At 65.2% G+C, this 112969-nt stretch carries 110 protein-coding genes, 1 other RNA gene and 1 pseudogene (2 of these 112 only partly in view); 58 read left to right on the top strand and 54 right to left on the bottom strand.

Features of this window, described 5'->3' with window-relative positions; all coding sequences use genetic code 11:
* Positions 1-856, bottom strand: partial view of a signal recognition particle-docking protein FtsY gene (gene ftsY / locus ACQY5B_RS07200; protein ID WP_420325781.1) — the 5' portion only. Its footprint begins 263 nt before the window's first position; 856 of the gene's 1119 nt are visible here — the first part of the coding sequence; it begins with the start codon at positions 854-856; its stop codon lies off the left edge, out of view.
* Positions 857-1044: 188 nt separating this feature from the next.
* The gene (locus tag ACQY5B_RS07195) at positions 1045-2730 is read right to left on the bottom strand and encodes an NAD(P)H-dependent oxidoreductase subunit E (protein ID WP_420325782.1); all 1686 of its coding nucleotides are present in this window, start codon (positions 2728-2730) and stop codon (positions 1045-1047) included.
* 164 nt (positions 2731-2894) lie between these two features.
* Here ACQY5B_RS07195 and ACQY5B_RS07190 point away from each other — a divergent pair, with 164 nt between their 5' ends.
* Both ACQY5B_RS07190 and ACQY5B_RS07185 read left to right on the top strand, forming a co-directional pair.
* Positions 2895-3914, top strand: coding sequence for an alkane 1-monooxygenase (locus ACQY5B_RS07190; protein ID WP_420325783.1), 1020 nt, complete (start codon positions 2895-2897; stop codon positions 3912-3914).
* A gap of 55 nt (positions 3915-3969) precedes the next feature.
* Complete coding sequence (locus ACQY5B_RS07185) at positions 3970-4368, top strand: hypothetical protein (protein ID WP_043144144.1); 399 nt, start codon at positions 3970-3972, stop codon at positions 4366-4368.
* Positions 4369-4371: 3 nt separating this feature from the next.
* Here ACQY5B_RS07185 and ACQY5B_RS07180 read toward each other — a convergent pair whose 3' ends face one another.
* Positions 4372-5217 (bottom strand): LysR family transcriptional regulator, encoded by an 846-nt coding sequence (locus tag ACQY5B_RS07180; protein WP_420325784.1) that lies wholly within the window; start codon positions 5215-5217, stop codon positions 4372-4374.
* A 451-nt stretch (positions 5218-5668) separates the two neighbouring features.
* On the opposite strand from ACQY5B_RS07180, the gene ACQY5B_RS07175 reads away from it, so the two are divergent.
* Together ACQY5B_RS07175 and ACQY5B_RS07170 are read left to right on the top strand one after the other, a co-directional pair.
* On the top strand, positions 5669-6448 hold the full coding sequence (locus ACQY5B_RS07175) for a Bax inhibitor-1/YccA family protein (protein ID WP_305971186.1): 780 nt from the start codon (positions 5669-5671) through the stop codon (positions 6446-6448).
* Positions 6449-6537: 89 nt separating this feature from the next.
* Entirely contained in the window at positions 6538-6999 is a 462-nt protein-coding gene (locus tag ACQY5B_RS07170; RefSeq protein ID WP_420325785.1) for a cupin domain-containing protein, read from the top strand.
* Between the two features lie 448 nt (positions 7000-7447).
* Here ACQY5B_RS07170 and rpmG read toward each other — a convergent pair whose 3' ends face one another.
* From rpmG to ACQY5B_RS07120, 10 genes are all read right to left on the bottom strand, one after another.
* On the bottom strand, positions 7448-7615 hold the full coding sequence (gene rpmG / locus ACQY5B_RS07165) for a 50S ribosomal protein L33 (RefSeq protein ID WP_305971184.1): 168 nt from the start codon (positions 7613-7615) through the stop codon (positions 7448-7450).
* Positions 7616-7722: 107 nt separating this feature from the next.
* Positions 7723-8148: RNase P RNA component class A (gene rnpB / locus ACQY5B_RS07160), an RNA gene on the bottom strand.
* A gap of 47 nt (positions 8149-8195) precedes the next feature.
* Positions 8196-8906, bottom strand: coding sequence for an alpha/beta fold hydrolase (locus ACQY5B_RS07155; RefSeq protein ID WP_420325786.1), 711 nt, complete (start codon positions 8904-8906; stop codon positions 8196-8198).
* A 73-nt stretch (positions 8907-8979) separates the two neighbouring features.
* Entirely contained in the window at positions 8980-9576 is a 597-nt protein-coding gene (locus tag ACQY5B_RS07150) for a class I SAM-dependent methyltransferase (RefSeq protein WP_420325787.1), read from the bottom strand.
* Positions 9573-10535 carry an ester cyclase gene (locus ACQY5B_RS07145; protein ID WP_420325788.1) on the bottom strand — a complete coding sequence of 321 codons (963 nt, stop codon included), beginning with the start codon at positions 10533-10535 and terminating at the stop codon, positions 9573-9575. The genes ACQY5B_RS07150 and ACQY5B_RS07145 overlap by 4 nt, the downstream gene beginning before the upstream one ends.
* A gap of 120 nt (positions 10536-10655) precedes the next feature.
* Entirely contained in the window at positions 10656-11267 is a 612-nt protein-coding gene (locus ACQY5B_RS07140) for a hypothetical protein (protein WP_420328693.1), read from the bottom strand.
* A gap of 284 nt (positions 11268-11551) precedes the next feature.
* Positions 11552-12517: an alpha/beta hydrolase gene (locus ACQY5B_RS07135; RefSeq protein ID WP_420325789.1), complete on the bottom strand. Its 966-nt coding sequence runs from the start codon at positions 12515-12517 to the stop codon at positions 11552-11554.
* Positions 12514-13254: an alpha/beta hydrolase gene (locus ACQY5B_RS07130; RefSeq protein WP_420325790.1), complete on the bottom strand. Its 741-nt coding sequence runs from the start codon at positions 13252-13254 to the stop codon at positions 12514-12516. The genes ACQY5B_RS07135 and ACQY5B_RS07130 overlap by 4 nt, the downstream gene beginning before the upstream one ends.
* Positions 13255-13346: 92 nt before the next feature.
* Complete coding sequence (locus tag ACQY5B_RS07125) at positions 13347-14018, bottom strand: DNA-3-methyladenine glycosylase I (protein ID WP_420325791.1); 672 nt, start codon at positions 14016-14018, stop codon at positions 13347-13349.
* A gap of 58 nt (positions 14019-14076) precedes the next feature.
* Positions 14077-15318 carry an MFS transporter gene (locus tag ACQY5B_RS07120; RefSeq protein ID WP_420325792.1) on the bottom strand — a complete coding sequence of 414 codons (1242 nt, stop codon included), beginning with the start codon at positions 15316-15318 and terminating at the stop codon, positions 14077-14079.
* A gap of 112 nt (positions 15319-15430) precedes the next feature.
* Between ACQY5B_RS07120 and thrS the strand changes: the two genes are divergently transcribed.
* A complete protein-coding gene (gene thrS, locus ACQY5B_RS07115) occupies positions 15431-17380 on the top strand; it encodes a threonine--tRNA ligase (RefSeq protein WP_305971176.1) in 1950 nt (649 codons plus the stop codon).
* Between the two features lie 151 nt (positions 17381-17531).
* On the opposite strand, the gene ACQY5B_RS07110 is transcribed toward thrS, so the two are convergent.
* Complete coding sequence (locus tag ACQY5B_RS07110) at positions 17532-18647, bottom strand: TauD/TfdA family dioxygenase (protein ID WP_420325793.1); 1116 nt, start codon at positions 18645-18647, stop codon at positions 17532-17534.
* Positions 18648-19250: 603 nt separating this feature from the next.
* Between ACQY5B_RS07110 and ACQY5B_RS07105 the strand changes: the two genes are divergently transcribed.
* The 4 genes from ACQY5B_RS07105 to ACQY5B_RS07090 all read left to right on the top strand — a co-directional run bounded on the left by ACQY5B_RS07105 (position 19251) and on the right by ACQY5B_RS07090 (position 21893).
* Positions 19251-19559: a BufA1 family periplasmic bufferin-type metallophore gene (locus ACQY5B_RS07105; RefSeq protein ID WP_305971174.1), complete on the top strand. Its 309-nt coding sequence runs from the start codon at positions 19251-19253 to the stop codon at positions 19557-19559.
* A gap of 65 nt (positions 19560-19624) precedes the next feature.
* Complete coding sequence (gene bufB, locus ACQY5B_RS07100) at positions 19625-20473, top strand: MNIO family bufferin maturase (protein WP_420325794.1); 849 nt, start codon at positions 19625-19627, stop codon at positions 20471-20473.
* A 99-nt stretch (positions 20474-20572) separates the two neighbouring features.
* Positions 20573-21319: an HvfC/BufC family peptide modification chaperone gene (locus tag ACQY5B_RS07095; RefSeq protein WP_420325795.1), complete on the top strand. Its 747-nt coding sequence runs from the start codon at positions 20573-20575 to the stop codon at positions 21317-21319.
* A 7-nt stretch (positions 21320-21326) separates the two neighbouring features.
* Complete coding sequence (locus ACQY5B_RS07090; protein ID WP_420325796.1) at positions 21327-21893, top strand: DoxX family membrane protein; 567 nt, start codon at positions 21327-21329, stop codon at positions 21891-21893.
* 4 nt (positions 21894-21897) lie between these two features.
* Here ACQY5B_RS07090 and ACQY5B_RS07085 read toward each other — a convergent pair whose 3' ends face one another.
* On the bottom strand, positions 21898-22266 hold the full coding sequence (locus ACQY5B_RS07085) for a hypothetical protein (protein WP_305971170.1): 369 nt from the start codon (positions 22264-22266) through the stop codon (positions 21898-21900).
* 19 nt (positions 22267-22285) lie between these two features.
* Positions 22286-22603, bottom strand: coding sequence for an arsenate reductase family protein (locus ACQY5B_RS07080; RefSeq protein WP_305971169.1), 318 nt, complete (start codon positions 22601-22603; stop codon positions 22286-22288).
* A 228-nt stretch (positions 22604-22831) separates the two neighbouring features.
* On the opposite strand from ACQY5B_RS07080, the gene ACQY5B_RS07075 reads away from it, so the two are divergent.
* On the top strand, positions 22832-23038 hold the full coding sequence (locus ACQY5B_RS07075) for a cold-shock protein (protein WP_043144101.1): 207 nt from the start codon (positions 22832-22834) through the stop codon (positions 23036-23038).
* A 247-nt stretch (positions 23039-23285) separates the two neighbouring features.
* Entirely contained in the window at positions 23286-23591 is a 306-nt protein-coding gene (locus tag ACQY5B_RS07070) for a hypothetical protein (RefSeq protein WP_420325797.1), read from the top strand.
* A 4-nt stretch (positions 23592-23595) separates the two neighbouring features.
* Here ACQY5B_RS07070 and ACQY5B_RS07065 read toward each other — a convergent pair whose 3' ends face one another.
* The gene (locus ACQY5B_RS07065) at positions 23596-24501 is read right to left on the bottom strand and encodes a LysR family transcriptional regulator (protein ID WP_306043748.1); all 906 of its coding nucleotides are present in this window, start codon (positions 24499-24501) and stop codon (positions 23596-23598) included.
* Between the two features lie 108 nt (positions 24502-24609).
* Between ACQY5B_RS07065 and metF the strand changes: the two genes are divergently transcribed.
* Positions 24610-25479, top strand: a complete 870-nt coding sequence (gene metF / locus ACQY5B_RS07060) for a methylenetetrahydrofolate reductase [NAD(P)H] (protein ID WP_305971166.1) — start codon at positions 24610-24612, stop codon at positions 25477-25479.
* Positions 25480-25671: 192 nt separating this feature from the next.
* Here the strand turns inward: metF and ACQY5B_RS07055 are convergent, their stop codons facing one another.
* The 5 genes from ACQY5B_RS07055 to ACQY5B_RS07035 all read right to left on the bottom strand — a co-directional run bounded on the left by ACQY5B_RS07055 (position 25672) and on the right by ACQY5B_RS07035 (position 32206).
* Positions 25672-26829 carry a Gfo/Idh/MocA family protein gene (locus ACQY5B_RS07055; RefSeq protein WP_420325798.1) on the bottom strand — a complete coding sequence of 386 codons (1158 nt, stop codon included), beginning with the start codon at positions 26827-26829 and terminating at the stop codon, positions 25672-25674.
* Positions 26830-26846: 17 nt separating this feature from the next.
* A complete protein-coding gene (locus tag ACQY5B_RS07050; RefSeq protein ID WP_420325799.1) occupies positions 26847-27947 on the bottom strand; it encodes a Gfo/Idh/MocA family protein in 1101 nt (366 codons plus the stop codon).
* Between the two features lie 62 nt (positions 27948-28009).
* A complete protein-coding gene (gene bcoG, locus ACQY5B_RS07045; RefSeq protein WP_420325800.1) occupies positions 28010-28921 on the bottom strand; it encodes a 3-dehydrocarnitine:acetyl-CoA trimethylamine transferase BcoG in 912 nt (303 codons plus the stop codon).
* The gene (locus tag ACQY5B_RS07040) at positions 28911-31046 is read right to left on the bottom strand and encodes an acetate--CoA ligase family protein (RefSeq protein ID WP_420325801.1); all 2136 of its coding nucleotides are present in this window, start codon (positions 31044-31046) and stop codon (positions 28911-28913) included. The genes bcoG and ACQY5B_RS07040 overlap by 11 nt, the downstream gene beginning before the upstream one ends.
* On the bottom strand, positions 31046-32206 hold the full coding sequence (locus tag ACQY5B_RS07035) for an acyl-CoA dehydrogenase family protein (protein ID WP_420325802.1): 1161 nt from the start codon (positions 32204-32206) through the stop codon (positions 31046-31048). The genes ACQY5B_RS07040 and ACQY5B_RS07035 overlap by 1 nt, the downstream gene beginning before the upstream one ends.
* A gap of 164 nt (positions 32207-32370) precedes the next feature.
* Here ACQY5B_RS07035 and ACQY5B_RS07030 point away from each other — a divergent pair, with 164 nt between their 5' ends.
* The 3 genes from ACQY5B_RS07030 to ACQY5B_RS07020 all read left to right on the top strand — a co-directional run bounded on the left by ACQY5B_RS07030 (position 32371) and on the right by ACQY5B_RS07020 (position 35148).
* The gene (locus tag ACQY5B_RS07030) at positions 32371-33222 is read left to right on the top strand and encodes a transketolase (protein WP_420325803.1); all 852 of its coding nucleotides are present in this window, start codon (positions 32371-32373) and stop codon (positions 33220-33222) included.
* Positions 33223-33248: 26 nt separating this feature from the next.
* Entirely contained in the window at positions 33249-34304 is a 1056-nt protein-coding gene (locus tag ACQY5B_RS07025; protein ID WP_420325804.1) for a transketolase family protein, read from the top strand.
* Positions 34305-34395: 91 nt separating this feature from the next.
* Positions 34396-35148: an SDR family NAD(P)-dependent oxidoreductase gene (locus ACQY5B_RS07020; protein WP_420325805.1), complete on the top strand. Its 753-nt coding sequence runs from the start codon at positions 34396-34398 to the stop codon at positions 35146-35148.
* Positions 35149-35198: 50 nt separating this feature from the next.
* On the opposite strand, the gene ACQY5B_RS07015 is transcribed toward ACQY5B_RS07020, so the two are convergent.
* Both ACQY5B_RS07015 and ACQY5B_RS07010 read right to left on the bottom strand, forming a co-directional pair.
* On the bottom strand, positions 35199-36044 hold the full coding sequence (locus ACQY5B_RS07015) for a fumarylacetoacetate hydrolase family protein (RefSeq protein WP_420325806.1): 846 nt from the start codon (positions 36042-36044) through the stop codon (positions 35199-35201).
* Between the two features lie 46 nt (positions 36045-36090).
* Complete coding sequence (locus ACQY5B_RS07010) at positions 36091-36771, bottom strand: GntR family transcriptional regulator (RefSeq protein WP_305971157.1); 681 nt, start codon at positions 36769-36771, stop codon at positions 36091-36093.
* A 203-nt stretch (positions 36772-36974) separates the two neighbouring features.
* On the opposite strand from ACQY5B_RS07010, the gene ACQY5B_RS07005 reads away from it, so the two are divergent.
* The 8 genes from ACQY5B_RS07005 to ACQY5B_RS06970 all read left to right on the top strand — a co-directional run bounded on the left by ACQY5B_RS07005 (position 36975) and on the right by ACQY5B_RS06970 (position 46038).
* Positions 36975-37985, top strand: a complete 1011-nt coding sequence (locus ACQY5B_RS07005; RefSeq protein ID WP_305971156.1) for a TRAP transporter substrate-binding protein — start codon at positions 36975-36977, stop codon at positions 37983-37985.
* Between the two features lie 155 nt (positions 37986-38140).
* The gene (locus ACQY5B_RS07000; protein ID WP_305971155.1) at positions 38141-38956 is read left to right on the top strand and encodes a TRAP transporter small permease subunit; all 816 of its coding nucleotides are present in this window, start codon (positions 38141-38143) and stop codon (positions 38954-38956) included.
* Complete coding sequence (locus ACQY5B_RS06995) at positions 38956-40551, top strand: TRAP transporter large permease (protein WP_305971154.1); 1596 nt, start codon at positions 38956-38958, stop codon at positions 40549-40551. Before ACQY5B_RS07000 ends, ACQY5B_RS06995 begins: the two co-directional genes overlap by 1 nt.
* Positions 40552-40701: 150 nt before the next feature.
* Positions 40702-41652 carry a phytanoyl-CoA dioxygenase family protein gene (locus ACQY5B_RS06990; RefSeq protein WP_420325807.1) on the top strand — a complete coding sequence of 317 codons (951 nt, stop codon included), beginning with the start codon at positions 40702-40704 and terminating at the stop codon, positions 41650-41652.
* A 94-nt stretch (positions 41653-41746) separates the two neighbouring features.
* The gene (locus ACQY5B_RS06985) at positions 41747-43243 is read left to right on the top strand and encodes a UxaA family hydrolase (protein WP_420325808.1); all 1497 of its coding nucleotides are present in this window, start codon (positions 41747-41749) and stop codon (positions 43241-43243) included.
* 37 nt (positions 43244-43280) lie between these two features.
* The gene (locus ACQY5B_RS06980; protein ID WP_420325809.1) at positions 43281-44345 is read left to right on the top strand and encodes a Gfo/Idh/MocA family protein; all 1065 of its coding nucleotides are present in this window, start codon (positions 43281-43283) and stop codon (positions 44343-44345) included.
* Positions 44342-45064 carry an SDR family oxidoreductase gene (locus tag ACQY5B_RS06975; RefSeq protein ID WP_420325810.1) on the top strand — a complete coding sequence of 241 codons (723 nt, stop codon included), beginning with the start codon at positions 44342-44344 and terminating at the stop codon, positions 45062-45064. The genes ACQY5B_RS06980 and ACQY5B_RS06975 overlap by 4 nt, the downstream gene beginning before the upstream one ends.
* A 62-nt stretch (positions 45065-45126) precedes the next feature.
* Positions 45127-46038, top strand: a complete 912-nt coding sequence (locus ACQY5B_RS06970; RefSeq protein WP_420325811.1) for a DMT family transporter — start codon at positions 45127-45129, stop codon at positions 46036-46038.
* Positions 46039-46153: 115 nt separating this feature from the next.
* Here the strand turns inward: ACQY5B_RS06970 and ACQY5B_RS06965 are convergent, their stop codons facing one another.
* Positions 46154-46891 (bottom strand): SDR family oxidoreductase, encoded by a 738-nt coding sequence (locus tag ACQY5B_RS06965; protein WP_305972588.1) that lies wholly within the window; start codon positions 46889-46891, stop codon positions 46154-46156.
* Positions 46892-46992: 101 nt separating this feature from the next.
* Positions 46993-48774 carry an IlvD/Edd family dehydratase gene (locus ACQY5B_RS06960; protein WP_420325812.1) on the bottom strand — a complete coding sequence of 594 codons (1782 nt, stop codon included), beginning with the start codon at positions 48772-48774 and terminating at the stop codon, positions 46993-46995.
* A 149-nt stretch (positions 48775-48923) separates the two neighbouring features.
* Here ACQY5B_RS06960 and ACQY5B_RS06955 point away from each other — a divergent pair, with 149 nt between their 5' ends.
* Both ACQY5B_RS06955 and ACQY5B_RS06950 read left to right on the top strand, forming a co-directional pair.
* Positions 48924-49445, top strand: coding sequence for a hypothetical protein (locus ACQY5B_RS06955; RefSeq protein ID WP_420325813.1), 522 nt, complete (start codon positions 48924-48926; stop codon positions 49443-49445).
* The gene (locus ACQY5B_RS06950; RefSeq protein WP_420325814.1) at positions 49442-50140 is read left to right on the top strand and encodes an RraA family protein; all 699 of its coding nucleotides are present in this window, start codon (positions 49442-49444) and stop codon (positions 50138-50140) included. The genes ACQY5B_RS06955 and ACQY5B_RS06950 overlap by 4 nt, the downstream gene beginning before the upstream one ends.
* 132 nt (positions 50141-50272) lie before the next feature.
* On the opposite strand, the gene ACQY5B_RS06945 is transcribed toward ACQY5B_RS06950, so the two are convergent.
* Entirely contained in the window at positions 50273-51163 is an 891-nt protein-coding gene (locus ACQY5B_RS06945; RefSeq protein WP_305972584.1) for a phytanoyl-CoA dioxygenase family protein, read from the bottom strand.
* A 99-nt stretch (positions 51164-51262) separates the two neighbouring features.
* Between ACQY5B_RS06945 and ACQY5B_RS06940 the strand changes: the two genes are divergently transcribed.
* The gene (locus ACQY5B_RS06940) at positions 51263-52267 is read left to right on the top strand and encodes a LacI family DNA-binding transcriptional regulator (RefSeq protein WP_420325815.1); all 1005 of its coding nucleotides are present in this window, start codon (positions 51263-51265) and stop codon (positions 52265-52267) included.
* Here ACQY5B_RS06940 and ACQY5B_RS06935 read toward each other — a convergent pair.
* The gene (locus ACQY5B_RS06935) at positions 52264-53187 is read right to left on the bottom strand and encodes an NAD(P)-dependent oxidoreductase (protein ID WP_305972582.1); all 924 of its coding nucleotides are present in this window, start codon (positions 53185-53187) and stop codon (positions 52264-52266) included. The genes ACQY5B_RS06940 and ACQY5B_RS06935 overlap by 4 nt on opposite strands.
* Before the next feature lie 215 nt (positions 53188-53402).
* Between ACQY5B_RS06935 and ACQY5B_RS06930 the strand changes: the two genes are divergently transcribed.
* From ACQY5B_RS06930 to denD, 4 genes are read left to right on the top strand one after another with little or no spacing between them, the layout of a single operon-like run.
* Positions 53403-54011: a LysE family translocator gene (locus tag ACQY5B_RS06930; protein ID WP_420325816.1), complete on the top strand. Its 609-nt coding sequence runs from the start codon at positions 53403-53405 to the stop codon at positions 54009-54011.
* Entirely contained in the window at positions 54001-55395 is a 1395-nt protein-coding gene (locus tag ACQY5B_RS06925; protein ID WP_420325817.1) for an FAD-binding oxidoreductase, read from the top strand. Before ACQY5B_RS06930 ends, ACQY5B_RS06925 begins: the two co-directional genes overlap by 11 nt.
* Complete coding sequence (locus tag ACQY5B_RS06920) at positions 55392-56318, top strand: sugar kinase (protein ID WP_420325818.1); 927 nt, start codon at positions 55392-55394, stop codon at positions 56316-56318. Before ACQY5B_RS06925 ends, ACQY5B_RS06920 begins: the two co-directional genes overlap by 4 nt.
* Positions 56315-57277, top strand: a complete 963-nt coding sequence (gene denD, locus ACQY5B_RS06915; protein ID WP_420325819.1) for a D-erythronate dehydrogenase — start codon at positions 56315-56317, stop codon at positions 57275-57277. The genes ACQY5B_RS06920 and denD overlap by 4 nt, the downstream gene beginning before the upstream one ends.
* Positions 57278-57409: 132 nt before the next feature.
* Here the strand turns inward: denD and ACQY5B_RS06910 are convergent, their stop codons facing one another.
* From ACQY5B_RS06910 to ACQY5B_RS06895, 4 genes are all read right to left on the bottom strand, one after another.
* A complete protein-coding gene (locus tag ACQY5B_RS06910; protein ID WP_420325820.1) occupies positions 57410-58861 on the bottom strand; it encodes a recombinase family protein in 1452 nt (483 codons plus the stop codon).
* A gap of 125 nt (positions 58862-58986) precedes the next feature.
* The gene (locus ACQY5B_RS06905) at positions 58987-59160 is read right to left on the bottom strand and encodes a hypothetical protein (protein ID WP_420325821.1); all 174 of its coding nucleotides are present in this window, start codon (positions 59158-59160) and stop codon (positions 58987-58989) included.
* 195 nt (positions 59161-59355) lie between these two features.
* Positions 59356-59676, bottom strand: coding sequence for a hypothetical protein (locus ACQY5B_RS06900; RefSeq protein WP_420325822.1), 321 nt, complete (start codon positions 59674-59676; stop codon positions 59356-59358).
* The gene (locus ACQY5B_RS06895; protein WP_420325823.1) at positions 59669-60205 is read right to left on the bottom strand and encodes a hypothetical protein; all 537 of its coding nucleotides are present in this window, start codon (positions 60203-60205) and stop codon (positions 59669-59671) included. The genes ACQY5B_RS06900 and ACQY5B_RS06895 overlap by 8 nt, the downstream gene beginning before the upstream one ends.
* A 567-nt stretch (positions 60206-60772) precedes the next feature.
* Between ACQY5B_RS06895 and ACQY5B_RS06890 the strand changes: the two genes are divergently transcribed.
* Complete coding sequence (locus ACQY5B_RS06890) at positions 60773-61657, top strand: plasmid recombination protein (RefSeq protein WP_420325824.1); 885 nt, start codon at positions 60773-60775, stop codon at positions 61655-61657.
* Between the two features lie 368 nt (positions 61658-62025).
* Complete coding sequence (locus tag ACQY5B_RS06885) at positions 62026-62424, top strand: hypothetical protein (RefSeq protein ID WP_420325825.1); 399 nt, start codon at positions 62026-62028, stop codon at positions 62422-62424.
* A gap of 151 nt (positions 62425-62575) precedes the next feature.
* Here ACQY5B_RS06885 and ACQY5B_RS06880 read toward each other — a convergent pair whose 3' ends face one another.
* A complete protein-coding gene (locus ACQY5B_RS06880; protein WP_371931828.1) occupies positions 62576-62695 on the bottom strand; it encodes a hypothetical protein in 120 nt (39 codons plus the stop codon).
* On the opposite strand from ACQY5B_RS06880, the gene ACQY5B_RS06875 reads away from it, so the two are divergent.
* Positions 62682-62975 carry a hypothetical protein gene (locus ACQY5B_RS06875; RefSeq protein ID WP_420328730.1) on the top strand — a complete coding sequence of 98 codons (294 nt, stop codon included), beginning with the start codon at positions 62682-62684 and terminating at the stop codon, positions 62973-62975. The two genes, ACQY5B_RS06880 and ACQY5B_RS06875, sit on opposite strands and share 14 nt — an antisense overlap.
* 48 nt (positions 62976-63023) lie before the next feature.
* Here the strand turns inward: ACQY5B_RS06875 and iolB are convergent, their stop codons facing one another.
* The 11 genes from iolB to ACQY5B_RS06820 all read right to left on the bottom strand — a co-directional run bounded on the left by iolB (position 63024) and on the right by ACQY5B_RS06820 (position 75307).
* Positions 63024-63830, bottom strand: coding sequence for a 5-deoxy-glucuronate isomerase (gene iolB / locus ACQY5B_RS06870; protein ID WP_305972676.1), 807 nt, complete (start codon positions 63828-63830; stop codon positions 63024-63026).
* Between the two features lie 11 nt (positions 63831-63841).
* Entirely contained in the window at positions 63842-64747 is a 906-nt protein-coding gene (gene iolE, locus ACQY5B_RS06865) for a myo-inosose-2 dehydratase (protein WP_420325826.1), read from the bottom strand.
* Positions 64747-66579, bottom strand: a complete 1833-nt coding sequence (gene iolD, locus ACQY5B_RS06860; protein ID WP_420325827.1) for a 3D-(3,5/4)-trihydroxycyclohexane-1,2-dione acylhydrolase (decyclizing) — start codon at positions 66577-66579, stop codon at positions 64747-64749. The genes iolE and iolD overlap by 1 nt, the downstream gene beginning before the upstream one ends.
* A complete protein-coding gene (locus tag ACQY5B_RS06855) occupies positions 66576-68498 on the bottom strand; it encodes a bifunctional 5-dehydro-2-deoxygluconokinase/5-dehydro-2-deoxyphosphogluconate aldolase (protein WP_420325828.1) in 1923 nt (640 codons plus the stop codon). The genes iolD and ACQY5B_RS06855 overlap by 4 nt, the downstream gene beginning before the upstream one ends.
* Positions 68491-69483: an inositol 2-dehydrogenase gene (gene iolG, locus ACQY5B_RS06850; RefSeq protein WP_420325829.1), complete on the bottom strand. Its 993-nt coding sequence runs from the start codon at positions 69481-69483 to the stop codon at positions 68491-68493. Before iolG ends, ACQY5B_RS06855 begins: the two co-directional genes overlap by 8 nt.
* A 22-nt stretch (positions 69484-69505) precedes the next feature.
* Positions 69506-70279, bottom strand: coding sequence for a TIM barrel protein (locus ACQY5B_RS06845; protein WP_305971608.1), 774 nt, complete (start codon positions 70277-70279; stop codon positions 69506-69508).
* A 1-nt stretch (position 70280) separates the two neighbouring features.
* Complete coding sequence (locus ACQY5B_RS06840; RefSeq protein WP_420325830.1) at positions 70281-71240, bottom strand: sugar phosphate isomerase/epimerase family protein; 960 nt, start codon at positions 71238-71240, stop codon at positions 70281-70283.
* Positions 71237-72262, bottom strand: a complete 1026-nt coding sequence (locus ACQY5B_RS06835) for a Gfo/Idh/MocA family oxidoreductase (RefSeq protein WP_420325831.1) — start codon at positions 72260-72262, stop codon at positions 71237-71239. Before ACQY5B_RS06835 ends, ACQY5B_RS06840 begins: the two co-directional genes overlap by 4 nt.
* Positions 72263-72357: 95 nt before the next feature.
* A complete protein-coding gene (locus ACQY5B_RS06830) occupies positions 72358-73182 on the bottom strand; it encodes an ATP-binding cassette domain-containing protein (protein WP_305971605.1) in 825 nt (274 codons plus the stop codon).
* An 11-nt stretch (positions 73183-73193) separates the two neighbouring features.
* Positions 73194-74249 (bottom strand): ABC transporter permease, encoded by a 1056-nt coding sequence (locus ACQY5B_RS06825; RefSeq protein ID WP_420325832.1) that lies wholly within the window; start codon positions 74247-74249, stop codon positions 73194-73196.
* A gap of 98 nt (positions 74250-74347) precedes the next feature.
* Positions 74348-75307 carry a substrate-binding domain-containing protein gene (locus tag ACQY5B_RS06820; RefSeq protein ID WP_305971603.1) on the bottom strand — a complete coding sequence of 320 codons (960 nt, stop codon included), beginning with the start codon at positions 75305-75307 and terminating at the stop codon, positions 74348-74350.
* Positions 75308-75810: 503 nt separating this feature from the next.
* Between ACQY5B_RS06820 and ACQY5B_RS06815 the strand changes: the two genes are divergently transcribed.
* Positions 75811-76770 (top strand): LacI family DNA-binding transcriptional regulator, encoded by a 960-nt coding sequence (locus tag ACQY5B_RS06815; protein WP_420325833.1) that lies wholly within the window; start codon positions 75811-75813, stop codon positions 76768-76770.
* A gap of 34 nt (positions 76771-76804) precedes the next feature.
* Here ACQY5B_RS06815 and ACQY5B_RS06810 read toward each other — a convergent pair whose 3' ends face one another.
* The gene (locus ACQY5B_RS06810; RefSeq protein ID WP_420325834.1) at positions 76805-77860 is read right to left on the bottom strand and encodes a LacI family DNA-binding transcriptional regulator; all 1056 of its coding nucleotides are present in this window, start codon (positions 77858-77860) and stop codon (positions 76805-76807) included.
* Between the two features lie 208 nt (positions 77861-78068).
* Here ACQY5B_RS06810 and ACQY5B_RS06805 point away from each other — a divergent pair, with 208 nt between their 5' ends.
* The 8 genes from ACQY5B_RS06805 to ACQY5B_RS06770 all read left to right on the top strand — a co-directional run bounded on the left by ACQY5B_RS06805 (position 78069) and on the right by ACQY5B_RS06770 (position 85760).
* A complete protein-coding gene (locus ACQY5B_RS06805) occupies positions 78069-79094 on the top strand; it encodes a sterol desaturase family protein (RefSeq protein ID WP_420325835.1) in 1026 nt (341 codons plus the stop codon).
* Between the two features lie 38 nt (positions 79095-79132).
* Positions 79133-80161, top strand: a complete 1029-nt coding sequence (locus ACQY5B_RS06800; protein WP_420325836.1) for a Gfo/Idh/MocA family protein — start codon at positions 79133-79135, stop codon at positions 80159-80161.
* An 18-nt stretch (positions 80162-80179) separates the two neighbouring features.
* Positions 80180-80491, top strand: coding sequence for a MocE family 2Fe-2S type ferredoxin (locus ACQY5B_RS06795; protein WP_305971598.1), 312 nt, complete (start codon positions 80180-80182; stop codon positions 80489-80491).
* 43 nt (positions 80492-80534) lie between these two features.
* A complete protein-coding gene (locus ACQY5B_RS06790) occupies positions 80535-81722 on the top strand; it encodes an NAD(P)/FAD-dependent oxidoreductase (protein ID WP_420325837.1) in 1188 nt (395 codons plus the stop codon).
* 20 nt (positions 81723-81742) lie between these two features.
* Positions 81743-82561 (top strand): 3-methyl-2-oxobutanoate hydroxymethyltransferase, encoded by an 819-nt coding sequence (locus ACQY5B_RS06785; protein ID WP_420325838.1) that lies wholly within the window; start codon positions 81743-81745, stop codon positions 82559-82561.
* Between the two features lie 82 nt (positions 82562-82643).
* A complete protein-coding gene (locus ACQY5B_RS06780; RefSeq protein ID WP_420325839.1) occupies positions 82644-83477 on the top strand; it encodes a sugar phosphate isomerase/epimerase family protein in 834 nt (277 codons plus the stop codon).
* Between the two features lie 173 nt (positions 83478-83650).
* Positions 83651-84408 (top strand): IS5 family transposase gene (locus ACQY5B_RS06775; RefSeq protein ID WP_420328558.1). Its coding sequence is split into 2 segments (ribosomal slippage): positions 83651-83972 and positions 83972-84408, totalling 759 coding nucleotides; the frame shifts between segments, so codons are not numbered across the junction.
* A gap of 596 nt (positions 84409-85004) precedes the next feature.
* Positions 85005-85760 carry an SDR family NAD(P)-dependent oxidoreductase gene (locus ACQY5B_RS06770; protein ID WP_420325840.1) on the top strand — a complete coding sequence of 252 codons (756 nt, stop codon included), beginning with the start codon at positions 85005-85007 and terminating at the stop codon, positions 85758-85760.
* Positions 85761-85871: 111 nt separating this feature from the next.
* Here the strand turns inward: ACQY5B_RS06770 and ACQY5B_RS06765 are convergent, their stop codons facing one another.
* The 4 genes from ACQY5B_RS06765 to ACQY5B_RS06750 all read right to left on the bottom strand — a co-directional run bounded on the left by ACQY5B_RS06765 (position 85872) and on the right by ACQY5B_RS06750 (position 89787).
* On the bottom strand, positions 85872-86948 hold the full coding sequence (locus tag ACQY5B_RS06765) for a PLP-dependent cysteine synthase family protein (protein ID WP_420325841.1): 1077 nt from the start codon (positions 86946-86948) through the stop codon (positions 85872-85874).
* A gap of 73 nt (positions 86949-87021) precedes the next feature.
* The gene (locus ACQY5B_RS06760; RefSeq protein ID WP_420325842.1) at positions 87022-87555 is read right to left on the bottom strand and encodes a flavodoxin domain-containing protein; all 534 of its coding nucleotides are present in this window, start codon (positions 87553-87555) and stop codon (positions 87022-87024) included.
* 99 nt (positions 87556-87654) lie between these two features.
* On the bottom strand, positions 87655-88602 hold the full coding sequence (locus tag ACQY5B_RS06755) for a 2-hydroxyacid dehydrogenase (RefSeq protein WP_420325843.1): 948 nt from the start codon (positions 88600-88602) through the stop codon (positions 87655-87657).
* Between the two features lie 15 nt (positions 88603-88617).
* Positions 88618-89787 carry a pyridoxal phosphate-dependent aminotransferase gene (locus tag ACQY5B_RS06750; RefSeq protein WP_420325844.1) on the bottom strand — a complete coding sequence of 390 codons (1170 nt, stop codon included), beginning with the start codon at positions 89785-89787 and terminating at the stop codon, positions 88618-88620.
* Between the two features lie 171 nt (positions 89788-89958).
* Here ACQY5B_RS06750 and ACQY5B_RS06745 point away from each other — a divergent pair, with 171 nt between their 5' ends.
* The 9 genes and pseudogenes from ACQY5B_RS06745 (at position 89959) to ACQY5B_RS06705 (ending at position 97828) form a co-directional block, all read left to right on the top strand.
* Positions 89959-90759 (top strand): crotonase/enoyl-CoA hydratase family protein, encoded by an 801-nt coding sequence (locus ACQY5B_RS06745; RefSeq protein WP_305971589.1) that lies wholly within the window; start codon positions 89959-89961, stop codon positions 90757-90759.
* A 25-nt stretch (positions 90760-90784) separates the two neighbouring features.
* Positions 90785-91660, top strand: a complete 876-nt coding sequence (locus ACQY5B_RS06740) for an amidohydrolase family protein (RefSeq protein WP_420328694.1) — start codon at positions 90785-90787, stop codon at positions 91658-91660.
* A 147-nt stretch (positions 91661-91807) separates the two neighbouring features.
* Positions 91808-92323 (top strand): annotated as a pseudogene (locus tag ACQY5B_RS06735) (DUF475 domain-containing protein).
* 325 nt (positions 92324-92648) lie between these two features.
* Positions 92649-93929, top strand: a complete 1281-nt coding sequence (locus tag ACQY5B_RS06730) for a flavin-dependent oxidoreductase (RefSeq protein ID WP_420325845.1) — start codon at positions 92649-92651, stop codon at positions 93927-93929.
* Between the two features lie 266 nt (positions 93930-94195).
* The gene (locus ACQY5B_RS06725; RefSeq protein WP_420325846.1) at positions 94196-95107 is read left to right on the top strand and encodes a sugar ABC transporter substrate-binding protein; all 912 of its coding nucleotides are present in this window, start codon (positions 94196-94198) and stop codon (positions 95105-95107) included.
* Between the two features lie 85 nt (positions 95108-95192).
* Entirely contained in the window at positions 95193-96305 is a 1113-nt protein-coding gene (locus ACQY5B_RS06720; protein ID WP_420325847.1) for an ABC transporter permease, read from the top strand.
* Positions 96306-96308: 3 nt separating this feature from the next.
* Entirely contained in the window at positions 96309-97079 is a 771-nt protein-coding gene (locus ACQY5B_RS06715) for an ATP-binding cassette domain-containing protein (RefSeq protein ID WP_305971584.1), read from the top strand.
* A 126-nt stretch (positions 97080-97205) separates the two neighbouring features.
* Complete coding sequence (locus tag ACQY5B_RS06710; RefSeq protein ID WP_420325848.1) at positions 97206-97352, top strand: hypothetical protein; 147 nt, start codon at positions 97206-97208, stop codon at positions 97350-97352.
* A 134-nt stretch (positions 97353-97486) separates the two neighbouring features.
* The gene (locus ACQY5B_RS06705; RefSeq protein ID WP_420325849.1) at positions 97487-97828 is read left to right on the top strand and encodes a hypothetical protein; all 342 of its coding nucleotides are present in this window, start codon (positions 97487-97489) and stop codon (positions 97826-97828) included.
* A gap of 159 nt (positions 97829-97987) precedes the next feature.
* Here the strand turns inward: ACQY5B_RS06705 and ACQY5B_RS06700 are convergent, their stop codons facing one another.
* From ACQY5B_RS06700 to ACQY5B_RS06680, 5 genes are all read right to left on the bottom strand, one after another.
* Positions 97988-99166, bottom strand: coding sequence for a geranylgeranyl diphosphate reductase (locus ACQY5B_RS06700; protein WP_420325850.1), 1179 nt, complete (start codon positions 99164-99166; stop codon positions 97988-97990).
* A gap of 3 nt (positions 99167-99169) precedes the next feature.
* A complete protein-coding gene (locus tag ACQY5B_RS06695; RefSeq protein ID WP_420325851.1) occupies positions 99170-100459 on the bottom strand; it encodes a BCD family MFS transporter in 1290 nt (429 codons plus the stop codon).
* Positions 100456-101367, bottom strand: coding sequence for a chlorophyll synthase ChlG (chlG, locus tag ACQY5B_RS06690; RefSeq protein ID WP_420325852.1), 912 nt, complete (start codon positions 101365-101367; stop codon positions 100456-100458). The genes ACQY5B_RS06695 and chlG overlap by 4 nt, the downstream gene beginning before the upstream one ends.
* 65 nt (positions 101368-101432) lie before the next feature.
* Complete coding sequence (ppsR, locus tag ACQY5B_RS06685) at positions 101433-102896, bottom strand: transcriptional regulator PpsR (protein ID WP_420325853.1); 1464 nt, start codon at positions 102894-102896, stop codon at positions 101433-101435.
* A 46-nt stretch (positions 102897-102942) separates the two neighbouring features.
* A complete protein-coding gene (locus ACQY5B_RS06680) occupies positions 102943-103728 on the bottom strand; it encodes a cobalamin B12-binding domain-containing protein (protein WP_420325854.1) in 786 nt (261 codons plus the stop codon).
* A gap of 334 nt (positions 103729-104062) precedes the next feature.
* Between ACQY5B_RS06680 and bchF the strand changes: the two genes are divergently transcribed.
* The 7 genes from bchF to ACQY5B_RS06645 form a co-directional block, all read left to right on the top strand.
* Positions 104063-104551 (top strand): 2-vinyl bacteriochlorophyllide hydratase, encoded by a 489-nt coding sequence (gene bchF / locus ACQY5B_RS06675; protein ID WP_420325855.1) that lies wholly within the window; start codon positions 104063-104065, stop codon positions 104549-104551.
* The gene (locus tag ACQY5B_RS06670; RefSeq protein WP_420325856.1) at positions 104548-105825 is read left to right on the top strand and encodes a ferredoxin:protochlorophyllide reductase (ATP-dependent) subunit N; all 1278 of its coding nucleotides are present in this window, start codon (positions 104548-104550) and stop codon (positions 105823-105825) included. The genes bchF and ACQY5B_RS06670 overlap by 4 nt, the downstream gene beginning before the upstream one ends.
* On the top strand, positions 105822-107345 hold the full coding sequence (gene bchB, locus ACQY5B_RS06665) for a ferredoxin:protochlorophyllide reductase (ATP-dependent) subunit B (protein ID WP_420325857.1): 1524 nt from the start codon (positions 105822-105824) through the stop codon (positions 107343-107345). The genes ACQY5B_RS06670 and bchB overlap by 4 nt, the downstream gene beginning before the upstream one ends.
* On the top strand, positions 107335-110907 hold the full coding sequence (locus ACQY5B_RS06660) for a magnesium chelatase subunit H (protein WP_420325858.1): 3573 nt from the start codon (positions 107335-107337) through the stop codon (positions 110905-110907). The genes bchB and ACQY5B_RS06660 overlap by 11 nt, the downstream gene beginning before the upstream one ends.
* Before the next feature lie 106 nt (positions 110908-111013).
* Positions 111014-111913, top strand: coding sequence for a ferredoxin:protochlorophyllide reductase (ATP-dependent) iron-sulfur ATP-binding protein (bchL, locus tag ACQY5B_RS06655; protein ID WP_420325859.1), 900 nt, complete (start codon positions 111014-111016; stop codon positions 111911-111913).
* Positions 111914-112594 carry a magnesium protoporphyrin IX methyltransferase gene (gene bchM / locus ACQY5B_RS06650; RefSeq protein ID WP_420325860.1) on the top strand — a complete coding sequence of 227 codons (681 nt, stop codon included), beginning with the start codon at positions 111914-111916 and terminating at the stop codon, positions 112592-112594.
* On the top strand, positions 112591-112969 hold the 5' end (the start) of the coding sequence (locus ACQY5B_RS06645) for a PucC family protein (protein WP_420325861.1). It continues 1058 nt past the right edge of the window; only the first 379 of its 1437 coding nucleotides appear in the window; the start codon lies at positions 112591-112593; its stop codon lies beyond the right edge, outside the window. Before bchM ends, ACQY5B_RS06645 begins: the two co-directional genes overlap by 4 nt.

Raw genomic sequence — 112969 nt, 5'->3', positions numbered from 1 at the left:
GCGCATCCGGGTCCTTCTTGCGGATCACCCGGACAATCTTGGCCAGTTCCTCCATCAGGTCCTGGCGATTTTGCAGCCGGCCGGCGGTGTCGATCATCAAGAGGTCCGCGCCTTCGGCCTGGGCCTTGGTCATGGCGTCGAATGCCAGGCTGGCCGGATCGCTGCCCTCGGGCGCGGTCAGCACGGGCACGTTGGCGCGTTCACCCCAGACCTGCAGTTGCTCGACGGCGGCGGCCCGAAAGGTATCGCCCGCCGCGATCACCACCTGCTTGCCCGCGGCCTTGAACTGGCTGGCCAGCTTTCCGATGGTCGTGGTCTTGCCCGATCCGTTGACGCCGACGACCAGCACCACCTGCGGCTTTTTCGGGTAGAGCGGCAGCGGGCGCGCCACCGGCTCCATCACGCGGGCGATTTCCGAAGCCAGTGCCTGCTTGATCTCCAGCGAGGACAAGCGTTTGCCGAACCGCCCCTCGGCGATGTTCGAGGTCACGCGCAGCGCCGTGTCCACCCCCATGTCCGAGGCGATCAGCAGCTCTTCGAGCTGCTCCAGCATCTCGTCGTCCAGCACCCGGCGCGCAACCGCGCCCTCGCCCTGCGATCGCCCCATGATCCGCCCCAGCAAACCGCCAGAGGGCTTTGCCTCGGCCGGGGCTTCGGGTTCGGGGACTGGCACCGGGTCGATCGGCGCGGGTTTCGGCGCCGGGGCCCGAGGTTCTGGCTCTGCCGTTTCTGCCCTGGGCGCAGGCGCCTCGGCGACGTCTTCCTCATCGCCGTCCTGGACAATCGCGTCCAACCCCTCGTCCAGCTTGGAGGAGGACTTGAACAACTTGTTCTTGAGCTTGCCGAAAAAGGACATGGGCCGCGCCTGATGCTTGAGTTGTCTTCACCTAATACGCCTGCGCGCGCAATGAAAGGTCGCATTCACAGCGACCTGAGCCCCGGTGTCGATCAGGGACCGCTGGCCTCTTGCCCCAAGCCGATCGAAAAACCGTCCACAGGCAGCTGTGGACGGTTTCTGCTAGCAGGATCCCGATGTCCCGGACTTCAGACCTCGTCCGGGAAGTGCTTGATCGTCAGGCGGATCGGGTTCGGCGCCGCCTGTCCCAGACCACAGATCGAGGCATCGCCCATCGCCTGGCACAATTCCTCGAGCAGGTCCGTGTTCCAGCTTTCCGCGCTCATCAGCTTGACCGCCTTCTCGCAGCCGACCCGGCAAGGCGTGCACTGGCCACAGCTTTCATCCTCGAAGAACCGCAACATGTTCAACGCAGCATCGCGGGCGCTGTCCTGATCCGACAGCACGACAACGGCAGCGGACCCGATGAAGGAGTCATGCGGCTGCAACGTGTCAAAATCCAGCGGCACATCGCTCATAGAGGCCGGTAACAGTCCAGAGGACGGCCCACCGGGTTGATAGGCCTTCAAGACATGCCCCTCGGCCATGCCGCCCGCGGCTTCGATCACGTCAAGGATGGTCGACCCGGCAGGCAGAAGGTAGACGCCCGGTTTCGACACCCGGCCAGAGACCGAGTAAGAGCGCAGCCCCCTGCGACCGTTCTTTTCGATTCCGGAAAGGATTTCAGGGCCTTCCCGGCAGATCTTCGCGACCCAGTAGAGCGTCTCGACGTTGTGCACCAGCGTGGGACGGTCAAAGATCCCGACCTGCGCGACATAGGGCGGACGGTGACGCGGCAGCCCGCGTTTGCCTTCGATGGACTCGATCATCGCGCTTTCTTCGCCACAGATATAGGCGCCCGCGCCACGGCGCAGGTCGATATAGCCGGGTTCGACGATGCCCTCCGCTTCTAGGGCGGCGATCTCGCGGCGCAGGATTTCCAGCACGGCGGGGTATTCGTCGCGCATGTAGACAAAGCAGCGATCCGCCTCCACGGCCCAGGCTGCGATCAGCATTCCCTCAAGGAAAACATGAGGTTCCCGTTCGAGGTAAAAGCGATCTTTGAAGGTGCCCGGTTCACCCTCGTCCCCGTTGACGGCAAGGTAACGCGGGCCGGGATTTCCCCGGACGAAGCCCCACTTGCGACCGGACGGGAACCCCGCACCGCCAAGGCCCCGCAGGCCGGAAGAGAGGACCGTTTCCTGCACCTCCTCCCAGTTTCCGCCCTGGCGCAAATCCTTCAGACGGGCATAGCCGCCACCTGAGGTATAGGCTGCAAGACCTTGATATTCTGGAACATTCGCATGGGTATCGCCCGCCTCGATCGCGACATTGACCTTGTCCAGGTCGGCGTGATCGATGTGGTTGTGCCCCAGTTCCAGCACCGGCGCCGTGTCGCAGCGCCCCATGCAGGGCGCCCGCAACACGCGGACCTTTGCGGGGTCCATCCCCTCTTCCAGCGCGGCGCGCAGTTGATCGGCCCCCGCCAGCTCGCAGGACAGCGAATCGCAGACCCGGATGGTCAGCGCGGGCGGCGGCGTCTCGCCCTCCTTCACGATGTCGAAATGGGCATAGAAACTGGCCACTTCATAGACCTCGGCCATGCTGAGCCGCATTTCCTCGGCCAAGGTGCGCAGATGAGCAGCCGAAAGATGGCCGAAGTCATCCTGGATCAGGTGGAGGAACTCGATCAGCAGGTCGCGGTTGCGCGGGCGATCGCCCAGAAGCGCCTTCACCTCGGCCAGGGCCGTGTCGTCGACCTGGCGGCCCTTCGGCGTGTGGCGCCCCTTGCCCTTGCCCGATTTCCAGACGCCCTTGCGTTCGTCGAGTGCCATGCGTGCCTCCATTCATTCCGGCAGACCCTAACGCCGAACGCCTCCGGGGAAGGGGTGAAAAACGACCGAATTGGGCAGGCGAGCGCCCAGAAATTCCCTCGGATTCGCCGAACGGGGAACGGAATGTTCCGATATGTTAAATCTCGGATCGTATTGGAGCGGTGATGCGGCGTTTCACACTGGCAACCCTTGGCATGGTGACGCTGCTGGCGCTTGCGCTGGCGGTGGGCGGACCGTTTCCGGCGCTGGCACTGGTCTACATCACGGTCTTCACCTTCGCGATGGACAGGGTGTCGGCACTGGCCGCCCCCGACCATCCGGGGCAGGAGTTTCCCGCCGGACACGGGCTGTCCGGGCTCTTGGCGATTGCGCATTTCCCCCTGCTCTACGGCGGCATCTGGGCCCTGACGCATTCTGGCGCAACAACGGTCGACAAAGCACTGACATACCTGTCACTTTCCCTGTTCATCGGCCAGGTCGGAAACGCCAATGCGCATGAGTTGATCCACCGTCCGTCACGCGGCCTGCGGCGCTTGGGTACGGCGGTCTACGCCTCCTTCCTCTTCGGGCACCACGCCTCGGCCCACGTGCGGGTCCACCATGTCCACGCCGCCACACCGCGCGATCCGAACACTGCGCGGCCCGGAGAGAGTTTCTACGCCTTTGCGCCGCGCGCCTGGATCGGCGGCTTTCGCGCAGGTTTCCGTGCCGAATCGCGGCTGCGACAAGGGCGCGGATGGCACCCCTATATCGGACATGCCGGCGGTGCGATCGCCTCCCTGATCGTGGCCGCCCTTGTCGGCGGGGCCGGTGGCTGTCTGGCGCTGCTGGCGATCGCCGCCTACGCCCAGGCGCAACTTCTGCTCAGCGACTATGTCCAGCATTATGGCCTCTGCCGACGTGAAGTCGCCCCCGGGAAATACGAACCGGTCGGGCCGCAGCACAGCTGGAACGCACCGCAGAGCTTTTCATCGGCGCTGATGCTGAACGCCCCCCGCCATTCCGATCATCACGCACATCCCGCCAGGCCCTACCCGGGCCTCGACCTCGACCGGGGCAGGATGCCGATCCTGCCGCATTCCCTGCCGGTCATGGCGGTGATCGCCCTTGTGCCCCCGCTCTGGCGGCGCGTGATGGACAGGCGCGCGCGGCAATGGCACGGACCGGAGCCCGCCCATGGTTAACCATTCATTAATACCCGACTTCCGATAATTCCGCGTTTCTGGCAGGCTCGCGCACATGAAACAGATCTACGCCATTGCCCTGACCTGCCTGACCGCTCTGCCCGCGTTGGCGGCCGAGCCGATGTCGGCCACTGATTTCGAAAGCTATGTCACGGGAAAGACACTGTATTTCGGTCTCAACGGAGAGGCCTACGGAGTCGAGAAATACCTGCCCGACCGCAAGGTGCAGTGGTCCTTCCTGGATGGCAAATGCAAGGATGGTTTCTGGTATGAACAAGCCGGGCAGATCTGCTTTGTCTACGAGGACAACCCCGATCCCCAGTGCTGGAGCTTCTTCCGCGAAGGTTCGGGCCTGAGAGCCGTGTTCGAGAACGACCCCTCCAGCACGGTTCTGTACGAAGCCCAGCAGAACGATGACCCGATGCTGTGCCACGGCCCGGACGTCGGCGTCTGAGCGCTAGAGCGACGCCATGCTCTGCCGGATATCCTCGCAAAGCGCCCGCGTGTAGGCCGCCTGCCCACTGCCCTGGTATAGGTTGACCTTCATCATCCCAAGGTCCGGCAGGTTGTGGCAATCGACATTGGCCAGGTAGGGCGCCAGGTGCCCTTCCAGCCGCGCCGTAATGGCGAGGTCTGCACTGACGGTCGCGTCTATGGTGGTTTCGCTGTCCGAATCCACCGCCAGTTCCCAGGGAATGTCCGCCACGTCCAGGCGTCGCATCGCCTCGTCCCGAAAGACGCAGGTACGCGCCATCGCGATCCGCAGCGGACGGTCGCGCCAGGCCTGCCCCTGCGGCGCCCCGACCCAGCGGACCGGCACGTCCAACAGGGTCTCTCCCCCGGCCTCGAGCCCGGTTTCAGTGGTCAGGATCACATCCATCTCGCCCCGGGCGAATTGCGACTTCAGCACGCGCGTGAACGAACTGACGAGCTGCACCTTCACCCGTGGATAGCTGCGCGCCATGCGCTGCAGCACCAGCGGAATCACCGGGTAGACGATGTCCGCCGGCACGCCGAGGCGAATTTCGCCCTCCCAGCTCTGGTCGGTCAGCCGGGTGTAGGCCTCGTCATTCAGCGACACGATCTTTTCCGCGTAGCCCAGCAACTGCCCCCCCGCAGGGGTCAGGGTCACCCCCCGTCCCGTCCGGTCAAGCAGCTGCAGGTCCAGCATTTCTTCCAACCGCTTGATCTGCATCGAAACGGCGGATTGCGTCAGGTTCAGGAACCCCGCGGCGCGGGTCACGCCCCCGGCCTGGGCCACCGCCACGAAGGATCGCAGCGTCGTCACGTCAAGATTTCGCATCCATCAGACCTTGTGATGAGAGAGGTCACATACATTCACTTCCAATATCAACCACGGATCGCCACATTCATCAACAACGAAGATACCAACCCGGACCTCAATCATTTCTCGTGAAGGATGCCACCATGATCCGTGCCCTGCCCGCTCTGTTTCCCCACGCTTTCTTCCGCCGCGAAGGTTCGGCGCTGCCCGCTGATCCGGCCCGGCACCGAGCCCGCCAGAATCGCTCGCTTGTCTCACTGTCTGACGTGGGGAAAATCGCCCCGGAAGCGCCCCGATGGGACGCGCCCGGCCATTGGATCGAGTCCGAGAGCCAATGGTGACAAATCGGGGCATCTTATTGCCCCGAATCCGATCCGAAGTTCTTGAAAATCCCCTGCGTTCCTCCAATATCTAACGTGACGTGCGGGGGCCTTGGGCCCCCGGACCTATGTCAACATCGGAGGCTTACATGGCAGAATATGATACAGTCCGGGCAGCTGGCGTCTCCGGCGCACGCGCTGCCCAGATTGACGAAGGGCTGCGCGCCCACATGAACAAGGTCTACGGCACAATGTCCGTGGGTCTGCTGATCACCGCGCTTGCGGCTTGGGCGATCTCGGGGCTGTCGATGACATCCCAGCAGACGCCCTACCAGATCGGCGCTGATCGGTATCTGACCGACATCGGCTACATGCTGTATGTCTCGCCGCTCAAGTGGGTGATCATGTTCGCACCGCTGGCGTTCATCTTCTTCGGCTGGGGCGCCCTGATGCGTCGCGGATCGGCATCCGCGGTCCAGTTGGGCTTCTTTGCCTTCTCCGCGGTGATGGGCATCTCGCTGGGCACGGTCTTCATGATCTACACGCCCTATTCGATCGCTTCGACCTTCCTCGTGACCTCGATCGCCTTCGCCGGCCTGTCCCTGTGGGGCTACACCACGAAAAAGGACATCTCGGGTTGGGGCGCGTTTCTGATCATGGGCGTGATTGGCCTGATCGTGGCGATGATCGTCAACATCTTCCTGCAGTCGCCGGCAATGATGTACGCGATTTCCGCCATTGGCCTGCTGATCTTCGCGGGCTTGACCGCCTGGCACACGCAGGAAATCAAGAACACCTACGTCGCCCACGCCGCGCATGGCGATCAGGAATGGCTGAACAAGGCCGCGTTTGACGGCGCTCTCAGCCTCTACATCAGCTTCCTGAACATGTTCCAGTTCCTGCTGATGTTCATGGGCCAGCAAGAATAACGGATCCTCGCATTCGTGTTATACCAAGGGGGCCGGTCATCTGACCGGCCCTTTTTTCGTGTTGGGCCAAGGGGCCGTGGGGGGACAACATGCCGATCATCACCGAAGACTCCGTGCAGCGAAAAACGGGCGATGGCGCGCTCGGCAGTTTCGAGGCGCTGCTGTTCAGCGATTCGGGCGGGCTGACGCAGTTCGGGGCATTGGTCGAAATCCTCGCCCCGGGGGCAGCCTCTTCCTACGCGCACTGGCATGAGGCCGAGGACGAGATGATCTATGTGCTGGACGGCACGGTGACACTGGTCGAGGGCGAAAGCGAGCAGGAGATGAACGCAGGCACCGCCGCCACCTTTGCCGCCGGGGTCGAGACCGCGCATCGCCTGGAAAACCGTGGCGATGCGCCCGCGCGCATCTTGGTGATCGGCACCCGGGCCACCCGCGACCGGGTGCATTACCCCGGTCACGACCGGGTCCAGCTGATCGAACGCAGCCACGGCGAGGAACGCCGCTGGACCAAGGCCAATGGCGCTCCGGCGGACCCCTTGAAGGGGTGAGCGCAGGGCTGGCAGATCATGAGAATCGCCGGGCAGCGGTACGTTGATCACGTGCCACGGCTGGCACCCCATGTTTTCTTGGAAAGAACGCGCGGTCAGCGCGCTCTGGCAATGCACCTCGGGCAGCTTGTCGTCCCGTGCCTCTTGCAGGAAATGGCCCCGCGCCCGTAGAGACCAGCCGCCAGCGCACAACTGGCGCCCGGCATCATCCTCGACAACGTGGAACCGGCCGGAGACGACACGCGCGGGCTGCGCCCGTCCGATCAGCGGACCGCCATCGCCAGCGTAGAAAGCGGGTAATCCAGCGCGCCAATGTCCTCTTGCCGGTCGGTGCGCGACCCGGTCTGGCCCGACATTGCAAGACCACCCGTCCTACAAGTCCCAAAGACGAAAAGGCCGCGTGGGGCATCCCCCGCGCGACCCGAAAAAGACCTTCGGCCAGAACGGCTTACTTGATCTTGCCTTCCTTGTACTCCACGTGCTTGCGCGCAACGGGGTCGTACTTCTTGATCGACATCTTCTCGGTCATGGTCCGAGCGTTCTTCTTGGTCACGTAGAAGTGGCCGGTGCCCGCGGTGGAGTTCAGGCGGATCTTGATGGTGGTCGGCTTCGCCATGTGTCGTCTCCTGCAACACCGGAAGATCGCCCGGTGTGAAATCTGTATGAAGCCCGCCTTTTACCGCGTATCGCCCGCGAGTCAACACGGGATCGGGCCAAAAACTCATGCGCGGAAGGCCTGTAAGCCGGATTCTGTTCTTGGGCGGGTTTCCCCGCCCTCAGACGACCATTCCTCTGGACCGCGCGTTGCCACGCGGCTCTAGCTGCCAACCCGGATCGCCGGGGCCGAAGCGGCCCTGCGCCCGAAGGCGCGCACGATCCCTATTCGGCATTGCTCCCGGTGGGGCTTGCCATGCGGGCGCTGTTGCCAGCCCCCCGGTGGGCTCTTACCCCACCGTTTCACCCTTACCGCCACAGTCTCCTTCGGTCTCACCAGAAGCGGACTTCCAGTGCGCACCTCCGGTGCGACGGCGGTTTCATTTCTGTGGCGCTTTCCGTCAGGTTGCCCTGCCCGGGCGTTACCCGGCACCGGTGCTTCGGTGAGTCCGGACTTTCCTCTCGCCAATGGCAAGCGGCCGTCCGGCCTTCCGCGCCCGCCCCACATAGGGACGCCGCCCGCCTCGGTCAATCCCGCAAACTCAGCGCAGGAGCAGCGGTTCGGCCAACCAGTCCCTCAGCGCGCGCGTGACCTCTTCGGGCTGTTCCAGGGTCGGCATATGCGCGGCCTCTTCGATCACGCGCAACTCTGCCTTGGGGATCATCTCGGCCATGAAGGTATGGCGCTTGATCGGAAAGATCGGGTCCTTGGCTCCGCAGAGCACCAGCGACGGCACGTTGATCCGCCGCAGCGTGCCCTGCTGGTCGCGCCGCCGTTGCATCGCACGCGACTGGCGGACAAAGACCTCGACCCCAAGGCCCAGCGCCATGTCCATGACCAGCGCGCCCACCTCGGCGCTGTGGGGGCCATGCGCCAGGTATTGCGGCAGCAGGTCGTTCGAAATGACATCGCGCAGCTTGCCGGACCGCGCCCGGATGATTTGCGGATCACGCATCGCCGCCATCTGGGGCGGTTCGGGCAGCGGGCTGGTATCCATCAGCGCCAGCCGCGTCACCCGATCAGGCGCGCGGCGGTAAAGTTCCATCGCCACCATGCCACCCATGCCGAGCCCGGCGAGGGCAAAGCGCATCGGCGCCACGTCCAGCACGGACGAGGCGATCTCCTCGACCCGTTCGCCCTGCGTGATCGGCACCGTCATCACCGCGTGATCGCGGGACAGATCCGTGATCTGCGGCCCAAAGAGCCGCGCGTCGCACATCATCCCGGGCAGAAAGACCACCGGCTCCGTCATGGTCCGGCGGCGCCTGAAATGTGCTGAAAGTCCTGCATTTGCTTCGTTTCACCCCTGCCCGTGCAGCGGCACCCTAGGCCTCGGCCGGGCGCCGTGCAAGCAGCAGCGAATGCCCGTTGCAGGTCGGGTCCTCGGGCACGAAATCCTCAACCGGGGCACCTGCCGCAGAGAGCAAGGCGGCATAGTCCTCATGCGACAGCGACGCATGGTAGACGCGCTCATCCCCGACGGTACCCCAGGCCTCTCCGGCCCGCGGGCCAACCGTCAGCAAGAGCCGCCCGCCCGGCGCAAGGTGCGCCGCGATACGGGGCAAGGCGTCACGCTGTTCCGCCTCCGTCAGGTGAAAGAAGCTGCCCCAGCCGATGATCGCGTCGAAGGTCTGTCCAAGGTCCAGCGCCCGCATGTCCGCCAGCAAGGTCCGCGCCGCAGGCACATGACGCCCGAAAAGCGCCAGCATGGCCGGTGAGAAATCGACACCCGTGACGGCAAACCCCTGATCCGCAAGGTAGACCCCGATCGGGCGCCCCGCCCCACAGCCCAGGTCCAGCACAGCCCCACCCGCAGGAACATCCGCCAGCGTACGATCCAGCCAGGCACGTTCGAACAGCGACTTTCCGCGTGCCGCGTCGTAGCGGGCCGCCTGCCGTTCGTAGGTCTCGCGCAGGCTCACCCGGTCTGGGCCACGATCTGAGTCCAGACCGCCGCCTCATCGTACAATGTCCATTCCCGGCGCAAGCCGCCGGGGCCGAATTCCGCATGGCTGATCCCCATGACGTAGACGTCCGCCCCGGTGGGCGCGCCGAAAGCCCCCCAGCCCTCGTGCCGGCCCTTGAGCGACCAGCGCAGCGCCGCGCGCGGCGGCATCAGCGGCTCTTCCATCCCGATCCGGTGATGCACCTCGAACCGGGCCGAGGGCAGCGCCGCCCTGAGCCCCAGCCAGAAGCGATCGGCCGCCTCCGGTCCGTGTGCCTCGACGCCACAGGGATAATGCAGGTGGCAAGCCCGGTCGTACTGGTCCGGGATGATCGACAGATCGCCCTCCATCACCCGGATCAGCACGTTGGCAAACCCCTCTCCCCACTGGTCGGCATTGCCCTGGCCCGTATAGGGACCGGTGACGTCGACGCGGGGCGTGAACGGCTGCGTGTCCGGGTCCAGATGCGGCAGCCGGGCCCGTGCCCAGTCCTCTGCCGTGCGGTCCAGCTGGCGCAGCAGCGCGCCGCTGTCGATCACCCGCCAGACATCGCTGATCTGGTCGCGCTTGGCGTAGCTGTCCACGATCTCGCGGTATTTCAGAGTGCGCCCCGTCGCGGGGCCAAGGGGGCCGTCCCCGCTATGGGTTGCGAGGGTCAGGATGCGTTGAGACCCCAGCATGCCCACCCGGTCATGCCCCGACCAGATCACGTCCTCCCCTAATAGGCGCCGGTCCGGCAGGCTGACCAGCGTGGCCATCGCGTCATCGGCCACGGCGCGGGCGCCGAACTGCACGCCTTCGGCCCCGCGCAGGATCACGTCGGGATGGTAATAGGCCTGCGCCCGGGCGGTCAGGCCCCGCCCCTCCCAGATCTCGCGGGTGGCGGTCAGCAGGAAGTCCGCGAAATCGCGGTTTTGCGGATCGAGGCCATGCATCAGGCACGGCCCCCCGGACGAGACATCGGAACGGATTTCTGCGGCGCGGGCGCCATCGTAATTCTCTTTGGTTGTGTATTCCGCACGCTAGCCCCGGTCCGCGGTCCTGTCCAGCACGGCTCAGCCCGGATAGGCAATGCCGCGGAACGGCGGGAAATCCCGGTAGCGCGCTGCCCGAACCTCGGGCGGTTCGGCGGGCTGCGCCCCGGGTTTCAGCAGGCAGCCCTTTGGCGCGATGTAACTGTCGATCCGGCGCAGGGGCTCTGGCCGCCAGGCGATGTTGAAGGCGCAGAGCTTTGGAAAGAACCAGATCTCGGAAAAATCGAGGTGGTCGTACAGCCACCAGGCCAGGTCGCGCCAGTCGCGGCCCTGCGCATGGCGATCCGCAAACCACGGGATCACGATCGAGGCGCCGGCCACGGGCCGCTCGGGCAGATCCCAGATATGGCATTCCAGCGGATAGTCGTTGCGCGCGCAGTTCAGCCTGTGCGCGTTGCCAAAGGCGTTCAGCCGCGCCGAGCGATAGCCCGACCGGACAAAGATCCGGCCAAAGGTCTCCTCCAGCGGGTCCAGCAAGGTCGTGGCAAAGGCCCGCCCGCGCTCCAGCGCCAGGTCGGGAATGTCCGGGATGTTGCTGATGCCGTGGACGTTCCCGATTTCCGAACAGAGGAACTCTCGCATCCAGAAATGCCGCGACAGGCGTTCGCGCCCCAGGGTTTCCAAGGACCACATGGAGCGCGGGCGCCTCATGATTTCGTCCGATCAGTCATCGCCATAGCCTTTTCAGCGGAATTCCCCGTTCGGCTCCAGCGTCCAAAACGAAAGCTGGGCCGCCTCGCAGACATGGCCCTCGGGGTCGGCTAATTAGCCGACATGCCCGCCGCAGAAAACGTCCAGCGCCTGTTTCAGGATCGTGGCGCCGGTCCCCAAGCTCTCCGGCGCGCGCCATGTCCCGGCATCCAAGCATGATCAAGCTACCTCTCCGGTCCATCGCTCTTTTCTTTTTCGGCGCCACATCACAGGCGGCGCGCCCAGTCGAGCATGGCCCCGGCCACCGGCTCTGACATGCGCGGCGACAGGACATCCCCGGCCACCAGGTGACGTGACGGATCATCCTGCGGCCCAAGGTCCAGTTCGTGCAGATCGGCCCGCGCGCCCCAGCGCGCGGCGACCTGCCGACTGACCTGGTGATCGACGATCCGGTCGCCGGGGTCGAAGACAAAGAGTGCGGGCGCGGACAGGTCCTCCTGCCGCCGCCGGTGTACCTCGCGCACCGCCGCCCCCATGGGCAGGACCGCAAGACTGGGATAGCGAGAGGTCCAGTATTGCCCATGCGCCTCTCCGCGCGGGTCAAAGCCGATCTCGCGTCCTGCCAGCCAGGGCAGCCACCAGCGCGCACCCGGCCAGGTGATCAGCGCGGTTTTCGGGTCTGCCAGTTTGAAATTGGGGGACACGAGGATCGCCCCCGCGACCTCCGCGCCCATTTCCTCGTGCAGGGCCAAGGTTGCGAGCGTGGCGCCGGTGGAACAGCCCATCAGCAGCACGCGGCGTCCGATACGGTGCCCGATGGCCAGCGCCTCGGCCATGTCCTCCATCCAGCCCTCGACCGTGGCTTCTGCCATCGCGGGGCCGTCGCGCCCGTGGCCCTTGAGCCGGGTAAAGACCAGGTTGGCCCCCAGGCCCTGCGCAACCATGTCCGGCACCGGCCGGAGTTCCTGCGAAGCGGCCGAAAACCCGTGCACATAGACCAACGCCCAGTCGGTCTGCGCCTCGGGTGCGCCCGCCCAGATCACCTGTTTCTGCGCGCCGGGGCGCAGGTTGGGAACCTTGGACTCGCTCCGCGCCAGCCAGTCGTCAACGCCGCCGTCCAGCAGCGCCGCGTCAAAACGGACATTCGTCACCACGGGTTCGCGCGGAGCGAACAGGCCGTAGGCGCCGCCCGCCGCGGCCAGCGCGCCAAGCCCCCAGAGCAGCGCATTCACCCCAGGACCTCACGGATGGCCCGTTCGATCTGGGTCAGGCAGGCGGGCGTGGAAAAGCGGTGATCGGCGCCCTTGACCAGCGTCAATCGCACGTCCGGTCCCTCGATATGGTCCAGCAGGCGCAGCGCGGTTTCGCGACTGACGGCCTCATCCAGCGTGCCCTGCAACAGCCGCACCGGCCAATCCATCAATAGCGGAGAGCGCAGGACCAGGTTTCGCCGCCCGTCCTCGATCAGCTTGCGGGTCACGACGTAGGGATCCTCGTAGGCCGAGGGCATCAGGATCTTGCCTTCTTGCATGACCTGACGCCGCGCCTGTTCCGAGAATCCGGCCCAGAACCCGTCCTCGGTGAAATCCGGAGCGGCGGCGATGCCGACGAAACCCACGATCTGCGGCAGGCGTTTCGACAGGATCGACGCGATCCAGCCGCCCATCGAAGAGCCGACCAGCACCACAGGCCCCTCCACCGCATGGGTGATGACCGCCTCGGCATCCGCCGCCCAGTCGCCGATACAGCCCTCTTCGAAGACCCCGCCGGACTGCCCGTGTCCGGCATAATCCAGCCGCAGGAAGGCCCGGCCCTCCGACTTGGCCCAGCCCTCGAGGTGCACCGCCTTGGTGCCTTCCATGTCCGAGCGATAGCCGGACAGGAAGACCACGCATGGCCCCCGGCCCGAGGTCTTTGCATAGACCAGCTTGTCGCCCCGCGGACCTTCGACATGGGATACGACCGTCATTCAGCCCCCTTTCTCCTTGCCCCGGACCATAGCGCCGGTGCGTCGGGATCGAAAACGGCTTTCGGGTTTCCCCGCGGCACTGCCATCGCCCCTTATCCGTCGATGCTTTGCGCGAGGACGCGGCTGATGACCGTCAGGCTCTCGCCGCTCTGGGCCTTCCAGGTGTTGAAGGCATCCTGAACCGCCTGCATCGCCTTTTTCGATGTCGGCGCCTTGTCCACCACGCCTTCGGCCACCAGTCGCGCGACGACCGATGGCGACAGGACATAGCTTTCCTTGCCCAGGAACCGCAGCGTGTAGGCGCCGGTCGCCCCGCCCAGGCGGGCGCCGTTCTTTTTCATCCACTCCAAAAGCCCGGAAAAATCCTCTGCCGGCCAGTCGCCCACCTTGCGCCCGAATGACCCCGCATCGGCGGCCACCTCCTGGATGAAAACGGCGTTCTGCTGGATCGCCTGCACCTTGGGCGGGCTGCGCACGATGCGCGGATCGGACAGCAATTCATCGAACCGGTCCTCCGACATCATCGCGGCGTGGCCGACGTCGAAACCGTGGAACGCCTCTTCGATGCCCGGCCACTTGTTTTCCACGACCTGCCAGCTGATGCCGGCCTGAAAGATTCCGCGCGCCATCTGCGCCAGCCAGCGATCGTCCGGAATGGCCGCCAGCGCATCCGCATCCAGAACCGGCGGCATGTCGGCCAGAACCGCCGCGCGCCCGCCCTTGCGATCCGCCGCGAGATCGAGAATCTCTTCGTATGTCCGCATGACGCCCCTCCCCCTTGCAGGCGCCAGACTGCGCCGCGCGGGACGCACAGGCAAGCGCCTATCGCTCGACCTCGCCCAGGCCCAACGACAGCGCGGCCCCCAGCAGGCTGAGCACCGCGAACCCGGCCAGCGCCACCTGCGGCCCAAGCGCGGCCAGCGCCCCGCCGAGGGCACCCACCGCAAGCAGCAGCAGGCCGATGGAGGTATTGGCCAGCGCGGCATAGGTCGAGCGTTTGTCCCCTGGCGCAAAGTCGACCAGGTAGACGGACCGCCCTTGTCGCACCCCGTGGTAGGCCAGCATCAGTCCGAACAGCACCGTGGGAATGACCCAGGGCGCGCCCGCCCAGCCTGCCAGGTCCGCCAACACCGCAAGCGCCATGAACAACGCCGCCAGCACGCCCGAGGCCGCCAGCACCAGACGGGACGACCGGTCCGCCAGACGCCCCCAGACATAGGACGACAGGAAAGAGGCCGCCGACGAGGCAAGGACCAACGCCCCCAACGCCTGCAGGGCACTTTGCCCGCCGCCCAGAAGGACGAAAAAGGGCGGCGCCAGCGCGGTCACGGTCAGTGCGCCACGGGCGGCCACGAACCTGCGCAGCCGCGCGTCCTCGCGCAGGGGCGAAAGGTCGAGGTCGGCGCCTTTTTCGGGTTCCGAGGCCCCTTCCTCCAGCGTCGAGAACAGGATCGCGCCCAGCAGCCAGAGCACCGAGGCCAGCCCGATCGCCACCATCACCGGCCAGAGTGCCTGCCCCGGCCCCACCATCAGGATCAGCGCGAAGCCAAGTACCGCCAGCGCCGAGACCGACCCGGCGATGCCCGTCACCGCGCCGCGCCGGGTCTTGGCGACCGTCTTGCCCAATATGTCCTTGAAGCTGACGGAACAGAGCGACCTGCTGACGGCGAGACCAGCCAGCGCAAGGGCAATCGCAACACCGGCGGCCCACCCCGACAAGGTCAGGGCCGCCAGTACGATCAGCGCGGCACAGATCCCCTGCCCCGCCGATCCGGCGACCCAGGCCCATTTACGGTACCGCATCGCCTGCACCCGCCCCGCCAGCACGATCTGCGGCAAGAGCGCGCCCGCCTCGCGGATCGGCACGAACAGCCCGACGATACCAGCGGGCACGCCCAAGGCTCCGCCCAGCCAGCTGAGCACCAGCTTGGGGTCGATCAACCCGTCGGCGATCTTGGTCATTGTCAGGCTGGTGGCATGGCGCAGCCCGTTGCGGGCCTCCTGCGCCTTGACCTCCTCTGCGCCGGTCAATCCTTCGTAGACTTCTGTCGTGCTTTCGCTCATCCCGCCCTCTTCCCGCTTGACTTCACCGACCCCGGGGGCCATTGCGCTTGGCACAACGCATACCCGCAACCGGGCGTTCCGTGGGCGCCAAACCGACGAGGAGACTAGGCCGATGAGCCAGATTTCCCTGACATTTCCAGATGGCTCGAAACGCGACTTCGACAAGGGCGTGACCCCTGCCGAAGTGGCCGCGAGCATTTCCAAATCGCTTGGCAAGAAAGCGATCTCCGCCACCGTGGGCGACGCCCACTGGGACCTGCAATGGCCCATCGAGGAAGACGCCCGCATCGCCATCAACACGATGGCCGATGACGCGCCCGCGCTGGAACTGATCCGGCACGACCTCGCGCATATCATGGCCCGCGCCGTGCAAGAGATCTGGCCCGACGTGAAGGTCACCATCGGCCCGGTGATCGAGAACGGCTGGTACTATGACTTCGACCGGGAAGAACCCTTCACGCCCGAAGACCTCGGCGCTATCGAGAAAAAGATGAAGGAGATCATCAACCGCCGCGACCCCGTGACCACCGAGGTCTGGGAGCGCGAGCGTGCGGTGAAGTACTACGAGGCCAACAACGAGCCCTACAAGGTCGAGCTGATCGAGGCCATCCCCGGCAATGATCCGATCCGCATGTACTGGCACGGCCACTGGCAGGATCTCTGCCGCGGCCCGCACCTGCAGCACACCGGCCAGGTTCCGGGCGATGCGTTCAAGCTGATGAGTGTCGCGGGGGCCTACTGGCGCGGCGACAGCGATCGCGCCATGCTGCAGCGCATCTACGGCGTCGCCTTCAAGAACCGCGACGACCTGAAAAAACACCTGCACATGCTGGAGGAGGCCGCCAAGCGCGACCACCGCAAGCTGGGCCGTGAAATGGACCTGTTCCACATGCAGGAAGAGGCGCCGGGCCAGATCTTCTGGCACCCGAACGGCTGGAAGATCTACACCACCCTGCAGGACTACATGCGCCGCCAGCAGACGCGCGGCGGCTATGTCGAGGTGAACACCCCGCAGGTCGTCGACCGCAAGCTGTGGGAACGCTCGGGACACTGGGAAAAGTACCAGGAAAACATGTTCATCGTCGAAGTGGACGAGGAACATGCCCGCGAAAAGGCGATCAACGCGCTGAAGCCGATGAACTGCCCCTGCCATGTCGAGATCTTCAAGCAGGGGCTGAAATCCTACCGCGACCTGCCGCTGCGGATGGCGGAATTCGGCTCTTGTGCACGCTACGAACCCTCGGGCGCGCTGCACGGGATCATGCGGGTGCGCGGCTTTACGCAGGATGACGCGCATATCTTTGCCACCGAGGACCAGATCGCCGAGGAGACAGAGCGTTTCATCGGGTTCCTGGCCGGGATCTACCGAGACCTCGGCTTCCCCTCGTACAAGATCAAGTTCTCGGACCGGCCCGAAACCCGCGCCGGATCGGACGAGATCTGGGACAAGGCCGAAGAGGCGCTGCTGACCGCGACGCGCAAGGTGACGAACGACATCGAGCTGAACCCGGGCGAAGGCGCCTTTTACGGGCCCAAGCTGGAATTCGTGCTGACCGACGCGATCGGCCGTGACTGGCAGTGCGGCACTTTCCAGGTGGACTTTGTCCTGCCCGAACGTCTGGACGCGCATTACATCGGCGCCGATGGCAACAAGCATCGCCCCGTGATGCTACACCGGGCGACGCTGGGTTCTTTCGAGCGCTTCATCGGCATCCTGATCGAGGAACACGCCGGCAAGCTGCCCTTCTGGCTGGCGCCGCGCCAGGTTGTCGTGGCCTCGATCACATCCGAGGCGGATGAATACGTCGCCCATGTGGTCGAGACACTGACCAAGGCCGGTGTGCGGGCCGAGGCCGACGTGCGCAACGAAAAGATCAACTACAAGGTCCGCGAGCATTCGGTCGGCAAGGTCCCGGTCATCCTGGCCGTGGGTCACCGCGAAGTCGAGGAACGCACCGTCACCGTGCGCCGCCTGGGCGAAAAGCAGACGCAGGTCGCCTCTCTGGACGAGATCACGGCAGAATTGGGCCGCGACGCAACACCGCCGGACCTGCGCGACTGACAGCCGCCACGACGAGACACCCAAGGCAGTCGCCAGCCTCTGGCGGCCGCCTTTCCTTGTTCCGGGGACATGTACTGCTGCGTGCATCTTGGCAGACAGGCGCGCCGCCGTCCTGCGACGCGCCTGTCCCGGTCTTCCGGCCCCTGAACGGTCAGACCCGAGACCGATCAAGCACCCGGATCCGGCTGTCCCATTCCCCCCGGTCGACATAGCAACCGTGCAGATGGCGAAAACCGGTCGAGGGGTCGAACGCCTGACGACCGTGCAGGACACGGCGATTGTCGAAGACAACCATCTCGCCCCCCGAAAGCTTCAGCGCAATGCCGTAGTCCGCGGAGCGCGACATTTCCATGAACAACCGGTAAGCGCGGTAAAAGGACATCATTCGCGCCGGTTCGAGATCGAGTATGTCTGCCAGGTGGGCATTGAAACAGATTTCGGACACCTCCCCGCGCGTGTTCAGCGTGATGACCGTCTTGCGAGAGCGGATATCGGTGTTGGCGTCATGAAAACGGAAGGGAACGGTGACGGTCGACAGGACCTCGAAGGCTTCCGGGTCACGCGCGCTCAAATCCTCGGCCACGGCGACGCCGTCGCAAAAGGTCGAACCGCCGCCCTCGGCCTCGTTGGCGAGACAGTGCAGGAATTGATACCCCGGCGGCAATTCCTGGTTGGTCAGGTCCGTATGCAGCGGCAGCGCGTCAGAGGTATAGGCGAGATTGTTCGGATCGGGCTTGGAGACGACTTCGAAGGTCAATCCAAAGTTCGTTTCGCGCAAGAAGCCGACCCGGCGGGCGACCTGCATGCCGGCGTCGGTGCTGTCGGCCAGTCCTGTCACGATCGAAAGCCCGTAACGCTTGGTGTCGGCCAGCCATTCGGCAAGACCCACCTCCGATGTCAGGATGCCCGCAGCATCGTGTCGGGGCACACCGTCACCGCCCAGTTCCGCGCGCCACGCGACGGGCGCCAGGTCGGCAGGATCGTGACGTGGCTGACCCGGACGATGCGCCTTGATCCAGTCGAGGTCGAAGCGGCTTGGCCTGTCGCCCTCTTTCCAGGTCACGATAAGCGCATCAGGTTTCATTTCCACCTGGCTGGGGACAAGGTCGAGCGGAACGCTTGTGAGTTCGAAGGCGCGTTCGCCGGTTTGCGGGTGAAACCCCGAGGGGTCCGTGTCGCGTAGCCAGATATAGGGAAGATCGCCCACGGTTCCGTCGGGCCAGCGAATCTCGAGGCTCTCGGCCCCGGTGGTGAGGGTCGGTTGCATGTGTGTCTCCGGTAAGTTTGTGATGGTCAGGCGCGGCGGCTCAGCCGCTCCGCGGGGGCGGCCACCACTCATGGGCCTTCGCATGCGGATGGCCCGGACATCTTCCCAAGACGGTGCACATGTTTTCCGGTCGCTTCTTCTGCCGCTCCTAGAGAACAGGGCTGACCACTCGAGGCAAGCAGATCGTGCCCCGGGTCATTTATGTCGGCACCAACAGGAGCCGCTTGCGCGTGGCCCGACCGAGCCGACTTTTGCCGTGAGCCCCCCTTTTTTCTGGGCTGCAAGCGACGGAAACCCGGACTTGACTCGTTACAGCCCTGACGAACGCCGTGAACTAACCGGCCGGCCCGCCCGGACGGGCCATGCGTTTTGTAACATTCTGCTATGCAGCATGGGCAGACGGGCAGTCATAGTTACAAATTTCGCCTTTCACCGGCTGGAATCCCCTCTCTGACCTCTCAGGCATGACACGCGGGTTGACGGCCGCGTGATGCACGACCCCGTGTATCGCGACAAACCCTCCAGCGCGGCACCCTGCAGTCACCGACGGGCAAGTCGGCCCGCGGCCAAGTTTCGCAACGTCCAAACCTCGGAGGAACCCACATGTCCAACACTCTGAAATCCGCCGCCCTCGTCGGCGCTGTTGCCGCCGCCATCGCCGCAACCGGCGCACATGCCGACGAAATGGCAAAGGAAAAGTGCTATGGCGTCAGCCTCGCCGGCGAAAACGACTGCGCCGCCGGCCCCGGCACCACCTGTGCCGGCACCTCGACCGTCGACTACCAGGGCAACGCCTGGACGCTGGTTGACGAAGGCACCTGCACCGAGATCGAACTGCCCGCGATGGCCGATGGCACGCCGCGCATGGGCTCGCTCGACGCACTGGAGCGCGACCTGCCGATGGACTCGTAAACGGCAGACCGCGGGGGGCGCCCTGGCGCGTCCCGCGGTCCCTCTTTCGACCCGAGGACCAAGCAATGTTCGACACGACCAGCCCCCTCCCCCCCATGCCCGGCGTCGGCTACAAACCCCAGCACTATTCCGCCATCCGGGACGATCCAGCACCCGTGGGCTGGCTCGAGGTTCACGCCGAGAACTACATGGGTGACGGTGGCAGGCCGCTGGCACAGTTGCGCGCCCTGTCCGAGCGTTTCCCGATCTCGGTCCACGGGGTTGGATTGTCGATTGGCGGGCCGGACCGGCTGGACCCGGATCACCTTGCCCGGCTGAAACATCTCGTCGGCTGGCTGAACCCGGCGAGCTTTTCCGAACACCTGGCATGGTCCACCCATGACAGCGCCTTTTTGAACGACCTGCTGCCGCTGCCCTATACCCCTGACACGCTCGCCCGCGTCTGCGACCATATCGACGAGGTGCAGGAGGCGCTGGGGCGGCGGATGCTGCTGGAAAACCCCTCCAGCTACCTCGCCTTCGCCGAAAGCACGCTGGACGAGACGGAATTTCTGCAGGCGATCGTCCGCCGTACCGGCTGCGGGCTATTGATGGACGTGAACAACGTCTTCGTCTCGGCCACCAATCTGGGCTACAGCCCGCAGGACTACATCGCGGGTTTTCCGATGGCTGCGGTGGCCGAAATTCACCTGGCGGGCCACGACGAGGATCACGACGATTTCGGCGCCCCGCTGCTGATCGACAGCCACGGGCGCGAAGTGGCCGAACCGGTCTGGGCCTTGCTGGACATGGTTCTGGATCGCGCCGGGCCGCTGCCCTTGCTGATCGAATGGGACAATGACGTGCCGGACTGGCCCGTTCTGGCCGCAGAAGCGGAAAGGGCGGCGCGGGCGCTGACGCGCGTGGCCGCCTGAGGTCGGGACCTCACGTCGAAGGCATGCGTTCGGCAAGACCACGGGCCCGCGGTTTCACCCCCGGGGGCTGGATCAGGAAGAAACACAAGGGAGCGCAACATGACCAGCCTTGCCGAGACCGGCTTCCGCAATGCGCTGCTGCGGGCGGATGCGCCTGTTCCCGAGGGCCTGACCGATGGCGAGGGGCGACCGGCCGGGCGGCGCTACGACGTCTATCGCAACAACGTGGCCGTGGCCCTGCGCGAGGCGCTGGAAACGGGCTTTCCGGCGGTGGCGAAACTGATCGGGCCCGAGAATTTCGCCCGTGCGGCGGGGATGTTCCTGCGCGCCCATCCACCCGCCAGCCCCCTGATGTTTCAATACGGTGCCGGTTTCCCCGAGTTCCTGGAGCAGATAGAGGCGCTGCGCGGGATCGGCTACCTGGGTGACGTGGCGCGGATGGAACTGGCGCTGCGCCAGAGCTATCATGCCGCCGATGCGCCGGTGCTGGATGCCGCGCGATTGGCGGAGCTGGATGAGGCGGCACTCATGCGGGCGCGCCTGGTTCCGTCGCCGGCCCTGCAGCTTCTGCGGTCGCCCTGGCCGGTGCTGTCGATCTATCGCTTCACAATGGAACAGGGCCAGCCCAAGCCCCCGGCCCGCGCCGAGGCGGTTGTCATAACCCGACCGGACTTCGATCCCGTGCCGCATCTCCTGCCGCAGGGCGGTGCCGGCTTTCTTGCCGCCCTGATCAAAGGCGAAACATTCGGCGCGGCCGTCGAGACCGCCGGTGCCGATTTCGACCTTTCCGCCACGCTCTCGCTGCTGTTGCAGCAAGGCGCATTTTCCGACCTGCTCACCGATTGAGGACCCGATGGACCGTCTCATCTCCCTGCACAATGCGATCTTTGCCCCTGTCGAACGGCTGGGCGACCAGCTGATCCCGCTGCTGGCCCGGCTTGCCTTTGCGGCGACGCTCTTGCGGTACTACTGGAACTCCGCCGGGACCAAGGTCTGGGATCGCAAGGGCGAAGAGGGGATCTTTGACTTCTTCACGCTGGAATCGGGCACCTACGCGCAGATGTTTCCCAAGGCGTTCGAGGCAGCGGGCTACAATACCGCCAACATGGGATTTCACTATGACCTCATAGCCTTTGCCGGCACCTACGCGGAATGGCTCTTGCCCCTGCTGATCGTTTTGGGACTGTTCACGCGACTGGCGGCTCTGGGGATGATCGGCTTTGTCGCCGTGCAGACCTGGGTCGACGTGACCGGACATGGCGGCACGCTGGGCGCGCTGTTCGATACGCGCTATGGCCTGATCGACGAGCGGACGCTCTGGGCCCTGCTGCTGCTGGTGATGGTGATCCGGGGCGCGGGCGTCCTGTCGCTGGACCGGCTGTTCGGCCTGGCGCCCGCCGCGCGCCAGGTCTCGGCCTAACGGTTCAGAAATGCGCCTTGGGCTCGTCGGGCTTGCCCGCGGCCAGCGCCAGCACACCGCCCAGGCCCGCAAAGGCGATGGGGAACATGGTGAAGACGTTGAAGCCGAAGGCATGGAACATCGCCGCCGCCGAAAGCAGCAGCAGGACCCCACCCCACAGCGCGCGCGCCTTGGCCATTGCACCGCCGGCAATGGCCAGCAAGGGGGCCAGGATCGACACGATGCGCACCGTCTGTGGGTCGTCGAACATACCGAACATCTCTTCGACCTCGCCCACGTTCTTGACCAGTTCCGTGTAGCCGAAACCGAAGAACCCCACGATCATGCCGATCACCCCGGCGATGATGCCCAGTGTCAGTGCCGCGTTGCGCATGTTTCTGCCTCCTGCCCTGTCATACCACGCCCAGGGCCGCCTGGGCCGTCTTGTCCCAGCCCAGGACCATGCGCTGATCCTCGACGAAGAGCGGGCGTTTCATCACCGTCGGATGGGCCGCGATCAACGCGGCGGGGTCCATCGCGCGCGTGTCCTCGTCGAAGTCCCGCCAGGTGGTCGAACGCGTATTGACCAGTTTGTCCCCGAATTGCGCCAGCGCGCGGTCCAGGATTTCGGCCGGCAAACCCTCTTCGCGGACATCGACAAAAGTGGCCGACGGCAGCGCCTTGCGCGCCTTGCGGCAGGTGTCGCAGGTCTTCAACCCGTAGATGATCATGCACAATCCCTTGGCAGTCTGCGGTTCAGGATCGTCAGATAGGCAAGATTTCGTCGAAATGCGAGAGTGGGACTCTTGTATTTCGCCGTTCTGCGCTAATGTCACCAGCGTGATATTCGTGCACCGGATGCTTGGCGCCCCGGCGTCCTGCGGCCCTGAACGGCGAATGTGACCTTCTCCGATCTGCACGGGGATGAACGCAAGGACTTGAATAGGAGCACGGGGATTATGCCGAACGGCACCGTGAAGTGGTTCAACACCACGAAAGGCTATGGATTTATTGCGCCGGACGAGGGGGGAAAGGATGTTTTTGTCCATATCTCCGCCGTCGAACGCTCGGGTTTGACCGGGCTCGCCGACAACCAGAAGGTCAGCTACGAACTGCGAGAGGGACGCGACGGCCGCACGATGGCCTCGGACCTCAAGATTCTCTGACCCGAGGGCCGGTCATGTGAACCGGCTTGCCGATCCAGACCAAACCGGCCGGGCGGCCACGCCCGGACACCTATGGCTTGACTGTCAGCAACATCTTCACGGGATGCGGCTACGTTTGGCTTTGTCCTAAAATTCTAGGCACTTGGCGCTTCGCCAGCGCTGCGGTTTACAGTACCCTCACGGGGCCGGTGAGGGGTCCGGCACGGGCGTTCTGCCCGTTTCCCCAGCCCCCCCTTTGGAACCCGTGATGCCGATCAGATGGATCACCGCTGCCATGGCTCTGGCGACCGTCGCCTTGCTGGTCGCCGGGGTAAACCAATTGCCGCCCCTGACCCAGGGTGGCCTGCCGCGCAGCGGCCCGCCGCCCCGTGGCGCCGCCTCGGCCCCTGCCGATCCCATCGCATGGTGTCGGGCCAACCTGCCTGGCGTGAATTGCGGCTGTTTCGCCCAAAAGGCCGATGAGGTCATGAGCGCCCCGCACGACCCTTTGCCGGGCGCCGCCTACATGAACCGGTGGGATCTGGCCCGTGCCCAGGCGGACAAGGGCTGTTGAGAGATCACGCAGCCTGCAGTCTGCGCGCCTCTTCCCCGGCCAGCCGGATCAGCAACGTCATGAAGGGTTTGTCCAGGTCCTCTGTCCGCACCGCCGCATAAAGGCGCCGCGTCAGTCCCTTTTTCGTAAGCGGGCGCGTGACATAGTCAGAGCTGTATTTCACCTCACGCACGACCCAGTCCGGCAGAACCGACACTCCCCGGTTGGACGCCACCAGCAACAGGATCACCGCCGTCAGTTCCACCTGTCGGATCGCCGCCGGTTCCACCTTGGCCGGGGTCAACAACTGGCTGAAAATATCCAGGCGCGAACGTTCCACCGGGTAGGTGATCAGTGTCTGGCCCCGGAAATCCTCGGCTTCGATGAATTCCTTTTCCGCGAGCGGGTGCTGGGACGAGGCGACGAAGACCGGGCTGTAGTCGAAGAGCGGCACGAAAGTGACGCCTGCCAGGTCCTCAGGGTCCGAGGAAATGACCACGTCCACCTCTTCCTTCATCAGAGCGGGCAAGGCATCGAAGGCAAGACCCGGACGGATGTCCACATCCACGTCGGAAAACTTCTTGCGGAAACCTTCCAGCACCGGAAAAAGCCATTCGAAACAGGCGTGGCATTCGATGGCAATGTGCAACCGCCCGGACTTGCCCTCGCGCAAGCCCTCGAACTCGGCCTGGACGGCCTCGACCTGCGGCAGGATCTGCTCGGCCAGCCGCAGAAGGCGCATCCCCGCCGCCGAGAGTTTCATCGGCTTGGACCTGCGCACGAAAAGCTCGACCCCCGCCTGGTCCTCCAGCCCCTTGATCTGGTGACTTAGCGCCGATTGCGTGATGTTCAGCATCTCTGCCGCCCGCGCCACACCGCCCGCGTCATGGATCGCCTTGATGGTCCGGAGATGCCGGAATTCGATATGCATGGGGGGCTTTCCCTCATCCGCCTCATGTTGATCTTGAGATTTATGAGTTTGTCTCACAATGCTGCACATGCGACAAGGGCTCCAACGTCATAAAGGACACCCCGCACCATGCAGCGCCCCGAGATCTCCTTCGAATTCTTCCCGCCGAAAAACATCGAGGCCACCTTTCGCCTCTGGGACGCGGTGCAGGTTCTTTCGCCGCTGGCGCCGCGCTTCGTCTCGGTGACATATGGCGCAGGCGGCACCACCCGCGACCTGACCCGCGACGTGGTGGCGACGCTGCACAAGCATTCCGGCCTGCGCACGGCGGCGCATCTCACCTGCGTCAACGCCACCCGTGATGAGACCCTGGCCATCGCCGAAGGCTTTGCCGAGTCGGGCGTGACCGATATCGTGGCCCTGCGCGGCGACCCGCCCAAGGGTTCGGACGGCTTCACCCAGCACCCCGATGGTTTTGCCAACTCTATCGAATTGATCGAGGCTCTGGCCGAGACCGGCAAGTTCACCCAGCGCGTCGGCGCCTACCCCGACTGCCACCCCGAGGCCGCGGACATGGACGCCAACATCGCCTGGCTCAAGCGCAAGCTGGACGCCGGCGCGGACGAGGCCCTGACGCAGTTCTTCTTCGAGGCCGAGACCTTCTTCCGTTTCCGCGACGCCTGCCAGAAGGCCGGGATCGACGGTGACAAGCTGGTGCCGGGCATCCTGCCGATCGAAAACTGGAACGGCGCACGCCGCTTTGCAGAAAGCTGTGGCACCTACATCCCGCAGTGGGTCTCGGACGCCTTCGAAAAGGCGCAGCGCGACGGGCGCGAGGATCTGCTGGCCACGGCAATCTGCACCGAGCTGTGCTCCGACCTGCTGGAAGGCGGTGTGGACAAGCTCCACTTCTACACCCTGAACCGCCCGGAACTGACCCGCGACGTCTGCTTTGCGCTGGGTGTCACGCCAGAGGTGGCGCTGGAACAGGTGGCCTGAACCGCCCGCCAGCCTGCAAACAAACGCCCCGCCCGATCCCGCCGAGGCGGGGTTTTTCCTGGCTGGCTGTCGCCTCGGACCGACCCGAAGAGGACGATCAGGCCGGAGCGCGGGCCCAAGGGACGGTGGGCGGGGCGTCTTTCGCGCCGCAGGCGCGGAACAGCGTCCGCCCCCGTCCCCGTATCCGGCCCCTCAGCGCATCATGGGTGGCCGCGCCTCCACCCAGGCGCCCTCGGACTTGCCGCTCTCGGCCACGGCAAAGACGGCGGCCATCGAACGCAAACCGTCTTCCGCCCGGGGGTACAGATCCGCGGCCGGGTCCATCTCGCGCCCTTCGCTGCGTGCCCGGATCGCCTCGGCCAGGTCCGCGTAGAGGTTGCCGAAGGCCAGCGGCATTCCCTCGGCATGGCCCACCGTCACCCGGCTGGCGCGTGCGGCCTCGGGTGACAGGCCAGGCCCGCCACGTTCGATCACTTCCAGCCGTCCGCCCAGCGGCATCCAGTATAGCTGGTTCGGTTGCTCCTGCGCCCAGCGCAGCCCTCCCTTTTCACCGAAGACCTGCAGGGTCAGCCCGTGCTGTCGCCCCAGCGCGATCGACGAGGTCCAGAGCCGTCCCACCGCGCCGCCGTCGAACCGCAGGTTTACCTGCGCGTCATCCTCCAGCACCCGGCTTTCGATACAGCTCACCGTGTCCGCCGAAAGCCGCTCCACCTCTTGCCCGATGACAAAAGAGGCCATGTGCAAGGCATGGATGCCGCAATCGGCGAATTGTGCCGAAACCCCGGCCTGCGCCGGGTCATAGCGCCAGCGCACGCGCGGATTGTCCGCATCGCCCGCGTCCGCGTGATGGCCGTGAGCGAACTCTGCCACCACCATCCGCACGCGGCCCAGATCGCCCGCCGCCACCATCGCCCGCATCTGCCGCACAAGCGCATAGCCCGAATAGCCATAGTTCACCGCGCAGATACGCCCTGTCTCTCGCGCAAGACCCACCAGTTCCTCGCCCTCGGCGACGGTCATCGTCATGGGCTTTTCGACCAGGACGTGAAACCCGCCCTCCAGAAAGGCTCTGCTGATCTCGAAATGCGTGGCGTTGGGCGTGGCCACGGTCACCAGGTCGACCCGGTCCTCGCGCCCCCGCTCGCCCTCCAGCATCTCGCGCCAGTTCCCATAGGCCCGGTCGGCCGCCAGCCCCAGTCGCTGACCGAACGCCCGACCTTCCTCGGCGCGATGATCCAGCGCCCCGGCGACGAAATCGAACGCCCCGTCCAGCCCCGCGGCCAGCCGGTGCGCCGGACCGATCTGGCTGTCCTCTCCGCCACCGATCATGCCCCAGTTCAGTTTTGTCATTGCCTGCCCTCCCGGTCTCAGAAATCCGCCACCCGTGCCCAGCTCCCCGACACCGACGCGGCGCGGGCCGCGGCGATGACGCGGTGCACCTCGACCCCGTCGGCGAAGGTCGGCCAGACCGGAGACCCGCCGTCGATGGCCTGCAGAAAATCCTTCGCCTCGATGATGATCTGATCCTGGTAGCCGGTCCCATGCCCCGGCCCCGGACAGAACCCCCGGTAGTCGGGATGCGCCGGACCGGTCAGGACCTTGGTAAACCCGGCCCGTTCCGCCGGCGCCGCCCCATCGCAAAGCCAAAGCGCGTTCTGATCCTCCTGGTCGAAACGGATCGCGCCCTTTTCCCCCGTGACTTCATAGGCATACCCCATTTTCCGCCCCGTCGCGACGCGGCTGGCAAAAAGCTGTCCGCTGGCCCCGTTCTCAAAGCGCAGGGTCATCAGAACCTGGTCGTCGTTGGTCACGGTCACGCCATTGCGTTCGGGAAAGACCGTCTCGATCACCGCCGAGACCTCGGCAATCGGCCCGCCCAGCGCCAGTGCAGCATTGATCGGGTGCGGTGCAAGATCCCCCAGGCAACCGTTGGCCTCGCCCTGCGACCGCCAGGGCGGCAGGATCGAGGTCAGGTGGAAATCCTCTGTATGTTCGATGCGCAGGTGATGCACCCGCCCCAGGTCGCCCGCAGCGATCAACTGGCGGGCAAAGCGCGTCGCGGGTGTCCGGCTATAGTTGTAGGCCACCATATGTGCGACCCCGGCATGTTCGGCGGCGGCCAGCATGGATCGCGCCTCTTCCAGCGTCAGGCCCAGCGGTTTCTCGCAGAGCACCGGCTTGCCAAGCGCAAAGGCCGCCTCCGCGATTTCGCGGTGCGTCGACTGTGGAGAGGCGATCACCACCGCCTCCACCTCGGGATCCTCGACCAGGGCCTGCCAGTTTTGGGCGCCGCGATCGAACCCGTAAGCCTCTGCATAGCGGGCGCCGCTGTCAGGTGTGGACCCGGCGATGGCTACCAGACGCGGTTTCAACCTTGTCTCGAATACCGTTCCGACGGCAGCAAAGGCGGCGGAATGTGCCTTGCCCATGTATCCGCCGCCGACGATTCCGATCCCGATGCTGGCCATGTCCCCTCCCCCGATGTCAGCGCCCGGCAACCCTGCGACGCCGACCGTCGGGGCGACAAGACCTATCTGGGCGCGCGCTTGGTCAGCCCCAGTTTTTCTCTCACCGCTGAGGGTCCCATGACCTTGGCACCGAGGTTTTCGATGATCCCCACGGCGCGGTCGACCAGTTGTGCATTGGTCGCCAGCACCCCCTTGTCGAGGAACAGGTTGTCCTCCAGCCCGACGCGCACGTTGCCGCCCGCCAGCACCGAGGCCGCCACATAGGGCATCTGGTTGCGCCCGAGCGCGAAGGCGCTGAAACACCAGTCATCCGGGACGTTGTTGACCATCGCCATGAAGGTATTGAGGTCATCCGGCGCGCCCCAGGGCACCCCCATGCAAAGCTGCACCAGCGCGGGCCCGTCCAGCACGCCCTCTTTCACCAATTGCTTGGCGAACCACAGGTGACCGGTGTCAAAGGCCTCGATCTCGGGCTTGACCCCCAGCGCGGTCATGCGCGCGCCCATGTCGCGCAACATGCCGGGTGTATTGGTCATGACGTAATCGGCCTCGGCGAAATTCATCGTGCCGCAATCCAGCGTGCAGATCTCGGGCAGGCATTCCGCGATATGCGCCACCCGCGCCTCGGCGCCGATCATGTCGGTCCCGGCCTCGTTCACCGGCAAGGGCGCCTCGGTCGAGCCAAAGGTAATGTCGCCGCCCATGCCCGCTGTCAGGTTCAGCACCACGTCCACGTCCGCATCGCGGATGCGCTCTGTCACTTCCCGGTAATACGCCAATTCCCGCGAGGGCGCCCCGGACTCGGGATCGCGGACATGGCAATGCACCACGGCCGCCCCCGCCCGGGCCGCCGCGATGGCGCTTTCGGCAATCTCTTTCGGAGAGCGCGGCACATGCGGGCTGCGGTCCTGCGTCCCGCCCGATCCCGTAACCGCGCAGGTGATAAAGACCTCTCTGTTCATCTCAAGCGGCATCGCCCTCTCCTTCCTGTCTTTCCGTCCTCAACCGGATCAATGCATCCGCGGCCACCGCCCGGTCGGGCGTGACGATCAGCGGGTTGATCTCCAGTTCCTCGATCCTGTCGGCATGGGCCGCGACGAAAGCCTGCACCGCATGGACGGCGGCCACAACCGCCGTTTCATCTGCCCCCGGCGCGCCACGATAGCCGGCCAGCAGCGGCGCGATCCGCAGGCCCGCCAGCGCCTCGCGCACCTCCACTTCACTGACCGGCAACAACCGCACCTGCGTATCCCCAAGGATCTCGGTCCAGACACCGCCCGTGCCCAGCGTCAGGACAAACCCGTGCGCGGGATCGCGGACCACGCCGATCAGCAGTTCCACCACCGCGCCGCCGACCATTTCCTCGATCAGGTAGCCCCGCGCGCCCATGTTCTCGGCCGCCGCCTGCACCGCCTCCGCCGAAGCCAGGTTCAGCCGCACCGCGCCCGCCTCGCTCTTGTGGGCAAAGCCTTCGCCCTTCAGAACCACTGGAAAGCCGATCCGCGCCGCCACTTCTGCCGTCGCGTCCGGCGTCGCGGCGCGCGCACGCGCCGGCACCACAAGGCCCGCGCCCTCCAGGATCCGTTTCGCCTCGGCCTCCTGCAGAACACCCCCCGCTTCTTCTTTCCCCAAATACTCCGGGGGGGTCGCGGAACGCGACGGGGGCAGCGCCCCCTCCTCCCGCGCCAACAACACCGGCGCCGGGTCCACCGCGCGGCCAAGGAAGGCCGCCGCCGCCAGCGCCTCCAGAGCCGCCGACAGATCACAGAGCGGAACGATCCCAAGCGGCACCAGCCGCCGGGCCACATCCTCCGGCAGCGTCTCGACAAGGCTCGACAGGACCGCCAAGGGCACATCGCCCTGCGCTTGTGTTACTGCGTCGATCACCGGCTCCCAATCGGCGCTCGAACAGCGGTCACCGCGTGGAAAATCCAGCACGACAACAGCTGCGCCTAGATCGTCCCCCTGCGCCAGCCCGGCGAAACAGGCTCTCATCGCGGGCACGTCGCCCCAGATATAGGTGTGGTAATCCAGCGGGTTGGCCAGCGCCACCTTGGGCCCGAGCGCTGCGCGCAGCGCCTCCCGCTGGACGGTGCCCAGGGGCGGAAAGGTGATGTCGTAGCCCAGGCCGGTATCCGCCATCAGGCTCGCCTCGCCGCCCGAACAAGAGGCCGAGACCAGCCGGTTGGATCGCAGAGGCCCAGCCACATGCAGGATCTTCAAACATTCCAGCAGGGCCGACAGGGACGAGACCTGCGCCACCCCGATACGTCTCAGAAAGGCCCGCGCGCCCGCATCGCTGCCGGTCAGGGATGCCGTATGCGAGACCGCCGCCGCGCCTGCCTGCTCCGAGGCCCCCAGCTTCAGCGCCACGATCCGCTTGCCCAATGCACGTGTCCGCGCCGCAAGGGCCTCGAACCCGCGGATGTCAGCAATGCCTTCGACATAAAGCCCCAGCGCCGTGATCCTCGGGTCTTCGAGCAGCGCCATGCCCAGCGCGCTCAGGTCCACCTGCGCCTGGTTGCCCACGGTGCCCAGAAAGCCAATGGGAAGGCCCCGGCGCTGCATCGTCAGGTTGAGCGCGACGTTGGAGCTTTGCGAGAGGATCGCCACGCCCCTTTCCACCGGGACCAATCCGTGCTGGTCGGGCCAGAGCGCGACCCGGTCGAGTGCGTTCAGCATGCCGTAGCAGTTCGGTCCCAGCACCGGCATTTCCCCCGCCGCCGCCAAAAGCGCCGCCTGCATGTCCCGGCCATCCGACAGTTCCGCCTGCGCCTCGGCAAATCCCGAGGCAAAGCAGATCGCCCCACCCGCGCCGGCAGCCGACAGAAGCCGCACCGCTTCGACCGTGGCGGCGCGGTTTATGCCGATATAGACCGCATCCGGCGGTTCCGGCAGGTCCTCCACCCGCGCCACAGCCGGCAGCCCGCCAACCTCGGTGCGCGTCGGATGCACCGGCCAGAGCGGCCCGTCAAAGCCCATCCTCCGGCATTCGCGGATGACATTCGCGCACCACCCCCCGCCGCCGATCACCGCAATGGATCGGGGATACAGGAGGCGCGCCAAGGTCCCGGCAGTGTCATTGGCGCCGAGGGCCATCACGCCCCCAGGGGACGGAAAATCTCCCGCCCGATGATGTGACGCTGGATTTCGGATGTGCCGTCCCAGATCCGCTCGACCCGGGCATCGCGCCAGAACCGTTCGATGGGGAAATCGTCCATCAGCCCCATGCCGCCGAAGATCTGCAAGGTCGTGTCCGTGACCCGAGCCAGCATCTCGGTCGCGTAGACCTTGGCGCTCGCGATCTCGCGGTTCGACGGCAGGTCCTGGTCCAGCCGCCAGGCCGCGGCCAGGGTCAGCCAGTCGGCGGCGTCGATCTCTGTCACCATGTCCGCAACCTGAAAGGACACTCCCTGGAACTTGGCAATCGCCTGACCGAACTGCCTGCGCTGCGCCGCGTAATCCACCGCCATGTCGAAACAGCGCCGCGCCCGCCCCACGGAAAAGGCCGCCACGGTCAAACGCGTGGCGTAAAGCCAAGTGTTCATGACCTCGAACCCGCCGTCGACCTCGCCCAGCACCTGAGTATCCGGCAGGCGGCAATCGGTGAACTCCAGGATGCAGTTCTTGTAGCCCCGGTGCGAGACAGAGTTATAGCCATCGCGCACCTCGAACCCCGGATGCCCGCGATCCACCAGGAAACAGGTGATCCGCTTTTTCGGTCCCTTGGGGGTCTCGTCCACGCCCGTGGCTATGAAAACGATAAAGAAATCCGCGTGATCGGCGCCCGAGATGAAGTGCTTGGTCCCGTTCACCACCCAGTCGCCCCCCTGCCGCACCGCGGTACATTTCATCCCGCGCACGTCGCTGCCGGCCTCCGGCTCGGTCATGGCCAGCGCATCCATCCGCTCGCCCCGCACGGCGGGCAGCAGATAGCGCTCGCGTTGCTCCCCCTCGCAGGCCATCAGGATGTTCTGCGGTCGGCCAAAGAAATGCGTCAGCGCCATGCTGCCGCGCCCAAGCTCGCGCTCGACCAGCGTGAAATCGAGGTGGCCCAGCCCCGCGCCCCCCACCTCCTCGGGGAAGTTGCAGGCGTAAAAGCCGAGGTCGATCACCTTGCGCTTGATCTCTTCGCCAAGACCCGGCGGCACCTCTCCGGTTCGTTCGACCCCGGCCTCGAAAGGATAGATCTCCTTTTCGACGAAGCTGCGCACCGTCGAAACGATCATCTCCTGCTCGTCGCTCAATCCGAACTGCATCGCGTCCTCCCAGCTTTGCCCCCATCCAAGTCGAGTTTGGCGCGACCCTCAAACCGAAAACGCCCGATCCTCTTCTGAATGCGACAAAGCAAGGGACGGCCTCTCGCCTTGACGTGGCGTCTCTTCTGGAAAATGGTATACCAAATCGGACGAGGGAGGAGACCATGTCCACCGAAACGCAACACGCGGGCGCCAATGTCAGCCTCGCGCGCAGGGCTTGGTCCATCCGGCGGCTGGCGCTGCGCATGGCCGAGGTGCAGGGACAGGGCTATATCGGGCAGGCGCTCGGCGTGGCGGACGTTCTGGCCGTCAGCTATTTCCACGCGCTGAATTACAGGCCTGACGAGCCGGAGTGGGAAGGGCGCGACCGCTTTTACCTCTCAATCGGCCACTACGCGATCGCGCTTTATTCCGCGATGATCGAGGCCGGCATCCTGCCAGAGGACGAGCTGGAAACCTACGGCATGGATGACAGCCGCATGCCCATGTCCGGCATGGCCGCCTATACGCCGGGAATGGAAATCACCGGCGGCTCGCTCGGCCACGGCCTTGGCATCGCCGTGGGTGCGGCGCTGGGTTTGAAACGCAAGAAGAACCCGGCCTTCGTCTACAACATGATGTCGGACGGCGAGTTGGGCGAGGGATCGACCTGGGAGGCGGTCATGTCCGCCAGTGCCCATCAGCTCGACAACCTGATCTGCGTCGTGGATTTCAACGACCAGCAGGCCGACGGCCCGACCACCCAGGCCCTTGCCAAGGGCGAGGAGGCACCGAAATGGGCCGCCTTCGGCTGGCACGCGCAAGAAGTGGACGGCAACGACCTGAACGCCCTCGTGGCGGCCTTCGACACCGCGCGCAACCTGCGTGAGCCGCGCCCCCGCGTCATCATCTGCAAGACCCAGATGTGCAAGGGCGTGCCCTTCCTCGAAGAGCGCGAAATCACCCATTTCGTCCGCGTGGACCCCTCTGAATGGGCGCGTGCCATCGCCATTCTCGACGACGCCATTCCGGCCTGAGCCCGGACCGACAAGGAGCCAGAGACATGCAAGAAGCCCCCATCGGCCCGACCTCGCGCCGCAAATCGAAATACACCCCGCGCGCCGTCCCCGTCTCCGGGGATGGAGCGCGCCTGACCACCTCCGCCATGATCGCCTCGCTGGATGCCGAGGGCCGCGACACCGTCGCCGCCCCCTTCGGCAATGCGCTTTGTGACCTGGCGGCGAAACGCGACGACATCGTAGGCCTGACCGCGGACCTGTCGAAATACACTGACCTGCACGTTTTCGCCAACGCCTACCCTGACCGTTTCTACCAGATGGGCATGGCCGAACAGGTCATGATCTCCGCCGCAGCCGGGCTGGCGCGCGAGGGCTTTACCCCCTTCGCAACCACCTACGCGGTCTTTGCCTCGCGCCGCGCCTATGACTTCATAATCATGGCGATTGCCGAGGAAAACCTGCCGGTCAAGATCGTCTGCGCCCTGCCCGGGCTGACCACCGGCTATGGCCCCAGCCACCAGGCGACAGAGGATCTGGCGATCTTTCGCGGCATGCCCAACCTGACTATCGTCGATCCCTGCGACGCGACGGAAATCACGCAGGCCACCCATGCCATCGCCGACCACCCCGGCCCGGTCTACATGCGCCTGTTGCGGGGCAAGGTGCCCGACGTGCTGGGCGAATACGGCTACAATTTTCAACTGGGCAAGGCGCAGGTGATCCACGGCGGCAATGACGTGCTCTTCATCTCTACCGGTTTCATGACCATGCGCGCGCTGGATGCCGCCAAGGCGCTAAGGGCCGAGGGCACCGATTGCGCCGTCCTGCACGTGCCCACGCTGAAACCGCTCGACACGGAAACCATTCGCGCCGAGGCCGCCAAGGCCGGGCGCCTGGTCGTGACACTGGAAAACCACACCATCACAGGCGGGCTGGGAGAGGCGGTGGCGGCGGACCTGATGCGCGCGGGCATCCACCCCGCCTTCGACAGCATCGCCCTGCCGGACGAGTTCCTGGACGCGGGCGCCCTGCCAACGCTGCACGATCAATACGGGCTCAGCGTCGAATCCATCGTGGCCCGCGTCAGCTCCAGGCTGTGACCCGGGCTTCTTCTCTCGCAAAATACTCCGGGGGAGCCGACGAAGTCGGCGGGGGCAGCGCCCCCTCCCCTGCCAACCACAGGAAAACCAAATGCTTCTCAACGGAAAAACCGCCGTCATCACCGGCGCCGCCAGCCCGAGGGGGCTCGGCAAGGCCACCGCGACGCTCTTTGCCGACCACGGCGCGCGCATCGCCGTGCTCGACCTTGACGGAGAAGCCGCCCGCGCCGCCGCCGCTGATCTGCCGGGCGAAGGCCACATCGGGCTGCCCTGCGATGTCACCAGCAAACCCCAGTGCGAGGCGGCGGCGAAATCCGCCATCGACGGGCTGGGCCAGGTCGACATCCTGGTGAACAACGCCGGCATCACACAGCCGCTGAAACTCATGCAGATCGAGCCGGAAAACTACGACGCGGTGACGGACGTGAACCTGCGCGGCACGCTCTACATGAGCCAGGCGCTGATCCCGCACATGCGCGCGCGCAAGACCGGCTCCATCGTCAATATCTCGTCCGTTTCCGCCCAGCGTGGCGGCGGTATCTTTGGCGGGCCGCATTACTCGGCGGCCAAGGCGGGCATACTCGGCCTGACCAAGGCGATGGCCCGGGAACTGGCGCCCGACGGTATCCGCGCCAACGCGATCTGCCCCGGTTTCATCGCAACCGACATCACCGGCGGGGCATTGACCGATGAGATGATGGAACAGATCCTGTCCGGCATCCCGATGGGCCGCGCCGGACAGGCCAGCGACGTGGCGGGCTGCTGCCTGTTCCTGGCCTCGGACCTGTCGGCCTACGTCACGGGGTCAGAGGTCGACGTGAACGGCGGCTCGCTGATCCACTGACGAAAAAGGCCCCTCGCGGGGCCTTTTCCACGTGCTTCCACGCTGATGCCTCAGCCGGCCGCGACGGCCTCTTGCCGCTGCTCACCAAGGCCTTCGATGCGCACGTCCATCACGTCGCCCGGCTTCAGGAAACGCTGCGGTGTCATGCCCATGCCCACGCCGGACGGCGTGCCCGTGGCGATGATGTCGCCCGGCTGCAGCAACATGAACTGCGACATGTAGGAAACGATTTCGGCGACGCCAAAGATCATGTCCGAAGTATCGCTGTCCTGCACGGTCTCGCCGTTCAGATCCAGCGAGAGTTTCAGCGCCTGCGGGTCCGGCACCTCGTCCGCCGTGACCAGCCAGGGACCGGTCGGGCCGAAGGTCGGGGCGGACTTGCCCTTGACCCACTGGCCGCCCTTCTCGATCTGGAACTCCCGCTCGCTCATGTCGTTGATGACGCAATAGCCCGCCACATGGGACAGCGCATCCGCCTCGCTGACATAGGAGGCGGCCTTGCCGATCACCACGCCCAGTTCGACCTCCCAGTCCGATTTGACCGAGTTGCGCGGGATCACCACCGGGTCATAGGGGCCCGAAAGCGCCGAGGTCGCCTTGGAGAACAGGATCGGCTCCTTGGGCGGCTCCGCCCCGGTTTCGGCGGCGTGCTTGGCATAGTTCAGCCCGATGCAGAAAAAGTTCGGCACCGAGGCCAGGCAGGACCCGATCCGCCCCGGTTCGGCCACCAGCGGCAGGCTGGCCGGGTCGATGGCCCGCAGGGCCTCCAGCGCCTCGAGCGAGACCGTTTCGCCGGCGAAATCCCCCACGTGGGCCGACAGGTCGCGCACTTGGCCGTCGCTGTCCAGCATCCCGGGCTTTTCCTGGCCCGCCGGGCCAAAACGCAGTAGTTTCATAAACTTCCCAATCCTTGTTCCAGGGTCTTTATTGTCGTCCGGCCGATCACTCGACCGGTTCGGTTGCCTCTCCGCCCTCGTCCTTCACGGACTCGAAGAAATCGGCCACGTTGACCAGCAGGTGATCAAGGTGCGCTTGCACCTGTGCCTGGGCGGCTTCGGCATCGCGCGCGCGCAGCGCGGCGACGATCTTGTCATGTTGGCTCAGCACCCGCTCGCGCGAGCGTTTGCGGCTGGCCGAGAGATACCGCGCCCGCCAAAGGCGCGCCAGCAATGACTGGTGAACCTCTGCCAAGACGGGATTGCCCGCCGCCCGCGCGATGGCGCGGTGAAAGCCCATGTCGATCTCGAAGATGTCCAGCATGTCGAGGCTGTCGTATTGCTTGTCCATACGATCCGCGACTTCGGCGATGCTCTCGATCTCGGCCTCGCTGGCCCGCTCGCAGGTCAGCCGCGCCGACAGCACCTCGAGCGCCGACATGACTTCGATGTTGTGGGCAATTTCTTCAAAGCTGGGGTTGGCGACGATCGGGGACCGTGCCGGACGCAACTGGACCAGCCCTTCCTTGGCCAAAATCCGAATCGCCTCGCGCAGCGGTGTCCGGCTCACGCCGAGTTCCGCCGCGTGGTCCCGCTCCTTGACCGCCGTGCCCGGCGGCAGAACGCCACGCAGAATGTCCCGGCGCAGCCGAGTCGCAATCTGTTCTGGCAGTGTCTCATCCGTCATGGCGCAGTTCACCTCCCTGAATCCGCACCCTTTTTTCCACCCTGCAGGGCGGCCTCCCATGAGGGAAATCTGGTATACCAAAAATCCTTGCCTGTCGACATTGCTTTGGTTAGCTTGCCTTCACGTGATGGTATACCATCCGGGGACAGGGGTCCGACCCCGACAACGACCGGCGGGGGGGAGCCCGCCACAGGGAGGAACATATGAAAAAGATCCTGACGACGGCCGCGGCCGTTGCCATTGCTGCATCCGCGGCCAGCGCGCAGGAGGTGACCCTGCGCATCCAGACCCACTATGCGTCCGAGCACCCCTCGGGCGTCCTGGCAGCGCAATTCGCGGATGACGTGCAGGTGATGTCCGGCGGCGAAATCGCCATCGAGATGTTCTACAGCTCGTCCGTCGTGGCCACCACGGAAACCTTCGACGCCGCCATCAACGGCATCGTCGACTGCGACATGACCGGCGGCGCCTACCAGACCGGCAAGAACCCCGCGTTCCAGTTCGTCGGCGACATCATGGGCGGCTACGACACGCCCTGGCAGCAGATTTCCTGGCTGTACTACGGTGGTGGCTACGATGCCGCACAGGAACTCTACAACGCGCAGGGCATGCAGCTGATCGGCTGGTGGCTCTACGGCCAGGAATCGCTCTCGTCCTCCAAGCCGATCGCCGGCCCGGATGACCTGAAGGGCTGGAAATTCCGTTCGCCCCCGGGCCTGGAAACCGAGATCTTCACCGAGCTGGGTGCCACGCCCATCGTGATGGACTTCACCGAGATCTTCACCGCGCTGGAAACCGGCATCATCGACGGTGCCGACGCCTCGGGTCTCTACAACAACGTGGGTCTCGGCCTGTATGACATCGTCAGCCACGCCACCTACCCCGGCTTCCACTCGATGCCGTCGGACCACCTGGCCTGCAACAAGTCCGTCTGGGACGGTCTGAGCGAGCAGCACCAGCGCATCATCGACACCGCGATGCAGAAACTGACCCTGCACACCGCCCTGTCGAACGAGAAGAAAAACGCCGAAGCCGCAGCGGAACTGCAGGCCAAGGGCGTGACGCTGCACGACTGGTCGGCCAAGGACCGCGCGGACTTCCGCAAGGCGGCGCAAACCGCCTGGGACCGCTGGGCTGAAAAGACCCCCGAAGCGGCCGCCCTGGTGGAAAGCCACCGCGAATACCTGACGGCGCTCGGACTGATCGCCGAGTGATCGCCGGGCTGACCGCCTCGTGACATCGCGGCGAGCCTTTCGCGAGGCTCGCCGTTTTCGTCTCTGGCCCAGGCGCCCGCACGGGACGCGGAACAGCCAGAGGGACGGCACGGGCAACGGGCCAACTGCCACTCTACATACCGGGATGACCGCGCATGCAACAGGACAGCGTCTGGCTGGGACCGCTCAGAAAGCCGGTTCAAATGGCCATGATCGGGTTTTCGGGCCTGACCATCGCTCTCTTCATATTTCTCGTCTTCAATCAGTTCATCTCGTCCGATGCCATCGGCATGCACGACATGATCCGCCCGCAGGGCAAGCCTATCGTCACGGTGACGCTGATCTCCCTCGCGCTGGCCTTGCTTTTTGCCGCGCTCTTTCTCAGCGATGACAAGGGCACGATCGAGGTCGATCACACCGGGCCCTTCGACATCCTCTCGCTGGTCTGCGCGCGCCTGGCCATGATGTCGATCGCCTATATCGTGCTCGTCATGTTCTACGAGGTGGTGTCGCGCTACGTCTTCAACCAGCCGACCATGTGGGCCAACGAACTGTCGCTCTGGATCGCCAGTTTCCTGTTCCTGCTGGCCGGGCTCTACGCGATGCAGCAACGCAGCCACATCCGCATCTACGTCATCTATGACATGATGCCCCGCTGGATGCAGAAAGCCTCGGACTGCGTTTCGGTCTTCCTGATCTGGGTCTTCACCTTCTGCCTGGTCTGGGGCGGCTACAACGACGCCATGCGCCGGATGCTGCGGATGGAAACCTTCGGCACGGCCTGGGATCCGCCCATTCCGGGAACGGTAAAGCCCGCCATCCTGTTCATCATCGTTCTGGTCGCCATCCAGGCCCTGTCGAACCTGATCGCCGACTGGAACAAGGCCCCCGAACACCACACCCCCGCCGACGAGATCGACGAACACGAGATCGAGGCCCTGCGCCGCACCCTGGAAGAGGACAACAAGTAATGGTCGACATCGGCACCCTCTCGCTGATCCTTCTGCTGGCGATGTTCGCGCTGCTGGCCATCGGGATGCCCCTGGGCTTTGCCTCGGCCTTTCTCGCGGTGGTCACGCTGGTCCTGAAATTCGACGTCGACATCCTGTTCCGCACCTGGGGACAGGGACCGCTCAGCGTGCTGGGCCAGGCCGTCTACCGACAGATGACGAACTACGTGCTGATATCGGTACCTCTCTTCATCTTCATGGCGGCACTGCTGGAACGATCCGGCATCGCGCGCGACATGTATTCCTCGCTGAACGTCTGGCTGTCTCGCGTGCGCGGCGGCATCGCCATCGTGACATCCGTCATGGCCGTCATCATGGCCGCCATGTCCGGCATCATCGGCGGCGAGGTGGTCCTGCTGGGTCTCATCGCCCTGCCCCAGATGCTGCGGCTGGGCTACAACCAGAACCTTGCCATCGGCACCATCTGCGCCTCCGGCAGCCTCGGCACCATGATCCCGCCCTCGATCGTCCTGATCTTCTACGGGCTGGTGACGGAAACCTCGATCAAGGCGCTGTTTACCGCCTCCTTCCTGCCCGGCTTCATGCTGGCGTCCTTCTTCATCCTCTACATCATCGTGACCACGCAGCTGTCGCCCGAAAAGGCGCCGCTGCCGCCCGAGGAACCGGACGCCCCCAAGGGCGGGGAAAAGGGACTGATGTTCCTGGGCTTCCTGTCCCGCTTCGGCATCTGGGTGACCGGCGTGCTGATCCTGCGCGCGCTCTTCTTCACCGTGACCGGCGCCAACGAGGTGATCGAAGGTGTCGAACCGATCCTGCTGGGCATGGTATCGGACATTCCCTGGCTGGTCGGGGCCCTGGTGATCTTTGCCGTGATCGTCTTCTTCGTGGTCGGGCGCGAACGCACCGCCGTCGGCTGGGAGATGGGCAAGGGCCTGATCGCGCCCATCGTCGTCATCGGCGTCGTGCTGGGATCGATCTACGGCGGCATCACCGGCATCACCGAGGCCGCGGGCATGGGCGCGGTGGCGGTCTTCGTCATCGGCCTGATCCGCCGCGAGATGACCTGGGACATCGTCTACGACAGCCTGATGCGCACGCTCAAGTCCACCGGCACGATCATCTGGGTGACCATCGGCGCTGCGGCACTGGCGGCCGCCTACACCCTGGCGGGCGGGCCGCAATATGTCGCCAACATGATCGTCGGGGCCGACATGCCCACCATGAGCGTGATCCTGGTCATGATGCTGATCTTCCTCATCATGGGCATGTTCATGGACTGGGTCGGCATCGTGCTGCTGGTCATGCCGGTCTTCCTGCCCATCGTCGTCCGCCTCCCGGCGGAAGAGATCGGCTGGTTCGCCCATGTGGACGCGCGCTATGTGCCGATCTGGTTCGGCGTGGTCTTCTGCATGAACATGCAGGTGAGCTTCCTTTCACCGCCCTTCGGGCCGGCCGCCTTCTACCTGAAATCGGTGGCCCCGGCGCATATCTCTCTCACCGACATCTTCCGCGGCTTCCTGCCCTTCATCGCGTTGCAGCTCTGTGCGCTGGCGGTGCTTCTGGCCTGGCCGCCCATCGTCACGATCTTCCTGTGACCCCGGGCCGGACCGGTCGCCGCTTGGGCGCGCCGGTCCGGCCCCATCCCGACCCCCGGGCTTCTTCTCTGCAAAAATACTCCGGGGGGCCGCGGCTTTGCCGCGGCGGGGGCAGAGCCCCCTCCCCGCCCCGGAGCGAAAGGACAGCCCATGCCCCTGATGTTGACCCAGGACCAGATCGCGCAGTTCGACCGCGAAGGGTATGTCGTGGTCGAGGATGTTCTGGACGCGGACAGGCTGGCGGCGGTCAAGGCCGAATATGCCGCGTTGCTGGAAACGCTCTACGCCCGCTGGCACACCGAGGGCCGCGTGCCCCCTGCCGAGGGGATGGATTTCTGGCAGAAACTGCTGACCTCCTACGCTGCGGGCTGCGACTGGTTCCAGCCGATGGATATCTCCCTGCCCGGCGGAGAGATTGCCGCCGACACGCCCTTTCACTTCGGTCCCGCCGTCTTTGACATGCTGACCGATGCCCGCCTTCTGGACATGGTCGAGGACCTGATCGGCCCCGAGCTGACCTCGAACCCGATCCAGCACGTCCGCCTGAAGCCGCCCGCCACCCATCTGCACGCGGACGAGCCGCGCGCCCATGTCACCGCGACCGCCTGGCACCAGGACCGGGCCGTGGCCCACAAGGAAGGCGACGAGACCCGCATGGTCACTGTCTGGCTGGCGATCTCCGACGCGACGGAGGAAAACGGCTGTCTGACGGTGGTGCCGGGCAAGCCGCAAATGTATCCGCATTGCCCCCGGAAACAGACCGCCATCGCGCCGGGCTACCTGGACGAGGACAAGGCCCTGCCCCTGCCCGTCAAGGCGGGCGGCGCGGTGCTTTTCCATCCGCTGACGCCCCATGCCTCGCTGGACAACCGCAGCAGTGATTTCCGCTGGAGCTTTGACATCCGCTACAACGTCACCGGCCAGCCCACGGGCCGCGCGCATTTTCCCGCCTTCATCGTCCGTTCGCGCCATGCGCCAGAGGCCGAGTTGCGCGACTGGAAAAAGTGGAAGACCATGTGGGAAGAGGCCCGCGCCCGACTGGCGCCGGAACCGCATATCCCGATTCACCGCTGGTCGGGCGACAGCCCGGTCTGCGCCTGACCGGCCACCGCAAACACCCATCCCGGCCCCGTGCCGGAACATCGCGACATGAGGCCCCGGCCCCGGGGCCAATCAGAGCCCTTGAGAGACCGAGATGAACAAGACAGTCCGCCTTTCCGACGCCGACAACGTGGTCACCGCCGTCACCCCGCTTGAAATCGGGCAGGAAGGCGCGACGCAACTGATCCCGCGCGGCCACAAGCTGGCCGCGCAGACGATCCCCAAGGGGGCCCCGGTGATCAAATACGCGCAGGTGATCGGCTATGCCGCCGAGGACATCGCCGCGGGCGCCCATGTGCACACCCACAACCTGGACTTTCGCAACGTCGACACCGAATACGAGTATTCGACCAACATTCGCCCCGCCGCACCCGCCGCGACGCAGGACACATTCATGGGCTACCGCCGCGCGACGGGTCGCGTCGGCACGCGCAATTACATCGCCGTGCTCACATCGGTGAACTGCTCCGCCACCGCCGCGCGCAAGATCGCCGCGCATTTCACCGATGACAAAATGGCCGCCTATCCCAATGTCGACGGGGTGGTAGCCTTTGTCCACGGCACCGGCTGCGGCATGGCCGGCCAGGGCAGCGAGGGGTTCGAGGCGCTGCAACGGGTCATGTGGGGCTATGCCCGCAACCCCAATATCGGCGGCGTTCTGATGGCGGGCCTGGGCTGCGAGATGAACCAGATCGACTGGCTGGTCGAGGCCTACGGCCTGCAACCCGGCCCGCTGTTTCAGTCGATGAACATCCAGGACGTCGGCGGGCTGCGCAAATGCGTGGAACTGGGCATCCAGAAGATCGAAAAGATGCTGCCCGTGGTGAACGAGGCCACGCGCGAGGAATGCCCCGCCTCCGATCTGATGGTCGCCCTGCAATGCGGCGGCTCGGACGCCTGGTCGGGGATCACGGCGAACCCTGCCGTCGGCCATGCCTGCGACCTGCTGGTGGCACAGGGCGGCACCGGCGTCCTGGCCGAGACGCCCGAGATCTACGGCGCCGAACACCTGCTGACGGCCCGCGCGGTCGACCGCGCCACCGGCGAGAAACTGGTCGAACTGATCCGCTGGTGGGAGGATTACACCGAACGCAACAAGGGCAGCATGGACAACAACCCTTCGCCCGGCAACAAGAAGGGCGGCTTGACCACGATCCTGGAAAAATCTCTGGGCGCCGCGGCCAAGGGCGGCACCACGCCGCTCACCGGCGTCTACAAGTACGCCGAACCCGTCACCGCCAAGGGGTTCACTTTCATGGACAGCCCCGGCTACGATCCGGCCAGCGTCACCGGCCAGATCGCCAGCGGCTGCAACCTTGTCTGCTTTACCACCGGCCGCGGTTCGGCCTTCGGCGCCAAGCCCAGCCCCTCGATGAAGGTCGCCACCAACACCGAGATGTTCAACCGCATGACCGAGGACATGGACGTGAATGCCGGCACCATCCTGACCGAAGGCAAGACGGTCGAGGACGTGGGCCGCGAGATCTACGACATGTGGCTGCGCATGGCCTCCGGTGAACAGACGAAATCCGAGGCACAGGGCCTGGGTGACTATGAATTTGTGCCCTGGCAGATCGGGGCGGTGATGTAATCACATCGCTGATCGAACCACTATCCTTGAGCTTATCATGACCCTCCCCCTATGCATCATCGGCGCGGGTTCCATCGGGCGCCGCCATATCGAGGTGGCCAGCGCCTCGCCCGCGATCCGGATCACAGCCATCGTGGAGCCGGACCCGGCCACGCGCGCCAGCTTGACCGACGAGGGCCTGCCCGCCGTCGCCGCGATCGACGACGCGCCGGCAGAGACCCGCGCCTGCGTGATCGCCACGCCGACGCCGGATCACTTGCCCTCGACCCTCGCCGCGCTCGGGCGCGGCTGGGCGGTGCTGGTGGAAAAACCGATTGCCGACACGCTCGACAACGCGCGCAAGATGGCCGAAGCCGCCGCCGACGCGGGCCTGCCGCTGATCGTCGGCCACCACCGCCGCTGCCACCCCTTCATCCAGGCCACGCGCGAGGCGTTGCCACAGATCGGGCAGTTGGTCGGCCTCCAAGGGATGTGGTGCCTGCGCAAGCATGACAGCTATTACGACGTGCCCTGGCGCCGCGCCCCCGGCGCCGGCCCGCTGGCCACCAATCTCACCCATGAGATCGACCTGCTGAACGTCTTTGCCGGCCTGCCGATCGAGGTCACGGCGCTGACCTCCAACGCCACGCGGGGCCATGTGATCGAGGACACCGCCGCATTGGCCTTTCGTTTCGAGACCGGCGCGCTCGGGTCCTTCCTGATTTCGGACGCGGGCGCCTCGCCCTGGTCCTTCGAGGCCGCCAGCGCGGAAAACCCGGCCGTCGCGGCCTCCGGCGAAGATTACATTCGCATAACTGGCACGCTGGGGGCGCTCTCCTTTCCCTCACTCACCCGCTGGGGCGCGTCCGGCCCGGGCGAGGTCGAATGGTCAAAACCGCTCAAACGCCTTGACCCGCCCGGCTTCGACAAGGTCGATCCGCTGCGGGTCCAGATCGACCGTTTCGCCGCTTTCCTCGACAGTGGCGCCGACGACATCCTCTGCCAGCCCCGGGACGGCATCGCCGCCCTGGAAATGACGTTGGCCACTGCCCTTTCCGGACAGAGGCACCGCCCCGTGAAGCGCGGCGAGGTGCCCGGAGATTTCACAGGAGTTCTGACATGAGACTAGCCGGCAAACGCGCCTTCATCACCGCCGCGGGCCAGGGCATCGGCCGCGCCATCGCCGAGAGCTATGCACGCGAAGGCGCCGAGGTCACCGCGACCGACCTCAACCCCGACCTGCTGGAGGGGCTGACCGGCACGACCTTTGCACTGGACGTGACAGACAAGCCGGTGCTGACCCGCGCCGTCGAGGCCGCAGAGCCCGACATCCTGGTCAATTGCGCCGGGTTCGTGCACGCCGGCACGCTGCTGGAGGCTACGGACGAGGATTTCGAGTTTGCAATGATGCTGAACGTCCGGTCGCAATTCCATGCGATGCAGGCCGCCCTGCCCGGCATGATCGCGCGCGGCGGCGGGTCCATCGTGAACATGGCCTCCGTCGCAAGCTCCATCATCGCGGCGCCTGACCGATGCATCTACGGCGCGTCCAAGGCCGCCGTCATCGGGCTGACGAAATCTGTGGCATTGGATTACGTCACGCAGGGCATCCGCGTGAACTGCATCTGTCCGGGCACCATCGACAGCCCCTCCTTGCACGACAGACTGCGGGCAATGGGCGACTACGAGGAAGCGCGCAAGGCCTTTGAAGCCCGTCAACCGATGCGCCGCATCGGCACGACAGAAGAGATCGCACACCTGGCCGTCTACCTCGGCTCGGATGAAAGCGCCTTTACCACGGGTCAGGCCCATGTCATCGACGGGGGGTGGGCGGTCGGCTGACCGCGATCCCCCTACGCGGGCTTTCGCACCACTTTCCCTTTCCCAACCGCAAGACCTGTCCCATGGCCGAAGCTCTCCCCCGCGAAGACCGCACTGCCGCCGGTGTGCTGATGATGGCCCTGGCCGTGCTGGGGTTCACCTGTATCGACAGCACGGCAAAATGGCTGATGCTGGCGGGCCTGCCCGCGCTGCAGGTGGTCTTTGCCCGCTACGCGGGGCATTTCCTCGTCGCGGTTGTCATCTACGGGGCGCAGGAGGGGCGACAGGCCTTCGTCTCGAACGCCCCCTGGCGCCAGCTTTTGCGCAGCTTCTTTCTGCTGGGCAGCACCGTGTTCAACTTCTCGGCGCTGAAATACCTGCCGATCACCGTCACGACGACCATCACCTTTGCCGGGCCCATCGTCGTCACCCTGCTGGCGATCCCGATCCTGGGCGAAAAGGTCGGCCTGCGCCGGATCATCGCCGTCTGCGTGGGCTTCCTGGGCGTGATCGTGGTGATGCAGCCCTGGGGCGTCGATTTTCACCCCGCCATGTTCCTCTCCATCGGGGCGCTCAGCATGGCGGCGCTCTATTTCATCATGACGCGGTTGCTGGCGGGGATCGAAGGCAACGCCACCCAGCAGATCTGGTCCAGCGGCTTTGCGGCCCTGGCACTCCTGCCCTTCGTTCTGGGTGGCTGGGTCTGGCCCGAGGGGCCGGTCTGGATCGCCTTCTGCCTGATCGGCATCTTCGGGGCCAGCGGCCACATCGCGGCGGTGATCGCACACCGCTGGGCGGATGCCTCGATCCTCGCGCCGGTGATCTACATCCAGATCTTCCTGGCCGCCGTCGCCGGCATCCTGATCTTCGACACCTGGCCCACGGTCTGGACGCTGGGCGGCGGTGCGATCATCATCGCTTCCGGCCTCTACATCTGGCAGCGCGAGCGCGTGGTCCGCGGCCGGGTCCGCCGCCCCGTGCCGCATATACGGTAGTCGGGCCACCGGGTCAGGTTTCGCCGGACCTTTGGTCCGGCGACCCGCCGGGGGCTCTGCCCCCGGACCCCCGGAAGTATTTCAGGCCCAAAGAAACGCGGGCCCGGGACAATGTTCAGCCCCGCCCGATATAGGGCATCGCGCTTGCCATGACGGTCATGAACTGCACGTTCGCCTCCAGCGGCAACGAGGCCATGTGCAGGACCGATTTCGCAACGTTGGACACATCCATGACCGGCTCCACCGCGATGGAACCGTCGGCCTGCGGCACGCCCTTTGTCATCTTTTCGGCCATGTCCGTCAGCGTGTTGCCGATGTCGATCTGACCGCAGGCGATGTTGTAGGGCCGCCCGTCCAGCGACAGCGAGCGCGTCAGGCCGGTGATCGCATGTTTCGACGCCGTGTAGGGCGCCGATCCCCAGCGCGGCACGTGGGCCGAGACCGACCCGTTGTTGATGATGCGCCCGCCCTGCGGATCCTGCCTGCGCATCCGGCCAAAGGCGGCGCGCGCACAGATGAACGACCCGGTCAGGTTGATGTCGATGCAGCGACGCCAGTCATCGACGCTGATTTCGTCTGCCGGGCCGCCCATGACCGACACGCCCGCGTTGTTGAACAGCGCGTCGATCCGCCCCCACTCCGCCAGCGCCTTGTCAAAGGCCGCATCCACCTGTGCCTCGTCCACCACGTCGCAGGTCAGGCCCAGCGCGTTTTCATGGCTGTCGGCCATTTCGGCCACCGAGGCCTCGGTCCGGCCCACGATCCCGACCTTCCAGCCCGCTGCCAGAAAGGTCTCGGCGCAGGCCTTGCCGATCCCGCGCGCGCCTCCGGTGATGATGATTGTCTGGGTCATTGTCCCTCCCCCATGTTTCTTTGGGCCGATAAATACCTCCGGGGGGAGCCGAAGGCGGGGGGCAGAGCCCCCCTTCCCACGTCATCACCCCGAACCGACGTTCAGTGATTGTCGCGCGGCAGATCCTTCGCAATACGCTGGTAGGCTGTCGCCAGTTCCAGGCAGCCGCCGTCGCCCAGTTGGCCGACATGGGTGCGATAGATCTCTTCCCAGGGCGTCTGGCTGACGATCTCAGGCGCCTCCCAGGCCGCCTGCCGCGCGGCCCAGTCCTCTTCCGGGACAAGCGCATCCATGCGGCTGGCGTTCAGGTCCAGCCGGACCCGGTCGCCGGTCTGCAGGAAGGCAAGTCCGCCGCCCACCACCGATTCCGGCGAGGCATTCAGGATCGACGGGCTTTCCGAGGTTCCGGATTGCCGCCCGTCGCCCACCGTCGGCAGGTGGTTGATCCCCGCCTTGATCAGCGCATCCGGCGGCTGCATGTTCACCACCTCGGCAGAGCCCGGATACCCGACGCAGCCCACGTTGCGGATGAACAGAACCGTGCGTTCGTCGATGCCGAGGCTCTCGTCGTTGATCCGGTCGTGGTAATCCTCGGGGCCTTCAAACACCACGGCGCGCGCCTCGAAGACACCTTCATTGCCCGGTTCCGACAGGAACCGCTTGCGGAAATCCTCGGAGATCACGCTGGTCTTCATCAGGGCACTGTCGAAGAGATTGCCGGAAAGCACCTTGAACCCGGCGTTGGAACGCATCGGTGCGTCGTAGCGCTTGATCACATCGGTATCGAGGCTGTCACAACCGGCCAGGTTCACCCCCATGCTGTTGCCCGTCGCGGTCATCGCCCCGGCGTGCAACCGACCGGCGCTCATCAACTCGCCCATGACCGCCGGAACGCCCCCGGCGCGAAAGAAACTCTCGCCCAGGTACTCGCCGGCGGGCTGCATGTTGACCAGCAAAGGCACGTCAAAGCCGATGGTTTCCCAGTCCTTGACGTTCAGTTCCACCCCGGCATGACGTGCGATGGCTTGCAGGTGCGGCGGCGCGTTCGTGGACCCGCCGATGGCGCTGTTGACCACGATGGCATTCTCGAAGGCCTCGCGGGTCAGGATGTCCGAGGGTTTGAGATCCTCGTAGACCATCTCGACGATGCGCTGCCCGGTCTCGTAGGCCATGGCCATGCGTTCGCGGAACGGCGCGGGAATGGCGCTGGACCCGGTCAGGGTCATGCCCAGCGCCTCGGACATGGCGTTCATCGTGCTCGCGGTGCCCATGGTATTGCAATGGCCCAGGCTGGGCGCGCTGGAACAGACGCGGCCCATGAATTCCTCGTAGTCGATCTTGCCTTCGGCCAGCAGGCGGCGGCTTTCCCAGACGATGGTGCCGGCCCCCGCGCGCTTGCCCTTCCACCAGCCGTCCAGCATCGGACCGCCGTTCAGCCCGATGGCGGGAATGTCGACCGTGGCCGCGCCCATCAGCATGGCCGGCGTGGTCTTGTCACAGCCCGTCGTCAGCACAACCCCGTCGATTGGATAGCCGTGCAGCACCTCGACCAGGCTCAGGTAGGCCAGGTTGCGGTCCAGCGCGGCGGTCGGCCGCTTGCCGGTCTCCTGGATCGGGTGGACGGGGAACTCCATCGGGATGCCCCCGGCCTCGCGGATGCCGGCCTTGATGCGGTCCATCAGGAAGACGTGGATCTTGTTGCAGGGCGCCAGGTCGCTGCCGGTGTTGGCGATGCCGATGATCGGCTTTTCGCCCTGCAATTCCTCGCGGGTAAAGGCCTGGTTCTGGTAGCGCTCGACATAAAGCGCGGTCATGCCCGGATTGTTGGGATTGTCGAACCACTCCTGCGAGCGGAAGCGCTTGTTGGCGCGGGTATCTGACATGTCCTTCCTCCCCTGGCACGCCTGCCGATTCTGGCAAGTCTGTTCTCTTGTGCGAGTGTTCCAATTTGGTATACCAAATGCAAGCCGCTCGGCGGGAGGCCGGGCGAGAGAGGGCGAAAACCGCCCCCCAGGGCCGGGAGGACATGACCATGACGACACGCCCCGCCGCGCATCGCGCGGCGCCCTTGACGCTGGCCACCCTGCTGCTGGCCGCCCCGCTTCAGGCAGACCCGCGCCTCGACCTCGACGGCCTGCGCAGCTGCGTCGAGACCGCGGTGGACCTGGGCAAGGCCCCCACCGCCTGCGTGGACAGTGCCCACGCGCCCTGCCTTGGCATCTCGACCGAAACCCCTGCCGTGGCGGGCCTCTGCTTTGCCGAAACGCGCCAGGAATGGTCGGATGCCATAGCCGCGCGCATGGCGGACCTGCGCGAAAACGCGCCGGAACGGATCGCCGCGCTTGCCGGGATCGAGGTGAAATACGACCTGTTGTCGGCGCTGGTGCAATGCGACCGGATGGAGGAACTGGCCCTCCTGCGGGAACTGCCCGCCGAGGAAATCCAGTTGCAGAAAGCCCGCTGTACGGCCACCGCCTCGGGGCTGGCCTTCATCCGCCTGCTCTGGCGCCTGCCCGACCCCGACACACCACTTGCCAAGGAGACTGACCAATGATCGGAGAACCGCCCCGCCTGACCATCGTCAAGGGCGCCCCCCGCCCCACAGAGGCGCAGATCGCCGCTCTGCAAGGGGTCGAGACCGCCTTTCTCTGCGACGCGATGGGCGGCATGGGAGCAATGGCAACCCCCATCGCGCCGATCGGGTTCGGGCGCGACCTGGACTGTCACGCGGTGGGCCCGGCGCTGGTGGCGGACAGCGGCCCCGCCGACATCATCGCCACACTCGCAGCGGTCAACCTGCTGACGCCGGGCGACGTGGTGGTCCATGCGGCCCACGGCAACCAGGACCGGGCCACCATCGGCGACCAGGTGTCGGGGATGCTCAGGAACGCGGGCGCGGCCGGTTTCGTCACCGACGGCCCGATGCGCGACTACGCGGGTATCGTCGCCGCCGGCCTGCCCGCCTGGTGCACCGGACTGAATCCCAATTCGCCCTATACATCGGGTCCTGGTACCCTGGGGGGCAGCGCGACCGTCGGCGGCTGCCATGTTGCCACCGGCGACATGATCGTGGCCGACCGCAACGGCGTCGTGGTGATCCCCTTCGCCCGGATCGACGAGGTCATCGCACGTCTCGATGAGATCCACAGTCTCGAGGCCGAGCTCGAGGCCAAGGTCAAGGGCGGGTTCAAGACGCCGCTGGAGATCGAGGCGATGCTGGCGGACGGCTCGGCCGTGGAAATCGGGTAAGGGGGCGCTGCCCCCTCGGCCTGCGGCCTTCACCCCCGGAGGTATTTTTCGGAGAGAAGAAACAGGAGCGCAGGTTTCGGCTTCTTCTCTCCGAAAATACTCAAAAACTATTCAACTGGACAACCAACAACCTCAGGCAAAGGCGCTCTTGGCACCGCCGCTCATCTGGGTCTTGAAGATCGAGGTGTTGTCCGGCGCCGGGGGCAAGGGCAGCGTCACCGGCACATCCGCCATCCGTGGCGTGAAGACCGGCGCGCCGGTGATCATCCGATCCTGGAAATCCTCCCAGAACTTTCGCTGCCCCAACGCGTGGATATAGCTTGACCCGCCCAGAAGCGGCCAGGCATCGGCGCTGGCGCATTCGTAGAACAGGATCTTGCGCGCCCGGTCCGAAACATTGGGCGCCGAACCGTGCAGCAGGCGCACGTGATGCACCGTCATGTCCCCTGCCTTGCCGGTCAGCGTGACGATCCTGTCCCTGTCGAACAGCGGATCGTCGGGGTCGATCGCGCCGCAGAACACCCCGCCAGCATGATGGCTCAGCACGGGCCCTCTGTGTGATCCCGGAAGCACCATCAGTGGACCGTTGTCCTCGGTCACGTCCTCGAGCATCAGCCCGAAGGCCAGCAACGAGTCGTTCGTGGCCGGGTAGAAGGCCCAGTCCTGGTGCCATTCCACCGCCGCGCCGCCGCCCGGCGCCTTGCAGTTGAGCTTGGCGGTGTTCAGCACCGTGTCCGGGCCGAGGAGGTCGTTCAGCACCTCCGTCACCTTCGAGTGTTTCAGGATGCGGTCATAGACCGGGTGCTGCTTGTGCGGCAGCTTGATCCGGGTCAGGCGCGGATTGTCGGCGGAATGGCCCGTATCGAGGTCGAAACGCTCGTCGCTTTCGGTGACAGCGCGCGAGGCGTCGATCAGCCTGTCGGTCACGGCCTGCAGTTCGGCCAGTTCCCCTGGCGTCACCACCTGCTCGACCTTGAGGTATCCGTTCTCGGCGTAGAATTCCTGTTGTTCACGGCTCAGCATAGCGTCTCCTCCCCTGCCACACGCCCATGGTATCGATACCATGACTTGCGTGGTACCGATACCACCCTATCCTGAGCGCTGTCAAACGAAGGGACCGAGATGAACCGCAAGTGGGTGACGATGGGTGACGTGGCGCGCGCGGCGGGGGTCGGCAAGATCACTGTCAGCCGCGCCCTGCGCACCCCGTCCAAGGTCAGCGCCGATACGCTGGAAAAGGTGCAGAAGGCGGTGATGGAGCTTGGCTATGTTCGCGACGAGACTGCCGGCGCGCTGTCCTCCCAGCGCTCGCGCGTTGTGGGGGCGCTGGTCTCGACGCTGGAACAGCCTGTCTTTGCCTCGACCATCCGCGGGCTGGAAGAAGGGCTGAGCGCAGGCGGGTTGCAGCTGCTGCTGGGCAGCACGCGCTACCAGCCCGAGAAAGAGGCACTCATGGTCTCGACTCTGCTGGGCCGGCGCCCCGATGCGCTGGTGCTGACCAGCAGCGACCACACGGAGGACACCCGTCGCCTGCTGCGCGCTGCGGGTCTGCCGGTCATCGAACTCTGGGAACTGCCGGAAACGCCTATCCATGCCGCCGTCGGCTTTTCCAACCGGGCAGCGGGGCGCGACATGACGCGCCACCTGATCGCCTCGGGGCGCCGCGCGCCGGTCTTCCTGCGCACCGAACGCGCCAGCGATACGCGCGCCGACATGCGCGAGAAAGGCTACCGCGATGCACTGGACGGGCGCCAGGCGCGCAGTCTCGCCGTTCCCCCGCAAGAGGGTCGCAGCGGGCCGGATTACGGAGCCGAGGGGCTGGCGCAGATCATGGCGCGCTGGCCGGAGACGGATGCGGTGGTCTGCGTCAGCGACGCCTTGGCAGTTGGGGCGCTCTGCGAGGCGCGGCGCCGGGGCATCGACGTGCCGGGCGCACTGGCGGTGACCGGCTTTGGCGATATCGACGTGGCGGGCGCGTCCGCCCTGGACCTGACCACCGTCTGCATCGACGGCGCTGCCATCGGGCGCGAGGCCGCGCGCCTGACCCTCGCCGCCTGCGACGGCGAGGACATCCGGGGCACGCGGATCGACCTGGGCTACCAGCTGATCCGCCGGGCGACGGGCTAGTCGCGGCCCTTCTTCGCCTCTTCCTCGAGGTCCAGACCGTTCATCCGCGCGATGTGATCGGCGATCCACGGCACATAGTCCCCGGCATGGCCCTGCGCCTCGATCTGGGCGAAATACTGCCGCGCGGCGGAGGCGACGGGCGAAAGCGCCCCCGCCTCGCCCGCCATCGACAGAGCATAGCGCAGGTCCTTCGATGCATTGGCCACGGTGAACTTGTGCGCGTCCCGGTTCCGGTTCACCGCGTAATCCATGAAGGTATCGAAGAACCCGTTGCCCAACCGGGATGAGCCGATCACCTGCTGGATCGTGGCCGGCGCGATGCCCACCTTGGCGCCCAGCGACGTCACCTCGGCATAGAGCGCGGCATAGCTCATGGAGATGGTGTTCATGATCAGCTTCATCTTGTGGCCCGCCCCGACCGGGCCGACGTGGTTGATGTTGCCGGCCCAGCAATCCAGCACCGGCAGGATGCGCCGGAAGATCTCCGGATCGGCGCCCACCATCGCATCCAGCGTGCCGGCCTCGGCCTCCTTAGGCGTGCGGCCGAGGGGCGCATCCACCATGTGACCGCCGCGTTCCCCAAGCTCCGCCGCCAGCGCAAGGGTCACATTGGGATCGGAGGTGGAACATTCCACCACGATCAGCCCGTCCCGCATTCCCGCCAGGATGCCCTCCTCGCCACGAAAGACGCTTTCGACCTGCGGGGCGCTGCCAAGACAGATGTGGATCACGTCGCAAGCTGCGGCCATCTCTCTAGGGGTCGCGACCTCGGTGGCGCCGCGCGCCACCAGGTCCTCGACCGGGGCACGGTTGCGATTGCCCTTGATGACCAGCGGATGGCCCTTTTCCAGAAGGTTCCGGGCCATCCCGTGGCCCATGAGACCCACCCCGATGAAGCCGACCTTTACCTTGTCAGACATGCGCTTCCTCCCCCTTGTCGCGCCCCGGCTCAGGATGGCGCACGGGCAAAAGCGGCGCCTGGCCGCAAACGGTCTTCCTCCGTCCCGCACGCCGTTGACATTCCCGCCCCGGCTGGTTTGATTGCAGATGGTATACCAAACCGGCCGCGACGCAAGCAGGCCGGGCATCAGCCGGACCGGGAGGAGAACATGACAGCGACACGGGCGCCTGCCCCATGCTGACCTTTGCGCTGGCCGTCTTCTTCCTGATCATCACGCCGGGTCCCGGGGTGTTGTCGACTGCCGGACTGGGCGCGGCCTACGGGTTCCGCCCGGGGCTGGCCTATGTGCTGGGGCTTTTCATCGGCACCAATCTCGTCGCGCTGGCGGTGATTTCCGGCGTGGCCGCCATTGTCCTGTCGGTGCCGATGGTGCGCAACGTGTTGATGGTGGCCTCGATCGCCTACCTGCTCTACCTCGCGGCACGCATCGCCCTAGCCGGCAGCAGGATCGCCTTCGTCGAGGCAAAGGCCCCGCCGGCCGTCATGTCCGGACTGCTGCTGCAGGCGATCAATCCCAAGGCCTACGCGGTCAACACCACGCTCTTTGCAGGCTTTCCATATGCCCCCGACAACATCGTGTTCGAGACGGTGTCCAAGCTGTTCATCGTCAACACGATCTGGATTCCGATCCACCTGGGCTGGCTGCTGGCCGGGGCCACGCTGCACCGGCTGAACCTGTCCGAAACAGCCCACCGCCGGATCAATTACGCCATGGCCGCCTCGATGCTTGCGGTCGTGGTTCTTGCCATCTTCGCCGCCGGAGACGCCGCCAATGTCCAATGACACAGCCATCGCCAGGCTACAGGAACTGCTGGGAGACCGGCTAAGCACCTCGCAGGCCGAGCGCACGCTGCACGGCCAGAACGAGACCTATTACCCCAACACGCCGCCCGACGCGGTCGCCTACCCGGAGACGACCGGGGAAGTCTCTCAGATCCTGAAGATCTGTCACGCGCAGGCCTGCCCGGTCACGGCCTATGGTGCCGCCAGTTCGCTGGAGGGCCAGCACCTTGCCCTGCATGGCGGGATCAGCCTGGACATGAGCCGCATGAACCGAGTGCTGGCGGTCGATCCAGAGGACCTGACCTGCACCGTGCAGCCGGGCCTGACCCGCAAGGCCCTGAACGAAGAGCTGCGCGCCACCGGCCTCTTCTTTTCGGTCGACCCCGGCGCCGACGCCAGCATCGGCGGCATGGCCGCAACCCGCGCCTCGGGCACCACCGCCGTCCGCTACGGCACGATCCGCGACAACGTTCTGGCGCTGGAGGCGGTCATGGCCGACGGCACGGTGATCCGCTCGGGCTCGCGCGCGCGGAAATCCTCGACCGGCTATGACCTCACGCACCTGATGATCGGGTCCGAGGGCACGCTGGGCATCCTCACCGAGCTGACCCTGCGCCTGCACGGGACACCGGAGGCCGTGACCGCCGCCACCTGCCGCTTCGAGGACGTGGAGCAGGCGGTGCAATGCGTCATCACCACCATCCAATGCGGCATCCCGATGGCCCGGATCGAGCTCCTCGATCACATGATGGTGCGCGGCTTCAACGCCTATGCCGATGCGGGCCTGCCGGAAAAACCGCACCTGTTCCTGGAGTTCCACGGCGCGCCGCAGGCGGTCAAAGAACAGATGACGAGTTTCGAGGAAATCGCGGCCGAATTCGGCGCCGAAGGTTGGCAGACCGCCACCACGACAGAGGACCGTACCGCGCTCTGGGCTATGCGCCACAACGCGCATTATGCCTCTGCCGCCCTGGGAAAGGGCAAGCACATCTGGCCCACGGATGTCTGCGTGCCGATCTCTCACCTGGCCGAGGCCGTGGCGCAAAGCCAGGCCGATGCCACCCGTCTCGGCCTGACAGCCACCATCGTCGGCCACGTCGGCGACGGCAATTTCCACGCCGGCCTGTCCGTCGATCCCGACGACCCGGACGAAATGGCCCGTGCGCTTGAATTCACCCATGCCCTTGGCGAAACCGCCCTGCGACTGGGCGGCACCGTGTCCGGCGAACATGGCATCGGCATCGGCAAGCAATCGTTCATGGATGCCGAACACGGCGCGGCATTGGCCTATATGCGGGCCATCAAACAGGCCTTCGACCCAAGGGGCATCCTCAACCCGGGCAAGCTGTTGCCCGCCCAACCACAGACAAGGGCCGCCGAATGACACGCTTTCTTTCGCTGGGCGAAATCATGATCGAGATGGCCCCGGCGCCGCAAAACCCCGGCCTGTTCCGGCTGGGCTATGCCGGGGACACCTTCAACACCGCCTGGTACGCGCGGCGCCTGCTGCCCGCCACATGGACCGTCAGCTATGGCACCGTGCTGGGAGAGGATGCCATGTCCGACGACCTTGCCCGCTTCATCGGCGCGCAGGGCATATCCAACGACGCGATCCGGCGCCACCCGACCAGAACGCCCGGGCTCTACATGATCCAGACCCGCGACGGCGAACGCAGCTTCTCCTACTGGCGCGGCCAGTCCGCGGCCAAGACCCTCGCCGATGACCCGGCCTGGCTGGACGATATCATGGCAGAACGCGACGTGATCCAGTTCTCGGGCATCACGCTGGCGATCCTCGCGCCCGAAGCACGCAGGACGCTTTGCGCCGCGCTGGGGCGGGCACGGGCGGCCGGCGCCCACGTCGCCTTTGACACCAACCTGCGCCCGGCGCTCTGGGAAAGCGCCGAGGCGATGCGCTCGGGCCTGCTCATGGGGGCCGCGGTCTCGGACACCGTCCTGCCCAGCTTCGACGAGGAACAACTGGCCTTTCAGGACGCCACGCCGGACGACACCTTGCAACGCTACCGTGCCGCCGGCTCCAGCTGCGTGGTCATCAAGAACGGCGAGGCCCCCTGCCACGGCTGGTCAGAGGAAGACGGCACCGTCACCACCACCCCGCCCGAGGTGACCAGGATCATCGACAGCACGGCGGCGGGCGACAGTTTCGGTGCCGGTTTCCTGGCCGCGCGCGCAACGGGCGCCAGCCTCGGCACCGCCATGTCCCGCGCCGCCCACCTGGCGGCAGAGGTCATCCAGCACCCCGGCGCGCTGGCGCCACAGATCTTCGACCAAGGAGAGACCCCATGAACATTCTCATCATCGGCGGCGCCGGTCTCGTCGGCCAAAAACTCGCCCGCCTGCTGGCACAACGCGGCTCGCTGCGCGGCAAGCCCATCACGCGCCTGACCCTGGCCGATGTCGTCACCCCCGCCGAGATCGACGCGCCCTTCGAGGTCACCTACCAGAAGGCCGACATCACCGATCCCGTCTCCGCCGCAGAGGCCATCGCGCCGGATACCGACGTGATCTACTTGCTGGCGGCGGTCGTCTCGGCCCATGCCGAAGAGGATTTCGACTTCGGCTACAAGGTCAACCTGCACGGCCATCTCAACGTTCTGGAACGCGCCCGCGCCCTGGGGACACAGCCGGTCGTGGTCTTCACCTCTTCGATCGCGGTCTATGGCGGCGAGGTGCCCCAGCCCTTCACAGACGACAGTTTTCTCAACCCGCAGATCAGCTACGGCACGCAAAAGGCCATCGGCGAGCTGCTGCTGAACGACTATTCCCGGCGCGGCTTCATCGACGGGCGCGGCTTTCGCCTGCCGACAATCTCTATCCGCCCGGGCAAGCCCAATCGCGCCGCCTCGGGCTTCATGTCCTCGATCTTCCGCGAGCCGCTGCAGGGCCAGACCGCCAACTGCCCGGTGGACCCGGATTTCCACCATTTCTACCTCAGCCCCCGCAAATGCGTCGAAAACCTTGTGAAGGGCGCCGAGATCGCGCGCGAAGACCTCGGCATGAACCATTGCATGACCATGCCGGGCCAGGTCTTGACCATCCGCCAGATGATCGACGCCATGACCGCCGTCGCCGGACCGGAACCTGCCAAGCTCATCACCTGGGAACCCCAACCAGAGATCGCGGACATCCTGAAGGGCTGGCGCAACGAAATCCGCCCGCAAAAGGCCGCCCGCCTCGGCCTCGAACCCGACGCCAGCTTCGAGGAAAACATCCGCAATTTCCTCGAGGACGACCTGCCCGCCTGAGACGGGCCCCGGTTTCTTTGGGCTTCAAATACCTCCGGGGGTGAATGCGCGGCACGCGCAGAGGGGGCAAAGCCCCTTGCTCGGCCGTCATTTGCTCTTTTGCTTCCCCGCGCGTGCCGTTTTGCTGCGGGTTCAGCATATCACGGTCATGGCTTTGCCGTCCGCAGTCCCTCCGGCCCCGCTTTCGGGCAGCAGCGCGGCGTTTGCGAGGTTCATGCGGATCTCGACGCCATGCTGTGCGGTCGTGTTTTCTGTGAGTGTGATCCGTTTGATCAGCATCGAGAGATATGTGTTTGCCTCGTCGACGTACCCTACCTCGGACAGTAAGTCCTCCATCTGCTGAACGGCAAGATCATAGGCTTGGCTGGGGTCTTCCACCACCGATGCCTGGGTGGCGATCCTGGCCTGTTTCTCAGCGATCCGTGCCGTGAGGACATCGACTTCCGCCTGCAGCGCCTCCGCTTTTGCTTTGAATGTTGCGTAGGGCGCGCCCTCGGCGATGGCGGTCATGATGCCGTCCAGACCTCGGTTTGCTGCGGCACGTTGTGCTTCCAGCCGAGACAGGTCTGCTTCAACCGTGCCGTCCCGCAGACCTGCGCGTTCGGCTTCGTATTCGGACTCGAACCGGCGCCGCATCTCTTTTGATTGGAACACAGCGCGGAGGGCGTCGAAAACGCGCTGTTCAAGACGACGGCGCGAGATGCCCTTTCGATTGCCACAGGCTCCCTTGTTGGCCTCTCCACAGCGGAAGCCGGCCTTGTTGTATTTGACAACATTGGCGCCACAGCATCCGCAGGTCATCAAGCCGGAGAGCAGATGGCGACGGTGCGGCATCCTCCGCGCCACCTTCGGGGTCGGTGCCGAACGTCGGCTCAACTCTGCCTGCGCGGCATCCCAAAGCGACTGCGCGATGATCCGCAACTCCGGGATCTCCTGTTCGTTCATGTCCTGCGGCGAGGGTTTGTTCCGTATTGCGCCGGTTTCCGGATGATCGGTATGCGTGTTGCGGCAGACGCTGGCCATGCCGGTATAGAGGCGGTTGCGCAGAATGCCGTCCTGCCGCGACCGGCTGCCGCGGATCGTCGTGCTCTCCCAGGTCCCGCCCTTCGGGGCGGGCATCCGGTCCGCATTCAGCCCGGCGGCGATCGCCTTCGTCGATTTCCCGGAGGTGTATTCCTCGAAGATCCGGCGCACGATTGCGGCCTCCTCCGGATCGATTTCGCGGTTGAGGCCGTGTTCCACCTCGCGCTTGCGATAGCCATAGGCGCTTGTGTGGAGCCGGAACCGGGTGATTGCCCCCTGCATGCCCCGTTTCGTGTGATCGGCGATTTTCTGGCTGAACATCTGCGCGCCAAAGCCCGCGAACAGAACCTTCACGACGTCCTGTTCGCCCTCCTGAATCGACACCAGGCGGATATCCTGGAACGACAGCAGATCGCGCGTGTTGATCGCATCTTTGACCTTGCGCGTCAGGCGGTCGACCGCTTCAACCGGAACGACGTCAAAGGCGCGGCGCTCTGCTGCGGACTTCATGGACTGGTAGCCGGGCCGCCGCGTGTCCTTCCCCGATCTTTCCTCGTCCATGAAGACGTGGACGATGGTTCAGCCCTCACGGTGGCAGAAGCGCTCCGCCGCCGCGACCTAGTCCTCGATCGAGGTCGCTTTCTGCAGGTCGGAACTGTAGCGCGCGTAGACGGCAACGCGTTTCGTCATCGGGATTTCTCCGGTTTGGGGGTGTTGGCAGGCGGCGTTGCCGCGAGTTTGCGCGCTTCGGCACGGGCCATCAGTATGGCGCCCCCTTTCAGGGCGATGTGCACGGTTTCGGCACTGTTGGGATCGAGGTTGGCTGCCTTGAGAGCTCGGGCGGGCGTGGGATTGGACATTGTCTTCCTCGTGATGGGGCCCGTTACTCGGGCCGTTGAGGAAGTGGTGTCGAAAGACTTTTTCAAAGGCGGTTTGTTTGACGACTGTTCCGGAGGCGCAAGGGCCCCCGGAACGGGTCAGATCAGGTGCAGGTCTCCATGCGAAGCTTCATCGCGACCTCTTCGGCACGACGCAGCGCGAGGAGATCCTGCAGGTCAGCCTCCAGGGCAAAGAGCGGCTGTCCGGCGCTGGCGCTCCACGACAGGACGGACCATGCCCTCTTCGTCGATCACCACCTGGTGCCATTCGGCGTCCAGCGCGCGTCGCACCGGTCCCAGTAAGGTTGCGACATCGAACAGATCCCGCGCGCCGAAGATCCGCCGTTGGGCGAACCGACGATCGAGATCGCATCCGAGGTGACTGTGTTCGAGCGCCTCCAGATTCCGCAGTGCCTCAAGCGCTTCCGAGGCTTTCGGCAGCATTTGCAGGACGCGATGAACGCGCTTCAGGAGCGGATCGAAGTCGAGGTCAGACATGGCGCAACTCCCGAATGGGGCGTTTCCCTGCGCGGCGACGTTCGACTGTTACCGGGCGCAGCCCACGTCGCAGGGTCCGCCGCTGCCGGGTCCGGTCTGCACGGATGTCACGCTCGGCATGGATGCGCGCCCGCACCGCTAGCAGACGCTCAAGGCTCTCGCCGCTCAATCGCCCGATCTTCGGGGTGCCCCTGTCCCTTCCCAGGCCGAACCAGGAATTGTCGCAGGAGACGCGGAGGCGACGGGCCCCGTAGAAACGGGTCGGGCGTCGCAGTGAGGCTTCGGCAATTTCCTCTGCCCCGTAGACGTCGATCGTGTAGGCCTCTCCCCGGCAGCGGCGCGGGCTGGTCGTGCCGTAGGCGAGGGTGACATGGCGCTTGCCACAGATCACATCCACCTCCAGCACGAGGGTGGGGCGCACTTTTGGCAACTCGTCCCCGTCGGTCTCGTGCGGGAAGCGGAAGGCGACGATATCGCCAACGCGGATGCTGTCCGACCAGGTCGCCTGGTCGCGGTCTTCGATGATCATGAGATCACTCCATTCTAACGTTGGTGGAAACACCGCGCGCATTGGGAAGAGCCTTCTCCTTTGTTCCATCGCGCGGCGTCACCAGCGCGCGATGGAACAAAGGAGAAGGGGCGACATGGCCTCTCACCGGTTGGGCCCTGCTCGGACGACCGACCAGCAAGGCGCAGGACGCCCTGCCATGGGAGTGCAGAGGGCATGGCAAATGGCCCTTTGCGAGCTGGAAGGGGTGAGGCGCGGAAAGCGTACCGTCCGGGGGACGGTTCGCCGGGCCGAACGGGAAACTGTGCGGAACGACGCCCTGAGCCCTCGGAGATGCCAGGGGGTGCAGGGGGAGTGGCGAACGATGACCCTGCCGCCCGCCGCGCAGGCGTGCCCGCCGCACAGGCGCGGGGCCCGGGGCAGCGTCCCGGCGAACGGCAGCCCGCGCGGTTTCCAAGGGAAACTGCGCGGGCTGTTTAGGGGGTAACCTCCCCGGCACCGGCTGCACCGCATGCGGGGATCCAACCTGCCATTTCCGCCTTTCGGCGGACGCCCAGATTTTCCGACCTCCAGAACGGAGGACCGGACGTGTCAGACAACAAACCCTACCCTGTCGTGCTGCGCATGCAGGGCATGTGTCCCAAAGACCTTGGCGGCGACCAAGGTCACCGCAACCGCAAGGGGGGAGATCTTGGCCACACCGATGCCGCGCGCAGCCCTTTGAACCGACGACTGATTGGCGCGGAGGACTGGGCCGAGAGAGTCCGCGACGAGATCGAGGACATGCGGCTTGCAAATTTTGCGGCGGAACTGGCCAAGCTGAAGAAGCGCCGCCGCGTGACAGAGATGCAGGCGCGCATCGCCGAAGGCCCCAGGGATCCCTGGCGCGCAACGCGTCACGGGCCGCTCCGCGAGATCATCCTCACCGCCAACCGCAAATGGTTCGAAACATGCGACACGGGGTCCATTGACGATCTGTTCGGAGATCGCCGCGAAGATCGTTTCGAAGCCCTCGCCAAGTCCTGGCTGACAGCACAATTCGGAGAGGACGTGGTCCACGCCCGGGCCGATCTCGACGAGGAGGCCTATCACATCCATGCGGTAATCGCGTCGCGCGCGACCACCGGGGACGGGCGACGCATGCTGCAGCCGTCGAAACACGAGATGATCCACGACTATGAAATAGCGCAGGATAGCGTGGGGACGTGGTTCGCGGAGCTGGGCCTTGTTCGCGGCGAGAGGCGTGCCGCCGCCATTCGCAAAGCCCGCCAGGAAAACGCGGCCCGACGTGCAGACGACCCGAAAGAGGACGTGCCGGAACACCGCCAGCATATCAGCCCTCGCGACTGGCGACGGCAACAGGAAGCGGAACTGGAAGGCAGGGAAAGATTTATCGCCGCCCGCGAGAGCGACGCGGACACCGTGATTTCCATCGCGCGCTCCGTGGCCCGGGGTGAGACCGAGGTCGCTTAAATCGATGAATCGCAGGCCTCGGCCCCCCGCGAGCGCGCTGCCAGGAAACTCTTTGGAATTGCACTCGATCGTCTGAGAAAACGTGCGAGGCAAGGCGCCCGCGAAGAATTGGAAAGCGCCTTCAACCAGATACGGGCGGCCGACAACGCCCTGGTAGACGCGGCAAGACACCTCTCTCGGCAAGCCCGCGCTGGGATCGCCGCAGCCCGCCCGCCCATTGCGGCCGCAATCGCCAGACTGCCGAGCCTGCTCCAAAGACGAGATCGGAGGGAGGATCGCGACCCGCGCGACTGATCCGGGGCTCAAACCTTCGAAAAAATTCTTGGCGACCAAAGGCAGGACCCAATCTTCCCGACAGCCGCCACGCCTTGATCGACAGGCAGGCGGCTACTCTCCGGCGCATCGGCGTCAACAAACCAACACATGCCACCAAAGGACACAGCATGAAACAACCCAAAAAGATCACCGCCCAGCACCTCGCTGTCATCAGCCAGATTGCCGAAGCACAAGGCGAAGCACATGATGCCCTGCGCCAAGCGACCCACGCAAGGTTCGACAAGGTTCTCACCGAACTCTCCCGCCAGCCGGCACTGCTCAGCGGCTTCTTTGCAGCGGTCGAACTTGCCGCAACCGCCAAGACCGCCGCACTGATCGCGACGCATCACATGCGTCCCGCCGAGGTCACTCGCCTCGTCGAAGACCGAAAGGCCGAAATCGCTGCCGAGAAAGAAGCCCGCAACGCCGCAAAGAAAAGCCTGACCAAATAACATCACGCCCCCAACAAGCCATGATCAAGGCGCGGGTCCAAACCCGCGCCTTTTTCTTTGGGCTGCGAAAGGAGCTTTTTCCACAGGTGCAACAGGAGCCAATGCCGAACTGTGAGCTACTCCCCGTCTCTTGGACAGGATCTGGCGTAATTTAAGCTACGCGTTGCACCTGCTGATCGGGTTGGTTGGTGGCATTTCTCTGCCAATAGGCCAGCGCCGGAGGCTTGCCGCCGAGCGCTGAGTGAGAGCGCTTGTGGTTGTACAAGGTCATCCATTTCCGGATGGCCGCCATTGTCGACGATCTGATTTGCACGCGCGAGCTGATTCACACTGCCGAGTTCCTGCGTGACTGGCAGTCCGGTATCGCAATCTCTTCCGCCATCGGTCAGTGGAAGGCGGTGCCCGCCGGCGTCGGAATTGGCATTCCGCACGATTTCATGACGGCGGACGCGCCAGACCTGGTCCGGCTGTTTCCGGACCTGAGTGTCAGCCGGACCTACTGGATAGCCTGGCACGGAACCTGCGCGTCGCGCGCCGTGGAAAGGCGGTGATCAACCTTCTCGACCGGATGGCCCGTGAAGAGCAGTTCGGCCCCGGTGTTACGCATCCCGCTCCATGATCCACTTCACCTCTGGCGCGGGCACGAAGCGCCAGTTGCGGCGCGGACCGGCCATGACGTTCAGATAATACATCTCGAACCCGTAGGGCGCGCCGCAAGGATGGTGGCCGCGCGGCACCAGCACCACGTCGCCGTCCTTGACCGCCATGGTTTCATCCAGACCGCCATCGTCGGTGTAGACACGCTGAACGCCAAAACCGTCGCCGGGATTCAGACGGTGGTAATAGGTTTCCTCAAGGTAGGTGATGCGCGGGAAATCATCCTCATCGTGGCGGTGGCTGGGATAGGACGACCAATGGCCCGCCGGGGTAAAGACCTCGGTCACCAAGAGTGAATCACAGTAATCTTCTGCTTCCATCGCGATGTTGTTGATGTGGCGGGTGTTGGCACCCTTGCCGCGTTTGGTGAGCGAAATGCCGTCCGGTCCGATCCGCCGCGGCGCATGGCCCCCTTTGCCAGGAGCCGAGCAGACCGCAAGCACGCAATCGGTTTCCGCCCTGGCCTCCCACTCGGTCCCGTCCGGCAGGTAGAGACAATGTGGCGGCGACTTCTCGAACACGTTCATGCGCTCGCCCAGAATGCCCCAGTCCTGCCCGGCTCCGATAATCCGCGCCTTGCCCTCGACCAAGACGAGGATCACTTCGCGGTTCCCAGTCAGTTCGGCTGCGGTATCACCCGCACGCAGATGATAAAGCGAAAATCCGACGTAACGCCATCCGGCGCTTTCGGGCGTGATCTGGTGCACTTTGCCGCGGGAGCCAAAGGGTTTGCAGAGCAGGTTGGGCATTGAGGGTCTCCTCAGCTTGCGATTGTCAGGCCGGAACGGTTGCAGATCTTGACGATATGGTCATAGCCGAGCTTCGAATATTCGAACGGGGGCGCCTTTGCCGGGTCCTGCTCGGCCTCGACGACGATCCAGCCGGTGTAATCCATCGCCTTCAGCTTGTCGGTCACCGCCTGGAAGTCGATACAGCCCTCCGGATCGCCCGGCACCGAGTAGACGCCTGACGCCACGCCGTCGAGAAAGCTTTTGTCTTCCCTGTGGACCCAGTCGAGCACGGGCGGACGCACGTCCTTGAAGTGCACGTGGTGCACCCGGTGGCCCCATTTATCCAACACCGCCACCGGGTCCGCCCCGGCAAAATGCAGGTGCCCGGTGTCATAGAGCAACATCAGATCATCGGTGGACCCTTCCATCAACCAATCGATATCCTCGGCGTCCTGCACGATGGCGCCCATGTGGTGATGATAGCTGAGGTCGGTGCCCTTGCCGCGCGCCCATTTCGCCACTTCCGACAGCTTGGCGCCATAGGCCATGACCTCGTCGCGCGTCAGCTTGGGCCGTCGCGAAACGGGGATGTCCTGCGCCCCTTGAATGGTGTTGGAACACTCGGCGTAGACGATGCAGGGGGCGTTCAGGGCGGCGAATTGTTCGACCTGTTCGCGGATCGCTTCCTTTTCGGTCTCGATGTCATTGACCAGCAGGTTGCCCGAACACCAGCCGCCGCAAAGCGCCACGCCATAGCGGTCAAGATAGGCGCGCAGACCTTCCGTGTCGGCAGGCATCCGGCGACCGCGTTCGACACCGGCATAGCCGATCTTCGCCGCGTCCTCCATCGCGCCCTCGGTGGTGTAGTCCCTTGTCAGATCCGGCAGGTCGTCGTTCTGCCAGGCGATCAGGGAAATGCCGATCTTCACAGCCATCAGTCGACCCTCTGCAATTTCTTCTTGGCCTCGTAATTGGCGCGGGCGTTGTTCACCTCTTCGCGCGCGGACACCTCGGGGACACCGACATCCCACCATGTCCCGCCATGTTCGGTGGAGGGATACGGATCGGTGTCGATCACGATGACATAGGGTTTCTTGTGCTCACCGCGTTTTGCCAGGGCCGACTCCAGCTCGGCAATCGAGCCGACCTTGACCGATATTGCCCCCATCGCCTCGGCGTGTTTGGCAAAGTCGATGTTGGAGTTTTCGCCGCCGATCGCGTGGTCCAGCAGGTTGTTGAACTCGGCCCCGCCGCAGCCCATCTGCAGCCGGTTGATGCAGCCATAGCCGCGGTTGTCGGTCACCACCACGGTGAAGGGAATGCCCATCATCGCCGCGGTGGCCATTTCCGAGTTGGCCATCATGTAGGTGCCGTCGCCGGTAAAGCAGATCACGTCGCGCTCCGGCTGCGCCATCTTGATGCCCATTGCGCCCGCGATTTCATATCCCATGCAGCTGAACCCGTATTCCATGTGGTAGCTGCCCGGCTTGCCCGCCTTCCACAGCTTGTGCAACTCTCCCGGCATGGTGCCGGCGGCGCACATCACCACGGTTTCCGCGTTGGCCGCACGCTGCACCGCGCCGATCACCTGCATGTCGGTGGGCAACTGGTTGCTGTCCTCTGGTGCGTCGGTCAGCGGATCGACCTTGCCGAACCAGTCGTCCTTCAGCCCGTCGGTCTTGCCCGGTGAGGTGAAGCCGTCAAGCGCCTGCCCAAGTTCCTTGAGGCCGATCAGCGCGTCGGACATCAGCGGCGTGGCGCCATGCTTCATCGCGTCATAGGCGGCGACGTTGAGCGAGGCCAGCTTGCGCTCGGGGTTTGCGAAGAGCCCCCAGGATCCGGTCGTGAAATCCTGAAACCGCGTTCCCACGCCAAGGACAAGATCGGCCTCGGCGCAAACCGTATTGGCCGCCGCGCCGCCCGTGACACCGATGGGCCCCATGTTCAGCGCATGATCCCAGGGCAGCGCGGATTTGCCCGCCTGCGTTTCGGCAACGGGGATGTTATGCGCCTCCACAAAGCGCGCCAATTCATCGGTCGCACCCGCGTAATGCACACCGCCCCCGGCGACGATCACGGGGCGTTTGGCGGCGCGGATCATCTCGGCCATTTCAGCCAGTTCCGCCTCGTCCGGGCGGATGCGGCGCTGACGCCAGACGCGTGGCGCAAAGAAGCTTTCCGGGTAGTCATAGGCTTCTGCCTGCACGTCCTGGCAGAAGGACAGGCAGACCGGCCCGCATTCTGCCGGGTCGGTCATGACGCGAAAGGCACGCGGCAGCGCGGTGAGCAATTGCTCGGGCCGAGTGATGCGGTCGAAGTAGCGTGTCAACGGTTTGAAGGCGTCGTTCACCGTCACCGTGCCGTCGGTCCAGTCCTCGACCTGTTGCAGCACCGGATCGGGGCCACGGTCGGCAAAGACATCGCCGGGGATCAGCAGCACCGGCAGCCGGTTCACATGCGCCAGCGCGGCCGCCGTCAGCATGTTGGCGGCCCCCGGCCCGATGGAGGAGGTCACCGCCATCGCCTTGCGGCGCCCAGACTGCTTGGCATAGGCAATCGCGGCATGGGCCATGGTCTGCTCGTTGTGCCCGCGCCATGTCGGGAAGGTGTCCTTGTTGGCGTGCAGCGCCTCGCCGATACCGGCCACGTTACCGTGGCCGAAAATCGCCCAGCAGCCCTCGATGAACCTGTCGCCCTGTTCGGTCATCTGCGCCGCGATATAGCGCACCATGGCCTGCGCGGCGGTCAGACGGATCGTCCCGGTCATGCGGCATCCTCCTTGTCGCCCTTCCGGGCCTCGTTTCTGGCCTGGTCCCAGATGGTGCATAGTCGGCTGTAGTTCTCGGCCATCTCGGACACCGCTTCGCCGTCGGTGTTGTTGCCCGCCAGCCAGTTCCGCGCGGCATTGCCAAAGATCGTGCGGCCCACGGCGAAGCCCTTGACCAACGGCTGTTTCGCCGCCAGCGCAAAGCTGGCCGCCAGTTCGGCCTCCGGCGCATCCAGCCCCAGCACCACGATGCCGCGCGTGCGCGGGTCGTTGCGGGTGATGGCGTCCACGGCGTTCTGCCATGCGGCTTCGGTCTTGAACGGCTCCAGCTTCCACCAGTCGGGGTAAATGCCCGCCTCGTAGAACGTCTGGATCAGCTTGGCCGAGGTCTCATCGTCTACCGGACCAACCTTGGACGGGATGATTTCCAGCAGGAACTCCAGACCGTTGCGCCGGGCAGCCGTGAACAGGCGGCGAACCCTGCGGATATGGGTTTCCATCGTCTCCGCGTCGTCGCCCGGGTGGACGAAGACCAGCAGCTTGACCACGTTTTCGCGCGCCCATTCACGGAATCGGCCGAAATCCTCGCCCAGGTCCGGTTCAAACTCGATGGGGCGCGAGCCCGGCAGTTCCGTCGGCCGCCCGATCCACAGGCCGGTGCCAGAGGCACGGTGCAGGGCGGTGCGCCCGATGCGGTTGTCGCAAAGGATGCCATAACCCTGCTTGCCATCGGCAACCTGCAAGGCGGCATCGAGGCAAAGCTCCTTGAATGCGGCACCCTTTTGCAGCGTGTACCCCTCCATTTCCTCTAGTTGCAGCCGATGATCGAAGGCGAAGGTCCGGACAGAGGACCAGTCCCCATGCCGATTGGTGGCCCAATGCACCTGCTCCAGTTCGGCATCATGACGCAGGTCGGGGCGTTTGATGCCTCGGTCAAAGAAGAATTGCAGCTCCTCCCAGCTGGGGTAGGCAGGCGTGCAGCCATGGCGCGAGACAGCGAAGGCGCCGCAGGCGTTGGCGTATTTCAGCGCCGTCGGCCAATCCTCACCGTCCAGCCACCCTTTGAGCAGCCCGGACATGAAGCCATCCCCGGCCCCCAGCACGTTGAAAACCTCGATGGGAAAACCCGGCCCGGCCTCGCCGTCATCCAGGCTGTTGGGCACGTCGCCGGTGAAGGCCACCGCCCCCGCCGCCCCGCGCTTGCAGACCAGCGTGGCCTTGGACACCTTGCGCACCGCGCGCAGCGCTTCGATGGTGTCGGTGCTGCCGCCCGCAATGTGAAACTCTTCCTCGGTCCCGACGATCAGATCGAACAAGTGCAGGCTTTCCTGCAGCTTGGCCGTCACCTTGGCGCTTTCGACAAAGCGGCTTTCGCCGTCGCCATGGCCCGCAACGCCCCAGAGATTGGGACGATAATCGATGTCCAGCGCGGTCTGCAGGCCCGCCTCGCGTGCGATGGTCAAAGCCTTCAGCGTCGCCGCCTCGACCTGTGGGTGCGACAGATGCGTGCCCGTGGCCACGACCGAGCGCGCCCGGCGAATGAACGCCTCGTCGATGTCATTTTCGGTCAGTGCCATGTCGGCACAGTTTTCGCGGTAGAAGATCAGCGGGAACTGTTCCTGATCCCGGATGCCCAGCAGGACCAGCGCGGTCAGCCGGTCGGGGTCCACCTTCACGCCTTCCGTGCTGACGCCTTCCCGCGCAAGCTGTTCGGTGATGAAGCGGCCCATGTGCTCATCCCCGACCCCGGTGATCACCGCCGATTTCAACCCAAGACGCGCCGTCCCGCAGGCGATATTGGTGGGCGATCCACCAATATACTTGTCAAAGGACCCCATATCCTCCAGCCGCCCGCCAATCTGGGCACCGTAGAGGTCGACCGAGGATCGGCCTATCGTGATCAGGTCAAGGTCAGACATCGGACAGCCTCACCGGTTGGCCCGACTTTGCGGATTGCGTGGCGGCCTCTGCCATGGCCAGCGCGGCCACGCCATCGTCCAGCGTCACCGGCATCGCACCACCCGCCTTGTAGGCCGCGACAAAGGCGTTCCACTCGGCGGCATAGGCCGGCATGTAGCGTTCGAGGAAGAACAGCACCGGCTTGGCGCTGGTCACGCCATTCGCGGTCGACTTCGTCACGAGGTTTTCCATCAGGTTGCCGACCTGCAGCATCCCTTCCGACCCCTGCACCTCGACCCGCTGGTCGCCATAACCGGCGCGGCGGGTGTTGCGGATGGTCGCGATCCGGCCATCGGCATAGGTCAGCGTCACGGCAGCTGTGTCGAAATCGCCCGCCTCGCCAATCGCCGGATCGACCAGGCAAGAGCCCACGGCCGAGACCGTGACCGGTGCTGCGCCCATCATGAAGTTGGCCATGTCAAAATCATGGATCATCATGTCGCGAAAGATGCCGCCCGAGACCTTGATATAGGCAAGCGGCGGCGGCGCCGGGTCATAGGAGGTGATGGCCAGCATCTCGGCCTTGCCGATCTCACCCGCGTCCAGCGCCTGTTTGACGGCGGCAAAGTTCGGATCGAACCGGCGGTTGAAGCCGATCATGACCGGCTTGCCCGATTGGGCCGCGTTGGCCTGGCATTGGCGCGCGCGCTCAAGCGACAGATCGACGGGCTTTTCGCAAAGCACGGCCTTGCCCGCCGCCGCAGCCTGTTCGATCAGGTTCGAATGGGTGTCGGTCGAGGTGGCAATAAGCACCACGTTGATCGATGGATCGGCAATGATCTCATCCGTTGTACGCGCGACAGAACCATATTGCGCCGCCAGCTTTTCGGCGTTTTCGGGGTAATAGTCCGACACGGCGGTTAGCGTGCTGTCCGGGTTGGAGGTGATGGCAGTGGCGTGGACACCGGCGATGCGGCCTGCGCCCAGAAGTCCGACGTTGATCATGGCAGAGTCTTTCTATGAGGGGTCAAAGGGTAAAGGCAGCGCGGAAGGCTTCGACCGCCGCGTCAGAGTCGCCCTTGGCATTGGCTTCCATCCCGACAGGGCCGTCATAGCCCATGTCGGCCAGCGCGCGGGCGATGCCCGGATAGTTGATTTCACCGGTGCCCGGTTCGCAGCGGCCCGGATTGTCAGCCACCTGCACCTCGCCGATCCATGGCAGGCAAGCCTGACACCAACGGACAAGGTCGCCCTCGCCGATCTGGGTGTGGTAGAGGTCAAGGTTGATGCGCAACTGCGGGCGGTTGACGGCAGAGACCAGCGACAGCACCGCCTCGGTGGAGCCGAAGGGACAGCCCGGGTGATCCAGCGGGTTGAGGTTTTCCAGCGTGAAGGTCACGCCCTCTTCCTCTGCCATGTCGCAGATCCGGTGCAGGGTATCGCGCGCGCGCAGTTCCATGCCGGGCGCAAAGGTGCCGTGCTGCGGGATCGGGATGCCGCCGTCGCCAAGGCCGGTGCCGTGCAGGTTCAGCCGATGCACGCCCAGCCGCTTGCCCACCTGCGCGGTTTCCCGCGCCGATTTCAGCAGCATGTCCGCGCCTGCCGCATCGGTCAGCCGTCCCTGCAGGTAGCCGTTCATGATTGTAAAGGTGGCGCCGGTTTTCTCCAGCGCGTCCAGATCCCATTCCGGCCAGTTCCAGAGGCCGACGCCCAGGCCCATCTCCTTGAGGCGCGCGGCGCGCCAGTGGATCGGTTTGTCGGCCCAGAGCATCTCGGCGCAGGCCGCGAGTTGAAAAGCCATGTCAGATATCCTGTGGTTTGTAGTCCGCCGGGGCGGAAGGCATCACGTTTTGCAGCAGCATTACGGATTTCTCCAACCCTTCCAGAGAGTTGAGCAGAACATCCTCATGTTCGATCGACAGCCAGCCATCATAGCCGGCCATCTTCAGCCGGTAGCAGAACTGCCGCCACCATTCCTCGCCGTGGCCGAAACCCAGCGTTATGTAGGACCAACTGCGGGCCGGGATGTCCATCAACGATCCGTTTTCCAAGAGCGAGGTCGTCGCCTGCACCGGCGCGTTCAGCATCGTGTCCTTGGCGTGCACATGATAGATCGCCTCGCCCAGGGCCTCTGCCGCCACCAGCGGATCAGCACCCATCCAGAAAAGATGCGACGGGTCGAGGTTTGCCCCGATGACGGGCCCGACCGCGTCGCGCAGTTTCCACAGGGAGGGCACGTTGTAGACACACTGGTTGCCGTGCAGTTCGAGCGCGATGCGCTCGACGCCATTGTCGCGGGCCAGCGCCGCGATCTCTGTCCAGAAGGGGATCAGCTTCTCTTCCCACTGGTATTTCAGGATGTCCTGCGTTTCCGGCGGCCAGGAGGAGACCACCCAATTGGGCATGGTGTCCGAGGCCGAGCCAGCGGGCAGACCGGACATGGTGCAGACCGTCTTGATGCCCATCTGACCTGCGACACGGATGGTGTCGCGCAGACCCTCTGCCTGTACTGGATCGGTCGGGTGCAGCGGATTGCCATTGGCGTTCAGGCTGATGATCTCCAGCCCGTGATCCTTGAACCGGGCGCGGAAATCCTTTTGCGCCTGCGCATCGCCCAGCATGGCCTTTAGGTCGAAATGCGGCGCGGTGGACCAGCCGCATGTGTTCACCTCGATGCCCTGAACGCCCATGCGCTGCGCGTTCTGCAGGACCTCTTGCAGGCTCATGCCACCGAGGCTGTCGGAAACAAAGCCGAGTTTCATGCCGCTTTTCCTTGTTTGGTAGAATAGAACCCCGGCCTGGCGATCATCTCGACCTTTGCCTTCTGGCCGCTTTCCAGTGCCTTCGCACCGGTTTCGGCCACCACGGCGGCGCAGTAGCCGTCCCAGCAATCGGACGCGATCTCGGGGAATTCGCCCGTCTCGACAAAACGCAGGAAGGCACGGTTCTGCTGTACGTAGGCGTCGTGATAACGGCCGCGCCAGTCGGTGTCGTAGCGGGTCGCCGAGGCCAGCTTCATATCGGTTCGGCTGTAGGCCACGTTGTTCGTCGCGATCGACCCGGTCTCACCCACCAGTTCGGCGCGTACGTCATAACCATAGTCGGCGTTGTTGTTGATCTCGATGGTCACCAGCTGACCGCCATCGGTTTCCAGAACCATCACCACCGGCGCGACCTTGTCGTCCGAGCGTTTGGGCTGCATCGCGGTGACGCTGGTGAATTCACATCCCAACACATGGCGCACCACGTCGAATTCATGCGGGGCGGAATTGGTGATCGCCATCGCGCCGGTAAAGTCGGACGCCGGCGTTTCCACGTTGCGGTGAAAGTTGTGCATCATCAGGGGGCGGCCCAGCGTGCCGTCCTGCAGGGCCTGCCGCATCTCGGCATAGGCCCGGTCATAGCGGCGCATGAAGCCCAGCATGACCCGGCGCGCGCCTGCCGCCATCTCGGCCTCGATCACCTCAAGACATTCGGCGGGCTTCTGCGACAGCGGTTTTTCGCAAAGAACGCTCTTGCCCGCAGCGATACAGGCCTTGGACAGGGGCGCATGGGTGAAGTCGGGGCTGGCAATGATCACGGCATCCACATCCGCGCGGTTGATCACGGCGTTCGGATCATTGGCCACATCCTGCGCGCCCAAGGTGTCCGCGAGGCTCTTGGCACGGGCCCTGTCCATATCGCAGATCACCTGCAACGTCGCGCCGGGCAGATCCTGGGCCACGATCTTCGCGTGGTCCGCGCCCATCAATCCGGCCCCGATAACGGCAAGTCTTATCGTCACGGCAAATCTCCTCCCAGGGGGCTGGCCGTCTGGCCGCCCCGGTTTGCGTCACAAGTGTTCGAGGGATGGACGGGGTAGGCCCCCGTCCAGTCAGGTCAGGCCGCAGGCTGCGGCGGATGGCCGTCGTGAGTTTCCATGTAGCCCTCGATATTGGCTTCGAGGTCTGCCATGCTTTCCCCGCCTGCCATCAGGTCGGCGATTTCTTCGCGGGTCTTGTCGCCCTTGCGGAAATCGGCGGCGATTGCGCCCCGGATCAGGACGGCAAAGTGATCGCCCACGGCCATGGCGTGCATCACCTGGTGGGTGATGAAGATCACGGCCAGACCGCGCTTCTTGGCCTCGTTCACGATGCGCAGCACGTGGGCGGCCTGCTTGACCCCCAGCGCGGCGGTCGGCTCATCAAGGATCAGCACGCGGGCGCCGAAATACACCGCACGGGCGATGGCCAGCGACTGACGCTCGCCACCCGACAGGCCACCAACCAGACGGTCGCCGTCGGTGATGCGGGTGATGCCCATCTTCTGGACCTCTTCCACCGCGATCCGGTTGGCCTTGGCGCGGTCGAAGACCTTGAACGGACCGACGCCCTTGGTCGGTTCCATCCCCATGAAGAAGTTGCGCCCGACGGACATCAGCGGATAGGTCCCGCCAAACTGGTGCACCGTGGCGATCCCCCGGCCCTGCGCATCTCGCGGGCTGGAGAACGACGTCGGCGTGCCATCCATCAGGATTTCGCCGCGCGTCGGCTGGTGCACCCCGGCGAGGGTCTTGATCAGGGTCGACTTGCCGGCGCCGTTGTCCCCCAGCAGGCAGAGCACTTCGCCCTCGCCCACCTTCAGGCTGATTTCGTGGAGCACGTCGATCGGGCCAAAGCTCTTGTCGACCTTGCGGAGTTCGAGGACGGGTTTCTTGTCGGACATGGTCTCTCTCCTCACTTCTTCTTCGAGGTCGACCAGCTGGTCGCCAAATTGCGGAAGGTGTCATTCATCAGAACCGCGATCAGAAGCATCACACCGATGATGAGGAACGACAGGTTGCGGTCGATCTCTGTAAAGCCGATGGCCTGCGTTACGATGGACAGGGTCAGCACACCAAAGACGATGCCCATCACGGTGCCAAACCCGCCCGTCAGCAGCACACCGCCGACCACGACCGAGATGATGGTGTTGAAGATCAGGCCAAAGTTCGCCTGGCTGGTGGCCGAGTTGAACGTGATCACCTGAAGCGCCCCGGCGAAGGCCGCGCAGGTCGAGCACAGCATGAACAGGCTGATCTTCAGCTTGCGCACCGGGATACCGGCGTTTCGCGCGCTTTCCTGATCACCGCCAAGAGCGAAGACCCAGGACCCCTTGGGCGACTTGTGCAGGAAGAAGTAGAACGCCGCCACCAGCGCCAGCCACCAGAAGACCGACGAGTTGAAACCGTAGACCTTGCCGCCGAAGAGCGATTTGGCCCAGTCCGGCGCATGGTAGAAGGAGTTGGTGTTGTTGATGAACAGGATCGACAGGTACAGCGTCAGACCGGCAACCGCAAAGAGCGTGGCCAAAGTCACGATGAAAGACGGCACTTCGGTCCGCGTCACGATGAACCCGTTGATGAACCCGACCAGCGCGCCGACGCTCAGTGCCGCCAGAATGCCGACGAGAACCGGCAGGTCATAGTGGCCGGACACGATTGCCACCGTCATGGCGCCCGCGGGCAGCACCGCGCCGGTGGAAATGTCGAGCTCGCCCGCGATCATCAGAAAGCCGACGGGAATGGCAATGATTCCGACCAGCGAGGCAAAGTTCATCCAGGTGGTCACCCCGGGGATGGACAGGAAATTGCGGCTGAAGCCGAAAATTGCGAAGACACAGAAGACAACGACAAAGCCCATGAGAGCCCCTGCTGCCGGGCTGCGCAGAAAATCACCGAAGGAAAAGCCCGCCGACATTTCTTCGGCTTTTGGCGTTTCCCCCGAACCAGTGGTGGAAGACGTATCGGTCATTTGGGCAGGCTCCTGATGGAATGCGGCTCGAACCCGGTCGCGGGTGAGCTTGGGTGACCCGGCCATTGACCGGCCGGGTCCGGTTTGTGGGTGACGGCTTAGCGCGCGCCCAGCTTCACGCCGGCAATGGCGGTCGCGACGTTCGAAGAGTCGACGATGGCCGGGCCGGTCAGGACCGGCTTGGTCGCCAGCTCGGTGCCGAACTTCAGGTTGGAGAACAGCATCGAGGTCGCCAGGAAGCCTTGCAGGTAGGGCTGCTGGTCGATGGCCATGGTCTGGGTGCCGCCTTCGATGCGGTTCAGGACGGAAGCCGACAGGTCAAAGGTGCCCAGCATGACGCTGTCGGTCTTGCCCAGCTGCTCCAGCGCCGAAGCGGAGGCATCCGCAGCCCAGGCCGCCAGGTTGATAACCGCGTCGATGTCGCCATCTGCAATCAGCTCTGCCTTGATGGCTTCGGAAGTGCCGATCATGTCACCGTCGAGGTTGGCGGGAACACGCACGATGTAGACCTCAGCACCGGCGTCCTTGGCTCCGTCCTCGACACCCTTGCAGCGGGTTTCAAGGTTGATCGCGCCGGGGATCTGGATGTGGCACATGATCTTCTTGGCGCCTTTTTCAGCCATGTACTTGCCGCCCGCGACACCGGCCAGATACTCGTCAGAGCCGAAGTAGTTGAGCGAGTCGTACTTGTCCATTTCGCCCTGACCTGCGTTGTAAGAGATGATCTTGACGCCTTTTTCCGCCGCAGCCTGCAGCGCCGGCGTTTCGGATTCGGGGATCCAGTTCGGGATCGCGATGCCGTCTGCGCCCTGCGCAACGGCCTGTTCGATCAGGGTCACGAGGTCGGGGCCGAAGTTGTCGTAGTTCTGGGTCAGCAGGTAGTTGACGGTGCCGCCATTGGCCTCGACCACCAGTGTCGCGTCATCAACGCCCTTCTTGACCAGGTTCCAGAAGCCATCCTGGGCCGATCCGCCGATCACGGCGATGTCCTGCGCATAGGCGCCGGTGGACATCACTGCGGCGATGGCCGTAGCTGCGATGGTTTTGGTGAGTTTCATGTCGATTTCCTCCCTTGGATACGGCCGCACCTCTGCGGCCCGACATCAGTCGACCGGCGTGCCAACGCGACGCGGACACGGTCAATTCGATTTGCATGTGTGGACGGCGTTCGAAGCGACACCTCCCCGGTGCGCAATGAACGATGACGGCGTGTCCTCCCGAGTGCCGACGCTAGGTTAACTACCTGAATCGTCATTTCGAGAGAACGAAGTTGCGCGCCAATTCTTGATGCGTTTTCCATCATATGGCGACCAGAAAGTTAATAACGCTTTGATAAACCGAATAAAACAGTCAAATTTGCCGCTTTCGCGTGCTTCTGATGTAAATAACATCATGACGAAGCCACGGGTGCCTACGGTCAACCAAACCGGATTGTGTATGTTACCCACAGGCAGTGGTGCCCGCTCCATCTCGACGACCAGGGAGGAACAATTTGGAAGACGTGCGAAAAAAACTGCCCTGGCGAGGGCCGACAGTCAGTGAAATCGCCAAGGTTGCCGGTGTGGGATCTGCAACGGTGGACCGGGTTCTGAACAACCGCCCCGGTGTCAGCGAAAAGACCCGGCAGCGGGTCCAGAATGCCTTTGAGAAACTCGCTACCGAACGTGGCGCTGTTGAACGCCTGCTGAACCTAAAGCTTTATTGCGATTCAGGCGCGTCCTTCAACGGGTTGATGGAAGCGGCGGTGGACCGGATCAATCGCACCCTCCCCGGGATTCAGATCGACGGTCACTATGTATCGACCCACCAGATGGATCCGATGCCCTTTGCCCGCAAGATCGAGGACGAAGGCTTTGACGCGGACGGGGTGATCGTCATTGCGCGTGAACACCCCGCGATCAACCGCGCGGTGCGCAAACTGGTCGGCAGCGACCGTCCGGTCGTGACCCTGACAACGGATCTGCCCTCGTCGCGACGCTCGGCCTATATCGGCAATAACCAATACGCGGCGGGCAGCGTGGCAGCCCAGTTGATTGGCCAGATCCTGCCGGAGAAGCGCAACAACATCCTCTTGATGATGAGCGTGCCGTTCCGATCCCAACAGGAACGCGAGATGGGTTTCCGCCGTGTCCTGCGTAGCGAATTCCCCTACCTCAAGATCGAAGAGCGCGTGACCTCGGACGACAGCACCGAAACCACACGCGAACAGCTTGCGGCCTATATCGACACACATGGCTGTCCGGCGGCCATCTACAATGTTGCCGGGGCCAACCGTGGCGTCGCCGAAGCGTTGGAGGCATTTGAAAAAACTCATGAGACGATCTTTGTCGGCCACGAACTGACGCCCTATACCCGGGCGCTGTTGGAAAGCGGCGTCATGGACTACGTCATTTCGCACGACTTCGTCGCCGAGGTGACAACGGCGGCAGAGTGGCTACGCAGCCATGTCGGCGGCACCGAAATTTCGGAGCCCGCAGAGACGCAGATTTCGATCCACACCCGTTACAATTGCGGTCCCTGATGTTTGTAAAGGCAGGTGCAAGGCGAGGGTGACATCAGTTTGGCGGCACATCCGGCAGGTTCTGCGGCCCATACAAAACGATCGGAACATCGGACACATAGGGCGGTAGCGCGCGCACGGCACCTTCGAACCCATAGTGGTGCATCACCACTTCCAGTGCGTATTGCGCCTGCAACTCGGGGCTCTGATCGATTGCCAGGGTCATCCGCCCGTCCCGCAGGCAGTGCCAAGTGAAATTCGTGAGTTCATGGCCCAGAAAGAGCGGTCGCCTGGGCAGTAAGTTGGCCGCTATCGCCGCGATCACTCCCCGGTTTGCACCACCGGCATTGTAGATCCCGACAGTTTCCGGGTGATGGCGCAACGTTTCTTTCAACTTTATCTCTGACAACAAGGGGTCATCGCCGCCACGGACGATTTCCGCCAACGTCAAGCCAAGGTCGTCGGCCTCCAATTGCTCGGCAAAGCCGCGGATGCGTTCGGCATGGGCCTGAAATCCCTCGTCGTGACAGAGCACGATAACTTTTCCCAACCCATCCACGCGTGGAGCCATCCGGGCGAGGAAAAAAGCCGCCGAGCGCCCCGCCTTGACGTGATCGGTTCCGGCATAAGCAAGCCGGGCCGAGCCGGGAACGTCCGAAATCAATGTCACGACGGGGCAATCGCGGCGCGCCAGCGTGTCGATGGCCTGATGGACAAACGCGTGATCGGGCGCGCAAATAGCCACCGCGTCATAGGCCCCCCGCAGCATCGCCTTGGCGACGGATTCGGGGTCTTCCCGGTCAAGCAGGGTCCGTTGAATGTAAACGCCCTTTTCGCAGCGCTGGCTGAGCCGTCCGACCTCCGTGGCCATGCGTTTCAGCAGCGGGCGCTCCGTCCGCGACAGGATGAAGTTGATCCGAACGGTGCGACGATAGGCAGATGGCAGAATGCGCCGCAGCCCAAGCTCCCGGGCCGCCTCGATCACCCGTTTGCGCACCGAGTCGCTGACATTGCCGCGTTCGTTCAGCACCCGGTCCACGGTCGCGCTTCCGACACCTGCCTTGGTGGCAACATCCTGCAACGTGACTTTGCCAGAAGCTTCTTTTGCCATTGTCTCAGTGCTTTGCCTGCGCATCGCCGCTGCGCTGATTGAAATCAATCAACACGCTCTGCGACGGGCTGTCAATTGGTGGTGTATGCATACCTTGGGCGTCGGTCACGCCCCGGAAATTCATCCGATCTATCTGATCAAGGCTCACCCTTTCACAGCGGCCCGTCTAATGCGGCGCCACGCTTTGGGGCGAAGAGTGGGGAAGAACATGGACGACACACTATACGGAACCCGCGACAAGCGCGGCAACTGGGCGCCGAACGAGACCCTGAAAGTGGCCCCTTTCTGGGAAGGCCGATTCAACAAGGTCGGGCATTACCTGTTCGAGTTGATCTGGCCGTGGAATGCCTTTCACATGGCCACAGCGCTGCTCTATTGGGTCTTTGTCATTCCCGACGTCGCAACGCTGCAGACGCTGTCCTGGGGCTGGGCCCTGTGGCTGCTGGTTGTGAACATGGTCGGCATCTTCGCGATGTATGGCGCCATTGAGCTCTTTTACTACGTGCGGCGCAAGCAGGGCACACGGTTCAAGTTCAACCACAAGTTCCCGTCTGAAAACCCGTCTGACATCTTCTGGTTCCAGAGCCAGAACCTCGACAACTTCCTGCGCTCGTTCCTTGTGGGCATCCCGATCTGGACGATGATCGAGGTGCTGATGCTCTGGGCCTTCGCCAACGGCTACCATGTCTTTGGCTGGCTGGATTGGCAGGACAACTGGCTGTGGCTGACGCTGCTGATCTTCCTCGTGCCGGCGATCCACGAGATCCACTTCTTCTGCATTCACCGGCTGATCCATTCGCCGTTTCTGTACAAACACATCCATTCGGTTCACCACAACTCGATCAACCCGTCGCCCTGGTCTTCGCTGTCCATGCATCCGGTCGAGCATCTGCTCTATTTCGCCGAGATCGTCTGGCATTTCATCATCCCGTCGAACCCGATCGTGATGATGTTCAACAGCCATATCGTCGGCTACGGCGCGATCAACGGGCATATCGGCTTCGACAAGCTTGAACTGACGGACGAAACCGCGCTCGATAGCCACGCCTACGGCCACTACCTGCACCACAAGTATTTCGAGGTGAACTATGGCGCCGACGGCATCGTGCCGCTGGATAAATGGTTCGGCTATTGGCACGACGGCTCGAAAGAGGCGGACGAGGCGATGAAGGCCCGCTTTCGCGCCAAGAAAGAGCGCATGAACGCCAAGAAGGCCGGTGCTCCGGCAGCCTGAAAACCCATCGCACATTTCAGACAGAAAGCAGGCTCGACATGTTGAGAATTGGCGTTGTCGGATACGGCACCGGAGGCCAGCACTTTCACGCCCCCTTTATCGAGGCCGCCGAAGGCTGCGCTCTGGCCGGGGTGGTGGCGCGCGCGCCTGGCACGGTTGCAAAGGTGCGGTCGGATCTGCCGGAACAGCCTGTCTATGCCAGCCTCGGCGAGATGATCGCCAGCGGCGAGGTGGATGCGGTCACGATCACCACGCCGCCCCAGACCCGTCATGATCTGGTGATGGAGGCGATCGACGCCGGGCTGCATGTGATCGCGGACAAACCTTTTGCCCCGAATGCCGACGGCGCACGGCGGTTGGACGAAGCGGCGAACGCCCGGGGCGTGGTGCTGGGCGTGTACCAGAACCGCCGCTACGACAGCGACATCCAGACATTGGCAAAACTGATCGCCGACGGTCGGCTGGGCCGCGTCTGGCGCGTGCATTCGCGGATGGATTTCGACGATCCGGCAACCTTGGAACACGGGTCGACCGGAGGACTTCTGCGCGATCTCGGCTCACATCTGGTGGACCAGATGGTCTGGCTCTTGGGGCCGGTCGTGGCGGTTGACGCGCAGCTAGACCATGTCGACCTGCCCGAGGGGCGCACCGACGCCAGTTTCACCATCACGCTCCGGCATGAGGGCGGCCCGCATAGCCACATCTCGGCCAGCAAGCTGAACCATTTCGACCAGCGCGAGTTGCGCGCCTACGGCGATGCAGGATCCTACGTCTCGCACGGGACGGATGTGCAGGCGCAGGCGATCTTTGCAGGCATTCGGCCCGTTCAGGCCCCCGACGCCTGGGGCTATGAGCCCGAAAGCCACTGGGGCACCCTGCGCACCGCCGTAGGCGCGGCCCACGTTCCGTCGGAACAGGGCCGCTATCACGACTGCTATGCCGCCTTCGCCCGCGCGGTTCGCGATGGCACGCCGCCGCCGGTGACCGCTGCCTCCGGCGTGCGCACGCTGCAAATCCTCGATGCCGCGCGGCAAAGCGCGGAGGAAAACCGCTCTATCACGCTCTGAACAAGGGGAGAAACCATCATGGCCGACTGGATCGACGCCTGCGCCGCCACCGACATCGACGAAGAAGACGTGATCCGTTTCGATCACGGCGGCCGCACCTTCGTTATCATCCGCGATCACGAGGACAACTATTACTGCACCGACGGCCTCTGCACCCATGAGGACGTGCATCTTGAAGACGGGCTGGTAGTGGAAAACACCATCGAATGTCCCAAGCACGCCTCGATCTTCAACGCCTCCAGCGGCGAGGTCGAAACCCCGCCCGCCTGCGAGAACCTGCACACCTATCCTACCAAGGTCGAGAACGGCCGCGTCTTCGTCGAAATCTGACCCCGCGCGCGGCCTGCGCGCCGCCTGACAAGGTAACCGATCCATGACAGCAATCTTGATCATAGGCGCCGGCGAAAGCGGCGTGCGCGCAGCCTTTGCGCTGCGGGGACAGGGGTTTGACGGCACCATCACGCTGATCGGCGAAGAGGCCGCGCTGCCCTATGAACGCCCGCCGCTGTCAAAGAACCCGCAGGCCGCCCCAAAGGCCATCAGGCCCGCGTCGGCCTATACCGACGCCGGAATCACACTTCGGTTGGGTGCGCGGGTGTCCGGGATCGATCCGGCTGCCCGGTCCGTGACATTGGCGGATGGGGATTGCCTGACCTATGACAGCCTGCTTCTGGCGACCGGCGCGCGGGCGCGCTTGTTCCCCGGCATGGCGGGCTGCCTGACGCTGCGCAGCGACCGGGATGCCACCGCCATTCAGGCCCAGCTGAGGCCGCGTGCGCGCATCGGCATCATCGGCGGCGGTTTCATCGGTCTCGAACTGGCCGCCACCGCTCGCAAGGCCGGGGCCGAGGTCACGGTGATCGAGGCCGCGCCGCGCGTTCTGGGCCGGGCCGTACCACAAGAGATCGCCGCGCGGGTCGCAGATCGCCACGGGGCCGAAGGCGCCCGCCTACTGACCGGCGCGGATGTGGCGGCAGCCGATGCGCGCAGGATCACGCTTGCCGATGGCACCGCGCTCGACTTCGACGCGGTCATCGCAGGTGTCGGCGCGCGGCCAGAGACCGCGCTGGCCGAGGCGGCGGGGATCACGGTGGACAACGGCATCGTCGTGGACGGGCAGTTTCGCACCTCTGACCCGAATATCTTTGCCGCCGGAGATTGCTGCAACTTCCAATGGCGGGGCACGCGCATCCGGCTGGAAAGCTGGAAGGCAGCGCAGGATCAGGGCGCGCATGTGGCCACGGCGATGCTGGGCGGCTCGGACGCCTATGCCAAGGTGCCGTGGTTCTGGTCTGACCAATACGACCTGACACTGCAGGTCGCGGGCCTGTTCGACATGGGCCGCCCCGTCCGCTGCCGCGAAACTGGCGATGACAAGACACTCGTCTTCCAGTGTGACGCCGACGGGCGCCTCTCTGCTGCCGCCGGGATCGGGCCGGGCAACAGGATCGCCAAGGATCTCCGCATCTTCGAAAAGCTCATCGAACGCGGCGCGCGGATCGATCCCCATGTTCTGGCCGACCCTGCCGAAAACCTGAAACGCCAGTTGAAAGCCGCCTGACCAAGGCCGAGGAGGAACAGATGTACCACAACCGCCCCCACGTCGAAGATATCCGCGCAATGAAAAGGCGCGGCGAGAAAATCTCGATGCTGTTTGTCACCACGCCGGACGAAGCCGCCGCCGCCGCCGAGGCAGGCATTCACATGCTGTCGATCGAGGGCCGGTTCTTTGATGCCGAGATGCGCGCCGCCGCTGGTGACTGCTTTGTGCAGGTTGGCCTGCCTTACGGCGGCTGGGGGCAGTTCAACGGGCGTCCCCTTGCCACCGCCGAGGACTATTTGCGCGCGGCCTTTCATTATTCTGCGCTGGGCGGCGACTGCGTTTACTGTTCGGCGTCATACGACATCCAGAAGGTGCTCTGTGACAATCACATCCCGGTGGTTGGCCATATCGGGCTGATTCCGTCCTACATCACGTGGACCGGCTGGCGCGCGGTGGGCAAGACGGCGGATGAGGCACTGGCGCTTTGGCGGCACGTGCAAAAGCTGGAGGAGATCGGCGTTTTCGGGGCAGAGCTGGAGGTCGTCCCCGACCGGGTGGCGAAATTCCTGACCGAGAACTCCTCGCTCATCATGCTGGGCATGGGCGCGGGAAAATACGCCGACGCGCAATACCTCTTTACCGAGGATATCTGCGGCTACGGCAAGAACCACAAGCCGCGCCACGGCAAGGTCTATCGCAACTTCGCCCCGGAACTGGCCCGGCTACAGGCCGAACGCGTCGCAGCGATGAAGGATTTCAAGGCCGACGTGGACGCCGGTGGCTACCCGGGACCAGAGCATAGCGTCGCAATCAAGGACGAAGACTTCGTCGCCTTCATGGAAACGGTGAACGGCTGACATCGGCCCGTCCCGATGCCCTTCACACACCACTGTCGCCGCCCGTGCCACGGCGCGGCGGCCTCACTCATGGAAATTTGTCATGCCTGATCTTCACATCCTGCAATCGCTCTGGGGCATGGAGCGGCACCAGTCTGATGGCATGGAATGGTCCACCGAAGAAAAGTTCGAGATGATCGCAAATGCCGGGTTCGATGGCATCTGCACCCATTTCCACACCCGCGCCGATGTGGACAAATGGATCGGGCAGGCGCGCGACCGTGGCTTTGTCATCGAAGGTCAGGCCTTTCCACGTGACATCGACGACCTGCGCCCGGCGCTGGAACTGGCCGCCGAGCACAAGATCCATCACCTGACCATCCAGCCGGACGTGCGCCCCTACGATGTCGCCTCCAGCCTGCCGATCCTCGCAGGATGGCAAGAACTGTCCAGGGAATACGGTGTCCCGGTGCTGGTCGAGACCCACCGCGGCATGATGACCAACGACCTTTGGTCAACGCGCGAGATGATCGACAAGCTGGGCGACCTGCCGTTGCTGGCCGACCTGTCGCATTATGTCTGCGGTCAGGAAATGACCATGCCGATCTCGCCGGTGAATCAGGCGATGATCGCCCGTATCATGCGCCATGCGCGGGGATTTCACGGGCGCGTCTCAAGCGCCGAACAGATCCAGATCGAGATCGGCTTCCCCTATCACAAACCCTGGGTCGACCAGTTCGCGGCGTGGTGGGCAATGGGCTTCGGCGACTGGCTGGCGCGGGGTGCCCCCGGCGGCAGCCTGACCTTCACCGTGGAACTTGGGCCGAAACCTTATGCCATCTCCGGCCCCGACGGCGACGATTTATCCGACAGATGGGAGGACGCGCTAAATATTCGAGAAATCGTCAGGGATCTTTGGTCGCGGGTTGCTGCCTGAATCGTGCATGGCAATTCGATGCGATGCGGCTTACTTGGTCCGGAATATGGTGCATTGATAGCCATCCTTGGCGGTCGGCTCAGTCCAATTCGCTTTGCCAGCCTCTTTTAGGGTCAGGACCCATTGATTTCAGAGGGGTGTCGTGATTCACGGTTCGAAAAAGAGCGGTGAACATGTCTGATCTATTCTGGCTGACCGATGCCCAGGTGGCGCGTCTCGAGCCTTTCTTTCCGAAGTCCCACGGCAAACCCCGCGTCGATGATCGGCGTGTGCTGAGTGGGATTATCTTTATCAACCGCAATGGGTTACGATGGCGCGATGCGCCTGCAGCCTATGGTCCACACAAGACGCTCTACAACCGCTGGAAGCGATGGAGTGATAAAGGCGTTTTTGCCCGAATGATGGCTGGTTTGGCTGCTGAACACGGTGAGACGAAGACAGTCATGATCGACGCGACATACCTCAAGGCCCACCGGACAGCGACCAGCATGGGCGTCAAAAAGGGGGGCGTGGGCGCCTGATTGGTCGCACCAAGGGCGGCATGAACACCAAGCTGCATGCCATCTGCGACAGCCAAGGACGCCCGCTTGATCTGTTCGTGACCGCCGGACAGGTGAGCGACTACATCGGGGCGCGCGCCTTGCTCAGCAGCCTGCCGAACGTCGATTGGTTGCTTGGTGACCGCGGCTATGATGCCGACTGGTTCCGAGAAGCGTTGCAAGACAAAGGGATACGCGCATGTATCCCCGGTCGAAAGCAGCGCAAGAAACCTGTAAAGTACGACAAGCGTCGCTACAAACGGCGCAACCGGATCGAGATCATGTTCGGCAGGCTGAAGGACTGGCGGCGTGTTGCGACCCGGTACGACAGATGCCCGAAGGTCTTCCTATCAGCCATCGCTCTCGCCGCAGCCGTCATCTACTGGCTTTGAAACTCAATGAGTCCAGACCCTAAGCAGTTGAACTTGAATCACACTCCCTTCGCGCTCACAAGCGATGTCCATTCTTCCCAGCATTCACGGTTGTTTCTTGTCGGCTCAGACGTCGCGAGGTGACCTTGCCGCGATCGCAGAGAAATCTCGCCTCCGCCATACCCAACAATACTTCAGATGAAGCGGGCCCGCTGCGCGAATGGCGGCTTCCGATGTCCGAAAGCGACGTACTCGCGACCGCAGCGAAAGCCCGATTTCCGCCGATTCTTTGGAAAAACAACGTGTTGCTGACGCAGAAAGTGGTATCTATTTCGTGCGCGAGCGCCTTTCCTGTCAGGCTTTCCGAGGTTGCTGCGGTGCAGGAAAGATCTTGGCCTGTTTGCGGAGGTTCTGGGCGGTTGCGGCGGAACTGCTTGAGCGCGTGCGAATAGTTTGCCTGGCGGCTATATGAGCGCTAAAACCAAAAATGTCAGTTCAGCTGGCAAGCGCTGTCGGCTTTTCGTACGGCGCTTGAGCACGACGCAACCCAAGTTGTTTCTCTGGGTGCAAACAACGGCCGATCAGCGCCCCCTGCCCCACCAACCACGGAGAACAGCATGCCAGACTTCGCGATCTACCCAAGCCTCAAGGGCAAGACCGTCTTCATCACCGGCGGCGCCTCGGGCATCGGCTCCGAGATGGTCCGCGCCTTCGCGGCGCAGGGCGCGCGCACCGGCTTTGTCGATTTCGACCGCGAGGCCGGCGAGAAACTCGCCGCCGAGACCGATGGCGAGGTCCTCTTCGACTATTGCGACCTGCGTGAGATCGACCAGCTCAAGGCCAGCTTCGCCCGCCTGGCCGAGGCCCTTGGCCCCGCCACGGTGCTGGTCAACAACGCCGCCCGCGACGACCGCCACAGCTGGCAGGACGTCACCCCCGAGTACTGGGACGAGCGCATGGCCACCAACATCCGCCACCAGTTCTTTGCCATACAGGCCGTCGCACCCGGCATGATCGAGGCCGGCGGCGGGTCGATCATCAACATGGGATCGAACAGCTGGTGGGAGGCGGGCGGCGGCATGCCTGCCTACACCACGGCGAAATCCGCCGTGCACGGGCTGACCCGGACGATGGCCCGCGACCTAGGCGAGCATAGCATCCGCGTCAACGCCATCGTGCCCGGCTGGATTATGACCGAACGGCAGAAAGAACTCTGGGTCACGCCGGAATCGATCGACAAGCACCGCCAGCGGCAATGCCTGCCGGACCTGATCGAACCGGTCTACCTGGCCCGCATGGCACTTTTCCTGGCCTCCGACGACAGCGCCATGTGCACCGCGTCGAACTACATGGTCGAAGCCGGGTCCATCTGATCGGTTGACCGGGGCCGCAAGTTCGTCGTCCGCCTCACCACGTCGACCAGCCGGGGTTTTGGCGCCCCGGCTGGCAGGGCCCCGGCCTTGGTACGGGGACCCGTTCCTGTCCTATTCCGCGGCCATCTGGGCCGTGGGCGTCGACAGCGAAATTGCCCGTTCCTCCTCGGTCATGTCCTCGGGCAGGCCTTCGAACAAGGGCGTCGAGAGATAACGTTCACCCGTGTCGGGCAGCATGACCAGCATGACCGAACCTTCGGGCGCGCTCTCTGCCGCCTTCATCGCCACGGCGAAACTGGCGCCGCCGGAGATCCCGGTAAAGATCCCCTCTTCCGCCGCCAGCCGCCGCGACCAGGCAACGCCATCGGGACCGGGCACCGGGATCAACTCGTCGTAATAGCCTTTGTCGATGCTCTCCTGCAGCACCCAGGGAATGAAATCCGGCGTCCAGCCCTGGATCGGGTGAGGTTCGAAGTTCGGGTGACTCTCGGTGGGCTGATGCGCCTCGTTGCGGGTATTGGTGTAGCCCGAGCCCACAAGCGCGGCATTGGCCGGTTCGCTGAGGATGATCTTCGTGTCCGGGCGTTCCGCGCGCAGAACGCGCGCCACACCCGAGACCGTGCCCCCGGTGCCGTAACCGGTGACAAAGTAATCCAGCCGCTCACCGTCGAAATCGCCCATGATCTCGCGCGCGGTGGTGCTTTCGTGGATATCGGCATTGGCCGAAGTCTCGAACTGGCTGGCCAGGAACCAGCCGTTCGCCTCCGCCAGTTCCTTGGCCTTGGAATACATGCCGAACCCCTTGAGCGCCTTGGGCGTCAGCACGACCTTGGCCCCCAGGAACCGCATCAGCCGCCGTCGCTCGACAGAGAAGCTCTCGGCCATGGTCACCACCAGCGGATAGCCCTTGGCGGCGCAGACCATCGCCAGCCCGATACCGGTGTTGCCGCTGGTCGCCTCGACCACCGTCTGCCCCGGTTTCAGCGTTCCGTCCCGTTCGGCCTGCTCGATGATACCGATTGCCAGGCGATCCTTGACCGAGCCCGCCGGGTTGAAGGCCTCGAACTTGACGTAGACCGTGACATGGTCTGGCGCGATGCGGTTGATGCGGATCGCAGGTGTGTTTCCGATCGTGTCGAGCACGCTGTCATAGCGGCGCCCCCGACCCTCGGTGCTGCGCTGAGTCATGGTCTTCCTCCCGTTGTTCACCCGACCGTCGCGGGCCCTTGAAGGAAGCCTAACCGATTCTGCCCGCCGAATGTCAGCCCTTCGCCGCGATCCAGTCATCGAGGGCCGTCCCCAGGGCCTGCCAGTCGGTGTATTCGCGATCCTTGTCCGGATCGGCCTGCGGGTCCTTGGCCGCAACGATGCGGCGCATGACGAAACGGCGGAAGATGTCGTAGTCGGAGGGCCGGTAGGCGCCTGCCACCTGCAGCACCTTTCTTGGGTGCCAGTCTGTCGCCTGTGCAAAATCCGACACGATCCGGTCGAGGTCGGCCCATTCCTCGGCGTCATGTCCGGCAGCGGCCAGCGAGACGGACACGAAAAACACCGGCAGGCGGTCCAGCGCGGCCCCGTGCCGGGCCGCGAATTCGCCCATCTCCTTCTGGTAATGCCCCAGGTGGACCGAGGCGGCCAGGATCACCCGGTCAAACCGCGCGAGGTCGATGTCCCCTGCTTCCGCGACGGGCAACAGCTCGACCGAATGCCCCTGATCGGCCAGCCGGTCCATGAGGAACCGGGCGATCCTGCGGGTCTGCCCCTCGGTCGAGGCATAGGCGATGAGCGTCTTCATGGGCGTCCCTCCTGTCGCGCGAAGGATGCCGAAACGCCCGCGGCCCTGCCTTGACCCAGGTCATGTGGCGCAGGGCGGGGCTCGCCCCGCCGCGCGGCCTCAGTTGACCGGCGTCACCAGCGGCTCGCCCTTCAGGAAGGCCGCCACGTTGGCCAGCTGCAGTTCCGCCATCGCGGTTCGCGTCTCGACGCTCCCCGACCCCTGGTGCGGCTGCAACACAACGTTGTCCAGTTTCAGGAACCGCGGGTCGATGTTGGGCTCGTTCACGTAGACATCCAGCCCCGCGCCCGCGATCTCGCCGGCCTCCAGCGCATCCAGCAACGCGCCTTCGTCGATGGTCGTCCCGCGCGAGATGTTGATGACCACGCCGCGCGGCCCCAGCGCCTGGATCGCCTCGCGGGTCACATGGCCCTTGGTCTCGGCTCCGCCGACCAGTGCGATCACCAGGAAATCCACCGCTTTCGCCAACGACACCACGTCGGAATGATAGGTCCAGCCCGGTGTCTCCTTCTCGGTGCGCGAGGAATAGTGGATCTCGCACTTGAAGGCGGCCAGCCGGTCGGCGATCTCGCGCCCGATGCGGCCAAGACCCACGATCCCCACGGTCGAACCGGAAACCTTGCGGTTGAGCGGGATCTCCCCTTCCTGCGCCCAGCGCGCCGAGGCGACATGTGCATGGCCGCGGATCATCGTCCGCGCCTGCGCGATCATCAGCCCCACCGCCAGGTCGGCCACGTCATCCGACAGCACGTCCGGCGTGTTTGTCACCGCGATGCCGCGCGCGCTGGCGGCCTCGACGTCGATGGCATCATAGCCCACGCCGTAATTGGCGATCACCCCCAGTTGCGGGAACAGGTCCATCCGGTCCCCGCCAAAGGGCGCGTGGCCCTTGTAGGCCACCGCGCGAATGCTGGCCCGCAGGGTCGAATCCAGCCCCGCCATGTCGTCCGGCCCGTCGACATACACCGCCGGATAGGCCGTACTCAGCCGGTCACGCTCGTCTTGATTGAAGCTCTTGCCGCAGATCAGCAGTTGCGTATCGCTCATGGCTTTGGCCTTTCGTCACAGAAGTTTGCGGATGCGCGAAAGCGCCTCCAGGATGTTCTCGGTCGAGTTGGCATAGGAGAACCGCAGGTAGCCCTCGCCCCAGGCGCCGAAGGATGTCCCCGCCACCGTCGCCACGCCCGCCTCTTCGAGAAAGCGTGTCTCGGCCTCTTTCGAGGTCAACCCGGTGCCCTCGACATTGGGGAAGGCATAAAAGGCGCCCGCCGCATCGGCGCAGCGCACGCCGGGCAGCGCGTTCAATTCACGGACGATGACCTGGCGGCGCTCGTCGAAGGCGGCGACCATGTCGCGCACCGCGTCCTGCGGCCCGTCCAGCGCGGCGATACCGGCGTATTGCGTCGCGGCGTTCACGCAGGAATGGTCGTTGATGCACAGCCGCGTGGCATGGTCGACCAGTTGATCGGGCCAGACCGCGTAGCCGATCCGCCAGCCGGTCATGGCATAGGTCTTGGACCAGCCGTCCAGCAGGATCAGCCGGTCGCGGATTTCCGGGTAGTTCAGCAGCGAGACATGCTCGCGCCCGCCGTAAAGCATGTTGGAATAGATCTCGTCCGACATCAGCGCCACATGCGGGTGATCGGCCAGACCGGCCACCAACTTGTCGATCTCTTCCTTGGGCGTCACGCCGCCGGTCGGGTTGGCGGGCGAGTTGATGATGATCAGCCGCGTCTTCTCGGTGATCTGGCCCAGTACCTCTTCGGCGGAAAAGGCGAAATCGTTTTCTTCCTTCAGCGCGATGGGCACCGGCGTGGCGCCGGAGTACTTGATGACGCTTTCGTAGATCGGAAAGCCCGGGTTGGGATACATGATCTCCGCCCCCGGTTCGCCGAACATGAGAACGGCAAAGAACATGGTCGGCTTGCCGCCCGGCACCACCACCACGTTGTCGGGGTTCACTTCGGCGCCATGCCGGCGGTGCAAGTCGGCGGCCACCGCCTCGCGCAGCGCGGGAATGCCGTTGGCGGGCGTATAGCCGTGGTGGCCATCGCGCAGCGCCTTGATCCCGGCCTCGACGATATGGTCGGGCGTGGCGAAATCGGGCTGCCCGATGCCAAGATTGATGATGTCGCGCCCCTCGGCGGCCAGCTTGCCGGCCCGCGCAAGAACCACGAATGCGGATTCGGTGCCCAGCCGCGACATGCCCGCGGCAAGTTTCAGATCACTCATGCGTCCTCCCCGGCGCCTCGTTTCGCCAGTTTGGTATACCAGAAGAACCGCAAGGAAAAGCGGTTATGCCACCCTCCCAAAGCGCAAGCCCGATTGACTCCATCGGCGAAAATTGTTTACTTGGAAACTAACTTGCCGCCAGCGCGGCACCCTGGGGAGGAGTTTTCCGACATGACGGCACAACCGGAAACGATGGGCGACGGCCTGATCACCTATGAACTGGACGGCGACATCGCCGTCATCGGGCTGAACCGTCCGGACAAGCGCAACGCCCTGTCCGACCGCTTTGTGATCGCACTGGGCCAGGCCGTGGCCCGCGCCACGGCAGAGGCCCGCGCGGGCGTGATCCACGGTCATGGAAAGAACTTCAGCGCCGGGCTGGACCTTGCCGAACATTCCGAAAAACCGCTCTTCGAGGCGGTCAAGGGGTCGCGCCTCTGGCACCGCACCTTCGAGACCATCGAACTGGGCGAGATCCCGTTTGTCGCCGCCATCACCGGCGCGGCCGTGGGTGGCGGGTTCGAGCTGGCCTCCAGCACCCATATCCGCGTGGCCGAGGAAAGCGCCTTTTTCGCCCTGCCAGAGGGCACGCGCGGCATCTTTGTCGGCGGCGGCGGCTCGGTCCGCATCTCGCGGTTGATCGGCCCTGCGCGCATGGGCGACATGATGTTGACCGGGCGCTCTGTCTCGGCCAGTGACATGGAACGCTGGGGCGGCGTGTCCTATGTCGTCGAGGACGGCACGGCCCTGTCCCGCGCCCGAGAGATCGCGCATCGCATGGCGGAAAACGCCGAGTTCACCAATTACGCCATCCTCAACGCCCTGCCCCGCATCGCGGACATGTCCGCCGACGACGGGCTGTTCACCGAGGCGATGGTGGCCTCGCTGGCCACCATGACGCCCGAGGCGAAACAGCGTCTCAAGGACTTCCTGGAAAAGCGCGCCGCCAAGGTGCAGGCGCCCACCAGCTGACCGAAGGCATAGGAGAGAGACCATGATGAACCTCGACGACCTGGTTGCCATCGACATCCACACCCATGCCGAGGAGCCCTGCTGCGGTCCCCGCGACGATGGCTATGACGAATTCCAGGCCGGCATGGCCAGGTATTTCAAGAACCCGGCGGGCGCTTCGGGGATGCTGCCCTCGGTCCAGCAGACGGCCGAGTATTTCCGCGAGCGCAAGATCGGCGCGGTGATCTTCCCGGTCGATGCCGAACGCGAAACCGGGTTCCGCCGCTACTCGAACGAGGAAGTGGCCCAGATCGCCGCCGAGAACGACGACATCCTGATCCCCTTCGCCAGCATTGACCCCTCCAAGGGCAAGGCCGGCGCCCGCGAGGCACGGCGCCTGGTCAAGGAATTCGGCGTCAAGGGGTTCAAGTTCCACCCGACGATGCAGGGGTTCTACCCCAACGAACGCTGGGCCTATCCCCTGTACGAGGCGATTGCCGAGGAAGGCGCGGTCATGTTGTTCCACACCGGCCAGACCGGCGTCGGCTCGGGGATGCGCGGCGGCATGGGGATGCGTCTGAAATACTCCAACCCGGTGCATGTCGACGACGTGGCGGTGGATTTCCCGGACACGCCCATCGTCCTGGCGCACCCCTCGTTTCCCTGGACCGAAGAGGGTCTGATGGTCGCCCAGCACAAGCCCAACGTCTACATCGACATGTCCGGCTGGTCGCCCAAGTATTTCCCGAAGATCTTCGTGCAATACGCCAACACGATCCTGAAGAAGAAGATGCTCTTCGGCTCCGACTGGCCCGCCATCACGCCGGATCGCTGGCTCAAGGATTTCGAGGATCTGGACATCCGCGACGAGGTGCGCCCGCTGATCCTCAAGGAAAACGCCAAGCGCCTGCTGAACCTCTGACACCACCCGGGGCTTCTTCTCTCCAAAAATACTCATTCGGCGCGCAGGTCATCACGGGCACCGCGCGCGGCTTTTGCCTTGCCCCCGCCACCGGGCCGAACGAGGCGCTGATCCTCGCCGCGCGAGCCGCAGGAATACGCCCAGATCATGGAAGGCGCGCATCTGTCGATCTCGGCCTTCGGCGGCACCTTCCTGATGATGGTCGCGCTGAGCTATTTCATGGACGAGGAAAAAGAAGTCGACCCGGTGAAGGCACTGGAAAGCCGTCTGCGCGACTGGTCCGGGATTCGCGGCATTGAGGTTGCACTTGTTCTGGCCGTCGCCGTGGGGGTCACCGTCAGCCTTCCGGCCAGTCAGGGCGTCGCGGTCCTCTTTGCCCCGGTCTGCGGGCTGCTGACCTTTCTCTACCTCTAGGTGCTGGACACCTCGTTCAGCTATTACGGGGTGGTCGGCGACTTTGCCCTGACGCAGAACCTGTTCCTGATCGCCAACGGGCTGGGCATCGGCGCCTTCTATTCCGTGCTCGTGCTGTCGATCATCATGTTCGCCCAGTCGCGGCCCCATGTACCCGAAGTCATCACCGGCCTCCTGGGCGCCTGCCTGATCGGCCTGTCGCTGCTGGCCTCGATCCGACACGGAGGCCGCGCGGAGGGCAACGGATGAGCCACGCTTCCTCCCGCCGTGCGCTCTGGATGCAGAAGTTCGCGGTCCAGGTCGCCGATACGCTAACCTAAAAGATCCGCGCCGGAACGCTGGCGCTGGACGACTTGGCGGCGCGCGTACTTCTACGCCCCGGCGCGAATGGCGCGCCCGGACGCGCGATCACCTGCTGCGGTTGCTGGCCCTGATGGAGCAGATCAAGGCCTCTCGCTGCGCCTGCACACCCACAAGCTGTGCGCGACAGCACGCCATTCTCCCTTGCGTAGCAACCAATTGCTTCGGCTGAAATTCTGGCATACCAGTTCAGCGCCCAGAAACGGAGAGCGCAATGACCCGTGTCATCATCGCAGGCGGCGGCATCGGTGGTCTTGTCACCGCGCTCACGCTGCACCAGATCGGCCTGTCCTGCACCGTCTACGAGGCGGTGCGCGAACTCAAACCGCTGGGCGTCGGCATCAACCTGCAACCCAACGCGGTGCGCGAGCTGTTCGACCTCGACATCGGCCAGGAACTGCTGGACCGCTGCGGTGTCCCGGCCCGCGAATGGGCGCTGGTCGGGCTCAGCGGCGCCGACATCCATTCCGAACCGCGCGGGCTGGAGGCCGGGTACAACTGGCCGCAATACGCGGTCCACCGGGGCCGGTTCCACATGGCGCTCTATGATCTCGTGCTGGACCGGTTGGGCCCCGACGCGGTGCAGACGGGCTGCCGTGCGGCCGGCTATACCCAGAATGAGGACAGCGCGACGCTGCACCTGGAATGCGCCGGGGGCACGCGCACCGATACCGCCGACCTGCTGATCGGGGCCGAGGGCATCCATTCCGCGATCCGCGCCCAGATGCATCCCGACCAGCCGCCGATCCACTGGGGCGGCGCGCTGATGTGGCGGGGCACCACGCGGGCGAAACCGATCCGCACCGGGTCGAGCTTTGTCGGCCTGGGCACGCACCGGCACCGGATGGTGATCTACCCGATCTCCGCCCCCGACGAGAACGGGCTGGCCGAGATCAACTGGATTGCCGAACGCACCTTGGGCGAGGACGAGGACTGGACCGAAACCGGCTGGTTCCGCGAGGTGCCGATCGACAGTTTCGTGCATCATTTCGACCAGTTCCGCTATGACTGGCTGGACGTGCCGACGATGATCCGGGGCGCTTCGCGCGCCTTTGAAAACCCGATGATCGACCGTGACCCGGTGCCGACATGGGTGCAGGGCCGCGTGGCATTGATGGGGGATGCGGCCCATGCGATGTATCCCACCGGGTCGAACGGGGCCAGCCAGGCGGTGATCGACGCCCGCACCCTGGGCGCAAGCCTGCTGGAACACGGTGTCCGCCCCGATGCGCTCAGGGCCTATGACGCGCGCCTTTGCGACCCGGTGTCCAGGCTGATCCTGCGCAATCGCGGCGCCGGTCCCTTTGGCCTGCTCAACCTCGTCGAAGAACGCTGCGGCGGGCATTTCGACGACATCGACAGCGTGATCCCCCCGGACGAGCGCGAGGCCTTTCTGGCCGACTACAAGGCCGCCGCCGGTTTCGCCATCGAGACGCTGAACGCCGCGCCGCCGATCATCGGCCGCGACGCAAGGGTTTTCGCCCCTTCGGCCTGAAATGATGGAATCCTCTCAGGATGCGGCGTCACAGCCCCTCATCCATGAGGGAATTTGACCACTGAAACAGCCGAAATCCTCGACGCAGCCACCTTCGGTCGTTAGCGATAACGCCACCCGCCGCGGGGGGACGGGAGGAGGCATCATTCATTGCTGACAACTCCCCGGGGCGTTGCTAGGCTTTCAACCGGAGAGCAGCTCCGGAAGAGAGCCGATCCGCACCAAATGCCCGGGAAAACGGGCAATTGTCCAATGGAGGAGACACCATGAAAAAGACCCTGCTTGCCACCGCTGCCATCGCGGCGATGGCCTCTGCCGCTGCGGCCGAACGCTATGTCATGATCACCCACACCCAGGGCACCGACCCGTTCTGGCCGGTGGTCGAGAAAGGCGCCAAGGATGCCGCCGCCGCCGTCGGTGCAACGCTGGAATACAATTTCGATCCTTCCGGCGACATGTCGGCCATGGCCAAGCTGATCGAAGCCGCCGCCGCGACCGACCCGGACGGCATCATCGTCTCGCTGCCCGATGCAGATGCGCTTGGCGGCGCGATCCGCGATGCCGTCGATGCGGGCATCCCCGTCATCACCATCAACTCGGGGCTTGAGAACTCCAAGGATGTCGGTGCGCTGATGCATGTCGGCCAACCGGAATACGACGCCGGCAAGGCCGCGGGCGAACGCGCCAAGGAAGAAGGCGTGACCAACGGCCTGTGTCTCAACCAGGAAGCCTACAACACCGCGCTGGTGGATCGCTGCACCGGCTATTTCGACGCCTTCGGGCAGGAACTGAACCAGATCGACGTGTCGAACGACGTCACCCAGATCAAGACCCGCACCGCCGCCGCCCTGCAGGCGGATGAAAGCATCGACGGCCTGATGGCGGTTGGCCCCCACGTCTGCGAAGCGGCATGGGAAGCGGTCGAGGAAGTGGGCGCCGACGTGCACCTGGCCTGCTTCGACCTGTCGCCCGGCGTGATGGACCTGATCGAGGCGGGCCACGTCTCCTTCACCATCGACCAGCAGCAGCGCCTGCAGGGCTACATGCCGGTCATCGTCCTGCACCTCTACAACACCAACGCAGGCATGCTGCCGGGTGCCAACGTGACCTCCGGCCCGGGCTTCGTGGATGCTTCGAACGCCGCCGACGTGAAATCGCAGGCGGGCGTGAACCGCTGATCGCGGGCACATTCGGAAACATCGCGGGGACAGGCAGCCAAACCTGTCCCCTTTTTCGATACATCCTTACATACTGGGGGGTCTCATGTCTGACCGCAGCGAAGCGGACCGGCTGACGCAGGAAACCACCTTCATGCGCCTTGTGCGCCGCCCCGAGGCCGGGGCCTTCATCGTCATGCTCGTCGTCGTGACCGCGATCACCTTTGCCTCGGACTTCAAGGCGTTCAACGCGCTGGGGCTGAAGAACAACATCGCCATCATCTCGCAGTTCGGCATCATCGCCACCGGCGCCGCCATGCTGATGATCGCCGGGGAATTCGACCTCTCCATCGGCTCGATGATCGGATTTGCCGGCATGTCGATGGCCATGATGCTGAAATGGGGGCTGCCCTTCGGGTTGGGAGAGGCGACACCGCTTACCGCCTTCGTCTTGACCATGTGCATGACGCTGTTCATCGGCTGGATGATCGGAACGATCGTCGTGCGTTCGGGCCTGTCCAGCTTCATCGTGACGCTGGCCTTCCTGTTCTTCCTGCGCGGCCTGACAGAGGTCTGCTTCCGCCTCATCAACCAGTCCACCCAGATCTCGGGCCTGCCCGATTTCAAGGAGGAAAGCTGGGTCGCCTGGATCCTGGGCGGCGAGGTCTTCGGCTGGGTCTATGACCTGTGGTTCCAGCTGGGCGGCAATATCAACCGCCGCGGGGAACAATGGGTCGACGGGTTCGACGCGCGGTTCCTGTGGTGGATCGTGATCGCCTTCTGCGCATGGTTCGTGCTGTCGCGCACCCAGATCGGCAACTGGATCTACGCCACAGGCGACAACAAGGACAGCGCCCGCGCCAACGGCGTGCCAGTGAACAAGGTCAAGATCGGTCTGTTCATGTTTACCGCCTTCTGCGCCACCATGTTCGCGGCCTGCCAGGTCTATGACACCAACACCGCCGATGCGGCCAAGGGCAACCTGATGGAACTGAACGCCATCGCCATCGCCGTCGTGGGCGGCACGCTGATGACCGGCGGTTTCGGCTCGGTCATCGGGGTCGCTTTCGGCGCCGTGACCTTCGGGCTGGTGGCCAACGCGGTCTTCTACATTCCCTGGCTCGACGGTTCCTTCTACCGGGTCTTCGTGGGTCTTGTCCTGCTGGCCGCGGTCTTTGCCAACGAACGCATCCGCAAGCGCATCACCGGGGGGATCTGAGCCATGACCGAACCCTATCTCCGCGTCGAAAACCTCGTAAAGAAATTCGGCCCCTTCATGGCCCTGAACGGCGTCAACCTCGAGGTCTACCCGGGCGAGGTCCACGCCCTTCTGGGGGACAACGGGGCCGGCAAATCCACCCTGATCAAGACCCTGGCGGGCGTGCACCAACCGACCTCCGGCCAGCTCTACATCGAGGGCAAGCCAGTCAACTTCCGCTCGCCCCGCGATGCCTCGGACGCGGGCATCGGCACGGTCTACCAGGACCTTGCCGTGAACCAGCTGATGAGCGTGACGCGCAACTTCTTCATGGGGCGCGAGTTGAAGGGCCCGCTGGGCACCCTGCGCATGGCCGAGATGGACAAGATCGCCCATGACGAGATGCTCAAGATCGGCATCGACTTCAGCGATCCGACCCAGGCGGTGGGCACCATGTCCGGCGGTCAGCGCCAGACGCTGGCCATCGCCCGCGCCATCTACTTTGGCGCCAAGGTCCTGATCCTGGACGAGCCGACCAGCGCGCTGGGGCAGAAGCAGCAGATGGAGGTCCTGAAGACGATCAAGCGCGTGCGCAAGCGCGGCGACATCGCCATCATCTTCATCACCCACAACGAGATCCACTCGCAGCTTGTGGCCGACCGGTACACCTTCCTTGCGCTGGGACAGGTGATCGGCGCGGGCAAGGCGGGCGAGCTCAGCCACGACGAGATCCGCCGCCTGATGGCCGGCGGGGCCGAGATGAAGGACCTCGAAGGCGAACTGGCGGCGATCTGACGCCGCCCCCGGCAGGAGCCCGCGCTTGCAGCCGCGGGCCCCTGCCACTGGCTGCAAGGCAGATTGGCAAAGCCGATCTGGCGGCCGTAGGCAGTACCCCATTGTTTCATCCGCTGAGGGCACGCGATGACAAGGCTGATCCCGCTGGGGCAGGACCTCTGGACTGTTGACGGCCCGCCGATCCGGGGCGCCGCCGGGTTCGATTTCCCCACCCGAATGTGCGTCGCCCGCCTGCCGGACGGCGGGCTTTGGATACCCCCCCATCGCGCCTGATCCTGCATTGGCCGAGGAGCTGACCGACCTGGGGCCGGCGCGGCTACCTGGTTGCCCCCAATGGCCTGCACCACGGCATTCTGGCCAGCTGGGCCTCGACCTATCCGCTGGCGCAGGTCCATGCGGCGCCCGGCGTGCAGGCAAATTCCGCCGGCGTCGTGGTCGACCACCCGCTGGGCGAGGTGCCACCGGCGGACTGGGCCGGCACGTTTGACCAGCTTGTCTTTGTCGGCAACCGGATCACCACGGAGGTGGACTTCTTTCAACGTCCCAGCGGCACAACGATCTTCACCCACCTGCTGCAGCAACTGCCCGAGGGGATGAACCGCGGCTGGCGGGCGGTGGTGGCACGGGCCTTCGACTGGGCCCGCTGTGCGCAACGCGCGCTTCGCTCATCTTTCGTCAACCTGCCCGCCGCACCCTCTGCCCCGCTAGCACTGAAGACCGGATCACGACCCCGCTCGGGGGCCTTTTGATCTGCGCGGAACAAGGGGGCGACGCCCCGAGGGACCGGGATTGACACCCCGGTCCGGCACGATCCGTCCGGCGGCCGCCGTTTTCAGGTTTCCAAGACAGATGCCCTTCCCCGCCCGGCCAGCGCGCCGACGGCGGGCAAAGGCGCGGCTCCTGCCCGCCTAGGTATAGCCCGAGGGAACCAGCCGGGTCAGATGGGCGAGGTTCTTCAGCCCGATCTTCAGATGCGCCAACGGGCGGGCACTGACCAGCTTTTTGTTCATGTAGGCCTCGAAGGTCAGGCTTTGCACATCGACGTCATGACAGAGCGAGACGAAACGCTCGCGCCGCTCGTCCGAGCGGTAATAGGCCCGCTGCATCGATTGCAGCACCCGGAACACGGTCTTGTGCTCGCGCATGAAAAGGCGCCGGGCCAGCCGCAGGTCGCGCACCCGGCCGGTGGCCAGGCAGGCGGCGGCGGCGGTGGCGGCCACGCGGCCGCCAACCATCGCGTAATAGATCCCCTCGCCCGAACTGGGGGCGACCACGCCGGCGGCATCGCCTGCCAGCACCACGTCGCGCCCGTTGTCCCAGCGCGCCAGCGGCTGCAACGGGATCGGCGCGCCCTCGCGGCGCAGAGTGCGGCAGGCGCTCAACCCCGAGGCCGCGCGCAGGTCCGCTGTGGCCCGCTTCAGGTCCACCCCCTGCACCATCGACCCCATGCCGACGCTGGCAGAGGCCCCGTGCGGAAAGACCCAGCCGTAGAAATCCGGAGAAATCCGCCCGTCATAGACTACGTCGCATCGGCGCGGATCGTATTGCCCGGAGGCCGCGGGGGCGTCGATGATCTCGTGGTAGGCCATGACATATGGGATGCGGTCGCCGCCCGGCACCTCGGCCCGGGCCACCAGCGAGCGCGCACCATCGGCCCCGATCACCAGCCGGGCGCCAAGGCGGCGCTCTTCGCCGCTGGCCTTGTCGCGGTAGACAATCTGCGCGCCCCCGGCGTCGCGGGTGATCCGGCGAAAGGTTCCGGAGAACAGCCGCGCCCCGGCCCGGCGGGCACGGGTGCGCAGGAAGGCGTCGAAATGCGCGCGGTCGACCATGCCGACAAAGCCGTTCTCGATCGGGATATCCACCCGCCGCCCGGTGGGCGAGATCATCCGCGCCGTGGTGATCCTGGCTACAAGTTGATCGTCGGGGATGTCGAAATCCGCGATCAGCCGGGGCGGGATGGCACCGCCGCAGGGCTTGATCCGCCCGGCCCTGTCCAGCAGGGCCACCCGGTGACCCGAGCGCGCCAGTTCTTCGGCGGCGGTGGCCCCGGCGGGGCCGCCGCCCACCACGATGACATCGAACATGATCTATTCCCCCGGCGTGATCCGGACCGCCACGTGACGACGGTCCGGGATGACCCGCAGCGCCATCAGCGCGGCAAGGATGAAAAGCCCGGCCTCGGCCAGGAAAACGAGCCCGAAGGCAGAGGCATCGGGCACCAGCGTCAGGCGCAGCAGGTCAACCGCCGCCGCCCCGGCCAGCCCGCCAAAGCCCGCTGCAATGGCCTGGGCCGCGCCCCAGAGACCCATGCGCGTTCCCTCGCGCGCGCCGCGCCCCTGTCCCGCAAGCGCCATCATCGACCCGATGGCGGCCACGGCGAACATGCCGTTGAACAGGCCCAACGCGACCACGGCCGGCATCAGTGCCGCCACGCTGCCCGTGGCGCCGGTCAGGGTGATCGCCGCCAGGCTGGCCGCGGACCCCAGGCAGCCCGCCACGACCCAGGCACAGAGGCTGCCGATGCGCAGCCCCGTCGCCGCCACGCCCACCGCCAGCATCCCCAGGAAGACACCGCCGTTCTGTGCGCCGCTCAAGGTGGTGGACTGTCCGGGCGTGAAACCGAAGACGAGGCCCGCGTAGGGTTCGAGGATCAGCTCCTGCATGAAATAGGCGATCATCGAAAGAAAGACGAAAACCGTGAAGGCGCGGGCGTCCGGTTCGGCCCAGACCTCGCGCAGGCCCTCGATCAGCGAGGGCGGTTCGGGCTGCGGCGCGGGCGGGGCCAGGCGCCGCTCGATTCCCCAGGTGGCTAGCACCGTCAGCACCAGCGCGCCCAGTGTGACGCCCGCCACGATGCGCAACAGCAGCGCCGGGCTGTAGGGATCCAGGAGCGCGCCGATGCCGCCCGCCGTCAGCGCGATGCCCGCGATCATCATCAGCCAGGTGATGGTGGCGGCAGCAGCGCGGCGGCGCGGGTCGGTCGCCGTGGCCAGCAGGGCCAGCAGCGAGGTGCCCGAGGCCCCCACCCCCAGCCCGATCAGCGCGTATGACAGTATCGACAGTATCAGCGCGGCGGCAAAAGCGATGTCGAACAGGGCCACGCCCAGCGCCGCCCCGATCGCGCCCAGTCCCAGCACCGCCATGCCGCCGATGATGAAGCGCGTGCGCCGCCCACCGATATCGGACAGGAACCCCCAGTTCGGGCGGGTGATCTGGATGCCGTAGTGCAGCCCCACCAGAAGTCCCGGCAGTACCGCGGGCAAGGCCAGTTCCACCACCATCAGCCGGTTCAGCACAGAGGTCGTCAGCACGACGATTGCCCCCAGGCACATCTGCACCAGTCCCAGCCGGACAATCGACAGCCACCCCAGCGTCATCCCCCTGCCCCCAGGCTCCGCAAGGCGAAGGCGGCAACCATCATGCCGCTGACGTACATCAGCACGCCGGTGCCGTTGTACCAGGGCGCGCGGCCTTCGGGATCACGCAGGAGGACGGTCATCGCCCAGACCTGCCCCGCCAACAGCGCCGCGATGACCAGTGCCAGCATCGGCGCGCCCCAGAGCGTCAGAAGCGCGATCACCGCCACTTGTGGCAGCGTCATGACACCACAGGCCACCCGCGCGGCGCGCCCCGGCCCCAGGGTGACGGGCAGGGAGTTCACCCCCATCCGGCGGTCTCCTTTCAGGGCCTTGAAATCGTTGAGCGTCATGATCCCGTGCGCGCCCAGCGCATAGAGCGCCGCAACGGCGATCACCTGCGCCGAGGGCGCCCCGGCGGAAAGAACGGCGGCGCCGGTGAACCAGGGCAATCCCTCGTAACAGAGCGCCACCAGCCCGGGCCCCCAGATGCCGGAGCGTTTCAGCCGCACGGGCTCTGCCGAGTAGGCCCAGGCGGCCAGCACGCCAAAGACCGTCGCGCCAAACCCCCACGGCCCCAGGAATGACCCGATCCAGAGCGCCAGCAGCGTCATCGCCAGCGCGATCCACAGCCCCCAGCGACCGGGAATGCGCCCCGAGGGGATCGGCCTGTCGGGTTCATTGATTGCGTCGACATGGCGGTCGCACCAGTCGTTCGCGGCCTGGCTCATGCCGCAGACCACCGGGCCGGCCAGCACCATGCCCAGGATCACCTGCCCCGGCGCCGCGTTGACCGCGACACCGCAGGAGACCGCGCCGCAGAGATAGGCCCAGATCGGTGGAAACCAGGTGATCGGCTTGACCAGGGTCAGAACCGCCCGCGGATGCGGGGCGCGGCGCGCAACATGTAAGCCTGACGATACATCCATACCGTCAAGTAAACTACACACATCGAGTCGGAGAAAGGGTTTTCTTTGACCGACCCCCTGCCGGCCTAGCCCGATCGGCCTGTCTGGTCGCCCGAGCCGGCGTCCGAGGGTTCGCCGTTCAGCATGTCGTACTTGCGCAGCTTGACGTAGAGGCTCTGCCGCGACAGGCCCAGCATCTCGGCGGCGGCGACGCGGTTGTTCTTGGTCAGTTGCAGCGCGGTGTCGATGCACATGCGTTCGATCACGTCCGAGGTGGCCGAGACCAACTCCTTGAGAGAGGCGGTGCCGACAAGGTCCATGACGTTCTTGAGCGCCTCTTCGCTGACCGCCGCCCCGGCGGCCGCTTCGACCGCCATATCGCCGCCCGAGACATCGCGCAGGATCAGCCCGATGCCCTGGTCACGCCCGCCCTTGCGCAGTTGCGCGGTCGAGATGTCGACGGTGGTGCGGGTGCCCACGACACTGCGGAACTGCGCCATGAAGCTCCGGATGCGCCCCTCGCGCTGGGTGCTGTCCATCAGCAGGCGGCTGCTTACGCCGCCGCGCACCAGGAAATCTGAAAAGGGCCTGTCCTTGACGTCACGCAGTTGCGCCGCATCGGCCATGACGAGGAACGCCTCGTTGGCCTCGCGGATCATGCCATTGGCGTCCAGCAGGACGATGGCGTCGCTGGTGGCGTCAAAGAGGGTCGACAATGCCTGCGCCGCCTCGGTTCCGCCGCTGGCTTCCTCGCGGGTCGGGGCAAGCCGGCAGAGCAGGCCAAGCTCTCCGGCGGCGCGGAAAAACTCGGGGAACAGGACCACGGGCTTGTCGTTGCGGCGCGCCACAAGGTCGATACCGGGGCGGTCGTCCTGCCCCCCTGCCGCCTGCAGCGCCTCCATCAGTTCCGACCGGCGGCACCCCTCAAAGGCTTGGTTCAGTGCGCTGCCGGGCAGCGTGTCGGGCTTGGCCCCCAGCAGGGCGGCGGCAGCGCTGTTTGCATCTCGGATGCGCCCGCTGTCCGGGTCGACGAGGATCAGCGGTGTCTCGGCCGCCTCCAGCACCACGCGGAAAAAGGTCTCGGCGCTGCGGATGCGCTGCTTGTCCCGCTCGCGGGCCAGTTGTTCGTTGACCAGCCGCTGCTGGACCTCGGCCACAGGCTGCATGTCACGCCCGACCAGCAGCAGGGTCTCTCCCCCATTGACCGGCAGAGGAACGTAACGCACCGGGAACTCCCAGTCGGCATTGTCGAAGTGATTGAGTTCAAGCGGACCGCCGAATTGCTGCGGGCTTTCGGCAAGGCTCTCGCGGCGGGCGGCGTATTTGACCTTGCTTTCGACGTTCAGGAAGGTTTCGAACTTGCGGCCGACCCAGTGATCCAGGCATCCGAAGGCCGGGCATTCGGGACTGACGAAGATGCCGATGACCGTGTCCCGGGCGTCGATATGCACGGCGATGTCGGCGGTGTGCTCGATGATCTGGCCAACCGAAGACGCGTCCGGCAAGACGCCGACGTGTTCGAACTCCGATGGCGCATCCTGCCGTGTCAATGTGCATCCTCACTTGTCTTACATACGCCAGCTCCTAACGCAGTAGCTACGCAAGCGAGTCGACGGTCAGCGAATTGGCCACGGTGGCAAGTCCGCATCCCTCTATTGCCTCACGCGCCGACCGGACCGCAAGGTCAGCTCCTGTCAGAACCTCGACACCGTCGGAATCAGCAACATATTTGCCGCCCACGACGATCGGAGGGCACCGACCAAGGCCGGACTTCAGATTCTTTATGATTTCCTGAACGTTTTCAACAGATTTGTAGGTCGCCATAGAGATCCCGAGCATCGAAAACCGGCCTTCTTCGACGACGCGCAGCAATTCGGCGTTTGAAAGACGGATCGCCATGCGTACCCAGAGCCCATGCCGGCGAAACTGGTCGGCGGCCACGAAGGCGCCCAGAGTGTGATCCTCGACCGCGGGCAGAATCATCAGGATCGACTGCCCCAACGGCACGGTACGGTCCAGCCATGTGCCCCCGGGCAGGTCGGTACGGTTCTGGAACAGGGCCTGCAGCCGCGCCGCGCCGATCGTGACCTGGACAAAAGTGGCCTTGTCCTGCACCCACAGTTCGCCGATCCGTCGGGCCACGGCGGGCACGTAGTCAGTCAGCACCTCTTCCGAGGTCACTCCGGTTGCGATCAGTGACGAGATGACCGCCTGGTGGCTGGTCTCCGACTCGGACATGATCTCTTCGCAGAGACGATCAATCCAGTCATCCTTGGATTGCGGAGACCGGATTCTGCGATTGTCTGCAACGGATTTGAGCGCCGCTTCTACGAGGAACCGTATCGCCGTGTCCCGGTCGTCGGACTGGTCACGCCGACTCATGCTGTGCTCCATGCGACCATCCCCCCTCCTGGATGGTGGCGCCGGCGGCTTTCGCCAGAAACGAGTCGCCAACGCATCCCAAGAGTGTGCGGACGGCACAGGCATCTGTCAATTTTAATTGACATCGAGTTTCCCTCACTGTCGTCAAGCAGATGAAAACACCGAACTTTAATCGAGATAGCGCGTTTTTTCGCAGGGCAAGGCCTGCAATTGGGGGACTCGCGCCACCCTTCGGCGTCAGAAATTTCTGCCATCGCGAGTGTAAGTTTTAATTGACACTTCACGAACCCGCCCCCTAGCATCAGAGGTGATTTCTCCGCTGGGGAGGGCGAAGATGCTGCGACAGATCCAAGAGGACTCCGGCCGCGAGACGCTCTACACGCAGGCGCAGAAGCAACGCCGCGACGAGAGCGCCTGGACCCTGGTTCAGGGCATCCTGGCGCCGCTGCAGTTCCTGGCCTTTCTGATCTCGCTGGCACTGGTGCTGCGCTACATGGCGACGGGCGCGGGCTATGAGGCGGCAACCGTCTCGATCCTGGTCAAGACCGGGTTCCTGTACCTGATCATGGTCACCGGGGCGATCTGGGAAAAGGTCGTCTTTGGCCAATACCTGTTTGCCCCCGCCTTTTTCTGGGAAGACGTCTTCAGTATGGTCGTGATCGCCCTGCACAGCGCCTATGTCTGGGCGCTGCTGGCGGGCAGCCTGACACCGGGCGGGCTGATGCTGCTGGCGTTGGCGGCCTACGCCGCTTATGTCGTCAACGCGGCCCAGTTCCTGCTGAAACTGCGGGCCGCGCGGTTGCAGGCGGCGGTGCCCGCATGACCGCACCCGCCCCCGCAACAGGATGCCGTGACGTCCCCGTCCTGGCCGAACGCGGCCAGCAAGAGGTCTTTTGCGGGCTGACCGGCATCATCTGGCTGCATCGCAAAATCCAGGACGCGTTCTTCCTGGTTGTCGGCAGCCGCACCTGCGCCCACCTGCTGCAAAGCGCCGCCGGAGTGATGATCTTTGCCGAGCCGCGTTTCGGCACCGCGATTCTCGAAGAGACGGACCTCGCCGGGCTGGCCGATGCGCAGGAGGAACTGGAACGCGAGGTCGACCGCCTGCTGTCACGGCGTCCTGACATCCGCCAGCTGTTCCTGGTGGGCAGTTGCCCGTCCGAGGTCATCAAGCTGGACCTGTCGCGCGCCGCCGAACGGCTGTCGGCGCGGCACGCCCCAAAGGTGCGGGTGCTGAACTACTCGGGCTCGGGGATCGAGACGACATTCACCGAAGGCGAAGACGCCTGCCTGGCCGCGATGGTTCCGGCCCTGCCAGAGACCGACCGGCGGCAGCTGATCCTCGTGGGCGCCCTGCCCGACGTGGTCGAGGACCAGGCGCTGGACCTTTTGAGCAAGCTGGGGATCGAGGACGTCGCCGTCCTGCCCGCGCGCCATGCCGACAGCGGCCTGGCCATCGGGCCGAACACCGTCTTCGCCCTCACACAGCCGTTCCTGGGGGGCACGCTTGCCGCCCTTGAACGGCGCGGGGCGCGGCACATTCCCGCGCCGTTCCCGTTTGGCGAGGAGGGCACCACCGCGTGGCTGACCGCCGTGGCGCGGGAATTCGGCGTTGATCAGGCGCATTTCGATGCCGTGACCGCCGCGCCCCGTGCCCGCGCCGCCCGCGCCGTGGCCCGGGCCGCCGAGGATCTGCGCGACAGGTCTGTGTTCTTCTTCCCCGACAGCCAACTGGAAATCCCGCTGGCGCGTTTCCTGACCCGCGAATGCGGGATGCGGGCCATCGAGGTCGGCACGCCTTACATCCACCGCGCCGTCGTCGGGCCGGAACTCGACCTGCTGGATCGCGGCCCGCTGTTGACCGAAGGACAGGACGTCGAACGTCAGCTGGACCGCTGCCGGGGCACCCGGCCGGACCTGACCGTTTGCGGCCTTGGCCTTGCCAACCCGCTGGAGGCCGAGGGGCTGGCCACCAAGTGGGCCATCGAGCTGGTCTTTACCCCGGTGCATTTCTACGAACAGGCGGGCGATCTGGCCGGGCTCTTCTCGCGCCCCCTGCGCCGCCGCGCGGCCCTGCGGCTGGAGGCGGCGGAATGAAGCTGTCGGTCTGGACATACGAAGGTCCGCCGCATGTGGGCGCGCTGCGCGTCGCGACGGCCATGAAGGGGCTGCACTACGTCCTGCACGCGCCGCAGGGCGACACCTATGCCGACCTGTTGTTTACCATGATCGAGCGGCGCAACCACCGTCCGCCGGTGACCTACACCACCTTCCAGGCGCGCGACCTGGGCGCCGACACGGCGCAGCTGTTCAAGACCGCCTGTCTGGCCGCCTACGACAGGTTCCAGCCGCAAGCGATGATCGTCGGCGCTTCGTGCACCGCGGAATTGATCCAGGACGATCCCGGCGGCATGGCCGAGACGATGGGCCTGCCGGTGCCTGTGATCCCCCTGGACCTGCCCAGCTACCAGCGCAAGGAGAATTTCGGCGCCGATGAGACGCTGTTCCAGTTGGTCCGCGCCCTCGCCCGTCCGATGGACAGATCGGCCGATGTCACCTGCAACCTGATCGGCCCGACGGCCCTGGGGTTCCGCCACCGCGACGACATCACCGAACTGACCGCCCTATTGGGCGACATGGGGATCGGCGTGAACGTCTGCGCCCCCTATGGCGCCACGCCGCAGGACCTGACCCGGCTGGGCGCGGCGCATTTCAACGTGTTGATGTACCCCGAGACCGGAGAGGCCGCCTGCCGCTGGATGGCGCGTGAGCTGGGCCAGCCCTATACCCGCACCGTCCCCATCGGGGTCGGCGCCACCCGCGATTTCCTGGGCGAGGTCGCAGCCCTGACGGGCCGGTCCGTGGCACTGGACGAAAACCGCCTGCGCCTGCCGTGGTATTCCGCCAGCGTCGACAGCACCTACCTGACGGGCAAGCGCGTCTTCATCTTCGGCGACGGCACCCATGTGGCCAGCGCCGCCCGCATCGCCCGGGACGAGATGGGGTTCGAGGTGGCGGGACTGGGTTGCTACAACCGCGAACAGGCGCGGATGGTCCGCACCCTGGCGCGCGAGCATGGCGTCGAGGCGCTGATCACCGAGGATTATCTCGAGGTCGAGGCCCGCATCGCGGAGCTGGCCCCCGAGATGATCCTGGGCACACAGATGGAACGCCACATCGGCAAGCGCCTTGGCATTCCCTGCGCGGTCATCAGCGCGCCGGTCCACGTCCAGGACTTTCCCGCCCGCTACTCGCCCCAGATGGGGATAGAGGGCGCCAACGTGATCTTCGACACCTGGGTGCATCCGCTGGTCATGGGGCTGGAAGAGCACCTGCTGACCATGTTCCGCGAGGATTTCGAGTTTCACGACGATGCCGGGGCCAGCCATCACGGCGCCGCCGCCACGCCACGCACTCCTGATCCCGATGCCGCCGAGGCGCCCGATTCTGGCGGCGAGGTCATATGGCTGGACGAGGCCGAGCGCGAGTTGCGCAAGGTGCCCTTTTTCGTGCGCGGCAAGGCGCGCCGCAACACCGAAACCTATGCCAGCGAACGCGGTCTGACCCGGATCGGGCTGGACACGCTTTATGACGCAAAGGCCCATTATGCGCGATGACGGGTTCATAGGTGGCCCCGGCGCCCCGGACGGCTACAGCGTCGTGATCCTGACGCTGGACGCCCATGCCGCCGGTCCCTGCGCCCGGGCCGCAGACCGGCTGCGCAACGAGTTTCCCGGCCTGCGCGTCGCGATCCATGCCGCCGCCGAATGGGGCGAACACCCCGAGGCGCTGGAGGCCGCGCGCCGCGACATCGCCACGGGCGACATCATCGTCACCAGCCTGCTGTTCCTCGACGAGCACATCCGCGCGATCCTGCCCGACCTGCAGGCGCGGCGCGAAAGCTGCGACGCGATGGCGGGGCTGATCTCGGACGCACGCATCGTCAAGCTGACCCGCATGGGCGGGCTGGACATGGCGGCCCCGGACAGCGGCGTGCGCAAGCTGATGAAAAAGCTGCGCGGCAGCGGCAAGTCCGGCGTGCAGGACGGCGCCCGCAAGATGCGGATGCTGCGCCGCCTGCCCCGCATCCTGCGGTTGATTCCGGGCCGCGCGCAGGACCTGCGGGCCTGGTTCCTGTCCATGCAATACTGGCTGGGCGCGTCCGACGACAATGTCGAGGCGCTGATCCGCTTCCTGATCTCGCGCTATTGCCGCCACGCGGACTGGCGCGGGGCCGAAGCCCCGGCACCGCAGGACTACCCAGAGGTGGGCCTGTACCACCCCGACCTGCCCGACCGTATCGCCACCGATGCCGCCGACCTGCCCGGCCCGGCGGCACCGCGCGCCACCGTCGGCCTGCTGATGATGCGCAGCTATGTCCTGTCCGGCGATACGGCACATTACGACGCGGTGATCCGCGCGCTTGAGGCGCGCGGCCTGCGCGTCCTGCCCGCCTTTGCCGGGGGCCTGGACGGGCGCCCCGCCATCGAGGGCTTTTTCCGGGACCAGCACGGCGCCAGAATCGACGCGCTGCTGTCGCTGACGGGGTTCTCGCTGGTGGGCGGGCCGGCCTATAACGACAACGCCGCCGCCACCGCGTTGTTGCAGGCGCTGGACGTGCCCTATGTCGCCGCGCATCCGCTGGAGTTCCAGACGCTGGGCGAATGGGCCGCCTCGGCGCAGGGGCTGGGCCCGATCGAGACCACCATGCTGATCGCCCTGCCCGAGCTGGACGGCGCGACCAACCCGACGATCTTTGCTGGGCGTCACGGGCCGTCGGGCTGCGACGGTTGTGCGCGGGCCTGCCAGGCGGCCTCGACGGTAAAGGCGCTGGCCCCTTGTCACGACCGGATCGAGGCGCTGGCCGCCCGGGTCGACCGGCTGGCGGCCCTTCGCCGTTCACGGGTGGCCGAGCGGCGGGTCGGCATCGTCCTGTTCGGTTTTCCACCCAATGCGGGGGCCGCCGGGACAGCGGCCTACCTGGACGTGTTCCAGTCGCTTTTCAATACGCTGCACGCGATGGCGGATCGCGGCCATGACCTGACCCCGCCCGCCAGTGTCGAGGCGCTGCGCGAGACGGTGCTGGGCGGCAACGCCCGCCAGTACGGACAAGAGGCCAACGTGGTCGATCATGTTGACGCCGAACGGATCGTGACCGACACCCCCTGGCTGGACGAGATCGAGGCGCAATGGGGTCCCGCCCCCGGCAAGGTCCAAAGCGACGGGCGCGGCGTTTTCATCCTTGGTGCCACCTTCGGCAAAATCTTTGTCGGGCTGCAACCCGCCTTCGGATACGAGGGCGACCCGATGCGCCTGCTCTTCGAGCGCGGCTTTGCCCCGACCCATGCCTTTGCGCAGTTCTACCTCTGGCTGCGGGACCGGTTCCGCGCCGATGTTCTGCTGCATTTCGGGATGCATGGCGCCCTGGAATTCATGCCCGGCAAACAGGCCGGCCCCGGCCCCGCCTGCTGGCCCGACCGCCTGATCGGCGACATGACGAACGTCTATCTCTATGCGGCCAACAACCCTTCAGAGGCAACGCTGGCCAAGCGGCGCAGCGGCGCGGTGACGGTCTCTCACCTGACGCCGCCTCTGGCGACGGCGGGGCTCTACAAGGGGCTGGCCGAGCTGAAGGACAGCCTGACCCGCTGGCGCGCCGCCGCCCCCGGCGATCCCGCCCGCGACGAGATCGCCGCGCTGATCGCCGACCAGGCAGAGGCGCTGGACATGGGGGGCACCGACCCCGAGGCGCTGTGGCTGCGCCTGCTGGAAACCGAAACGGCGCTGATCCCCGAGGGTTTGCATGTGGTCGGGCGCGCCATGACGCCCGAGGCACGCAACAGCTACGTGGAGCTGTTGCCGCCCGAGGCCGACCGCGAGGAGATCGCGGCGCAACTGCGGCGTGATACGGAACTGCCCGCGCTGATGAGGGCGCTGGAGGGGCGCTTTACCCCGCCGGTGCCGGGCGGCGATCTGATCCGCTCGCCCGAGATCCTGCCCACGGGGCGCAACATCCATGCCTTCGATCCCTTCCGGATGCCCAGCGCGCTGGCCTGCCGCGACGGCGCGGCACAGGCAGACCTGCTGCTGGACACGCACAAGACAATGCCGCGCAGCATCGCCGTGGTTCTCTGGGGGTCGGACAATATTAAATCCGACGGGGCGCCCATCGGGCAGGCGCTGGCATTGATGGGCGCGCGGCCCCGGTTCGACGGCTTCGGGCGGCTCTGCGGCGCCGAACTGATCGACCTGGAGGACTTGGGGCGGCCCCGGATCGACGTCGTCATGACCCTGTCGGGCATCTTCCGCGACCTGCTGCCGCTGCAGACCCGGATGCTGGCCGAGGCGGCGCTGAAGGCAGCAGAGGCCGATGAGCCCGCCGACCGCAATTTCATCCGCGCCCATGCGCTGGCCTGCATCGAGGAAACCGGCTGCGACATGGCGCAGGCGGCTCTGCGGGTCTTTTCCAACGCCGAGGGCGCCTACGGTTCGAACGTCAACCAGATGGTGGATTCCTCCGCCTTCGGCGACGAGAACGAACTGGCCGACGCCTACGAGGCGCGCAAGAGTTTCGGCTATGGCACCGACGGCAAGGCACAGGCCCGCCCGGCACTGCTGCAACGGGCGTTGGCCCGGGTCGACCTGGCCTATCAGAACCTCGAATCCGTCGAGCTGGGCGTGACCACGGTGGACCATTACTTTGACACGCTGGGCGGGATTTCCCGCGCGGTGAAACGCGCGCGCGGCGGTCAGGGCGCCGCCGTCTACATCTCGGACACGACGCGGGGTGCGGGCAAGGTCCGCAGCCTGGCCGACCAGGTTGCGCTGGAAACACGCGCCCGGTCGCTCAACCCCAAGTTCCACGAGGCGCTGCTGAAACATGGCGCCGAGGGCGTCCGCCAGATCGAGAGCCACGTCACCAACACGCTGGGCTGGTCGGCCACCACCGGGGAGGTCGAGCCCTGGGTCTACCAGCGGATCTCCGAGACCTTCGTTCTGGACGAGGACATGCGCAACCGGCTGGCGGCGCTGAACCCGGCGGCCTCGTCCCGGATGGCGAACCGGCTGCTGGAGGCGCACGACCGCGCTTACTGGCAGACCAGCGCCGAAACCCTGGCGGCGCTGCGCGAGGCGGCGGATGCGCTGGAGGACCGGATGGAAGGGGTGGCTGCGGAATGACCGGGCGTTGCGCATCCGACACGGCCGGACCGGGGCTCTGCCCCGGACCCCGGAGTATTTGCAGCCCAAAGAAACAAGGGGCGCTGCGCCCCGTTTGGAGGACTTCATGAGCCCGAGAGACGACATCCCGCAGCTGCGGCGCGGTCAGGACGGCGAAGGCTCGGTACAGGTGCACCAGGACGCCGACGCCAGGATCGAGGGGGCCAAGGTCTTTTCCGTCTACGGCAAGGGCGGCATCGGCAAGTCGACGACCTCGTCCAACCTCTCGGCGGCCTTTGCCAAGATGGGCAAGCGGGTGCTGCAGATCGGCTGTGATCCCAAGCATGACAGTACCTTCACCCTCACGGGGCGGTTGCAGCCCACGGTGATCGACATCCTCAAGGAGGTGGATTTCCACGCCGAGGAGCTGCGCCCCGAGGATTTCGTGACCGAAGGCTGGGGCGGCGTGCATTGCGTCGAGGCGGGCGGGCCGCCCGCCGGGACCGGCTGTGGCGGTTATGTCGTGGGTCAGACGGTGAAACTGCTGAAACAGCACCACCTGCTGGAAGACACGGACGTGGTGATCTTTGACGTCCTGGGCGACGTGGTCTGTGGCGGCTTTGCCGCGCCGCTGCAGCACGCCGACCGCGCGGTGATCGTGACCGCCAATGATTTCGACAGCATCTACGCGATGAACCGGATCATCGCCGCGGTGCAGGCCAAGTCGGCCAACTACAAGGTGCGTCTGGCGGGCTGTATCGCCAACCGCTCGCGCGAGACGGACGAGGTCGATCGCTATTGCGCAAGGGTCGGCTTCGACCGCATCGCGCATATGCCCGACGTCGACGCCATCCGCCGGTCGCGGCTGAAGAAGAAGACACTCTTCGAGATGGACGACGAAGAGGACATCGTCGCCTGCCGGGCGGAATACCTGCGGCTAGCCGAGACGCTCTGGCGCGGGACCAAACCGCTGGCGCCGGCGCCGATGGAAGACCGCGACATCTTTGAAATGCTGGGGTTCGACTGAATGAGCTACGAGGTCACCAGATCCCGGGTCGAGACCTATTTCGACACCACCGCCACCCGCACCTGGGAGCGGTTGACCAGCGACGCGCCGGTGAGCCGCATCCGCGAGACCGTGCGGCGCGGGCGCGACGCGATGCGGGCACGGATCCTGTCGCGCCTGCCCGACGACCTGCGCGGGGCGCGGGTGCTGGACGCGGGCTGTGGCACCGGGCAGATGACCGCCGAACTGGCGGCGCGCGGAGCCGAGGTGGTGGCCGTCGACATTTCCCCGGCGCTGGTCGGGATCGCGCGTGACCGCCTACCCATCGACTTGCGCGGGCAGGTGCATTTCACCAGCGGCGACATGCTGGACCCGGCGCTTGGCCGGTTCGACCATGTGACCGCGATGGACAGCCTGATCTACTACGCCGAAAGTGACATCGCGCAGGCCCTGCAGGGGCTGGCCCGCCGCACCGAGGGCCGACTGGTGTTTACCGTGGCCCCGCGCACGCCCTTGTTGATGGCGATGTGGCGCATGGGGCAGCTGTTCCCGCGCGCCGACCGGTCGCCGGTGATGGTGCCGCATGCCCCGGCCCGGCTGTCGCGCGCGCTGAGGCGCGCCGGGGCGCCCGGGGCGCTGTCGGTGCTGGAGCGGGTCTCGGTCGGCTTCTACATCAGTCAGGCTATGGAGCTGGCCTCATGATCCTGCGCCCCGCCCATCTCAAGGCCCTGACGGCGCGGCTGTTGCCCTTTGCGGATGCCGCCAGCCCCGGCCTGCCGATGGGGCAGCTGTTGCGGCTGTCGCTGTTCCAGGTCTCGGTCGGAATGGCGACGGTGATGCTGCTGGGCACGCTGAACCGGGTGATGATCGTCGAACTTTCGGTGGCGGCCACGGTGGTCGCCGCGATGATCGCCCTGCCGGTGCTGATCGCGCCGTTCCGGGCGCTGCTGGGGTTCCGGTCGGACACCTACCGCAGCGCGATCGGCTGGAAACGCATTCCCTACCTCTGGTTCGGCTCGCTCTGGCAGATGGGTGGGCTGGCGGTCATGCCCTTTGCGCTGCTGGTTCTGTCGGGCG

Origin of the sequence: Antarctobacter sp. (genome assembly GCF_965277915.1) — a bacterium.
Taxonomy (GTDB): domain Bacteria; phylum Pseudomonadota; class Alphaproteobacteria; order Rhodobacterales; family Rhodobacteraceae; genus Antarctobacter.
The sequence above is the reverse complement of the archived record's forward strand: the minus strand, read 5'-3'. Positions and strand labels throughout refer to the sequence as shown.

Bases quoted from the DNA above. Each gene is read 5' to 3' on its own strand.
- ACQY5B_RS07195 (WP_420325782.1), bottom strand. From the start codon at position 2,730: ATGGCACTCGACGAACGCAAGGGCGTCTGGAAATCGGGCAAGGGCAAG.
- ACQY5B_RS07190 (WP_420325783.1), top strand. From the start codon at position 2,895: ATGCGGCGTTTCACACTGGCAACCCTTGGCATGGTGACGCTGCTGGCG.
- ACQY5B_RS07185 (WP_043144144.1), top strand. From the start codon at position 3,970: ATGAAACAGATCTACGCCATTGCCCTGACCTGCCTGACCGCTCTGCCC.
- ACQY5B_RS07180 (WP_420325784.1), bottom strand. From the start codon at position 5,217: ATGCGAAATCTTGACGTGACGACGCTGCGATCCTTCGTGGCGGTGGCC.
- ACQY5B_RS07175 (WP_305971186.1), top strand. From the start codon at position 5,669: ATGGCAGAATATGATACAGTCCGGGCAGCTGGCGTCTCCGGCGCACGC.
- ACQY5B_RS07170 (WP_420325785.1), top strand. From the start codon at position 6,538: ATGCCGATCATCACCGAAGACTCCGTGCAGCGAAAAACGGGCGATGGC.
- rpmG (WP_305971184.1), bottom strand. From the start codon at position 7,615: ATGGCGAAGCCGACCACCATCAAGATCCGCCTGAACTCCACCGCGGGC.
- ACQY5B_RS07155 (WP_420325786.1), bottom strand. From the start codon at position 8,906: ATGACGGAGCCGGTGGTCTTTCTGCCCGGGATGATGTGCGACGCGCGG.
- ACQY5B_RS07145 (WP_420325788.1), bottom strand. From the start codon at position 10,535: ATGCATGGCCTCGATCCGCAAAACCGCGATTTCGCGGACTTCCTGCTG.
- ACQY5B_RS07140 (WP_420328693.1), bottom strand. From the start codon at position 11,267: ATGTGGTCCTTGGAAACCCTGGGGCGCGAACGCCTGTCGCGGCATTTC.
- ACQY5B_RS07130 (WP_420325790.1), bottom strand. From the start codon at position 13,254: ATGACGGTCGTATCCCATGTCGAAGGTCCGCGGGGCGACAAGCTGGTC.
- ACQY5B_RS07125 (WP_420325791.1), bottom strand. From the start codon at position 14,018: ATGCGGACATACGAAGAGATTCTCGATCTCGCGGCGGATCGCAAGGGC.
- ACQY5B_RS07120 (WP_420325792.1), bottom strand. From the start codon at position 15,318: ATGAGCGAAAGCACGACAGAAGTCTACGAAGGATTGACCGGCGCAGAG.
- thrS (WP_305971176.1), top strand. From the start codon at position 15,431: ATGAGCCAGATTTCCCTGACATTTCCAGATGGCTCGAAACGCGACTTC.
- ACQY5B_RS07110 (WP_420325793.1), bottom strand. From the start codon at position 18,647: ATGCAACCGACCCTCACCACCGGGGCCGAGAGCCTCGAGATTCGCTGG.
- ACQY5B_RS07105 (WP_305971174.1), top strand. From the start codon at position 19,251: ATGTCCAACACTCTGAAATCCGCCGCCCTCGTCGGCGCTGTTGCCGCC.
- bufB (WP_420325794.1), top strand. From the start codon at position 19,625: ATGTTCGACACGACCAGCCCCCTCCCCCCCATGCCCGGCGTCGGCTAC.
- ACQY5B_RS07095 (WP_420325795.1), top strand. From the start codon at position 20,573: ATGACCAGCCTTGCCGAGACCGGCTTCCGCAATGCGCTGCTGCGGGCG.
- ACQY5B_RS07090 (WP_420325796.1), top strand. From the start codon at position 21,327: ATGGACCGTCTCATCTCCCTGCACAATGCGATCTTTGCCCCTGTCGAA.
- ACQY5B_RS07085 (WP_305971170.1), bottom strand. From the start codon at position 22,266: ATGCGCAACGCGGCACTGACACTGGGCATCATCGCCGGGGTGATCGGC.
- ACQY5B_RS07080 (WP_305971169.1), bottom strand. From the start codon at position 22,603: ATGATCATCTACGGGTTGAAGACCTGCGACACCTGCCGCAAGGCGCGC.
- ACQY5B_RS07075 (WP_043144101.1), top strand. From the start codon at position 22,832: ATGCCGAACGGCACCGTGAAGTGGTTCAACACCACGAAAGGCTATGGA.
- ACQY5B_RS07070 (WP_420325797.1), top strand. From the start codon at position 23,286: ATGCCGATCAGATGGATCACCGCTGCCATGGCTCTGGCGACCGTCGCC.
- ACQY5B_RS07065 (WP_306043748.1), bottom strand. From the start codon at position 24,501: ATGCATATCGAATTCCGGCATCTCCGGACCATCAAGGCGATCCATGAC.
- metF (WP_305971166.1), top strand. From the start codon at position 24,610: ATGCAGCGCCCCGAGATCTCCTTCGAATTCTTCCCGCCGAAAAACATC.
- ACQY5B_RS07055 (WP_420325798.1), bottom strand. From the start codon at position 26,829: ATGACAAAACTGAACTGGGGCATGATCGGTGGCGGAGAGGACAGCCAG.
- ACQY5B_RS07050 (WP_420325799.1), bottom strand. From the start codon at position 27,947: ATGGCCAGCATCGGGATCGGAATCGTCGGCGGCGGATACATGGGCAAG.
- bcoG (WP_420325800.1), bottom strand. From the start codon at position 28,921: ATGCCGCTTGAGATGAACAGAGAGGTCTTTATCACCTGCGCGGTTACG.
- ACQY5B_RS07040 (WP_420325801.1), bottom strand. From the start codon at position 31,046: ATGGCCCTCGGCGCCAATGACACTGCCGGGACCTTGGCGCGCCTCCTG.
- ACQY5B_RS07035 (WP_420325802.1), bottom strand. From the start codon at position 32,206: ATGCAGTTCGGATTGAGCGACGAGCAGGAGATGATCGTTTCGACGGTG.
- ACQY5B_RS07030 (WP_420325803.1), top strand. From the start codon at position 32,371: ATGTCCACCGAAACGCAACACGCGGGCGCCAATGTCAGCCTCGCGCGC.
- ACQY5B_RS07025 (WP_420325804.1), top strand. From the start codon at position 33,249: ATGCAAGAAGCCCCCATCGGCCCGACCTCGCGCCGCAAATCGAAATAC.
- ACQY5B_RS07020 (WP_420325805.1), top strand. From the start codon at position 34,396: ATGCTTCTCAACGGAAAAACCGCCGTCATCACCGGCGCCGCCAGCCCG.
- ACQY5B_RS07015 (WP_420325806.1), bottom strand. From the start codon at position 36,044: ATGAAACTACTGCGTTTTGGCCCGGCGGGCCAGGAAAAGCCCGGGATG.
- ACQY5B_RS07010 (WP_305971157.1), bottom strand. From the start codon at position 36,771: ATGACGGATGAGACACTGCCAGAACAGATTGCGACTCGGCTGCGCCGG.
- ACQY5B_RS07005 (WP_305971156.1), top strand. From the start codon at position 36,975: ATGAAAAAGATCCTGACGACGGCCGCGGCCGTTGCCATTGCTGCATCC.
- ACQY5B_RS07000 (WP_305971155.1), top strand. From the start codon at position 38,141: ATGCAACAGGACAGCGTCTGGCTGGGACCGCTCAGAAAGCCGGTTCAA.
- ACQY5B_RS06995 (WP_305971154.1), top strand. From the start codon at position 38,956: ATGGTCGACATCGGCACCCTCTCGCTGATCCTTCTGCTGGCGATGTTC.
- ACQY5B_RS06990 (WP_420325807.1), top strand. From the start codon at position 40,702: ATGCCCCTGATGTTGACCCAGGACCAGATCGCGCAGTTCGACCGCGAA.
- ACQY5B_RS06985 (WP_420325808.1), top strand. From the start codon at position 41,747: ATGAACAAGACAGTCCGCCTTTCCGACGCCGACAACGTGGTCACCGCC.
- ACQY5B_RS06980 (WP_420325809.1), top strand. From the start codon at position 43,281: ATGACCCTCCCCCTATGCATCATCGGCGCGGGTTCCATCGGGCGCCGC.
- ACQY5B_RS06975 (WP_420325810.1), top strand. From the start codon at position 44,342: ATGAGACTAGCCGGCAAACGCGCCTTCATCACCGCCGCGGGCCAGGGC.
- ACQY5B_RS06970 (WP_420325811.1), top strand. From the start codon at position 45,127: ATGGCCGAAGCTCTCCCCCGCGAAGACCGCACTGCCGCCGGTGTGCTG.
- ACQY5B_RS06965 (WP_305972588.1), bottom strand. From the start codon at position 46,891: ATGACCCAGACAATCATCATCACCGGAGGCGCGCGCGGGATCGGCAAG.
- ACQY5B_RS06960 (WP_420325812.1), bottom strand. From the start codon at position 48,774: ATGTCAGATACCCGCGCCAACAAGCGCTTCCGCTCGCAGGAGTGGTTC.
- ACQY5B_RS06955 (WP_420325813.1), top strand. From the start codon at position 48,924: ATGACGACACGCCCCGCCGCGCATCGCGCGGCGCCCTTGACGCTGGCC.
- ACQY5B_RS06950 (WP_420325814.1), top strand. From the start codon at position 49,442: ATGATCGGAGAACCGCCCCGCCTGACCATCGTCAAGGGCGCCCCCCGC.
- ACQY5B_RS06945 (WP_305972584.1), bottom strand. From the start codon at position 51,163: ATGCTGAGCCGTGAACAACAGGAATTCTACGCCGAGAACGGATACCTC.
- ACQY5B_RS06940 (WP_420325815.1), top strand. From the start codon at position 51,263: ATGAACCGCAAGTGGGTGACGATGGGTGACGTGGCGCGCGCGGCGGGG.
- ACQY5B_RS06935 (WP_305972582.1), bottom strand. From the start codon at position 53,187: ATGTCTGACAAGGTAAAGGTCGGCTTCATCGGGGTGGGTCTCATGGGC.
- ACQY5B_RS06930 (WP_420325816.1), top strand. From the start codon at position 53,403: ATGCTGACCTTTGCGCTGGCCGTCTTCTTCCTGATCATCACGCCGGGT.
- ACQY5B_RS06925 (WP_420325817.1), top strand. From the start codon at position 54,001: ATGTCCAATGACACAGCCATCGCCAGGCTACAGGAACTGCTGGGAGAC.
- ACQY5B_RS06920 (WP_420325818.1), top strand. From the start codon at position 55,392: ATGACACGCTTTCTTTCGCTGGGCGAAATCATGATCGAGATGGCCCCG.
- denD (WP_420325819.1), top strand. From the start codon at position 56,315: ATGAACATTCTCATCATCGGCGGCGCCGGTCTCGTCGGCCAAAAACTC.
- ACQY5B_RS06910 (WP_420325820.1), bottom strand. From the start codon at position 58,861: ATGGACGAGGAAAGATCGGGGAAGGACACGCGGCGGCCCGGCTACCAG.
- ACQY5B_RS06905 (WP_420325821.1), bottom strand. From the start codon at position 59,160: ATGTCCAATCCCACGCCCGCCCGAGCTCTCAAGGCAGCCAACCTCGAT.
- ACQY5B_RS06900 (WP_420325822.1), bottom strand. From the start codon at position 59,676: ATGTCTGACCTCGACTTCGATCCGCTCCTGAAGCGCGTTCATCGCGTC.
- ACQY5B_RS06895 (WP_420325823.1), bottom strand. From the start codon at position 60,205: ATGATCATCGAAGACCGCGACCAGGCGACCTGGTCGGACAGCATCCGC.
- ACQY5B_RS06880 (WP_371931828.1), bottom strand. From the start codon at position 62,695: ATGACCTTGTACAACCACAAGCGCTCTCACTCAGCGCTCGGCGGCAAG.
- iolB (WP_305972676.1), bottom strand. From the start codon at position 63,830: ATGCCCAACCTGCTCTGCAAACCCTTTGGCTCCCGCGGCAAAGTGCAC.
- iolE (WP_420325826.1), bottom strand. From the start codon at position 64,747: ATGGCTGTGAAGATCGGCATTTCCCTGATCGCCTGGCAGAACGACGAC.
- iolD (WP_420325827.1), bottom strand. From the start codon at position 66,579: ATGACCGGGACGATCCGTCTGACCGCCGCGCAGGCCATGGTGCGCTAT.
- ACQY5B_RS06855 (WP_420325828.1), bottom strand. From the start codon at position 68,498: ATGTCTGACCTTGACCTGATCACGATAGGCCGATCCTCGGTCGACCTC.
- iolG (WP_420325829.1), bottom strand. From the start codon at position 69,483: ATGATCAACGTCGGACTTCTGGGCGCAGGCCGCATCGCCGGTGTCCAC.
- ACQY5B_RS06845 (WP_305971608.1), bottom strand. From the start codon at position 70,279: ATGGCTTTTCAACTCGCGGCCTGCGCCGAGATGCTCTGGGCCGACAAA.
- ACQY5B_RS06840 (WP_420325830.1), bottom strand. From the start codon at position 71,240: ATGAAACTCGGCTTTGTTTCCGACAGCCTCGGTGGCATGAGCCTGCAA.
- ACQY5B_RS06830 (WP_305971605.1), bottom strand. From the start codon at position 73,182: ATGTCCGACAAGAAACCCGTCCTCGAACTCCGCAAGGTCGACAAGAGC.
- ACQY5B_RS06825 (WP_420325832.1), bottom strand. From the start codon at position 74,249: ATGACCGATACGTCTTCCACCACTGGTTCGGGGGAAACGCCAAAAGCC.
- ACQY5B_RS06820 (WP_305971603.1), bottom strand. From the start codon at position 75,307: ATGAAACTCACCAAAACCATCGCAGCTACGGCCATCGCCGCAGTGATG.
- ACQY5B_RS06810 (WP_420325834.1), bottom strand. From the start codon at position 77,860: ATGGCAAAAGAAGCTTCTGGCAAAGTCACGTTGCAGGATGTTGCCACC.
- ACQY5B_RS06805 (WP_420325835.1), top strand. From the start codon at position 78,069: ATGGACGACACACTATACGGAACCCGCGACAAGCGCGGCAACTGGGCG.
- ACQY5B_RS06800 (WP_420325836.1), top strand. From the start codon at position 79,133: ATGTTGAGAATTGGCGTTGTCGGATACGGCACCGGAGGCCAGCACTTT.
- ACQY5B_RS06795 (WP_305971598.1), top strand. From the start codon at position 80,180: ATGGCCGACTGGATCGACGCCTGCGCCGCCACCGACATCGACGAAGAA.
- ACQY5B_RS06790 (WP_420325837.1), top strand. From the start codon at position 80,535: ATGACAGCAATCTTGATCATAGGCGCCGGCGAAAGCGGCGTGCGCGCA.
- ACQY5B_RS06785 (WP_420325838.1), top strand. From the start codon at position 81,743: ATGTACCACAACCGCCCCCACGTCGAAGATATCCGCGCAATGAAAAGG.
- ACQY5B_RS06780 (WP_420325839.1), top strand. From the start codon at position 82,644: ATGCCTGATCTTCACATCCTGCAATCGCTCTGGGGCATGGAGCGGCAC.
- ACQY5B_RS06770 (WP_420325840.1), top strand. From the start codon at position 85,005: ATGCCAGACTTCGCGATCTACCCAAGCCTCAAGGGCAAGACCGTCTTC.
- ACQY5B_RS06765 (WP_420325841.1), bottom strand. From the start codon at position 86,948: ATGACTCAGCGCAGCACCGAGGGTCGGGGGCGCCGCTATGACAGCGTG.
- ACQY5B_RS06760 (WP_420325842.1), bottom strand. From the start codon at position 87,555: ATGAAGACGCTCATCGCCTATGCCTCGACCGAGGGGCAGACCCGCAGG.
- ACQY5B_RS06755 (WP_420325843.1), bottom strand. From the start codon at position 88,602: ATGAGCGATACGCAACTGCTGATCTGCGGCAAGAGCTTCAATCAAGAC.
- ACQY5B_RS06750 (WP_420325844.1), bottom strand. From the start codon at position 89,787: ATGAGTGATCTGAAACTTGCCGCGGGCATGTCGCGGCTGGGCACCGAA.
- ACQY5B_RS06745 (WP_305971589.1), top strand. From the start codon at position 89,959: ATGACGGCACAACCGGAAACGATGGGCGACGGCCTGATCACCTATGAA.
- ACQY5B_RS06740 (WP_420328694.1), top strand. From the start codon at position 90,785: ATGAACCTCGACGACCTGGTTGCCATCGACATCCACACCCATGCCGAG.
- ACQY5B_RS06730 (WP_420325845.1), top strand. From the start codon at position 92,649: ATGACCCGTGTCATCATCGCAGGCGGCGGCATCGGTGGTCTTGTCACC.
- ACQY5B_RS06725 (WP_420325846.1), top strand. From the start codon at position 94,196: ATGAAAAAGACCCTGCTTGCCACCGCTGCCATCGCGGCGATGGCCTCT.
- ACQY5B_RS06720 (WP_420325847.1), top strand. From the start codon at position 95,193: ATGTCTGACCGCAGCGAAGCGGACCGGCTGACGCAGGAAACCACCTTC.
- ACQY5B_RS06715 (WP_305971584.1), top strand. From the start codon at position 96,309: ATGACCGAACCCTATCTCCGCGTCGAAAACCTCGTAAAGAAATTCGGC.
- ACQY5B_RS06710 (WP_420325848.1), top strand. From the start codon at position 97,206: ATGACAAGGCTGATCCCGCTGGGGCAGGACCTCTGGACTGTTGACGGC.
- ACQY5B_RS06700 (WP_420325850.1), bottom strand. From the start codon at position 99,166: ATGTTCGATGTCATCGTGGTGGGCGGCGGCCCCGCCGGGGCCACCGCC.
- ACQY5B_RS06695 (WP_420325851.1), bottom strand. From the start codon at position 100,459: ATGACGCTGGGGTGGCTGTCGATTGTCCGGCTGGGACTGGTGCAGATG.
- chlG (WP_420325852.1), bottom strand. From the start codon at position 101,367: ATGGATGTATCGTCAGGCTTACATGTTGCGCGCCGCGCCCCGCATCCG.
- ACQY5B_RS06680 (WP_420325854.1), bottom strand. From the start codon at position 103,728: ATGAGTCGGCGTGACCAGTCCGACGACCGGGACACGGCGATACGGTTC.
- bchF (WP_420325855.1), top strand. From the start codon at position 104,063: ATGCTGCGACAGATCCAAGAGGACTCCGGCCGCGAGACGCTCTACACG.
- ACQY5B_RS06670 (WP_420325856.1), top strand. From the start codon at position 104,548: ATGACCGCACCCGCCCCCGCAACAGGATGCCGTGACGTCCCCGTCCTG.
- bchB (WP_420325857.1), top strand. From the start codon at position 105,822: ATGAAGCTGTCGGTCTGGACATACGAAGGTCCGCCGCATGTGGGCGCG.
- ACQY5B_RS06660 (WP_420325858.1), top strand. From the start codon at position 107,335: ATGCGCGATGACGGGTTCATAGGTGGCCCCGGCGCCCCGGACGGCTAC.
- bchL (WP_420325859.1), top strand. From the start codon at position 111,014: ATGAGCCCGAGAGACGACATCCCGCAGCTGCGGCGCGGTCAGGACGGC.
- bchM (WP_420325860.1), top strand. From the start codon at position 111,914: ATGAGCTACGAGGTCACCAGATCCCGGGTCGAGACCTATTTCGACACC.